This window comes from Burkholderia sp. AU18528, from assembly GCF_002223215.2.
Classification (GTDB): domain Bacteria; phylum Pseudomonadota; class Gammaproteobacteria; order Burkholderiales; family Burkholderiaceae; genus Burkholderia; species Burkholderia semiarida.
Map to the genome: position 1 here is coordinate 1,485,887 of NZ_NKFC02000006.1, position 112,915 is coordinate 1,598,801.

General features: G+C 67.3%; 110 protein-coding genes (2 of these 110 cut by a window edge). 46 read left to right on the plus strand and 64 right to left on the minus strand.

Features of this window, described 5'->3' with window-relative positions; genetic code table 11:
* The 3 genes from CFB52_RS23595 to CFB52_RS23605 all read left to right on the plus strand — a co-directional run.
* Nucleotides 1-851 carry the 3' portion of an ATP-dependent helicase gene (locus CFB52_RS23595; RefSeq protein WP_099317585.1) on the plus strand. Its footprint begins 823 nt before the window's first position, so 851 of the gene's 1,674 nt are visible here — the last part of the coding sequence; its start codon lies beyond the left edge, outside the window; its stop codon occupies nt 849-851.
* A gap of 191 nt (nt 852-1,042) precedes the next feature.
* Nucleotides 1,043-2,251, plus strand: coding sequence for a DUF6402 family protein (locus CFB52_RS23600; protein ID WP_180278246.1), 1,209 nt, complete (start codon nt 1,043-1,045; stop codon nt 2,249-2,251).
* Between the two features lie 26 nt (nt 2,252-2,277).
* Complete coding sequence (locus CFB52_RS23605) at nt 2,278-2,649, plus strand: hypothetical protein (RefSeq protein ID WP_257220624.1); 372 nt, start codon at nt 2,278-2,280, stop codon at nt 2,647-2,649.
* Between the two features lie 159 nt (nt 2,650-2,808).
* Here CFB52_RS23605 and CFB52_RS23610 read toward each other — a convergent pair whose 3' ends face one another.
* Both CFB52_RS23610 and CFB52_RS23615 read right to left on the minus strand, forming a co-directional pair.
* On the minus strand, nt 2,809-4,368 hold the full coding sequence (locus CFB52_RS23610) for a methyl-accepting chemotaxis protein (RefSeq protein ID WP_059584922.1): 1,560 nt from the start codon (nt 4,366-4,368) through the stop codon (nt 2,809-2,811).
* A gap of 146 nt (nt 4,369-4,514) precedes the next feature.
* Complete coding sequence (locus CFB52_RS23615) at nt 4,515-5,513, minus strand: quinone oxidoreductase (RefSeq protein ID WP_059584921.1); 999 nt, start codon at nt 5,511-5,513, stop codon at nt 4,515-4,517.
* A 131-nt stretch (nt 5,514-5,644) separates the two neighbouring features.
* Between CFB52_RS23615 and CFB52_RS23620 the strand changes: the two genes are divergently transcribed.
* The 4 genes from CFB52_RS23620 (at nt 5,645) to CFB52_RS23635 (ending at nt 9,120) form a co-directional block, all read left to right on the plus strand.
* Nucleotides 5,645-6,517 carry a LysR family transcriptional regulator gene (locus CFB52_RS23620; RefSeq protein ID WP_099317919.1) on the plus strand — a complete coding sequence of 291 codons (873 nt, stop codon included), beginning with the start codon at nt 5,645-5,647 and terminating at the stop codon, nt 6,515-6,517.
* Nucleotides 6,518-6,597: 80 nt separating this feature from the next.
* Nucleotides 6,598-7,158, plus strand: coding sequence for a GNAT family N-acetyltransferase (locus tag CFB52_RS23625; protein ID WP_060310781.1), 561 nt, complete (start codon nt 6,598-6,600; stop codon nt 7,156-7,158).
* 9 nt (nt 7,159-7,167) lie between these two features.
* Nucleotides 7,168-8,016 carry a MerR family transcriptional regulator gene (locus CFB52_RS23630; RefSeq protein ID WP_059584919.1) on the plus strand — a complete coding sequence of 283 codons (849 nt, stop codon included), beginning with the start codon at nt 7,168-7,170 and terminating at the stop codon, nt 8,014-8,016.
* A gap of 123 nt (nt 8,017-8,139) precedes the next feature.
* On the plus strand, nt 8,140-9,120 hold the full coding sequence (locus tag CFB52_RS23635) for a sulfonate ABC transporter substrate-binding protein (RefSeq protein ID WP_059639649.1): 981 nt from the start codon (nt 8,140-8,142) through the stop codon (nt 9,118-9,120).
* A gap of 79 nt (nt 9,121-9,199) precedes the next feature.
* Here the strand turns inward: CFB52_RS23635 and speB are convergent, their stop codons facing one another.
* A complete protein-coding gene (gene speB / locus CFB52_RS23640) occupies nt 9,200-10,168 on the minus strand; it encodes an agmatinase (RefSeq protein WP_099317586.1) in 969 nt (322 codons plus the stop codon).
* 359 nt (nt 10,169-10,527) lie between these two features.
* On the opposite strand from speB, the gene CFB52_RS23645 reads away from it, so the two are divergent.
* The 5 genes from CFB52_RS23645 (at nt 10,528) to CFB52_RS23665 (ending at nt 15,816) form a co-directional block, all read left to right on the plus strand.
* Nucleotides 10,528-11,199, plus strand: a complete 672-nt coding sequence (locus CFB52_RS23645) for a lysoplasmalogenase (RefSeq protein ID WP_099317920.1) — start codon at nt 10,528-10,530, stop codon at nt 11,197-11,199.
* A gap of 246 nt (nt 11,200-11,445) precedes the next feature.
* Nucleotides 11,446-13,026: an NAD(P)/FAD-dependent oxidoreductase gene (locus CFB52_RS23650; RefSeq protein WP_099317587.1), complete on the plus strand. Its 1,581-nt coding sequence runs from the start codon at nt 11,446-11,448 to the stop codon at nt 13,024-13,026.
* A 21-nt stretch (nt 13,027-13,047) separates the two neighbouring features.
* Complete coding sequence (locus CFB52_RS23655; protein ID WP_099317588.1) at nt 13,048-13,971, plus strand: SDR family oxidoreductase; 924 nt, start codon at nt 13,048-13,050, stop codon at nt 13,969-13,971.
* On the plus strand, nt 13,968-14,873 hold the full coding sequence (locus tag CFB52_RS23660) for a metal-dependent hydrolase (protein ID WP_059584914.1): 906 nt from the start codon (nt 13,968-13,970) through the stop codon (nt 14,871-14,873). The genes CFB52_RS23655 and CFB52_RS23660 overlap by 4 nt, the downstream gene beginning before the upstream one ends.
* 4 nt (nt 14,874-14,877) lie before the next feature.
* Nucleotides 14,878-15,816, plus strand: a complete 939-nt coding sequence (locus CFB52_RS23665) for an alpha/beta fold hydrolase (RefSeq protein WP_099317921.1) — start codon at nt 14,878-14,880, stop codon at nt 15,814-15,816.
* Here the strand turns inward: CFB52_RS23665 and CFB52_RS23670 are convergent.
* The 3 genes from CFB52_RS23670 to CFB52_RS23680 all read right to left on the minus strand — a co-directional run bounded on the left by CFB52_RS23670 (nt 15,777) and on the right by CFB52_RS23680 (nt 17,239).
* On the minus strand, nt 15,777-16,331 hold the full coding sequence (locus tag CFB52_RS23670) for a putative glycolipid-binding domain-containing protein (protein WP_099317589.1): 555 nt from the start codon (nt 16,329-16,331) through the stop codon (nt 15,777-15,779). The genes CFB52_RS23665 and CFB52_RS23670 overlap by 40 nt on opposite strands.
* A gap of 252 nt (nt 16,332-16,583) precedes the next feature.
* Complete coding sequence (locus CFB52_RS23675; RefSeq protein WP_060009289.1) at nt 16,584-16,994, minus strand: type II toxin-antitoxin system VapC family toxin; 411 nt, start codon at nt 16,992-16,994, stop codon at nt 16,584-16,586.
* On the minus strand, nt 16,985-17,239 hold the full coding sequence (locus CFB52_RS23680) for a type II toxin-antitoxin system Phd/YefM family antitoxin (protein WP_059584911.1): 255 nt from the start codon (nt 17,237-17,239) through the stop codon (nt 16,985-16,987). The genes CFB52_RS23675 and CFB52_RS23680 overlap by 10 nt, the downstream gene beginning before the upstream one ends.
* A 458-nt stretch (nt 17,240-17,697) precedes the next feature.
* Between CFB52_RS23680 and CFB52_RS23685 the strand changes: the two genes are divergently transcribed.
* From CFB52_RS23685 to CFB52_RS23700, 4 genes are all read left to right on the plus strand, one after another.
* Entirely contained in the window at nt 17,698-18,588 is an 891-nt protein-coding gene (locus CFB52_RS23685) for an urea transporter (protein WP_099317590.1), read from the plus strand.
* Entirely contained in the window at nt 18,566-19,339 is a 774-nt protein-coding gene (locus CFB52_RS23690; RefSeq protein WP_099317591.1) for a class II aldolase/adducin family protein, read from the plus strand. The genes CFB52_RS23685 and CFB52_RS23690 overlap by 23 nt, the downstream gene beginning before the upstream one ends.
* A 65-nt stretch (nt 19,340-19,404) precedes the next feature.
* Nucleotides 19,405-19,593: a 4-oxalocrotonate tautomerase gene (locus CFB52_RS35430; RefSeq protein WP_011547447.1), complete on the plus strand. Its 189-nt coding sequence runs from the start codon at nt 19,405-19,407 to the stop codon at nt 19,591-19,593.
* A gap of 188 nt (nt 19,594-19,781) precedes the next feature.
* Complete coding sequence (locus CFB52_RS23700) at nt 19,782-24,623, plus strand: NAD-glutamate dehydrogenase (protein ID WP_099317592.1); 4,842 nt, start codon at nt 19,782-19,784, stop codon at nt 24,621-24,623.
* A gap of 22 nt (nt 24,624-24,645) precedes the next feature.
* On the opposite strand, the gene CFB52_RS23705 is transcribed toward CFB52_RS23700, so the two are convergent.
* From CFB52_RS23705 to CFB52_RS23730, 6 genes are all read right to left on the minus strand, one after another.
* Nucleotides 24,646-25,509, minus strand: a complete 864-nt coding sequence (locus CFB52_RS23705) for a class I SAM-dependent methyltransferase (RefSeq protein ID WP_099317593.1) — start codon at nt 25,507-25,509, stop codon at nt 24,646-24,648.
* Nucleotides 25,510-25,516: 7 nt separating this feature from the next.
* Nucleotides 25,517-25,867, minus strand: a complete 351-nt coding sequence (locus CFB52_RS23710) for a glyoxalase/bleomycin resistance/extradiol dioxygenase family protein (protein WP_059584906.1) — start codon at nt 25,865-25,867, stop codon at nt 25,517-25,519.
* A gap of 1 nt (nt 25,868) precedes the next feature.
* A complete protein-coding gene (locus CFB52_RS23715) occupies nt 25,869-26,045 on the minus strand; it encodes a ribbon-helix-helix protein, CopG family (RefSeq protein WP_059639659.1) in 177 nt (58 codons plus the stop codon).
* Nucleotides 26,046-26,145: 100 nt separating this feature from the next.
* On the minus strand, nt 26,146-26,976 hold the full coding sequence (locus CFB52_RS23720; RefSeq protein ID WP_059584904.1) for an arylamine N-acetyltransferase: 831 nt from the start codon (nt 26,974-26,976) through the stop codon (nt 26,146-26,148).
* Between the two features lie 126 nt (nt 26,977-27,102).
* Nucleotides 27,103-27,792 carry a hypothetical protein gene (locus CFB52_RS23725; protein ID WP_099317594.1) on the minus strand — a complete coding sequence of 230 codons (690 nt, stop codon included), beginning with the start codon at nt 27,790-27,792 and terminating at the stop codon, nt 27,103-27,105.
* A 326-nt stretch (nt 27,793-28,118) separates the two neighbouring features.
* Entirely contained in the window at nt 28,119-29,603 is a 1,485-nt protein-coding gene (locus tag CFB52_RS23730) for an amidase (protein ID WP_099317595.1), read from the minus strand.
* Between the two features lie 367 nt (nt 29,604-29,970).
* Between CFB52_RS23730 and CFB52_RS23735 the strand changes: the two genes are divergently transcribed.
* The 3 genes from CFB52_RS23735 to CFB52_RS23745 all read left to right on the plus strand — a co-directional run bounded on the left by CFB52_RS23735 (nt 29,971) and on the right by CFB52_RS23745 (nt 31,755).
* Complete coding sequence (locus tag CFB52_RS23735; RefSeq protein ID WP_059584901.1) at nt 29,971-30,405, plus strand: universal stress protein; 435 nt, start codon at nt 29,971-29,973, stop codon at nt 30,403-30,405.
* A gap of 476 nt (nt 30,406-30,881) precedes the next feature.
* Complete coding sequence (locus CFB52_RS23740) at nt 30,882-31,130, plus strand: hypothetical protein (RefSeq protein WP_059584900.1); 249 nt, start codon at nt 30,882-30,884, stop codon at nt 31,128-31,130.
* A 151-nt stretch (nt 31,131-31,281) separates the two neighbouring features.
* Nucleotides 31,282-31,755: a nuclear transport factor 2 family protein gene (locus CFB52_RS23745; RefSeq protein ID WP_099317596.1), complete on the plus strand. Its 474-nt coding sequence runs from the start codon at nt 31,282-31,284 to the stop codon at nt 31,753-31,755.
* A 24-nt stretch (nt 31,756-31,779) separates the two neighbouring features.
* Here CFB52_RS23745 and CFB52_RS23750 read toward each other — a convergent pair whose 3' ends face one another.
* Entirely contained in the window at nt 31,780-32,565 is a 786-nt protein-coding gene (locus CFB52_RS23750) for a BPL-N domain-containing protein (protein ID WP_257220626.1), read from the minus strand.
* Nucleotides 32,566-32,937: 372 nt separating this feature from the next.
* Here CFB52_RS23750 and acnB point away from each other — a divergent pair, with 372 nt between their 5' ends.
* A complete protein-coding gene (gene acnB, locus CFB52_RS23755; protein ID WP_059584897.1) occupies nt 32,938-35,523 on the plus strand; it encodes a bifunctional aconitate hydratase 2/2-methylisocitrate dehydratase in 2,586 nt (861 codons plus the stop codon).
* Nucleotides 35,524-35,667: 144 nt separating this feature from the next.
* Here the strand turns inward: acnB and CFB52_RS23760 are convergent, their stop codons facing one another.
* From CFB52_RS23760 to CFB52_RS23835, 16 genes are all read right to left on the minus strand, one after another.
* The gene (locus CFB52_RS23760; protein WP_059584896.1) at nt 35,668-36,069 is read right to left on the minus strand and encodes a PPC domain-containing DNA-binding protein; all 402 of its coding nucleotides are present in this window, start codon (nt 36,067-36,069) and stop codon (nt 35,668-35,670) included.
* Between the two features lie 74 nt (nt 36,070-36,143).
* The gene (locus tag CFB52_RS23765) at nt 36,144-36,695 is read right to left on the minus strand and encodes a GNAT family N-acetyltransferase (protein WP_099317598.1); all 552 of its coding nucleotides are present in this window, start codon (nt 36,693-36,695) and stop codon (nt 36,144-36,146) included.
* A gap of 169 nt (nt 36,696-36,864) precedes the next feature.
* Nucleotides 36,865-38,265 (minus strand): MFS transporter, encoded by a 1,401-nt coding sequence (locus CFB52_RS23770; RefSeq protein ID WP_059639668.1) that lies wholly within the window; start codon nt 38,263-38,265, stop codon nt 36,865-36,867.
* Nucleotides 38,266-38,303: 38 nt separating this feature from the next.
* Nucleotides 38,304-39,548: an NAD(P)/FAD-dependent oxidoreductase gene (locus tag CFB52_RS23775; RefSeq protein ID WP_099317599.1), complete on the minus strand. Its 1,245-nt coding sequence runs from the start codon at nt 39,546-39,548 to the stop codon at nt 38,304-38,306.
* Nucleotides 39,545-40,507 carry a VOC family protein gene (locus CFB52_RS23780; protein WP_099317600.1) on the minus strand — a complete coding sequence of 321 codons (963 nt, stop codon included), beginning with the start codon at nt 40,505-40,507 and terminating at the stop codon, nt 39,545-39,547. The genes CFB52_RS23775 and CFB52_RS23780 overlap by 4 nt, the downstream gene beginning before the upstream one ends.
* 18 nt (nt 40,508-40,525) lie before the next feature.
* Nucleotides 40,526-42,016, minus strand: a complete 1,491-nt coding sequence (locus CFB52_RS23785) for an aldehyde dehydrogenase (protein WP_099317601.1) — start codon at nt 42,014-42,016, stop codon at nt 40,526-40,528.
* Between the two features lie 72 nt (nt 42,017-42,088).
* Nucleotides 42,089-42,916, minus strand: coding sequence for an aspartate dehydrogenase (locus CFB52_RS23790; protein ID WP_059584888.1), 828 nt, complete (start codon nt 42,914-42,916; stop codon nt 42,089-42,091).
* Nucleotides 42,909-44,576 carry a thiamine pyrophosphate-binding protein gene (locus CFB52_RS23795; protein WP_099317602.1) on the minus strand — a complete coding sequence of 556 codons (1,668 nt, stop codon included), beginning with the start codon at nt 44,574-44,576 and terminating at the stop codon, nt 42,909-42,911. Before CFB52_RS23795 ends, CFB52_RS23790 begins: the two co-directional genes overlap by 8 nt.
* Nucleotides 44,569-45,366, minus strand: coding sequence for an SDR family oxidoreductase (locus CFB52_RS23800; RefSeq protein ID WP_099317603.1), 798 nt, complete (start codon nt 45,364-45,366; stop codon nt 44,569-44,571). Before CFB52_RS23800 ends, CFB52_RS23795 begins: the two co-directional genes overlap by 8 nt.
* A gap of 79 nt (nt 45,367-45,445) precedes the next feature.
* Nucleotides 45,446-46,303, minus strand: coding sequence for an IclR family transcriptional regulator (locus CFB52_RS23805; protein ID WP_099317604.1), 858 nt, complete (start codon nt 46,301-46,303; stop codon nt 45,446-45,448).
* Nucleotides 46,300-47,196: an alpha/beta fold hydrolase gene (locus CFB52_RS23810; RefSeq protein WP_099317605.1), complete on the minus strand. Its 897-nt coding sequence runs from the start codon at nt 47,194-47,196 to the stop codon at nt 46,300-46,302. Before CFB52_RS23810 ends, CFB52_RS23805 begins: the two co-directional genes overlap by 4 nt.
* 18 nt (nt 47,197-47,214) lie before the next feature.
* On the minus strand, nt 47,215-47,742 hold the full coding sequence (locus CFB52_RS23815) for a cupin domain-containing protein (protein ID WP_059584883.1): 528 nt from the start codon (nt 47,740-47,742) through the stop codon (nt 47,215-47,217).
* Nucleotides 47,743-47,776: 34 nt separating this feature from the next.
* Nucleotides 47,777-48,547: an SDR family oxidoreductase gene (locus tag CFB52_RS23820; RefSeq protein WP_099317606.1), complete on the minus strand. Its 771-nt coding sequence runs from the start codon at nt 48,545-48,547 to the stop codon at nt 47,777-47,779.
* Nucleotides 48,540-49,610, minus strand: a complete 1,071-nt coding sequence (locus CFB52_RS23825) for an aromatic ring-hydroxylating dioxygenase subunit alpha (protein ID WP_059584881.1) — start codon at nt 49,608-49,610, stop codon at nt 48,540-48,542. Before CFB52_RS23825 ends, CFB52_RS23820 begins: the two co-directional genes overlap by 8 nt.
* 60 nt (nt 49,611-49,670) lie before the next feature.
* Nucleotides 49,671-49,982: a recombinase-like helix-turn-helix domain-containing protein gene (locus tag CFB52_RS23830; RefSeq protein WP_059584880.1), complete on the minus strand. Its 312-nt coding sequence runs from the start codon at nt 49,980-49,982 to the stop codon at nt 49,671-49,673.
* A 2-nt stretch (nt 49,983-49,984) separates the two neighbouring features.
* Nucleotides 49,985-50,302 (minus strand): non-heme iron oxygenase ferredoxin subunit, encoded by a 318-nt coding sequence (locus CFB52_RS23835; RefSeq protein WP_099317607.1) that lies wholly within the window; start codon nt 50,300-50,302, stop codon nt 49,985-49,987.
* 444 nt (nt 50,303-50,746) lie between these two features.
* Between CFB52_RS23835 and CFB52_RS23840 the strand changes: the two genes are divergently transcribed.
* Nucleotides 50,747-51,826: a porin gene (locus CFB52_RS23840; RefSeq protein WP_099317608.1), complete on the plus strand. Its 1,080-nt coding sequence runs from the start codon at nt 50,747-50,749 to the stop codon at nt 51,824-51,826.
* A gap of 107 nt (nt 51,827-51,933) precedes the next feature.
* Here CFB52_RS23840 and CFB52_RS23845 read toward each other — a convergent pair whose 3' ends face one another.
* The 6 genes from CFB52_RS23845 to CFB52_RS35435 form a co-directional block, all read right to left on the minus strand.
* On the minus strand, nt 51,934-52,827 hold the full coding sequence (locus CFB52_RS23845) for an IclR family transcriptional regulator (protein ID WP_099317609.1): 894 nt from the start codon (nt 52,825-52,827) through the stop codon (nt 51,934-51,936).
* A 288-nt stretch (nt 52,828-53,115) separates the two neighbouring features.
* On the minus strand, nt 53,116-53,595 hold the full coding sequence (tecA, locus tag CFB52_RS23850; protein WP_099317610.1) for a type 6 secretion system effector deamidase TecA: 480 nt from the start codon (nt 53,593-53,595) through the stop codon (nt 53,116-53,118).
* 366 nt (nt 53,596-53,961) lie between these two features.
* A complete protein-coding gene (locus tag CFB52_RS23855; protein ID WP_059585120.1) occupies nt 53,962-54,168 on the minus strand; it encodes a hypothetical protein in 207 nt (68 codons plus the stop codon).
* A gap of 304 nt (nt 54,169-54,472) precedes the next feature.
* Nucleotides 54,473-55,072, minus strand: coding sequence for an alpha-ketoglutarate-dependent dioxygenase AlkB (locus CFB52_RS23860; protein ID WP_099317611.1), 600 nt, complete (start codon nt 55,070-55,072; stop codon nt 54,473-54,475).
* A 153-nt stretch (nt 55,073-55,225) separates the two neighbouring features.
* On the minus strand, nt 55,226-56,371 hold the full coding sequence (locus CFB52_RS23865; protein WP_099317922.1) for a metallophosphoesterase: 1,146 nt from the start codon (nt 56,369-56,371) through the stop codon (nt 55,226-55,228).
* 156 nt (nt 56,372-56,527) lie between these two features.
* A complete protein-coding gene (locus CFB52_RS35435; protein WP_180278247.1) occupies nt 56,528-57,034 on the minus strand; it encodes a hypothetical protein in 507 nt (168 codons plus the stop codon).
* Between the two features lie 220 nt (nt 57,035-57,254).
* Here CFB52_RS35435 and CFB52_RS23875 point away from each other — a divergent pair, with 220 nt between their 5' ends.
* The 5 genes from CFB52_RS23875 (at nt 57,255) to CFB52_RS23900 (ending at nt 63,158) form a co-directional block, all read left to right on the plus strand.
* The gene (locus tag CFB52_RS23875) at nt 57,255-57,548 is read left to right on the plus strand and encodes a hypothetical protein (RefSeq protein ID WP_059584872.1); all 294 of its coding nucleotides are present in this window, start codon (nt 57,255-57,257) and stop codon (nt 57,546-57,548) included.
* A complete protein-coding gene (gene mdtN, locus CFB52_RS23880; RefSeq protein ID WP_099317612.1) occupies nt 57,545-58,594 on the plus strand; it encodes a multidrug transporter subunit MdtN in 1,050 nt (349 codons plus the stop codon). Before CFB52_RS23875 ends, mdtN begins: the two co-directional genes overlap by 4 nt.
* Nucleotides 58,575-60,617, plus strand: a complete 2,043-nt coding sequence (locus CFB52_RS23885) for an FUSC family protein (RefSeq protein WP_099317613.1) — start codon at nt 58,575-58,577, stop codon at nt 60,615-60,617. The genes mdtN and CFB52_RS23885 overlap by 20 nt, the downstream gene beginning before the upstream one ends.
* Complete coding sequence (locus CFB52_RS23890) at nt 60,604-62,148, plus strand: TolC family protein (protein ID WP_099317614.1); 1,545 nt, start codon at nt 60,604-60,606, stop codon at nt 62,146-62,148. The genes CFB52_RS23885 and CFB52_RS23890 overlap by 14 nt, the downstream gene beginning before the upstream one ends.
* Nucleotides 62,149-62,450: 302 nt before the next feature.
* A complete protein-coding gene (locus CFB52_RS23900; RefSeq protein WP_059639689.1) occupies nt 62,451-63,158 on the plus strand; it encodes an MgtC/SapB family protein in 708 nt (235 codons plus the stop codon).
* Nucleotides 63,159-63,206: 48 nt separating this feature from the next.
* Here the strand turns inward: CFB52_RS23900 and CFB52_RS23905 are convergent, their stop codons facing one another.
* The gene (locus tag CFB52_RS23905; RefSeq protein ID WP_059584867.1) at nt 63,207-63,926 is read right to left on the minus strand and encodes an autoinducer binding domain-containing protein; all 720 of its coding nucleotides are present in this window, start codon (nt 63,924-63,926) and stop codon (nt 63,207-63,209) included.
* A 73-nt stretch (nt 63,927-63,999) separates the two neighbouring features.
* Between CFB52_RS23905 and CFB52_RS23910 the strand changes: the two genes are divergently transcribed.
* From CFB52_RS23910 to CFB52_RS23920, 3 genes are all read left to right on the plus strand, one after another.
* Entirely contained in the window at nt 64,000-64,443 is a 444-nt protein-coding gene (locus tag CFB52_RS23910; protein ID WP_059584866.1) for a DUF4902 domain-containing protein, read from the plus strand.
* A 209-nt stretch (nt 64,444-64,652) separates the two neighbouring features.
* Nucleotides 64,653-65,261 (plus strand): acyl-homoserine-lactone synthase, encoded by a 609-nt coding sequence (locus CFB52_RS23915; RefSeq protein ID WP_099317615.1) that lies wholly within the window; start codon nt 64,653-64,655, stop codon nt 65,259-65,261.
* A 51-nt stretch (nt 65,262-65,312) separates the two neighbouring features.
* Entirely contained in the window at nt 65,313-66,077 is a 765-nt protein-coding gene (locus CFB52_RS23920; protein ID WP_180278248.1) for a hypothetical protein, read from the plus strand.
* 204 nt (nt 66,078-66,281) lie between these two features.
* On the opposite strand, the gene CFB52_RS23925 is transcribed toward CFB52_RS23920, so the two are convergent.
* Nucleotides 66,282-66,572: a hypothetical protein gene (locus CFB52_RS23925; protein ID WP_099317617.1), complete on the minus strand. Its 291-nt coding sequence runs from the start codon at nt 66,570-66,572 to the stop codon at nt 66,282-66,284.
* Between the two features lie 299 nt (nt 66,573-66,871).
* Here CFB52_RS23925 and CFB52_RS23935 point away from each other — a divergent pair, with 299 nt between their 5' ends.
* Nucleotides 66,872-67,258 carry a VOC family protein gene (locus tag CFB52_RS23935; protein ID WP_099317618.1) on the plus strand — a complete coding sequence of 129 codons (387 nt, stop codon included), beginning with the start codon at nt 66,872-66,874 and terminating at the stop codon, nt 67,256-67,258.
* Between the two features lie 280 nt (nt 67,259-67,538).
* On the opposite strand, the gene ribA is transcribed toward CFB52_RS23935, so the two are convergent.
* The gene (gene ribA / locus CFB52_RS23940) at nt 67,539-68,189 is read right to left on the minus strand and encodes a GTP cyclohydrolase II (protein WP_059584856.1); all 651 of its coding nucleotides are present in this window, start codon (nt 68,187-68,189) and stop codon (nt 67,539-67,541) included.
* A 177-nt stretch (nt 68,190-68,366) separates the two neighbouring features.
* On the opposite strand from ribA, the gene CFB52_RS23945 reads away from it, so the two are divergent.
* On the plus strand, nt 68,367-68,828 hold the full coding sequence (locus tag CFB52_RS23945; RefSeq protein ID WP_099317619.1) for a CBS domain-containing protein: 462 nt from the start codon (nt 68,367-68,369) through the stop codon (nt 68,826-68,828).
* Nucleotides 68,829-68,985: 157 nt separating this feature from the next.
* Here CFB52_RS23945 and CFB52_RS23950 read toward each other — a convergent pair whose 3' ends face one another.
* Nucleotides 68,986-69,315 (minus strand): DUF4148 domain-containing protein, encoded by a 330-nt coding sequence (locus tag CFB52_RS23950; RefSeq protein WP_099317620.1) that lies wholly within the window; start codon nt 69,313-69,315, stop codon nt 68,986-68,988.
* Between the two features lie 514 nt (nt 69,316-69,829).
* Between CFB52_RS23950 and CFB52_RS23955 the strand changes: the two genes are divergently transcribed.
* Entirely contained in the window at nt 69,830-70,228 is a 399-nt protein-coding gene (locus CFB52_RS23955) for a GreA/GreB family elongation factor (protein WP_099317621.1), read from the plus strand.
* Nucleotides 70,229-70,409: 181 nt separating this feature from the next.
* Nucleotides 70,410-71,770 (plus strand): IS3 family transposase gene (locus tag CFB52_RS23960; RefSeq protein WP_099316614.1). Its coding sequence is split into 2 segments (ribosomal slippage): nt 70,410-70,872 and nt 70,872-71,770, totalling 1,362 coding nucleotides; the frame shifts between segments, so codons are not numbered across the junction.
* 81 nt (nt 71,771-71,851) lie between these two features.
* Here CFB52_RS23960 and CFB52_RS23965 read toward each other — a convergent pair.
* Entirely contained in the window at nt 71,852-72,934 is a 1,083-nt protein-coding gene (locus tag CFB52_RS23965; protein ID WP_059584854.1) for a porin, read from the minus strand.
* Nucleotides 72,935-73,514: 580 nt separating this feature from the next.
* Between CFB52_RS23965 and CFB52_RS23970 the strand changes: the two genes are divergently transcribed.
* The gene (locus CFB52_RS23970; RefSeq protein ID WP_099317622.1) at nt 73,515-73,886 is read left to right on the plus strand and encodes a YXWGXW repeat-containing protein; all 372 of its coding nucleotides are present in this window, start codon (nt 73,515-73,517) and stop codon (nt 73,884-73,886) included.
* Nucleotides 73,887-74,105: 219 nt separating this feature from the next.
* Here CFB52_RS23970 and CFB52_RS23975 read toward each other — a convergent pair whose 3' ends face one another.
* Entirely contained in the window at nt 74,106-74,492 is a 387-nt protein-coding gene (locus CFB52_RS23975; protein WP_060310718.1) for a helix-turn-helix domain-containing protein, read from the minus strand.
* A 324-nt stretch (nt 74,493-74,816) separates the two neighbouring features.
* On the opposite strand from CFB52_RS23975, the gene CFB52_RS23985 reads away from it, so the two are divergent.
* On the plus strand, nt 74,817-75,293 hold the full coding sequence (locus CFB52_RS23985) for a nuclear transport factor 2 family protein (RefSeq protein ID WP_099317623.1): 477 nt from the start codon (nt 74,817-74,819) through the stop codon (nt 75,291-75,293).
* Nucleotides 75,294-75,451: 158 nt separating this feature from the next.
* On the opposite strand, the gene CFB52_RS23990 is transcribed toward CFB52_RS23985, so the two are convergent.
* The 6 genes from CFB52_RS23990 to CFB52_RS24015 form a co-directional block, all read right to left on the minus strand.
* Nucleotides 75,452-76,702, minus strand: coding sequence for an MFS transporter (locus CFB52_RS23990; protein WP_099317624.1), 1,251 nt, complete (start codon nt 76,700-76,702; stop codon nt 75,452-75,454).
* A gap of 291 nt (nt 76,703-76,993) precedes the next feature.
* Nucleotides 76,994-77,641 carry a glutathione S-transferase family protein gene (locus tag CFB52_RS23995; RefSeq protein ID WP_099317625.1) on the minus strand — a complete coding sequence of 216 codons (648 nt, stop codon included), beginning with the start codon at nt 77,639-77,641 and terminating at the stop codon, nt 76,994-76,996.
* Between the two features lie 264 nt (nt 77,642-77,905).
* A complete protein-coding gene (locus tag CFB52_RS24000) occupies nt 77,906-78,361 on the minus strand; it encodes a MarR family winged helix-turn-helix transcriptional regulator (protein WP_099317626.1) in 456 nt (151 codons plus the stop codon).
* A gap of 161 nt (nt 78,362-78,522) precedes the next feature.
* A complete protein-coding gene (locus CFB52_RS24005) occupies nt 78,523-80,046 on the minus strand; it encodes an efflux transporter outer membrane subunit (RefSeq protein WP_099317627.1) in 1,524 nt (507 codons plus the stop codon).
* Complete coding sequence (locus CFB52_RS24010) at nt 80,043-83,216, minus strand: efflux RND transporter permease subunit (RefSeq protein ID WP_099317923.1); 3,174 nt, start codon at nt 83,214-83,216, stop codon at nt 80,043-80,045. Before CFB52_RS24010 ends, CFB52_RS24005 begins: the two co-directional genes overlap by 4 nt.
* Nucleotides 83,217-83,229: 13 nt before the next feature.
* Nucleotides 83,230-84,396, minus strand: a complete 1,167-nt coding sequence (locus tag CFB52_RS24015) for an efflux RND transporter periplasmic adaptor subunit (protein ID WP_099317628.1) — start codon at nt 84,394-84,396, stop codon at nt 83,230-83,232.
* Between the two features lie 79 nt (nt 84,397-84,475).
* On the opposite strand from CFB52_RS24015, the gene soxR reads away from it, so the two are divergent.
* The gene (gene soxR, locus CFB52_RS24020) at nt 84,476-84,955 is read left to right on the plus strand and encodes a redox-sensitive transcriptional activator SoxR (RefSeq protein ID WP_059639703.1); all 480 of its coding nucleotides are present in this window, start codon (nt 84,476-84,478) and stop codon (nt 84,953-84,955) included.
* A gap of 24 nt (nt 84,956-84,979) precedes the next feature.
* Here the strand turns inward: soxR and CFB52_RS24025 are convergent, their stop codons facing one another.
* Nucleotides 84,980-85,741, minus strand: a complete 762-nt coding sequence (locus tag CFB52_RS24025) for an SDR family NAD(P)-dependent oxidoreductase (RefSeq protein WP_099317629.1) — start codon at nt 85,739-85,741, stop codon at nt 84,980-84,982.
* 108 nt (nt 85,742-85,849) lie between these two features.
* On the opposite strand from CFB52_RS24025, the gene CFB52_RS24030 reads away from it, so the two are divergent.
* Nucleotides 85,850-86,761 carry a LysR family transcriptional regulator gene (locus tag CFB52_RS24030; protein ID WP_099317630.1) on the plus strand — a complete coding sequence of 304 codons (912 nt, stop codon included), beginning with the start codon at nt 85,850-85,852 and terminating at the stop codon, nt 86,759-86,761.
* 22 nt (nt 86,762-86,783) lie between these two features.
* Here CFB52_RS24030 and CFB52_RS24035 read toward each other — a convergent pair whose 3' ends face one another.
* Nucleotides 86,784-87,437 (minus strand): TetR/AcrR family transcriptional regulator, encoded by a 654-nt coding sequence (locus CFB52_RS24035; RefSeq protein WP_060310710.1) that lies wholly within the window; start codon nt 87,435-87,437, stop codon nt 86,784-86,786.
* Nucleotides 87,438-87,583: 146 nt separating this feature from the next.
* Between CFB52_RS24035 and CFB52_RS24040 the strand changes: the two genes are divergently transcribed.
* Entirely contained in the window at nt 87,584-88,876 is a 1,293-nt protein-coding gene (locus CFB52_RS24040) for an NAD(P)/FAD-dependent oxidoreductase (RefSeq protein ID WP_099317631.1), read from the plus strand.
* Nucleotides 88,877-88,920: 44 nt separating this feature from the next.
* Nucleotides 88,921-89,310, plus strand: a complete 390-nt coding sequence (locus CFB52_RS24045) for a DUF3331 domain-containing protein (RefSeq protein ID WP_059584841.1) — start codon at nt 88,921-88,923, stop codon at nt 89,308-89,310.
* Between the two features lie 3 nt (nt 89,311-89,313).
* Here the strand turns inward: CFB52_RS24045 and CFB52_RS24050 are convergent, their stop codons facing one another.
* Together CFB52_RS24050 and ggt are read right to left on the minus strand one after the other, a co-directional pair.
* Nucleotides 89,314-90,642 (minus strand): dicarboxylate/amino acid:cation symporter, encoded by a 1,329-nt coding sequence (locus CFB52_RS24050; RefSeq protein WP_059584840.1) that lies wholly within the window; start codon nt 90,640-90,642, stop codon nt 89,314-89,316.
* Nucleotides 90,643-90,793: 151 nt separating this feature from the next.
* Nucleotides 90,794-92,545 carry a gamma-glutamyltransferase gene (ggt, locus tag CFB52_RS24055; RefSeq protein ID WP_099317632.1) on the minus strand — a complete coding sequence of 584 codons (1,752 nt, stop codon included), beginning with the start codon at nt 92,543-92,545 and terminating at the stop codon, nt 90,794-90,796.
* 373 nt (nt 92,546-92,918) lie between these two features.
* Between ggt and CFB52_RS24060 the strand changes: the two genes are divergently transcribed.
* The 3 genes from CFB52_RS24060 (at nt 92,919) to CFB52_RS24070 (ending at nt 95,254) form a co-directional block, all read left to right on the plus strand.
* Complete coding sequence (locus CFB52_RS24060) at nt 92,919-93,797, plus strand: MurR/RpiR family transcriptional regulator (RefSeq protein ID WP_060310706.1); 879 nt, start codon at nt 92,919-92,921, stop codon at nt 93,795-93,797.
* Between the two features lie 151 nt (nt 93,798-93,948).
* Nucleotides 93,949-94,893: a metallophosphoesterase gene (locus CFB52_RS24065; RefSeq protein WP_099317633.1), complete on the plus strand. Its 945-nt coding sequence runs from the start codon at nt 93,949-93,951 to the stop codon at nt 94,891-94,893.
* 19 nt (nt 94,894-94,912) lie between these two features.
* Nucleotides 94,913-95,254: a cupredoxin family copper-binding protein gene (locus CFB52_RS24070; protein WP_059639711.1), complete on the plus strand. Its 342-nt coding sequence runs from the start codon at nt 94,913-94,915 to the stop codon at nt 95,252-95,254.
* Between the two features lie 30 nt (nt 95,255-95,284).
* On the opposite strand, the gene CFB52_RS24075 is transcribed toward CFB52_RS24070, so the two are convergent.
* The gene (locus CFB52_RS24075; protein ID WP_099317634.1) at nt 95,285-96,454 is read right to left on the minus strand and encodes an alpha/beta fold hydrolase; all 1,170 of its coding nucleotides are present in this window, start codon (nt 96,452-96,454) and stop codon (nt 95,285-95,287) included.
* Nucleotides 96,455-96,801: 347 nt separating this feature from the next.
* Between CFB52_RS24075 and CFB52_RS24080 the strand changes: the two genes are divergently transcribed.
* Together CFB52_RS24080 and CFB52_RS24085 are read left to right on the plus strand one after the other, a co-directional pair.
* A complete protein-coding gene (locus CFB52_RS24080) occupies nt 96,802-97,110 on the plus strand; it encodes a helix-turn-helix transcriptional regulator (RefSeq protein ID WP_099317635.1) in 309 nt (102 codons plus the stop codon).
* A gap of 80 nt (nt 97,111-97,190) precedes the next feature.
* Nucleotides 97,191-98,252 carry an alkene reductase gene (locus tag CFB52_RS24085; protein ID WP_099317636.1) on the plus strand — a complete coding sequence of 354 codons (1,062 nt, stop codon included), beginning with the start codon at nt 97,191-97,193 and terminating at the stop codon, nt 98,250-98,252.
* An 18-nt stretch (nt 98,253-98,270) separates the two neighbouring features.
* On the opposite strand, the gene CFB52_RS24090 is transcribed toward CFB52_RS24085, so the two are convergent.
* Nucleotides 98,271-98,798 carry a GNAT family N-acetyltransferase gene (locus tag CFB52_RS24090; protein ID WP_059584830.1) on the minus strand — a complete coding sequence of 176 codons (528 nt, stop codon included), beginning with the start codon at nt 98,796-98,798 and terminating at the stop codon, nt 98,271-98,273.
* Between the two features lie 92 nt (nt 98,799-98,890).
* Here CFB52_RS24090 and CFB52_RS24095 point away from each other — a divergent pair, with 92 nt between their 5' ends.
* Complete coding sequence (locus CFB52_RS24095; RefSeq protein WP_059584828.1) at nt 98,891-99,502, plus strand: LysE family translocator; 612 nt, start codon at nt 98,891-98,893, stop codon at nt 99,500-99,502.
* A 21-nt stretch (nt 99,503-99,523) separates the two neighbouring features.
* On the opposite strand, the gene CFB52_RS24100 is transcribed toward CFB52_RS24095, so the two are convergent.
* Nucleotides 99,524-100,444 carry a phosphatidylinositol-specific phospholipase C gene (locus CFB52_RS24100; RefSeq protein ID WP_155634560.1) on the minus strand — a complete coding sequence of 307 codons (921 nt, stop codon included), beginning with the start codon at nt 100,442-100,444 and terminating at the stop codon, nt 99,524-99,526.
* A 6-nt stretch (nt 100,445-100,450) separates the two neighbouring features.
* On the opposite strand from CFB52_RS24100, the gene CFB52_RS24105 reads away from it, so the two are divergent.
* Nucleotides 100,451-101,482: a LacI family DNA-binding transcriptional regulator gene (locus CFB52_RS24105; protein ID WP_099317637.1), complete on the plus strand. Its 1,032-nt coding sequence runs from the start codon at nt 100,451-100,453 to the stop codon at nt 101,480-101,482.
* Between the two features lie 32 nt (nt 101,483-101,514).
* Here CFB52_RS24105 and CFB52_RS24110 read toward each other — a convergent pair whose 3' ends face one another.
* The 10 genes from CFB52_RS24110 to CFB52_RS24155 all read right to left on the minus strand — a co-directional run.
* Nucleotides 101,515-102,375 carry a carbohydrate ABC transporter permease gene (locus CFB52_RS24110; RefSeq protein WP_099317638.1) on the minus strand — a complete coding sequence of 287 codons (861 nt, stop codon included), beginning with the start codon at nt 102,373-102,375 and terminating at the stop codon, nt 101,515-101,517.
* The gene (locus tag CFB52_RS24115; protein WP_099317639.1) at nt 102,372-103,241 is read right to left on the minus strand and encodes a carbohydrate ABC transporter permease; all 870 of its coding nucleotides are present in this window, start codon (nt 103,239-103,241) and stop codon (nt 102,372-102,374) included. The genes CFB52_RS24110 and CFB52_RS24115 overlap by 4 nt, the downstream gene beginning before the upstream one ends.
* 40 nt (nt 103,242-103,281) lie before the next feature.
* Nucleotides 103,282-104,526 carry an ABC transporter substrate-binding protein gene (locus CFB52_RS24120; RefSeq protein WP_099317640.1) on the minus strand — a complete coding sequence of 415 codons (1,245 nt, stop codon included), beginning with the start codon at nt 104,524-104,526 and terminating at the stop codon, nt 103,282-103,284.
* A 302-nt stretch (nt 104,527-104,828) separates the two neighbouring features.
* Complete coding sequence (locus CFB52_RS24125; RefSeq protein WP_099317924.1) at nt 104,829-106,040, minus strand: porin; 1,212 nt, start codon at nt 106,038-106,040, stop codon at nt 104,829-104,831.
* A gap of 161 nt (nt 106,041-106,201) precedes the next feature.
* A complete protein-coding gene (locus CFB52_RS24130; protein ID WP_059584816.1) occupies nt 106,202-107,140 on the minus strand; it encodes a helix-turn-helix domain-containing protein in 939 nt (312 codons plus the stop codon).
* A gap of 69 nt (nt 107,141-107,209) precedes the next feature.
* A complete protein-coding gene (locus CFB52_RS24135; RefSeq protein WP_059584815.1) occupies nt 107,210-107,806 on the minus strand; it encodes a DUF3156 family protein in 597 nt (198 codons plus the stop codon).
* Nucleotides 107,803-109,305, minus strand: coding sequence for an APC family permease (locus CFB52_RS24140; protein ID WP_059584813.1), 1,503 nt, complete (start codon nt 109,303-109,305; stop codon nt 107,803-107,805). The genes CFB52_RS24135 and CFB52_RS24140 overlap by 4 nt, the downstream gene beginning before the upstream one ends.
* Nucleotides 109,306-109,535: 230 nt before the next feature.
* On the minus strand, nt 109,536-110,876 hold the full coding sequence (locus CFB52_RS24145; RefSeq protein WP_059584811.1) for an aspartate aminotransferase family protein: 1,341 nt from the start codon (nt 110,874-110,876) through the stop codon (nt 109,536-109,538).
* A gap of 70 nt (nt 110,877-110,946) precedes the next feature.
* Entirely contained in the window at nt 110,947-112,449 is a 1,503-nt protein-coding gene (locus tag CFB52_RS24150) for an aldehyde dehydrogenase family protein (RefSeq protein WP_099317641.1), read from the minus strand.
* Between the two features lie 169 nt (nt 112,450-112,618).
* Nucleotides 112,619-112,915 carry the 3' end of a LuxR C-terminal-related transcriptional regulator gene (locus CFB52_RS24155; protein WP_099317642.1) on the minus strand. 444 nt of this gene lie beyond the right edge of the window, so 297 of the gene's 741 nt are visible here — the last part of the coding sequence; the start codon falls outside the window, past its right edge — the gene reads right to left on this strand; the stop codon is at nt 112,619-112,621.

Below are 112,915 nucleotides of genomic sequence, written 5' to 3' on the forward strand. Positions count from 1 at the left end.
ACTATCATCAGCTGTGCGACTGGGTCGCGCGCGATGGCGGCTATACGCCCGACTTCCAGGCGCCCGGCGAATTCGAACGGCTCGAGGCGCGTTTCGCGCAAGCGCCGATCCCCGAGCGCTGGCGCTTCGACGTGCTGGTCGTCGACGAAGGGCAGGATTTCCACGCACCGTGGGCGGCCGCGCTCGAGCGGCTGCTGGCGCCCGGCGGCGCATGGTGGTGGCTGGAAGATCCGCTGCAGAACCTGTACATGCGCGAACCCGTCGCGCTGCCCGGCTGGGTCACGCTGAAGGCGCTCACGAATTACCGCAGCCCGCGCGACCTGCTCGAATTCGTGCGCGACGTCGTCGGCCGCGTCGAGCCGCTCGCGGCCGAACTGCGCTCGGGCAGCCCGTTCGACGGCTCCGAACCGTCGGTGTCGGCCTACGGCGAAGACGGCGCGTCGGACGACGCATTGGCGCAAGCCTGCATCGATGCGACCAAGCGCGCGATCACGCATGCGTTGTCGCTCGGCTTCCGCAAGCAGGACATCGCGGTGCTGTCGTACCGCGGCCGCGAAGGCTCGGTGCTTGCGCCGCTCGACCAGCTCGGCCCGCACCGGCTCAAGCGCTTCACCGGCAAGTACGACTTGTTCGGCAATCCCGAGTATCGCGAAGGCGACGTGCTGCTCGATTCGATCTACCGCTTCAAGGGTCAGTCGGCGCCGTGCGTGATCCTCACGGAAGTCGACTTCGACGCGCTCGACGCGCGTGCCGCGCGCAAGCTGTTCGTCGGCGCGACGCGCGCGACGATGAAGCTGCTGATCGTCGCGTCGTCGCGCGCGGCCGCGCAACTGGCGGACGCGGCGGGTTGACGCGGCGGGCGGGCGAACGCACGCCCTGGACGAACTTCGACATCGTGGCCGTTGACACAATCGGGCACATTTCCCGACGCCCCGCACCCTTGCCCACGCTCGTTTCAACCTGTTTCGGCAATCCCTGACGCTTTGTCCGCTTGCAGCCGGCCGCTACGATGCCAGGCCATTCGTTGCACGCGGAATATTCGATGGCCGACGTAAAAAAGCTGCCTTACTACGAACCGAAAAAGGGATTGTTCGGATCGGAGTTGAAGGAATACAAGGGTTCCCGAGGGTGTGTCCCGCTCGATACGCAAAGGAGCGTATCGATCGACCGGCTTGCACCGGGGGAAAAGCCGCCGCCCAAAGCGATTTCCAGGCCTTCGATTGCTCCGGAGCCTCCTGCAGCACCTCAACCGCCGCCGCAAGCCGATCAGGCGATAACCAAACGACCGCAGACGCAGGCGGAATCGGAGGTTTGCGAAAATCCGCCCCCTTTCGATCTCCAAGACGTGCCAATCGCGATGGACAATCTGGGCTGGAAGGTTTCGGCCAGGCTTGCGCGGATCTGGTTCGCGGGCGCTGCGCATGTTTACAACGACGATCCAACGTCAGCCCAGCCGCTGAATGACGATGGCGTTACCCTCGAATGGATTTTGAAATTCGGAAATGTCAGAAAAAAGTACAATAAACTTCTCGCGAGCGATATCTACAGCGAACGTTCCATACGAACAGCATCAGATATCACCAAGTCTTTTGTCAAAGAGCTCTTTTTAGAAAGAAATTCTACGTTCAACTTCAACACCGCCTCATTCACAAGAAATTTGCATAAATTTCACAACGACTGGCAATTCCAGCTATCGAAAATAGGAAATTGGGACACCCTGGAGAACCTTTCCCCAACGGATCTCACGGGGGCGCTGGCCAATTTCAACATTTATGCAGCCATTGGAAATGTTGAAATTTCAAGCGAAAAATACTTCAAATATGAAAAATCAGGTGCGCTTTACTGCCTAAGCGCCACGGGTAGAATCACGCATATATATGTTTACGTGAAAGACAACTACTCATTCAACGGAAAACAATATTTAGGCCACTGGAACAAACATGGCGTCATCATCGCCCCGGGGTCAATTCTTACAGGATCAAGCTCGCCAAAACGAGAATCCGACATTGACATTTGGTCAAAAAACATCAACAAACCTGTCGACACACGAAGAAGTATATTAGGAAAATTCAAGACGTCCGATGTTTATTTTCCAATCCATAATGCAGACTACAGTCGATGGCGAGAAAGACATCACAGGGGCAGGGACTTCATGATATATTCGAATCCAGTTTATTTGAAACTGAAGAAACCGATCGATCTTGATCTTGGTGAAATATGCAGAATAGAGCCATCAGATACATTGGCTTAGCCATTGTCATTTACGTATGCGCAGGTTTGATCGTTCATTTCAATCGCCCCGCCTATGGACGGTGTGACTTCTATGATCGCCCGGAGACATTAAATGGCGGTATAAAAAACATGAATGGCGTTTGGTACCGATTCAAGCTGTGCGGCACCGGCGGAAATGATCAGGACGCGACGAATGACAACATTGAGCTAAGAGTGTTTAGTGAAAAGGGCGAGCTTCTTGCAAAGCGATATTTCTCCGTCAACTGGTATCATGGAGAAAGCTCTCACCCGCCTCTGGGTTACGAGGGCAATCTGGTACGCTATATCGACTTGGCCGATGAATCGAATTACAAAAAACATCTGATGATTCCGCCCTCCAAGTGGGATTGGCTTCGTGCCAGACTACCTTTGTTTTAAAGGTTGCACATCAAATTTTGATTTACAAAAAACAAAGCCCCGGTAGCGGGGCTTTGTTTGTCAACAGACTGCTCGCTCGATCATACGACGATAGCATCGACCCACCCGTGAAACAGGTCGCATCAGCCGACAGATCCGCTGCGATTCACCTCGCCCTGCTCAAGCCACCCGGAACGCCCCCACCGCACGCCGCAACCCATCCGCCTGTTCCTCGAGCGACGCAGCCGCGGCCGCCGCCTGCTCGACGAGCGCCGCGTTCTGCTGCGACACCTGATCCATCTGCGACACCGCGCGGTTCACCTGCTCGATCCCGTCACGCTGCTCGCTCGAGGCGGCCGCGATCTCCGTCATGATGCCCGTCACGCGGCCGATCGCCTGCTGGATGTCCTGCATCGTCGCGCCGGCCGTACTGACGAGCCGCGAGCCCGTCGCGACACGCTCGACCGATTCGCCGATCAGCGTACGGATTTCCTTCGCCGCGGACGCCGAGCGCTGCGCCAGCGTACGCACCTCGCCCGCGACCACCGCGAAGCCGCGGCCCTGCTCGCCCGCCCGCGCGGCTTCGACCGCCGCATTCAGCGCGAGGATGTTGGTCTGGAACGCAATTCCCTCGATCGTGCCGATGATGTCGGCGACCTTCTGCGAGCTCTGGTCGATCTCGTTCATCGTGCCGATCACCTCGCCGACGACCGTCGCGCCGCGCGTCGCGATCTCGCTCGCACTGTCCGCGCAGGCCTGCGCCTCGAGCGCGTGGTCGGCATTCTGCTTCACGGTCGCCGTCAGTTGCTCCATGCTCGCGGCCGTCTGCTGCAGCGCCGACGCCTGCTCCTCCGTGCGCTGCGACAGGTCGGTGTTGCCGGCCGCGATCTGGTGCGTCGCCGTCGAAATCGCCTCGGAACCCTGGCTGACCTGGCGCACCGTGTCCGCGAGGCTGCGCTGCATGCCCGTCACGCCCTTGACCAGTTCGGCCATTTCGTCGCGCGACGACCAGCGCAGTTCCGACGTGAGATCGCCGTCCGACAGCCGGCGGAAATGCGACAGCAGGCGATTCACCGGTTGCGTGATCGCGAAATGCAGGCCGATCGCGCAGCCGAGGCATGCGGCCAGCCCGAATGCGATGCCCGCGATCGCGCCGATGCGCATCCAGCCGTAATAGGTCTGCGCGGTGTCGTACACGTCCTTGCCGCGTGCCGCCTGGTACGCATCGAGCGCGTCGGTCGCCTGCGTGAGCGCGACCGACAGCGGCGGCGCGACCGTCATCAGCAACCGGTCGGCTTCGTCGCGCCGCCCTTCGCGGATCGCATCGATCATCGGCTTCAGCGCCTGCCCGATCAGCGCCTGGCGCGCGGCATCGAGGCGGCTCGCGAGCGGGCCCTCGTCGCCGTCGTGCGGCATCGCCGCGTAGTTGCGCCATGCCGTGTCGGCCTTCGCGAGATAGCCCTCGGCCTTCTTCACGAGATCGGGAACCTCCGCCGCGTCCGGATGCAGCAGCGCACGGTCGAGCGTCGTGCGCACGATCGTCAGGTTCAGGCTCGCCGCGGACAGCGCGGTCTTCGCCGCCAGTTGCCGCGTATAGGCCTCGTCGAGGGCGCGATTGGAACTCTGCATGCCCGCGAGGCCGATCAGCCCCGACACGACGAGCAGCGCGGCAACGAGGCCGAGCGTGGAGAAAATCCGCGTACGGATCGAGAAACGGGAAAACAGGGCGTTCAGGTTCATGACGGCACGTGAGCGATGAAAAATGCCGCGGCAATCGGTCCGCGGCCCTCTGTATTACGGTTTGCCTGCACAAAACTTGAGTCCGTCCCTGCTTCGCGGCTGATCGTCGTCAATTTTTCGGGCGGGCAAGCCGCCCGCGCCCGCCGTCACGCCAGCAGCACGACGCCGCCCGTGGTCGCGCGCGACTCCAGCAACCGGTGAGCATCGGCCGCCTGCTCCAGCGGCAGCCGCGCGCCGATCTCGACGTGCATCCCGCCCGCCAGCCGGTCGAGCGTCGCGCGCGCGGCGTCGCGATACGCGCCGACGTCGCGCGCGATGAAGCCGAGCACGCTCGGCCGCGCGACCGCGATCGAACGCGCCGGGCCCAACTCGTCGAGATCGAACGTCTGTCGCGCGCCGATCGCGGCCACCTGCCCGATGCTCGCGACCATCCCGAACGGACGAATCGCCCCGAGCGTGCGGGTCAGCACGTCGCCGCCGATGCCGTCGATCGCGTAGTCGACGCCCGCACCGCCGCCGAACGCACGCGCCGCCGCGACGAAATCCTCCTCTCGATAATCGACCACCGCTTCGGCGCCGTGCGTGCGCACGAGCGCGGCCTTCGCCGCCGAACCGACGGTGCCGATCACCCGCGCGCCGAGCGCACGCGCCCATTGCGTCGCCAGCAGGCCGACGCCGCCGGCCGCCGCATGCACGAGCACCGTATCGCCGGCGCCGACCTGCCGCACGCGATGCAGCAGCATGTACACGGTGATCCCCTTCAGCAGCCCGGCGGCAGCGGCTTCGTCGCTCAGGCCGTCGGGAATCGGCAGTACGCGCTCGGCCGGCATCGTGCGCAGGCTCGCATAGCTGCCGGTCGGCATGCCGGCATAGGCGACGCGCCGACCGGGCACGAGATCCGGCACGCCCGGCCCGACCGCGTCGATCACGCCGGCCGCCTCGACGCCGAGCGCCGCCGGCAGCGCAGGCAATGCATGCGCGCCCGTTCTGAAATAGATGTCGACGAAATTCACGCCGATGGCGGTCTGGCGAATCCGCACTTCGCCGGCGCCGGGCGGCGCGACGGGCGCATCGACGCGGCGCAGCACGCCGGCGTCGCCGTAACGATCGATCCCGATCCGGATGGCGTGGGTGGTTTCGGTCATGACGTTCCTCGTTATCGAATGAAGTGACACGATCATCCCATCGTGCATAATCGAACGGAATTCACGTTGAACGCCCACCTATTGTGCAAAATTCGACCGACCGCGATCCTGTTACCTCGCCCGCATTGCCGATGAGCTGGGACGACATCCGCTACTTTCTGGCGGTGATGCGCGGCGGCAGCCTGTCGGCCGCCGCCCGCGTGCTACAGGTCCAGCATTCGACGGTCGCGCGGCGCATCGACGCGCTGGAATCGGCGCTCGGGATCCGGCTGTTCGATCGGCTGCCGCGCGGGTGGCCGCCGACCGACGAAGGGCTGCACCTCGCCGAGCACGCCGCCCGCCTCGAAGCCGACGCGCATGCGTTCGCGCGCGCCGCGCAGGGCGCGGCCTCGCTCGACGGCGTGGTACGCGTATCGGCGTCGCCGGTGTTCGCGAGCCACTTCCTCGCGCCGCGCCTCGCCCGTGCGCAGCGCGCGTGGCCGGCGCTGCGGATCGACCTGATGGGCGAGATGCATGCGGCGAACCTGTATGCGCGCGAAGCCGATCTCGCGGTGCGGCTGTCGCGGCCGAGCGAGCCGGGGCTCGCCGCGCGCCGGCTCGGTACGATGCGCTTCGCGCTGTGCGCGGCACCGGAATGGGCGGATGCGCCGCCCGACACCTGGCCGTTCGTCGGCTACGACGACGCGCTCGCGCAAACGCCGCAGCAGCAGTGGCTCGAACGCTTCGCGGCCGGGCGCCGCTTCGCGTTCATCGCCAACGACCTGGCCGCGCAACATCGCGCGTGCGCAGCCGGGGCCGGTGTCGCGCTGCTGCCGCGCTTTCTCGTCGACGATCCAACGGCGCACGCCGGCGCGCCGCTCGTCGAGCTGACGGCCGCCCCGCGTTGCGACATCGAGCGCGAGATCTGGCTCGTGGTTCATCCGGACGTGCGCCGATCGCCGCGCGTGCAGCGCGTCGCCGACGCGATCGCCGACGCGGTGCATGCGGCGGACGGCCGCCTGTAAGCCGCCGAAACCGCAAACGGCTTTGCCACGCGCGTCGGCGGCCGGCATAGTAGCGCTTTCACTTCATTCGCCCCGCCGCCATGTCCACCGCCTCCGCCTGCGTCGTGCGTGACGCGACCGACGCCGACCTCGATGCCATCCATGCGATCTATGCGCACCACGTTCGCCACAGCGTCGCGTCGTTCGAGGAAACGCCGCCCGACGTCGCCGAACTGCGCGCACGCCGCGATGCGGTGCTGAACCACGGGCTGCCGTACCTCGTCGCCGAATGCGACGGCCGCGTGGCCGGCTACGCGTACGCGACGCCGTACCGCACGCGCAGCGCGTACCGCTTCACGATCGAGGATTCGATCTACATCGACGATGCGCAACGCGGGCGCGGAATCGGCCGCGCGTTGCTCGCGGCGCTGATCGCGCGCTGCGAAGGCGGCCCGTGGCGGCAGATGATCGCGGTGATCGCCGACGGCGGCACCGGCGGCTCGACGTCGCTGCATCGCGCGTTCGGTTTCGAGCCGGCCGGCCTGTTGAAAGCGGTCGGCTTCAAGCACGGCCGCTGGATCGACACGGCGCTGCTGCAGCGCCCGCTCGGCGACGGCGCGAACACGCGCCCCGCCTCGCCCGAGCCTGCCCCGGCGCGCTAGAATGGCCGCATGTCAAAACAGACTCATTCCACGCCCGACGAGGCCGCGCCGGATTCCCGCAACGAGTACACGGTCGACGAGCTCGCGCGCGTGTCCGACACCACCGTGCGCAACGTCCGCGCCTACCAGGATCGCGGGCTGCTCGCGCCGCCGGAGAAACGCGGGCGCGTCGGCATCTACGACGACACGCACGTCGCGCGTCTGAAGCTGATCAACCATCTGCTCGCGCGCGGCTACACGCTGTCGAACATCCAGGACCTGATCAAGGCGATCGACGAAGGCCACGACCTGCGCTCGATCCTCGGCCTCGAGAACGCGATCGGCGGCCGCTGGTCGCACGAGTTGCCGAAAACCTACTCGCTCGCGCAACTCGCGCAGATGTTCGGCCCGCAGGCGACCACGCAACTGTCGCGCGTGACCGAGCTCGGGCTGCTCGAACGGCGCGGCCTGTCGTTCGTCGCGAAGAGCCCCGCGCTGCTCGAGGCGGCGGCCGCGATGACGAAGGAAGGGATTCCGCCGCGCGAGCTGCTCGACGTGATCAGCCTCGCGCGGCCGCATTTCGACGCGATCGCGCGGCTGCTCGTCGATCTCGTCGTGAAGCGGCTCGACCGCTACGACGCCGGCACGCTGCCGCCGGCCACCGACGTGCCCCAACTGGTCGACGCGATCTGGCGCCTGCGCCCGCTCGCGGCCGTGTTCGTCGAAGGCGAGACGAACCGCGCGCTCGAAACCGCGGCCGGCGCATATCTCGGCGGGCGGGTCGCGACGATCCTCGACAAGAAGCTCAGCGACGAAGCAGCGCGGCAGTCCGGCACGACGGACACGCCCGATCCGGCGGGCGGCGGCGACAAAGCATAGGCCCGACGCCGTCATATCCATATCGGCAATGCTTCGTTTGCGGGCGCGATCGCCCATGCGACGATTCTTCCAACCGAGCGGCGCCGGCCGCTCCCCGAAGATGCCTCGCATGGAGTTCGTTCGATGATTCGTTTCACCCGCTGGATCACCCGCGCCGCCGCCGTCTCGCTCGTTGCCCTGTCCGCCGCGTCGGCGTTCGCGCAAGGCGGCGCCGACAAGATCGTGCGCATCGGTTATCAAAAGGCCGGCCTGCTGTCGGTCGTCAAGGCGCAGGGCGCGCTCGAAGCGCGGCTCAAGCCGCTCGGCTATGGCGTTCAATGGTTCGAATTCCCGGCCGGCCCTCAACTGCTCGAGGCGCTGAACGCGAACAGCATCGACTTCGGCTACACGGGCGCGCCGCCGCCCGTGTTCGCGCAGGCGGCCGGCGTGCAGTTCGTCTATGTCGGCGCGGAACCGCCGGCGCCGCACAACGAAGCGGTGTTCGTGAAGGCCGATTCGCCGATCCGGACGGTGGCCGGCCTGCGCGGCAAGAAGGTCGCATTGCAGAAAGGCTCGAGCGCGAACTACCTGCTGCTCGAGGCGCTGAAGAAAGCCGGCGTGCGCTATGACGAAATCCAGCCGGTGTATCTCCCGCCGGCCGATGCGCGCGCCGCGTTCGAAAGCGGCAACGTCGATGCGTGGGCCGTGTGGGATCCGTACTACGCGGCCGCGCAAAGCGCGCTGAAGGTGCGCACGCTGTCCGACTACACGGGGCTCGCCGCGACCAACAATTTCTACGAGGCGACGCGGAGTTTCGCGCAACAGCATCCCGACGTGGTCGGCGCGATCCTGAAACAGGCGCGGGAAACGGGCCAGTGGGTCAACGCGCATCCGGCCGACACGGCCGCGCTGCTTGCGCCGAAGGTCGGGTTGCCGCAGGCGCTCGTCGAGACGTGGATCAAGCGCGTGCCGTTCGGTGCGGTGCCGATCGATGAACGCATCGTCGCCGCGCAGCAAGGTGTGGCCGATGCGTTCCACGCGGCGAAGCTGATTCCGCAGAAACTGAGCGTGGCCGAAAACGCCTGGGTCGACAAAAGCGTGGCGGGTGCGCTGGCGGCGAAGTAACGCGCGCGGCCCCCTGCATCGGCAGGCCGGCCGGGCGCGATGCCCCGCCGGCCGCTGTCGCGTGCCGCGCGCCACGCGCTCAACGCAACGCCCCCGCCACCTTCTTCTGCCGCCACAGACACAGCAGATCGCACGCCACATGCGCGGCCGCGATCGCCGTGATGTCCGCGTGATCGTACGCCGGCGCCACCTCCACGACGTCCGCCCCGACCAGATTCACCGCCCCGAGCGCGCGCACGATCGCCAGCGCCTGCGCGGACGACAACCCGCCCGCGACCGGCGTCCCCGTTCCTGGCGCGAACGCCGGATCGAGGCAATCGATATCGAACGTCAGGTATGCAGGCCGCGTACCGACGATCTCGACGATGCGCTCGACCGCCGCCCGCGCACCCTGGTCATGCACCCACGCGGCATCGAGCCGCTCGATCCCGAGAAAGTCGTCGTTCCACGTACGAATGCCGACCTGCACCGACGTCGCGGGATCGATCAGCCCTTCCTTCACGGCCTTGTAGAACATCGTCCCGTGATTGAGGCTGTCCGGGTCGTCGTCGGCCCACGTATCGCAGTGCGCGTCGAAATGGATCAGCGACAGCGGCTTGCCGTGGCGCTCCGCGTGCGCGACCAGCAGCGGATACGTGATGTAGTGGTCGCCACCGAGCGTCAGCATCTTCGCGCCCGAGCGCAAGATCGTGCGTGCATGCTCGACGATCGCCGGCTTGATCGACAGCGGGTTGTGCGCGTCGAACCAGCAGTCGCCGTAGTCGACGGCCGCGAGATCGTCGAACGGATCGAAGCCCCACGGATACGGGTTGAGCTCCGCGAGTTGCACGCTCGCCGCGCGGATCGCGGCCGGCCCGAGCCGCGCACCGGAGCGATACGTCGTCGCGAGATCGAGCGGCACGCCGGAAATCGCGACGTCGACGCCGTCGAGCGCGCGCGAGTAATTGCGGCGCATGAACGACAGCACGCCCGCATAGGTGTTTTCGATCGAGGAACCGTACGGCGTCGTGCGACGGATCGCGCCGTCGCCGTGGAGAAGTTCGGTCATGGTCGGACCTGTTTTCGTGGCGGCCGCGCCGCCCCGCTTCGAACGAGCGCGCGGGCCGGGCACGGCGGGGATTCATCGGGCATGCATCGGCTCGCGCATTCAGTCGCGAGGCGACGCGGGACATCGACAGCGACAACGGCAATACCGCGGCGATCATAGCAAGCCGAATCGCAGCCGTTGCCCCGGTTCCGCCGGGGCAACGCGCGGAAAAATCCGGTGCCGCAGCGCAGGCCGCCGTCGTCGTTTCCTAGAAGGATTCGCCGGTTTTGGCGTGCTCGTTCTTCCGGATAATGGCCGGCAGCCGCTCCCCCGACGACGCGTCGTCCACCGCAGACGACAACAAACCGGAGACACCCGCCTTGATCGCCACGCTTCCCGCCACCTACCGCCGGCTCTGGCTGCTCGCCATCGCCGCGGCGCTGCTGTACGGGCTGTCGCTCGCCACCGCCCCCTATCCGGGCCAGGCCGCCGCGAAAGCCGCGATGGGCATCCTGCTGCTCGCGGCGGGCAGCACCTGCGTCGCGGCGCGCGAACGCGCATGGCTGTGCGCGGCGCTCGCGGCCGCCGTGCTCGGCGACGTGCTGCTCGCGCTGCCCGACTGGCCGCTGTCGTTCGTCCTCGGCCTCGGCGCATTCCTGCTCACGCACGCGTGTTATTGCGCGATCTTCTTTCGATGGCGCGCGCGGCCGCACGGCTGGCGCATCGTTGCGCTCGTCGGACTGTGGATCGCCGCGCCGGGGTTCTATGCGGCGTTCTTCCCGCACCTCGGCGAGCTGCTGGCGCCGGTCGCCGTCTACATGCTCGTGCTGTGCGTGATGGCGAGCTTCGCGCTCGCCGCCCGCACGCGCGGCCCGCTGGTCGCCATCGGCAGCCTGATCTTCGTCGGCTCCGACACGCTGATCGGCGTCGGCCGCTTCCTCGGCGTTTTTCCGGGCATCGACTATCTGATCTGGGGCCTCTATGCGCTCGCGCAGGTCACGATCGTGGCCGGGGTTTTCCATGAGATCGCCGGCCGGTCGATCAGCCCCTGATACCGTTTCAAACGGGCCGCCGCGCGCGGGCGGCCCCGGTTTTCCCCTGTCTTGCCCTGCCGACGGCCTTTTCCGCTCATCCCGCATTGCGGAAGCCGGACCGTTCCAAACCCCGCTCAGCCTTTTCCCGTCTGGCTTCCGGCCCTTAGAGCGCCGCCTCTAGCCTCTTGCGGTTTCCGGGTTCACCCACTATCGTTACATCAACCAATGTAACATTAAAAAATGAGCCAGATCGGAGACACCCGGATGAATGCTCGCACGTTGCCTTTCGGTCCACCCGGCCACGACGGCCTGGACGAAACCATCGACATCGCCATCATCGGCACCGGCTTTGCCGGCCTCGGGATGGCGATCCGCCTGAAGCAAACGGGCGTGACCGACTTCGTCGTCCTCGAGAAGGCCGCGTCGGTCGGCGGCACATGGCGCGACAATCATTACCCCGGGTGCGCATGCGACGTGCAATCGCACGTGTATTCGTTCTCGTTCGCGCCGAACCCGCGCTGGACGCGCATGTTCGCGCCGCAGCCGGAGATCCGCGCGTATCTGGAAGACTGCGTGCAGCGCTTCGGCATCGGCCCGTACCTGCGGCTGAATCACGAGTTGCAGCGCGCCGAGTACGACGACGCCGCGCAACGCTGGCGCCTCACGTTCGCGAACGGCAAGCGGCTGTCCGCGCGCGTGCTGGTGTCGGGAATGGGCGGGCTGTCGCGCGCCGCGCTGCCGGCGATCCCCGGTGTCGAAACCTTCCAGGGCCGCGCGTTCCATTCGCAGCAGTGGGATCACGACTATCCGCTCGAAGGCAAGCGCGTCGCGGTGATCGGCACCGGCGCGAGCGCGATCCAGTTCGTGCCGCGGATCGCACCGCGCGTGAAGTCGCTCGCGCTGTTCCAGCGCACGCCGCCGTGGATCATGCCGAAGCCCGACCGCAACCTCACCGGCTTCGAGAAATGGCTGTTCCGCACGCTGCCGTTCACGCAGAAGGTCGTGCGCAGCGGCATCTACTGGATGCTCGAATCGCGCGTGCTCGGCTTCGCGATCCATCCGTCGCTGATGAAGAACGTGCAGAAGCTCGCGCTGCGCCACATCCGCAAGCAGATTCCCGATCCGGAACTGCGCAAGGTGGTGACGCCGAACTACACGCTCGGCTGCAAGCGCGTGCTGATCTCGAACGACTACTACCCGGCGCTGTCGCGCAAGAACGTCGACGTGATCACGACCGGCATCGACCACATCGAAGCCGACGCGGTCGTGACGACCGACGGAAAGCGCCATGAAGTCGATTGCCTGATCTACGGCACCGGCTTCCAGGTGGCCGACCCGTATCCGCGCGGCGCGATCGTCGGCCGCGGCGGCCTCGACATCGTCGACGCCTGGCGCGACGGCGCGCACGCGTATCTCGGCACGACGCTGCCCGGCTACCCGAACTTCTTCATGATCGTCGGCCCGAACACGGGCCTCGGCCACAACTCGATGGTGTTCATGATCGAGTCGCAGATCGAATACATCCTCGGTGCGTTGCAGGCGATGCGCCGCGAGCACGCGGACGCGATCGAGGTGCGCCCGCTCGTCGAGGCCCAGTTCAACAACGATCTGCAGGGCAAGCTGAAAATGGCGATCTGGTCGACGGGCGGCTGCAAGAGCTGGTACCTCGATCCGCGCACCGGCAAGAACACGACGCTGTGGCCGGGCTTCACGTGGCGCTTCCGCCAGGCGACCGCACGCTTCTCGATCGCCGATTACCACGCCTATCGCGCACCGCACGACACGACCGCGCGGCCCGCCGCCGCGCCGGCCGCTTCCGCTTCCACGTCCGCCGAAGCGGCCTGAGCCAGACAAGGAGCCACCGACATGAGAGATTTCGCCAACAAGGTCGCCGCGATCACGGGCGCCGGCTCGGGCATGGGCCGCGCGCTCGCGATCCAGCTCGCGCAGGCCGGCTGCCATGTGTCGCTCGCCGACAAGAACGGCGTCGGCCTCGCGGAAACCGAACGGGTCGTCCGCGCGATCGCGCCGAACGTGCGCGTGTCGACGCGCGTGCTCGACGTCGGCGATCGCGACGCGATGTTCGCGTGGGCCGACGACACCGCGAAGGAGCACGGCAAGGTCAACCTGATCTTCAACAATGCGGGCGTCGCGCTGTCGAGCACGATCGAAGGCATGGAATACAGCGATCTCGAGTGGATCGTGAACATCAACTTCTGGGGCGTCGTGCATGGCACGAAGGCGTTCCTGCCGCACCTGAAGGCGTCGGGCGACGGCCACGTGATCAACACGTCGAGCATCTTCGGGATCTTCGCGCAGCCGGGCATGAGCGGCTACAACGCGACCAAGTTCGCGGTGCGCGGCTTCACCGAATCGCTGCGCCAGGAACTCGACATGATGAAGTGCGGCGTGTCGGCCACGTGCGTGCATCCGGGCGGCATCCGCACGAACATCGCGCAGTCGAGCCGCGTCGCGAAAAACATGGTCGGCTTCATCGTCGAGAGCGAACAGCAAGGCAAGGACAGCTTCGAGAAGTTCTTCATCACGAGCGCCGACGACGCCGCGCGCACGATCCTCGCCGGCGTGCGCAAGAACAAGCGCCGCGTGCTGATCGGCCGCGACGCGAAGGGCGCGGACTGGATGGCGCGCATCCTGCCCGCCGCATACCAGGCGCTCGTCGTGCTCGCGACGCGCCGCGAGGCCGCGAAGGCCCGCCGCGCCGCACGCGGCACGCCGGCGCCGGTGCACGCCACCTACAACAATGCAGGCAATCAGGGAGAACAATCATGACGACACCGAACATGATGCCCGTGCGGCGCGACATCCGTTTCGCGCTGCCGCCAGAACGCGCGAAGGACTGGCATGTGCAGGGCGTACCCGTCACGCACTTCATGAATGCGCTGTCGCTGCTGTTCCCGGCCGGCGAACGCTTCTTCATGGACTCGGTGCGCAATTACCGCGACCGGATCGAGGATCCCGAGCTGAAGAAGCAGGTGCTCGGCTTCATCGGCCAGGAAGCGATGCACACGCGCGAGCACATCGAGTACAACGACCTGCTGCAGGCGTCCGGCCTGCCCGCGCACAAGCTCGACAAGCGGCTGTGGACGATCCTCGGCTTCTTCAAGAAGACGCTGCCGCATTCGATGCAGCTCGCGATCACGATCGCGCTCGAGCACTACACGGCGATCCTCGCGAACCAGTTGCTGTCGGGCCACGAGCACCGGATCGACGGGTCGGTCGAAGGCTATCAGCAGATGTGGATGTGGCACGCGATGGAGGAAACCGAGCACAAGGCGGTGTCGTACGACGTGTGGAACGTCGTGATGAAGCCGGGCCTCGGCAGCTACCTGCTGCGCACCGGCACGATGCTGCTTACGACCGTGATGTTCTGGACGATCGTGTTCGACTTCCACGTGCGGCTGATGCTGTCGCACCGTCGCAAGCATGGCAAGTTCGGCGGCATGTGGCGCCTCGTGAAGTATCTGTACAGCCCGAGGAATGGCGTGTTCCCGAGCATCGCGCGAGAATGGCTCGACTATTTCCGGCCGGGCTTCCATCCGTGGGACCACGACAACCATCAGTATCTGCAGGGGCTCGACACGCTGCTCGCCAACATCGACGCGACCAACGCGCGTTATGCGGCGCAGGCTGCGCCACGCCGCGTGCCGCTGCATCCGGTTGCGCAGGCATGACGCGATGGCGCACCCTCACGAGATGCTGACCGTCCCGTCCGGCGACGTGAAACTCGCCGTCTACGTCAGCGGGCCGCGTCGCGCGCCGCCGCTGATCCTCGTGCATGGCTACCCCGACTCGGCAGCCGTGTGGGCGCCGATCCGCGCGCGGCTCGCGAAGCGCTACCGCGTGATCGCGTACGACGTGCGCGGTGCCGGCGCATCCGATGCGCCGCGCCGCCGCGCCGACTACACGCTCGAGCGGCTCGCCGGCGACCTGAAGGCGGTGGCCGACGCGACCTGCGGCGGCCGGCCGTTCCACCTCGTCGGCCACGACTGGGGCGCGATCCAGTGCTGGGAGGCCGTGACCGACCCTGCGTTGCGCGGCCGCATCGCGTCGTACACGTCGATCTCGGGCCCGTGCCTCGATCACGTGTTCCGCGCGAAGATGCGGCTCAAGCAGAGCCTGAAATCGTGGTACATCGCGTTCTTCCATCTGCCGCTCGTACCGTCGCTGGTGTGGCGGCTCGGCGGCGCCGCGCTGTGGCCGCGCTGGCTGCAGATCACCGAGCGCGTGCGCGCCGAGCGCGATCCCGCGCAACTGAAGAACGCGCTGAACGGGATGCAGATGTACCGCGCGAATTTCATCGCGCGGGCCCGCAAGCCGCGTGAACGGTATGCGCAGGCGCCGGTGCAGATCCTGGTGCCCGTGCGCGACCGCTACGTGACGCCCGAGATGTCGGCCGACCTCGACCGCTGGCTCGGCGAGCACGTGCGCGAGGAAATCGACGGCGCGCACTGGATCGTGCTGCGCCATCCGGACCTGATCGCGTCGCGGATCGACCGGTTCGCGTCCGCGCATGAAGGGGCCGCGGTCGCGGCAGTACCGGCGGCGACGCCGGCCATGCGGACGGGAGCGGCCATTCAGCGCAGCGGCGGCAAACGCTTGAACAGCGTTTCGTAGTCGATCACGAGCCCGTCGTCGTCGATGTCCATCTCCGCCGTGAAATTCCGGAAGATGCCTTCGTATCGGTAGCGGTGGCCCGGTTCGATGCACGCATAAGCCTGCTTGACCGGCGTGACCTTCAGATCCGGCGTCGAGATGTACGCGACGTCGATCGGCCGTCGCTCGCCGCGCGCGAGGCCGAGGCGGCCGATCGGCAGCGAATTCGTGAACGGCGTCGCCGCGATGTCGATGTCGATGCAGCCGTCGAGCTCGTGCAGTTCGCGGCCTGAACCGTCGCGCCAGTGCCCGGCCCCGTCGCCGCGCAGTTCGAGCGTGCCGCCGCCCATCACCTTGAGCACCGCGCAGGTCACGCGCCATTGCGCATCGCACTCGACGCGATACGCCAGCCCGTATGCACGGCCGTACCGCTGGCCGACCACCGCGCTTTCGACGACGATGCCGGAATCATTCCGGTCAAACGTCAGATGTTCGATTCCGTCGCCCTCGAGCGACGCCCACCGCAGTTCGCGCATTCTGCTGCCTCCTTGTTACCGCACATCGAGGCATCGTCACACAAATCGCGGCTATCGAGAACGCCGCCGTCGACGAGTCCAGCGCGCGTCATTCGTGTTCGGCGGCTATTGCCAGCCCCTCGAACGCCGATCGGATAGCTTCCACGACTCGCGCCGCTCCGCGCTCATCCTCGAACGGCGAACGCGGTCCACCCGGTGGCTGGCGCACCGTCCAAGGTTCAGTCCAGATTCACGCTCGCCACTCGTTCACGTTCAAGCATGTGGCACGCGCACGGTTAGCCCTGGCAAATCAGCGAAATCCGCGACGTTCAGCGTCATCAGCGCATAGCCGTGCTCAATCGCCTGCGCTGCAATCCACAGATCGTTGTAGCGCGGCCGCGGCGAGCGGCCCGCCTGCTTGACAGCAGCAGCCAGCACCCCGAAAGCGGCCGCAGTGTGGCGCGTGACTTCAAGCACAGGTCGGCGCTCAAGTTGGCGCAAATGGGCGGCGCGCCGCGCGCGTTTGGCAGCGTCCGCGCAAGCCTGCACGCCGAATGCCAGTTCGCCCAACGAAATCGTCGAGATGAACACAGGCGCATCGCCCGCCGTGTCGATCACGGCACGCGATTCGATCGTGCCGCCGGCCAGCCCCACCCACACGCAACTGTCGATGATCATGCCCACGGATCACGAACTCCGTCTTCGAAGCCGCTGCGACTATCTCGCAGCCAACGGGCTGCGTCCTCGGCGTCGAAACTTGCAGGCAGGCCTTCGAGCGCTTGTGCGGCGTCCATAACGGGCTCGGCCGGGACCAGCCGCGCGATCACGGTCTGGTTGCGTTCGACCACGATCGTCTCACGGCGTTGGGCGACCTGATCGAGGATCTGGCGAGTATGGCGGGCCAGTTCAGTTGCGGTAATGGTGACCATGGCGTCTCCGGGACGAGTAATACGTATTGTACGTATTATACGCATTCAATGCCCGGTGCGAGAACGAATGGCTGAACGTGGCGGGCTTCGTGGGCGAGTCGAGACCCAGAGTCCCCTTGCCGCACGGTTCTACAACAGCGCATTCGCGAGAGCAGACCTCGCTATCGAGCTTCGGTCCGCGTCCGGCGAGCGTGGTCGAACCGCAACCATATCGCCTTGAGATCACAGCCTGGTCGGGCTCTCGGAGCGATACGCGATTTCGTCCAACGTTGGGTCGTCGTGGTCAACATGACCAGGGCGCCGAGCCGCTCGGCAAAGTCGACTACACCCGCGCCGAATACACACCGACCATGCCCCACATCAGCGCATCCGCCACAAATCCTGACTATCCAGAATTCCCTATTCCGGTGCATTGAAACGTGCCCTATGCTCGCGGCTTGTCCTGCTCCGCCGCCATCATGCCTACCGCCCTCCCCGCCTCGCCGTCGATCGACCTGCGCATCCTGCTGCGCGGCGTCGGGCAGATCGTGCTCCAGGCGCATGCGCTCACCGGCGCGCTGCTCCTGGCCGCGCTGGCGCTGACCGACCTGCGGCTCGCATGCGCGGCGCTGGTCGGCTCGGCCGCCGCGAGCATGACGGCCGTGCTGACGGGCGCCGAGCGCCGCGACGTCGAACAGGGGCTGCACGGCTTCAACGGTGCGCTGGCCGCGCTGATCGCCGTCCTGTTCGCGCCCGGTCAACTCGCCGCCATCGCGCTGGTGCCGCTGGTCGCGATCGGCGCGGCGCTCGTGCAACGCGCGATGCGGGCGCCGCTCGCCCGCTGGCGCCAGTGCCCGTATTCGAGCCCGTGCCTGGCCGTCACCGCGCTGTGGCTGCCGTTTGTCGCGTCGCAGCATGCGGACGGCGCGAGCGCCGATCCCGTGCCGACGCTCGCTTCCGCAACCGACGCGCTGCTGTCGGGCGTCGCTCAGACCACCTTCGCGCAAGGCGCCTGGGCCGGCGCGCTGGTCGTCGCCGGTCTCGCCGTCGCATCGCGCCGCGCGGCCGCGTTCGCACTCGGCGGTGCGATCGCGTCGACCGTGCTGCTCGTCGCGCTCGGCGCGAGCGACGCATCGTTCGCCGATGGCCTGCTCGGCTTCAATGGCGCGCTCGCCGCGCTCGCGCTGATGTCGCGCGGGCCGCGTGCGGCGCTCGCGGCCGCCGCCCTCGCCGCGCTGATCCAGTGGCTCGCGATGCGCGCAGGCATTACCGCGTTCACGGCCCCGTTCGCGCTCGCGTCATGGGTGACCGTAGCCGTCGCGCGCCGCCTCACCCTCGGAGAACCCGATGTCATTCGCACACCGTCCTGATGCCGTGAAGCCCGGCGGCCCGATCTCGGACGCCGAACGCAAGCTGCGCGTCGACCTCGCCGCCGCGTACCGGCTCGTCGCGCTGAACGGCTGGGACGATCTGATCTACACGCATCTGTCCGCGACCGTGCCGGGCGAGCCGGGCCACTTCCTGATCAACCCGTTCGGCCTGACCTTCGACGAGGTCCGCGCATCGAACCTCGTGAAGATCGATCTGGCCGGCAACCGGATCGGCGACGGCGAGCACGCGGTCAACGTGACCGGCTTCGCGCTGCATGCGGCCGTGCACGCCGCGCGCGCGGACGCCGTCTGCGTGATGCACCTGCACAATACGGCCGGCATCGCCGTGTCGATCCAGCGCGAAGGGCTGTTGCCGGCGTCGCAGCACGCGCTGCGCTTTCATGGCGATCTCGCGTACCACGACTACGAGGCGCTCGCGTTCTCGCCGGACGAAGGCGCGCGGCTGACCGCGAGCCTCGGCGCGAAATCCGCGATGCTGCTGCGCAATCACGGCACGCTGACGGTCGGCCGGACCGTCGCCGAAGCGTACGTGCTGATGGATACGCTGATCAAGGCGTGCGACATCCAGTTGCGCGCGCAAGCAGGCGGCGGGCGGCTCGTGCTGCCGGAACCGGCCATCGCCGAGCGCACCGCCGAACAACCGCGCGACGGCGGCGCGATCGAGGGTGAACTGGAATGGCCGGCGCTGCTGCGCCGGCTCGACCGGATCGATCCGTCGTATCGCGACTGACGCCGCATCCGCACCGTGCCGAATCGCTCGTCTTCAATCGTTCAATCCCAACCGGAGCATGTGTCATGCCGACTTTCAATATCCAGCTGTTCGAAGGCCGCACCGTCGAGCAAAAGCGCGCATTCGTCGAAGCAATCACGCGCGTCACGTGCGAGACGCTCGGCTGCGCGCCGGGCTCGGTCGATATCATTCTCACCGACGTGAAAAAGGAGAACTGGGCGACGGCCGGGAAGCTGTGGAGCGATGAGGGTTGAGCGACACGGGCGGCGTCGCTTCGGCGTCGTCTGCCCGGTGCCGCACCCTAACCCTACCCCGCGACAGGCGGCGCACGCGGGCGCCTTCGCCCGCCGTCGTTGTGCGCCCGCACATCGCTTCGTCACGCAATCGGCGCATAATGCGGGGCAGACGCAGCAGCCGATGGCCACCCGACGAGGAGACCGCCATGGAAGCGAAGAACGAGGAAGTCGTCGCACACCTGCTCTCCGATGTCGTCGAATTCGCGCGCGCTCGCCTGCCCGACGCCACGTTCCGGATCGTCGAACCCTTCCTGCGTCATTACTACGATTTCGTCGATGCGGACGATCTGCAGAGTCGCGGCATCGCCGACCTGTACGGCGCCGCGATGGCGCACTGGCAGACCGCCCAGAAATTCGTGCCCGGCAGCGAACGCCTGCGCGTGTACAACCCGATCCTCGAGCAGCACGGCTGGCATTCCGACCACACGGTGATCGAGATCGTCAACGACGACATGCCGTTCCTCGTCGACTCGGTGACGATGGCCATCAACCGTCTCGGGCTCGCGCTGCATTCGGCGCTGCATCCGGTGTTCCGCATCTGGCGCGGCGCCGGCGGCGGTATCGAGCGGGTCGACGCGGGCGGCGCGACGTCCGGCGACGGCCAGTCGCAACTCGCGTCGTTCATCCATTTCGAAGTCGACCGCTGCGGCGACGCCGCGTTGCTCGACACGCTGCGCGAGGACATCGCGCGCGTGCTCGGCGACGTGCGCGCGTCGGTGGAAGACTGGCCGAAGATCGTCGACATCGCCCGCGCGACGATCAAGGAGATGAAGGCGCGCGAATCGACCGCGGAGGACATCGAGGCACGCGCGTTCCTCGAATGGATGGCCGCCGATCACTTCACGTTCCTCGGCCAGCGCGACTACGCGCTTATATCGGACGGCACGGGTTTCGGCCTGCGCGGCATCGAGGGCTCGGGCTTCGGCATCCTGCGCGAATCGTTGCGCACGTCCGGCGCGCCCGACGTGACGCCGCTGCCGCCGGCCGCCGCCGAGATCATCACCGGCCCCTGGCCGATCTTCCTGACCAAGGCGAATTCGCGCGCGACCGTGCACCGGCCCGGCTACCTCGACTACGTCGGCGTGAAGCTCGTCGGTGCGGACGGCAAGGTCACCGGCGAGCGCCGCTTCATCGGCCTCTACACGTCGACCGCCTATTTCGGTTCGTTCACCGAGATCCCGATCGTGCGCCGCAAGTGCGCGAACATCGTGCGACGTGCGGGCTTCCTGCCGAAGGGGCATCTCGGCAAATCGCTCGTGACGGTGCTCGAAACCTATCCGCGCGACGAACTGTTCCAGGCCGACGAAGACCGGCTCTACGACATCGCGCTCGGCATCCTGCGCCTGCAGGAACACCAGCGCACGCGACTGTTCGTGCGCCGCGACCGCTTCGACCGCTTCGTGTCGTGTCTCGTGTTCGTGCCGCGCGACAAGTACAACACCGATCTGCGCCGCCGCATCGCGAAGCTGCTGGTCGATGCGTACAACGGCGTGAACGTCGAGTTCACGCCGCTGCTGTCGGAATCGGCGCTCGCGCGCATTCATTTCGTCGTGCATGCGGAACCGGGCACGATGCCCGACGTCGACACGCGCGAGCTCGAAACGCGGCTCGTGCAGGTCACGCGCCGGTGGCAGGACGATCTCGCCGACGCGCTGCTCGACACATTCGGCGAAGAGCAAGGCAACCGCCTGCTGCAGCGCTATGCCGATTCGTTCCCCGCCGGCTATCGCGACGACTACCCGGCGCGCACGGCCGTGCGCGACATCGAGCTGATCGAGCGCGTGAAGGACTCGGGCCAGCTCGCGATGAACCTGTACCGCCCGATCGAGGCCGAGCCGCGCGCGTTCCGCTTCAAGGTGTATCGCGCGGGCGACCCGATCGCGCTGTCGCGCAGCCTGCCGATGCTCGAACATCTCGGCGTGCGCGTCGACGAGGAGCGGCCGTACCGGATCCAGACGCAGGACGCCGCGCATGCATGGGTACACGATTTCGGCCTCGAGCTCGCCGACGATACCGAGTTCGACATCGAGCGCGTGAAAGGCCTGTTCGAGGACGCGTTCGACCGGATCTGGAGCGGCCGGATCGAAAACGACGACTTCAACCGTCTCGTGCTGCGCGCGCACCTGAGCGCACGCGAAGTGACGATCCTGCGCGCGTATGCGAAATACCTGCGGCAGGTCGGCTCGACCTTCAGCGACGCGTATATCGAACGCGCGCTGACCGGCAATCCGGCGATCGCGCGGCAACTCGTCGAGCTGTTCCTGCTGCGCTTCGACCCGCGCATCGGCGACACGCGCGACGTGCAGGCCGAACGGCTGCTGAAGGCGATCGAAGGCGCGCTCGACCAGGTGCCGAACCTCGACGAGGACCGCATCCTGCGCCAGTTCCTCGGCGTGATCAACGCCACCGAGCGCACGAACTATTTCCTCGCCGACGCGAACGGCGAATCGAAGCCGTACCTGTCGTTCAAGTTCAACCCGGCGAAGGTGCCCGGCCTGCCCGAACCGAAGCCGATGTTCGAGATCTGGGTGTATTCGCCGCGCGTCGAGGGCGTGCACCTGCGCGGCGGACGCGTCGCGCGCGGCGGCCTGCGCTGGTCGGACCGCCGCGAGGATTTCCGCACCGAGGTGCTCGGGCTGATGAAGGCGCAGATGGTAAAGAACGTCGTGATCGTGCCGGTCGGCTCGAAAGGCGGCTTCGTCGTGAAGAACCCGCCGCCGCAGACCGATCGCGAAGCCTGGATGCGCGAAGGCATCGCGTGCTACCAGACGTTCCTGCGCGGGCTGCTCGACCTCACCGACAACCTCGCCGGCAACGCGATCGTGCCGCCGCCCGACGTCGTGCGCCACGACCCCGACGATCCGTACCTGGTCGTCGCCGCCGACAAGGGCACGGCCACCTTCTCCGACTACGCGAACGCGATCTCGCACGAATACGGCTTCTGGCTCGACGATGCGTTCGCGTCCGGCGGCTCGGTCGGCTACGACCACAAGAAGATGGCGATCACCGCGCGCGGCGCGTGGGAATCGGTGAAGCGGCACTTCCGGGAGATGGGCATCGACACGCAGACGACCGACTTCACCGTGGTCGGCGTCGGCGACATGTCGGGCGACGTGTTCGGCAACGGGATGCTGCTGTCGCCGCATATCCGGCTCGTCGCCGCGTTCGATCACCGGCACATCTTCCTCGACCCGAACCCCGACCCGGCGACGAGCTTCGCGGAGCGCCAGCGCATGTTCGCGCTCGAACGCTCGAGCTGGGCCGACTACGACGCGGCCGCGATTTCGCCGGGCGGCGGCGTGTATCCGCGCACCGCGAAGACGATCCCGCTGTCGCCGGCGGTACAGGCCGCGCTCGGCATCGACGCGCACGCGCTGCCGCCGACCGAGCTGATCCGCGCGATCCTGCAGGCGCCGGTCGACCTGCTGTACAACGGCGGCATCGGCACCTACGTGAAGGCCGCGCGCGAAACCCACGCGCAGGTCGGCGACCGCGCGAACGACACGGTGCGCGTGAACGGCGCGGACCTGCGCTGCAAGGTCGTCGGCGAAGGCGGCAATCTCGGCTGCACGCAGTTCGGCCGCATCGAGTTCGCGCAGCGCGGCGGCCGCATCAACACCGATGCGATCGACAACTCGGCCGGCGTCGATTGTTCGGATCACGAAGTCAACATCAAGATCCTGCTCGGGCTCGTCGTGTCCGACGGCGAGATGACCGAGAAGCAGCGCAACGCGCTGCTCGCCGAGATGACCGACGAAGTCGGGCTGCTCGTGCTGCGCGACAACTACTACCAGACGCAGGCGCTGTCGATCGCGGGCCGCTATGCGGTCGAGCTGCTCGACGCCGAGGCGCGCCTGATGCGCTGGCTCGAACGCGCGGGCCGCCTGAACCGCGTGATCGAATTCCTGCCGACCGACGACGAAGTCGCCGAGCGGCAGGCCGCGAAGCTCGGCCTCACGTCGCCGGAGCGCGCGGTGCTGCTCGCGTACAGCAAGATGTGGCTCTACGACGCGCTGCTCGAATCCGACGTGCCCGAGGATCCGCTGGTAGCGGCGATGCTCGTCGACTACTTCCCGAAGCCGCTGCAGCAGCGCTTCAGCGAGCCGATGCGCCGCCATCCGCTGCGCCGCGAGATTCTCGCGACGCACCTGACCAACGCGCTCGTGAACCGCGTCGGCTGCGCATTCGTGCACCGGCTGATGGAGGAAACCGACGCGAAGCCCGGCGACATCGTGCGCGCATGCATCATGGCGCGCGACGTGTTCGACCTCGATGCGGTGTGGCGCGACATCGACGCGCTCGACAACCGCGTCGCCGACGACGTGCAGGCGCGCATGTTCGTCGACGTCGCGCGGCTGCTGGAGCGCGCGGCGCTGTGGTTCCTGCGTCACCTGCAAGCGGGCGCGGTGGCCGACGGCGGCGTCGCCGAGCTGATCGCGCGCTGCCGCGACGCCGCACAGCGGCTCGCGCCGCAACTGCCGTCGCTGCTGCCGGCGGACGATCTCGATGCGCTGTCCGAGCGGCAGCGCGTGCTCGTGGATGCCGGCGTCGACAGCGCGCTCGCGGTACGCGTCGCGAGCGGCGACATCTCGGCCGCGCTGCTCGACATCGCCGAAGTGGCCGCGACCTGCAACCGCAGCCTCGAACTCGTCGCGGGCGTCTATTTCTCGCTCGGCACGCTGCTCAATTACGGGTGGATCGGCGAACGCGCGGCGACCCTGCCGACACCGACGCACTGGGACATGCTCGCGCGCGCCGCCGCACTCGCGGAAGTCGCGCGGCTCAAGCGCACGCTCGCGACGAGCGCGCTCGCGGAATCGCCGGACTCGACCACGCCGGACACGATCGTCGGTGCGTGGCGCGCGCGCCGCGAGGCCGCGCTCGCGCGTTACGAGCACCTGCTCGCGGATCTGCGTGCGTCAGGCGGCGCGAGCCTCGCGGTGCTGCTCGTGGTCGTGCGGGAAATGGCCGTGCTCGAACGCGCGTGACGGGAACGACGGGCGCGACGGGTCAGACCGTCGCGACGAGCAATTCTTCCGCGCGGTTCGGCGGCCGCAGGCCATCCGTGCGGTCGGCGAAATAACGCCGCGTCAGCTCGGCGGCCGACACGTGTTCCGCCTTCGCGAAGCCGGCCTCCAGGGCGAGCGCCTGGATCTGGTCCGGCATGAAGAAGCTGATGAACGGCGTGCCGCTCGCGTGCGCGCCCTTCGCGGCCATTTCCATCCCCGGGCGCACGTCCGGATCTGCATTGTCCAGCGGCAACAGGAACGTCATCGCGAACGTCGAACCGGGCGCGAGCGATGCGACTTCGCGCAGCGCGGCCGCATTCGCTTCGCGCGTCAGGTACATGCTGACGCCGGTGGACACCACGACCGCTGGCTGGCCGGCATCGAAGCCCGCGCCGACGAGCGCGTCGCGCCACGACTGCTTCGCCTCGAAATCGACCGGTACGAAGCGCAGCCAGTCGGGCACGCCGAAGCCGAGTTCGACGAGGCGGCGCTGCTTCCAGCGCTGCGGCGCCGGCTGGTCGACTTCGAATACCGTCACGCACGACGCCATGTCCGGCCGGCGCTGCACGAAACTGTCGAGCCCCGCGCCGAGGATCACGTACTGGCTCACGCCGCGCGCGACCTGCTCGGCCACGAGGTCCTCGATGAAGCGCGCTCGCGCGACGATCGACGCACGAAACGGCCGCGTGAACTGCGGATCCATGTCGCCGCGCTGCTGCCAGCCGGGTGCCGGCGCGAGCAATTGCAAACCGATCTCGTCGGCGAGCACATGCGGCGGCGCGTCGAGTTCGACGTGCAGCGCGCGCCACAGCGCGACACGCGCGGCCGTGCTGTCGGGTGCGTCGTCTTCGCGGATATCCGTCATGTCGACCTCATGCGCCCTGCTTGCCCGGCGCCTGCAGGCGCCACACGCGACCGTCCGGATCGCGCACGGTCATGTCGCGCGTGCCCCAGTGCGTGTCCTCGAACGGGGTGACGACATCGACGATCGGCTGCGGCTGCACCGCCTGCTCGTCGGCCACCTTGATGACGACCTGCATGTCGGGCTTTTCGCTCGGCGGCACTTCGGCGATGAACAGGAACGGGCCGTCGCCGCTGCGCAACTGGCCCGACTGGTGATCGGTTTCGAATTCCAGCCTGAAGCCCAGCGCCTGAAAGAACTTCGCCGACTTGCCCCAGTTGTGCGTGGTCAGGTACACAGCTTCGATCCGTTCGGACGACATGTCACTCCTCCTTGTTGGACGGCTCCGCGCCGGGCGGCGGCGCGGCCAGATACGCGCGCAACGCGTCGGCCACCAGTGCGGACAGCGATTGCTCCGTCTCGATGGCGCGATGCTTGACCTGCCGGATCAGGCCGAGCGGCAGGTACACGTTGAATTGCTTCACTTCTTCGTCGGTCATGGGTACTAGTATGCTAGCAATCTAGCAAAAGTCAACGGAGGACGATGGCGGGATGATCGCGGCCCATGTGCCGAGCCGCCGTCGGATGCCCTGCGTCGCGTTACCGCGCAGCGCGCGCCGCAAGCCGCGCGAACAGCGCGTCGAGATCGAATCCCGCCGTATCGATGCCGATCGTGTCGCGCAGGCACGCGGCCCAGTCGGCTGCATTGTCGAACGCGATCGTGCGCCCGGCCCCCGCCGCGTCGCGCAGCGTCAGCACGGTATTGAGCAGCGCCGCGCGGCCGTCCGGCAGCACGCGGCACGCGATCAGGTCGTTCACGAAGATCGATTCGGGATACGTCGACGTGAACCAGTTCGCGGCTTCGTAATCGATCCATTCGGCCGGCTTCAGCGAGAAGCGGTAAGTCGTCTGCCAGCCGTCGGGAATTTCGAACTGCATGTCGAATTCGCCGTCGACCGGTGCGTCGATCACGCGGAACGCGCCGTGCGGCGTCAGTTGCCGCTCGCCCGGCACGAAGCGCAGCGGCGCGGTCAGCGTCGCGCTGCCGAAGCCGATGTCCGCGAGCCACACCGCGCCGTCGAGGTCGATGCGCAGCAGCATGTGCGTCTGCGCGGTGACGATCTCGGGCGGCCGCATCCAGCGCACGCGCGCGATCAGCGGCGTCACGCGAAAGCCGATCGTCGTGAGCGCGGTGTAGAACAACTTGTTGAGTTCGAAGCAGTAGCCGCCGCGGCGGCGCTCGATCAACTTGTCGACGATCGCGGGCAGGTCGAGCGCGACGCGCGCGCCGGTCAGCGGATTGAGGTTTTCGAACGGAATCGCCTGCGGATGCAGCAGGTGCAGCCGGCGCAGCACGTCGAGCGTCGGCTCGGCCGGGCCGTCGTAGCCGATGCGGGAGAAATAGCGCGAGAGGTCGAACGAGTCAGTCATGAACCGGCACCGATAAGAGGGACCCGCCACGATAGCATCGCGCGAAATCCCCATGTTGGGCGGGACGATCGTTCGTGGTCGGCGCGCGCGATGCCGGCGACGCATCGCGCACGCATCCGCGCGACGTTACGGCAGCAGCTTCAGTGCGGACGACGCAACCGACGGCACCGAAATGCCCTGGCTCGTCGCGAACTGCACGGCCTGGCTGAGCGTCGCCGCGAGCGATTGCAACTGGCTCGGCGCGCTTTGCGCGATATACGACGCGGCCTGCATGTTCTGCGGATTCAGGCCCGATTGCAGCAGCGACGCGGCGCTCGTCGAGCCGAGATTGCCGAGCCCCGACTGCAGTTGCGAATACTGCGTGAGCCCCTGCCCGAGCGAGGCGAGGCCGTTGCTGAACGCCTGCTTGTCGATCGGGCCGTGCGTGGCGCCGCCGCTCGCGAACGCCTGGCCGAGCGCCTGCGACACCGATTGCTGCGCACCACCCATCTGCGACAGCACGGCCGGCGACAGCGCGTCGCCGCCGGACAACTGGCTCGCGGCCTGCTGCGCCTGTCCGGCCGCCCCCGTCAGCCCCATCGCCGACGCGAGCGACGACTGGCCGTTCAGCACCTGCTGGTTCGCGCCGACATAGGCCTGCAGCAACTGCGCGACACCGCCCTGCGCCGGCGCTGCCGCCTGCTGCTGCCCGCCGCCGAGCAGCGACGCGCCGATCGACTGCAGGTCGAGCTGCGCGTGGGCGGCGCCGCTCACCAGGATGCCGAACGCGATGCCTGCCGAGGCCAGATGCCGGCCCGTCGCGCGAATGTGCTTCATGTGTTTCCCTCGTGCCCGAATGATCGAGGCAATATTGTCGAAGCGCGTCGCGCGCCGCCGCAACGACTGAAACACATCGAAACGAAATCACGCCGCGCCGCCGCTTGCAATTCGGCGACCGACGGGCCCCGTCGCGCGGATTCGCGTACGTTTGCCGCGCGATGCCGTGCACGCGTTGCGATTCTTTCTCCGGTTGCATCAATGAATGCCGGCTCCCGCCTGCGCCGGCGAGCTTCAAGCGAACGATGCAAAACGAAACGGGCAGCTCGCCGCCGCCCGTTTCGTCACCCGCCTACCCGCCTACCGGCCACCCGCCGGCCGCGGTATCACGCCGCCATCCATGCCGGCACGCGCCGCGCCACCCAGTCGGCCGCCTGCTCGTAGCCGTGCGCAAGCTGCAGCACGGCGAGATCGGCACGCGGACGCCCGATCAGCTGCATCCCCATCGGCAATCCCGCGTCGTTGAAGCCGACCGGCACGTTGATCACCGGGCAGCCGGCGAGCGTCCACGGCACGACCGTTTCCATCCAGCGGTGGTACGTGTCCATCGCGCGCCCCGCGATCTCCTGCGGCCAGCGCTGTTCGACGTCGAACGGGAATACCTGCGCGGTCGGCGCCGCGATGAAGTCGTAACGATCGAAGAAGCTCAGCACCGCCTGATGCCACGCGGTGCGTTCGACGCTCGCGTCGAACACGGCCGCGCCCTGCATCGCGAGCAGCCCTTCGACCTCGTAGATCGCCTCGGGCTTCAGCAGCGCGCGGCGCACCGGGTCGCGATAGTGCGCGAGCAACCCGCCGCCCGACAGCAAGTGCCGGTGCGTGAGCCACAGGCGCCAGATCCGGTCGGGCGCGAACGCCGGCAGCGCGGCATCGACGTCGCAGCCGATCTCGCGCAGCGTCGCCAGCCCGCGCTCGCACTGCGCGAGCACGCCGGCCTCCGTCGCGAGATAGCCGTTCCAGTCGCCCACCCACGCGATGCGCTTGCCGCGCAGGTCCGCGTCGAGCGGTTGCGCGAACACGGCCGGATCCTCCGCGAGCGACAGCGGATCGTTGCGGTCGTAGCCGGCCTGGATCGCGAGCAGTTGCGCGACGTCGCCGACGGTGCGGCCCATCGGCCCTTCGATGCCGAGCTGCTGCATGAACACGTCGACGCCCGGCCAGCGCGGCACGCGGCCCTGCGACGGACGGAAGCCGTAGACGTTGCAGAACGCGGCCGGATTGCGCAGCGAGCCGCCGAAATCGCTGCCGTCCGCCACCGGCAGCATCCGCGACGCGAGCGCGGCCGCTGTGCCGCCGCTGCTGCCGCCCGCGCTCTTCGTCAGGTCGTACGGGTTGCGCGTCGCGCCGTAGACCTCGTTGAACGTGTGCGAACCGAGCCCGAACTCCGGCGTATTGGTCTTGCCGATGAAGATCGCGCCGGCCGCGCGCATCCGCGCGACGCCGACGGAATCGGCCTGCGGCACGTTCTCGCAGAAGATCGGCGAGCCGTAGGTCGTCCGCAGCCCCTTCGTCATCGCCAGATCCTTCGGCGCCTGCGGTATCCCGTGCAGCCAGCCGCGGTACTCGCCGCGCGCCAGCGCCGCATCCTTTTCCGCGGCTTCGGCCAGCAGCGCATCAGGCTCGCGCAGCGCGACGATCGCGTTGACCGCGCCGTTCACACGCTCGATGTGATCGAGATACGCACGCATTGTCTCGACGCACGAAACCGCCTTGCTGCGGATCGCCGCCGCGAGCTCACCGGCCGACAGGCGCACGATCGGATCGACGGAAATGGAAGCGGGGGCGAGAAACTGCGGGGCGCCGTGCGGCATGCGGGGTCTCCTGGAATCGGATCGAATGGCGGGCCGCTCGACGGCGCGCGCTCCCATGCCCGCCGGGAGGCGGCCGCGCCGCGGCCGATACTCTACTCTACGTGACGCCGGATGCTCGACCTCCGATATTTTCCGTCGCGATTCATTGAGGATTCGACTAAATCCGGGCGCCTCATGCCGAACGGCTCCGGCCGCCACGCCCGATGAAATCGTTTATGCGCATAAATTTAAATTTCTTATATTTCTAATAGGCGTGTCATGTGCCGGCGCCCGTTAACGACATTTTTACGCGGCCGCGCGATCTCTTTAGACGGCCCGGCCCGGCCGCGCGCTACGCTGGAAGCATCCCGTTTCCTGGATATCGCTCATGCTCAAGCTGCTGGTTCCGGTCGGCCATTCGCCGCGCTCGCTTCAGGCGGTTCGCCACGCGACATTCCTGTATCGCGAGCGCTGCGCATCGGAGGTCGTGCTCATCAACGTGCAGGCGCCGCTCGAATCCACGCGGCTCGAGGCCTATCACCCGCTGTCGCGGTTGCGCGCGATCGAAGAAAAATTCGCGGCCGGCGATCTGGCGATGGCAGAGCGGATTCTGAAGGAGGCCGGCGTCAAATACACCGTCGAGGTGAAGGTCGGCCCGGTGGCCGACACGATCGCGGCCGTGGCGACCGAAACCGGTTGCGACGAGATCGTGGTGGTCGCGCCGCGGCACGATCCGCTGCACGCGCTGATGTCGGTGTTTCGGCGCAGCGTGATGGGCCGGCTGATGCGGATTTCGAATGTGCCGGTGACGGCGGTGCAATGACGGCAACGGGGCGTGACGCGTGCGCCCCGGGCGCACGCTGTCGCGCAGCGTTTATTTGATGGCCTTGCGCCAGAACACGAAATAGGCGGCCGCCGAAGAAGCCAGCAGCAGGATGGCCCACATCGGGGCAAGACTGATCAGGACGGAAGAGACGTTCAACATTTGGATTCCTCACTATTTCGACAGCGATATTCAACATTTGCCTGCTTGCCGGACCCGATGGGTCGCCCCCGCATCGCGTTCCGTCAAATCATGCATTCATGCTATCGCTTTGAACGGCCGCGCGACCGCCGTCGCCCGCCCGCACCCTGACATTCGTCAAACTCGCGCGCATTGCCCGCCTCTCCAGCACCGGCGGAAAAACAGGACGGGATCGCCCTGCCCCGCCACCGCTTTCAGCAGACGTTTACCGGGGGAAGCCCCAAGTGCTTCGTCGGACGTGTCCGCGTTACGCTTGAGCGACGAGGAGACGAACCATGAGACGAGCCGTACATATCGCCGTTTTCGCGCTGCTGGCCTATCTCATCGGCGATCGCGCGATCCTGCACGCGCAGGGCCGCGACGCCAGCCCGCTCGCATGCGAGCAAGGCGCCGCGCAAGTGAAGGCCGATGCGCTCGGCCGCGGCTTCGGCGAAGCCGCCGCCGGCAGCCAGAGCGAGGCCTTCATGTCGGGCTGCCTGGTGACGGGACGCAGCAGCCAGGACGTTGCGATGGCGGCCCGCTGACGCGTATCATCCGGCGGCAAACCAGCCGCGCCCGAGCCGGCCGCGCCCGACGTGGCTCGCGCGGGTGTCGGCTCGCGCTGCCCGCCGCCGCTTTTCCGTTCGACGTTTCGACGAACGTCACTACCCGCCTCCCTGCGCACTCATACCCGACATGACCGATCCGAACACCGCATTGATCCAGCGCTTCTACACGGCCTTTCAGCAGCGCGACATCGACGCGATGCTCGCGTGCTATGCCGACGACATCGTGTTCAGCGATCCCGCGTTCGGCGAACTGCGCGGCGAACTCGCGCGCGACATGTGGCGGATGCTGGTCGCGCGGGCGCAGGAATTCTCGCTGACGTTCGGCGAAGTCGCCGCGGACGGCCAGGCCGGGCGCGCGCAGTGGAGCGCGCATTACCGGTTCGCCGCGACCGGCCGAATGGTGGCCAACCGGATCGATGCGCGCTTCCGGTTTCGCGACGGACGCATCGTCGAGCATCGCGACCATTTCGACCTGTGGCGCTGGGCGCGTCAGGCGCTCGGGATGAAAGGCGCGCTGCTCGGCTGGACGCCTTTCATGCAGCACGCGATCCGCGCGCAGGCGCGGAAGAATCTCGACGCGTATCGCGCCAAACGGCGATAAACCGCGCGCGCCGCGGCAACTCCGCTAAGGCTTCATCGTCGCGTCGATCAGGTCGTAGGCCAGGTCCGGCACCACGCCGTCCGGGTTCGCGAGACCATTCTGGCGATACCAGCTTTCATCGGCCTCCGGATGCGGACCGGCAAGGCCGACGCGCCCTTTGCCGTAGCGGTACGTGGCAGCCGCGATGTCCTTGTTCGGGTAGATCGCCAGCACGGTCCCGCCGGAGCCGATCGGCGCGACCGGGAGCCTCGCGCCGTCCTGAAAGTAGATCCAGCGCTTTTTCCCGCGCCAGACGACCGGCGTCACCGTGTCGGCGATGCCGTGAAGCGTCGAACCCGGCCGGCCGACCTCGGCGTCGATATCGCCGGCAACCAGCCCGAAACCCTGCGCGCCGGCCAGGTAGGCGCCCATGCACAGTCCGAGATATCGGCCGCCGTTCGCTACGTATCGCCGCACGGCCCGCATTTCGTTTCGGCCGATGCTGGCTGCCGCGCCGGGAATGTCCTGCCCGCCGCCGGGCTGCACGTAGAGCGCCGCACCGGCCAGCGCCGCGGGCGTGATCTTGAGCTTTTCCGCCGGTCCCACGTAGATCACCCGGAACCGGTGGGCCGATTCCCGCAGGCGTCTGGCGATGGTTTCGGCGCACCCTTCGCACGCGGCAGGACCGCGATAGACCAGCGCGACCGGCCGGCTCGCCGCATCCCGCGTTTCGTCGCCGGGCGCGGCCGCGTGAACGGCCGGCGACGCGACGAGCGCCATCATCAGGAAAATCGCGTCTCTGGAGCGCATGTTGTGGATCGCCGGAGTCAAGGGAATCGCTGCCGCCCGGGGCGAATCGACAGGCGCGCGACGACCCCCGCCTCCCGTTCCGATACTCGATGCAAGCCGCGTGACAGCAAGCGTAGCGGCCCGAACGCGCCCGGTGTGTACCGTTTCCTGCGCGCTTGTGCAGATATGTGCGACACCGACGGACCTGAACCGACACCCCAGCATCCGCCCGACAAGGCCGGCTGCGCCATACGGCCGCGCCCCGTCTTTCCCCACCCCTAAGTCTTATATAAGACATAAGACATTTGACGTTCCAGACCATTGAGACTAGAATCCCGCTCAAAGCAGTGCCTGGAATAGCCCCGGAGTGCCGGCAAGGCCTTCCCCTCCAACGCAATATCAGCAGGTCTCCCCATGCTTGAAAACTTTCGTGCTCACGTGGCCGCCCGCGCCGCGCTCGGTATTCCTCCCCTGCCGCTGACGGCTCAGCAAACCGCCGAACTGGTCGAATTGCTGACGAACCCGCCCGCCGGCGAAGAGCAGACACTGCTCGACCTGATCACCCATCGCGTGCCGGCCGGCGTCGACGAAGCCGCCCGCGTGAAGGCCGGCTTCCTGGCCGCCGTGGCCAAGGGCGAGACCGCCTGCCCGCTGATCTCGCGGGCGCGCGCGACCGAACTCCTCGGCACGATGCTCGGCGGCTACAACATCCAGCCGCTGATCGAGCTGCTGTCCGACGAAGCCGTCGCCGCGGTCGCCGCCGACGCGCTGAAGAAAACCCTGCTGATGTTCGACCAGTTCCATGACGTGAAGGAACTCGCCGACAAGGGCAACGCGCACGCGAAGGCCGTGCTGCAGAGCTGGGCCGATGCCGAATGGTTCACGAGCCGTCCGGAAGTGCCGGAAAGCCTGACCATCACCGTCTTCAAGGTCACGGGCGAAACCAACACCGACGACCTGTCGCCGGCGCCGGACGCCACCACCCGCCCCGACATCCCGATGCACGCGCTGGCGATGCTGAAGAACGCGCGCCCGGGCATCACGCCGGAAGAAGACGGCAAGCGCGGCCCCGTCAAGTTCATCGAATCGCTGAAGGAAAAGGGCCACCTGGTCGCGTACGTCGGCGACGTGGTCGGCACCGGCTCCTCGCGCAAGTCGGCCACCAACTCGGTGCTGTGGTTCACCGGCGAGGACATCCCGTTCGTGCCGAACAAGCGCTTCGGCGGCGTGTGCCTCGGCGGCAAGATCGCCCCGATCTTCTACAATACGATGGAAGACGCCGGCGCGCTGCCGATCGAGCTCGACGTGTCGCAGATGAACATGGGCGACGTGGTCGAACTGCGCCCGTACGAAGGCAAGGCGCTGAAGGACGGCAAGGTCATCGCCGAATTCCAGGTGAAGTCCGACGTGCTGTTCGACGAAGTGCGCGCCGGCGGCCGCATTCCGCTGATCATCGGCCGCGGCCTGACCGCGAAGGCGCGTGAAGCGCTCGGCCTGCCGCCGTCGACGCTGTTCCGCCTGCCGCACCAGCCGGCCGACAGCGGCAAGGGCTTCTCGCTCGCGCAGAAGATGGTCGGCCGCGCGTGCGGTCTGCCGGAAGGCCAGGGCGTGCGCCCGGGCACGTACTGCGAACCGAAGATGACGTCGGTCGGCTCGCAGGACACCACCGGCCCGATGACCCGCGACGAACTGAAGGACCTCGCGTGCCTCGGCTTCTCGGCCGACCTCGTGATGCAGTCGTTCTGCCACACCGCCGCATACCCGAAGCCGGTCGACGTGAAGACGCACCAGACGCTGCCGAACTTCATCAGCACGCGCGGCGGCATCGCGCTGCGCCCGGGCGACGGCGTGATCCACTCGTGGCTGAACCGCATGCTGCTGCCCGACACCGTCGGCACCGGCGGCGATTCGCACACGCGCTTCCCGATCGGCATCAGCTTCCCGGCAGGCTCGGGCCTCGTCGCATTCGCGGCCGCCACCGGCACGATGCCGCTCGACATGCCGGAATCGGTGCTGGTCCGCTTCAAGGGCAAGATGCAGCCGGGCGTCACGCTGCGTGACCTCGTCAACGCGATTCCGCTGTACGCGATCAAGCAAGGCATGCTGACGGTCGCGAAGCAAGGCAAGAAGAACATCTTCTCGGGCCGCATTCTCGAGATCGAAGGCCTGCCCGACCTCAAGGTCGAGCAAGCGTTCGAGCTGTCGGACGCGTCCGCCGAGCGTTCGGCTGCCGGTTGCACGGTGCGCCTGAACAAGGAGCCGATCATCGAATACCTGAACAGCAACATCACGCTGCTCAAGTGGATGATCGCGCAGGGCTACCAGGATCCGCGCAGCCTGCAGCGCCGGATCGCGGCGATGGAACAGTGGCTGGCCGACCCGCAACTGCTCGCGCCGGACGCCGACGCCGAATACGCGGCCGTCATCGAAATCGACCTCGCCGACATCCATGAGCCGATCGTCGCGTGCCCGAACGATCCGGACGACGTGAAGACGCTGTCCGACGTCGCCGGTGCGAAGATCGACGAAGTGTTCATCGGCTCGTGCATGACCAATATCGGTCACTTCCGCGCCGCGTCGAAGCTGCTGGAAGGCAAGCGCGACATTCCGGTCAAGCTGTGGGTCGCGCCGCCGACCAAGATGGACCAGAAGCAATTGACGGAAGAAGGCCACTACGGCGTGTTCGGCACGGCCGGCGCACGCACCGAAATGCCGGGCTGCTCGCTGTGCATGGGTAACCAGGCGCAGGTGCGCGAAGGCGCGACGGTGATGTCGACGTCGACCCGCAACTTCCCGAACCGCCTCGGCAAGAACACGAACGTGTACCTCGGCTCGGCGGAACTGGCGGCGATCTGCTCGCGTCTGGGCAAGATCCCGACCAAGGAAGAGTACATGGCCGACATGGGCGTGCTCACCGCGAACGGCGACAAGATCTATCAGTACATGAACTTCGACCAGATCGAGGACTTCAAGGAAGTCGCCGACACCGTGCAGATCTAAGCGCGCAACCGGGCGGCGGCGGGTGGTCGACGTCGCCGCGCACCAGGCGCCGCGGGCCGCATGGCCGCGGCGCCTTTTTTATGCGGCGCGCAAAGGACGCAGCGATCGGCGCATCGCGGTGTCGATGCGGCGTCGCCGCCCCGCTCACGAAGGCGCGCTCCGAATCACCAGTTCGTTGAAACCGGTGTCCGCATCGGGCTCGCGCGAAAAACGATGCGCGGGCAGCAGCGCGAGCAGGATCTCGGCCGTCGTGCGCACCACGCAGCCGCTCGCGACGTGGCCGCCCGTCACGCGGCCGGCTGCATCCGAGATCGACATATGCAGATGCGCGCCGTCCGGCGACACCGAGCCGGCCAGCGTCAGGATTTCGAGGTCGCCGCGCAGCTCGGCCGGCTGATCGGCGCCGGCGAAACGCAACTGCGCGACGCTCAGGCTGCCGATGCCCTGGATCACGAAGGCCGCGTGCGAATCGTGGCGGCGCAACGCCAGCTCGATCGCGCCGCGCAGATCGTCGCCGGGGGAAAGACGCAGAGGACGAGCTTGCATGGTCGAGAACCTGTGGGTGGACCGTGATATCGACCAAGCGTACGTTCGCCCGGTGAATCCGGCAAGTCGGCCGTTTACGCGCGACGCTCGCGCGCCAGCAACCCGTATAGCGCACTGTCCGACACTTCGTCGCCGACGATCCAGCGTTCGCGCAGCAGCCCTTCCCGCACGAAGCCGAGCCGTTCGAGCAGCCGCGCCGACGCGGCATTGCGCGGATCGATATCGGCTTCGAGGCGGTTCAGTCGCAGCGTGGCGAAGGCATGATCGATCACGGCCGTCGCCGCTTCGCGCATGTATCCGCCGCCCCAGAACCTGCGCCGCAGGCTGAAGCCGATCTCCGCGCGCCGGCACTGCGCGTTCGCATGGAACAGCGCGCATTCGCCGAGCGCTTCGCCAGTCTCCCGCAGTTCGAGCACGCAGGTCTGGCTCTCCCCGCTCGCGGCGGTCTGCACGTTGCGCGCGACGCGCGCCTCGGCCTGTTCGAGCTGCGTCATCGGCGAGAACGAGAAGTAGCGCATCGCCTCCGCATCGGACCAGATCTCGAAGAAAGCGTGTGCGTCGGCGTCGCGAAGCGGCCGCAGGACGAGGCGGGACGTATTCAGCGTGACGGGTTCGAACAGGGGCATGGCGACGGTCTGATGAAAATCGGGACCGTGAATTAGAACACGTGAGCCGTGCGGCAACCATGGCGCCCGTTGGCAGCGCTCCACATGGAACGACGGACCGCGGCGAAATAAAAGGGCCCGGGGAACATCTCCCGGGCCCGAGTACCTGGACCGTGACTGCCGGCCACGCTTACGCCTCGAGCGCCTCCAGCACCTTCCCCTTCGTCTCGATCCCGACGAAGTGCACGGTCGCCGCCGCGATCAGCGGCACGATGCCGATCAGGTAGAACGCCGGCGCGAGGTTCCCGCCGATGATCGCGTGCGGCACGATCATCGGCGCCGCGAACGACGCGATCTTCAGCCACGCGCTGCCGAGCCCGCAGCCCGACGCGCGAATGCTCGTCGGATACTGCTCCGGCGTATAGACGTACGCGGTAATGAAGCCCGACGCCATCAGCCCGAGCGACAGCGAGCAGAAAGTCGCGACCACATACACCGACGACGCGTGATAGATGCCCGCGAACGCCAGCGACAGTGCGCACAGCACGAACGACCACACGATCACCGGCTTGCGGCCGAGCTTGTCGACCAGCAGCGCGGAGGCCAGCGACCCGAGCACGCCCATCACCGAGCCGATCACCGCGAGGTTCAGCGCGAGCTGCAGCGGCGCGTGATAGAAGTTCTTGTAGATCGTCGGCAGCCAGGTCGACAGCCCGTACTGGATGAACCCGCAGGTCGCCCACAGCGTCGCCACCGCGAGCGTGCGCTTGCGATACGCGGCGCTGAACAGGTCGCTCATCCTGCGCTTCGGATGCTGACGCACCATCTCGTCGAACGCGGCCGCCTGCGTGGCCGGCGGCAACTCGCCGCGCACCGATTCCTCGAACGCGCCGACCGCACGCCCGGCTTCCGCGAGCCGCCCGCGCGACGCGAGCCAGCGAGGCGACTCCGGCACGAGATGCGTGAGCACGAGCGACAGAAGCAGCGGCAGCCCGCCGACGAAGTACATGATCTCCCAGCCGAAGCGCGGAACGAGCCAGGCGCCGAGCGCCATCGACACGAGCAGGCCGATCGGGAACACGATCTCGTACAGCAGCACGAAGCGGCCGCGGCCATGCGCGCGCGTGATCTCGTTGATGTACGTCGCGGCGACCGGCAATTCGCCGCCGAGCCCGAGCCCCTGCAGGATCCGCAGCAGCACGAATACCTCGAACGTCGGCGCGAAGCCGCACGCGATGCTCGTGATCCCGATCACCGCCGAACTCCACGCAATCGCCTTCACGCGGCCGTGCTTTTCGGCGAGCGCGGGAAACAGGAATGCGCCGATCAGCTGACCGATCGCGCCGGACGCGATCAGCATGCCGATCTGCGTCGGCGACAGCCCCCACTTGTGAATCAGCAGCGGCAGCGTCGCCGCGATCGTGATCACGTCGAAGCCGTCGAAGAACGTCGCGGTGCCGATCAGCACGCGCGCGCGGATCTGCATCGCGTTGGCCGGCAGCCGCTCGAGCCGCGCGATGATCGCACCGGGCGTGGCGGCGGCAGCTTCCATCGTGGCCCTGCCGGCCACGACGTTGTCGAAAGTGCTCATGCGGGGTATCTCCTGGATCTCTTTCCGGGTTGGGCCGGTCAGGCAAGCGCCTGGGTCGTGTCTGCCAGAGCTTCCGTATCCACCGCCCGGCCCTGGTTCATCCACTTGCGCGCGAGCTTCAACTCACGCGCGTTGTTCACCGCGACGACACCTCTCACATGCCCGTCGCCAACGAAAAACAGCGTCGCACGGCGGGCGGCGAGATCGCCGCGCACGACGAGCTGCGCATCGGCCGGCAGATCGCCGAGGATCTGCAGGTTCACGTCGTACTGATCGGACCAGAACCACGGAATCTCCGCGTACGGTGCGCGCACGCCGAGCACGGCCTTCGCCGCCGCGATCGCCTGGTTCTGCGCGTTGGCCCACGATTCGAGCCGCACGCGCCGCTTCAGCCAGCCGTTGTGATGGTTCGCGACGTCGCCGCACGCGAAGATCGCCGGATCGCTGGTCGCGCCGTATTCGTCGACGACGATGCCGTCGTCGATCGCGAGCCCCGCGTCGCTCGCGAGCGACACGTTCAGCGCGAGGCCGATGCCGGCCACCGCGAAATCGGCGTCGATCGTCGTGCCGTCGGCAAGCGTCGCGCGTACCTTCGACGCGTCATCCGGCTGCGGGTCGAGCGACGCGAGCGCCGCGCCCGTCCGCACATCGACACCGTTCGAACGATGCAGGTCGAGCAGGAAGTCCGACACGATCTGCGGCACCGAACGGCCGCACAGGCGCGGCGCACCTTCGACCACGATCGCATCGACGCCGAGCTTGCGCGCCGTTGCCGCGACTTCGAGGCCGATCCAGCCGCCGCCGATCACGAGCACGCGCCGGCTCGCGCGCAGCTTCTCGCCGAGCGCGGCCGCTTCGTCGAGCGTGCGCAGGTAATGCAGGTTCGGCGTGTTGACGAGCGCATCGGGCAAGCGGCGCGACGTGCCGCCGGTCGCGATCACGAGCCGGTCGTATGCGATCTCGCGGCCGCTTTCGGTCTTCACCACGCGGCGCGCGCGATCGATCGACGCCGCACGTTCCGGCTGCCACGCTTCGACGCTCAGCGCATCGAATTCGTCGGGGCGCACGACGCGCACGGTTTCGATGTCGGCGTCGCCGGCCAGCACGGCCTTCGACAGCGGCGGGCGCTCGTACGGCAAGTGCGGCTCGTCGGCGATCATCACGAGGCGGCCCGCGAAGCCTTCCGCGCGCAGCGTCTTCAGCACCCAGCCGGCGGCCTGGCCCCCGCCGATCACGACGACGGTGCCCGGCGCGGCCGATTCCTGCGAGTTCGTTTCGCTCACGATTTGCGCTCCGTCATGAACTTGCCTTCCGGCGCCTTCGCGTTCTTCTGCCGGCGCGTGTTGCCGTCGAGGCCGCCGTCGACCGCCCATTCGGCGAACACGGTCGGGCCCGGCTCGAATTCGCGCGGCTGCCACTCGGGTGTCAGCACGTCCTCGTCCGCGTAGTATTCGATCAATGCGCCGGCCGGGTTCTGGAAGTACCAGAAGTACGCGGACGACACCGGATGACGCCCCGGGCCGAGCTGCGTTTGCCAGCCGCAGCGGTCGATGTGCATGCCGCCGCCGAACACTTCGTGGATGTCGCGCACGGTGAACGCGACGTGGTTCAGGCCGCGTTTTCCATTCGGCAGCGCGAGCAGGAACAGGTCGTGATGGCCGCCGTGCGGCGCGCAGCGCATGAACGCACCGCGGCCCGGGTAACGGTCCGACGTCTCGAAGCCGAGCAGTTCGTGATAGAACGTTTCCTGCGCGTCGAGGCGGTTCGTGAAGAACACGACGTGCCCGACCTCGACCGGCTCCGCACGCGCATAGATCGGGCTCGGCTGGTCGACGCGCAGCGTCTGGCCCCACACGTTCGACGGCGAGCCCGTGATGTCGAGTGCGCGCTTGCGCGTGACTTCGACGCGGATCGCCATCCCGTTCGGATCGATGCAGCCGACCGCGTCGTCCTGCGCGTAATAGCCGGGCTGGCCGGCGAGCTTCGTGCGCAGCGCGTCGAGTTCCTGCCGCGTCGCGACGCCCCACGTGACTTCACGCAGCGTCGGGCCGGCTTCGAATGCGGGCGGCAGCGACGGATCGTCGGCCCGCACGACCAGCACGGTGCAGCCGTTCAGCGTTTCGAAACGGGCGCGGGTGTCGTCGTGCGCGACTTCCTTCAAGCCCCAGTCGGCGAAAAAGCGCCGGCAGGTGGCGAGGTCGTCGACACCGTACGTGATCTGCTCGATTCCCAAGATGCTCATTGCGTCATTCCCCTTCGCTCAGTTCGCCCACGGCAGCGGCGCGTCGTTCAAGCCCCAGTAGAGGCTCTTCTGCTGCATGTATTCGCGGATGCCGAGACGCCCCTTCTCGCGCCCCATCCCGCTCTCCTTCCAGCCCGAGAACGGCGTGGAGATCGAGAACAGCTTGTACGTGTTGATCCACACGGTGCCCGTCTCCAGCGCCCGCGCGATGCGCCACGCACGCTTGTAGTCGCGCGTCCAGATGCCGGCCGCGAGGCCGAACACGCTGTCGTTCGCCTGTGCGATCAGCGACGCTTCGTCGTCGAACGGCATCGCGACCAGCACCGGCCCGAAGATTTCCTCCTGGCAGATGCGTGCGCTGTTCGGCAAGCCCTCGAGAATCGTCGGCTGATAGAAGAAGCCGTGCTCGCGCCCGTCGCCCGTCGGCCGCTCGCCGCCGCACAGCAGGCGGCCGCCTTCTTCCAGCCCGAGCGCGACGTAGCGTTCCACCGACTCGCGATGCTTCGCGGTGATCAGCGGGCCCATCTGCGTGTCGGGCCGCGTCGGGTCGCCCACGCGCAGCTTGCGCGCGCCGGCCACCAGGCGCTGCATGAATGCGTCGTACACCGCGCGCTGCACGAACAGCCGCGACCCGGCGATGCACGCCTCGCCCGACGAGCTGAAGATCCCGTACAGCACGCCGTTGACCGCGTGATCGAGATCGGCGTCGTCGCACACGATCGTCGGCGACTTGCCGCCCAGTTCGAGCGACACGGGCATCAGCTTCTCGGCCGCGATGCGCGCGATGCCGCGGCCTACCTCGGTGCCGCCGGTGAACGACACCTTCTTCACCAGCGGATGGCGCACGAGCACGTCGCCGATCACCGAACCCTTGCCCGGCAGCACGCTCAGCACGCCCTTCGGCACGCCGGCTTCCTCACAGATGCGCGCCAGCGCGAGCGACACGAGCGGCGTGACCTCGGCCGGCTTGAGCACCACCGCGTTGCCGCCGGCCAGCGCCGGCGCAAGCTTCTGCGCGTCGGACGCGATCGGCGAATTCCACGGCGTGATCGCCGCGATCACGCCGATCGGCTCGTACACGCTCATCGTCAGGTAATCGCCGCGCGACGGCGTCAGTTCTTCGTCGAGCGTTTCGAGGCAGGCCGCGAAATAGCGGAACGTGCTCGCGGCGCTGGCCACCAGCACGCGCGTCTCGCCGATCGGCTTGCCGTTGTCGCGGCGCTGCAGGTGCGCGAGCGCTTCGTGGCGCTGCATGATCAGGTCCGCGACGCGGTACAGCACCTGCGCGCGCTGGTGCGGTTTGAGCCCGGCCCAGTCGGCGCGGCGCCATGCGGCGTCGGCGGCCGCGACGGCGTCGGCCGCGTCTTCCGCGTTCGCCGTCGACACTTCCATGTTCACCGTCTGGTCGGCCGGATAGATGCTCGTGTAAGGCGCGCCACGGCCGCGCCGCCACTCGCCGCCGATCAGGATGTTGCCGTCGGGCACGAGGCTCGTATCGAAAGAAGTCATGTCACCAATCCCACAAATCTGTCTCTGCGCATCCGCCCTCGCCGTGGCGCGGGCGAACGCTCGATGGTCCGGTCAGATCACGCAGCGGGCCGCGCGGTTGCGCAGCGCGCGGATCGCGCTGTACGCCGTCAGCGCGGACGTCTTCGGGTTGTCGGGCAGCGGCTTGCCGCTCATTTCCAGCGACATCTCGCCGAACGCGCCGCGCGCGGTGATGCGATGCACGTTGCGCGCGACCGCCGGATCGGCGATCAGGCGCACGTGGGTCGCGTCGAGCCCGAGGCCCGCGAGCGCGACCGTCGCCGCGACGTTCGCGTTCTTCGGATAGAGCCGCGCGGCGTCGCGCGCGGTGCCTTCGAAGATCACCTTCTCTTCGGTCATCGCGTGCAGGTCGCACAGTGCCTCGGCCGGCGTGCCGAGCCAGCCGAGCGGCGGCTTGCGGCCGACGTACAGCACTTCGTCGAGGCCGCCCTGCTTCGCGGACGCCAGCGCGTCGATGCCGCCGATCGCACCCGACAGCAGCGTCACCGTCGTGCCGCCTTCGTCGGCGGCCTGCGACAGCACGTCGAGCAGCGCGAGATCGGACAGCGCGCCGATCGACGCGACCGCGCAGTCGGTGCCGGCCTTCAGCAGCGGCACGACGTGATCGACGAGCGCGCTGTGGCCCGCGCATTCGAGCGCGAACTCGGGGCGGCGGGCCAGCGCGTCGACCGACGACACGACCTCCACCGCGCCGCCGAGATCACGCTGTACCGCCGCGCGCTGGTGTTCCGGCACGATCACGTGCGCGACGCGCAGCGACGCATCGTGCTCGACCGCGTGGTACACGGCCGCGCCGATCGCGCCGAAGCCGATCATCGCGATGTCGACCGGGGCGTGCGCCCGCTTTTGCCCGTTATGCATACTGGCGCTCCGTCGGCGCTTCCTGCTTCACCGGCGGGCCCGCGAAGGCGGACGCGAACGAGCCGACCGACAGCATGTCGACCTCGACCATCACCGGCCCTTCCTTCGCGATCCCTTCGCGCACGATCGCCTCGGCCTGGTCGAGCGACGTGATCCGGTAGTGCGTGAGGCCGAAGCTCGCGCAGAACTGCGCGAAATCGGGCTGGTGCAGCTGCACGAAGCAGCGGCGGCCGCCGTAGTGCGCGTCCTGGATGTTGCGGATCACGCCGTAGCACTGGTCGTTCATCAGCACGATCATCACGTTCGCGTTTTCCTGCACGGCCGTCACGAGTTCGCCGACGTTGACCATCAGGCCGCCGTCGCCGACGAGGCAGACCGTCTTCGCCGCGGCGCCCGCGAGCGCCGCGCCGATGCCCATCTGGATGCCCTGGCCGATGCCGCCGCCGAGCGCATGCACGCCCGAGCGCGGCTCGAAGATCTTCAGCAGGCGGTTGCCCCACGTGCTGTTCGAGATCGTCACGTCGCGCACCCAGTTGTAGTCGCGGCCGACGGCGCCCTGCAGCGTGTCGACGAGCTTCTTGTACGGCCCGAGCCCCTTCGCCACGTCGGCCACCGCGTCTTCGCGGGCCGCCGCGAGATCGGCCGCGAATTGCGGATCGACGGACAGCCGGCCTTCGAGGCGGTCGGCCAGTTCAGCCAGCACGCGCTTCGAATCGCCATGCACGAACAGTTCGTTGCGATAGCCGCGGTTGTCGGCGAGCGCGTCGGCATCGACGCGGAACAGCGGCTGCGGCAGCGCGAGCTTGTACTTCAGCGTCTCGTTGCCGCGCAGGCGCGAGCCGACCACGACGAGCGCGTCGCAGGTCTTGTAGAACGCTTCGACCGACGCATGCACGTTGAACGCGCCGAGCGTCGCCGGGTGATCTTCCGGCAGCACGCCGCGGCCCTGCACGCTCGTCACGACACCGAAGCCGAGCTTCACGAGGCGTTCGACTTCCTCGCGTGCATGGCGCGCGCCGCCGCCGAGCCACAGCAGCGGGCGGCGCTTGGCCGCGAGTGCGTCGGCAAGCTTCGCGACGCGCGCGGTGTCGTGCTCGCGCACCGCGACGTGGGCGGGTGCGAGATCTTCCGGCCATTCGATTTCGGCCGCCTGGATGTCGATCGGAATCTCGACGGACACGGGGCCCGTCGGCGCGGTCTGCGCGATGCGCACGGCTTCGCGGATCGTCGGCAGCACGGTTTCGACGGTGCGCACGCGGAACGCGGCCTTCGAGATCGAGTCGAGCATCGACAACTGGTCGGGCGCTTCGTGGATGTACGCGAGATCGCGGTCGAGATACGGCGTCTCGATCTGCCCGGTCACGTGCAGGAGCGCGGTGCCGGCCGTCAGTGCCTCGACCATCGCGCCGGCCGCATTGCCGGCCGCCGTGCCCGTGCTCGTGAACGCGACGCCGAGCCCGCCCGACACGCGGGCCAGCCCGTCGGCCATGTTCAGCGCGCCGGCCTCACCGCGCGCCCCGACATAGCGGATGTTGCCGCGCGAGTTGATCGCGTCGAGGATCGGCATGTTGTGGATCGAGATGACGCCGAACGCGGTTTTCACGCCGCACTGCTCGAGAAAGGCGGCAATCAGCTCGCCAACCGTGGTTTTTTTAGACATGGCGTGCAAAGCCTCCAGAAACGTCGATATGGCTGCCCGTCGTGTAGGACGACAGATGCGTTGCGAGATAAAAAAGTGCCCAGGCGGCCTCGTCGGGCTTGCCGAAGCGATTCAGCGGAATGTTCTTCTTGCGGGCGAGCGCGCCCGTCCAGTCTTCCCAGCTTTCGCCGGGCTGCGCCTGCGTGTCGTAGCGGCGGCGCCACTGCCCCGACTCGACGATGCCGATCAGGATCGAGTTCACGCGGATGCGCTGCGGCGCCAGTTCGGTCGCGAGCGATTTCACGAGGCTCAGCACGCCGGCGCGCGCCGACGACGTCGCGACCATGTGTGGCTCCGGCTGCAGCGCGAGCAGCGAGTTCACGCAGGTGATCGTCGGCGCGGCCGCATCGCGCAGCAGCGGCAGGAAGGCGCGCGTCGGACGGATGATGCTGAAGTACTTCAATTCGAGTTCTTCGCGCCAGGCGTCGTCGGTCGTATCGGCGAAAGTCGACACGCGGCCCTGGCCTGCATTGTTGACCAGCATGTCGGCACGGCCGAAACGCGTGGACACCGCTTGCGCGAACGCGGTCACGTCGGCTTCGTCGAGCACGTCGCAGCGCGCGGCCAGCAGTCGTTCGCTTGCGTACTTGTCGCGCAGCATCGCTTCGGCGCGGGCGAGGCGCTCGCCGTCGCGGCCGCAGATCGCGACCGACGCGCCCGCCTGCAGGAACCGTTCGGCGGTCGCGAGGCCGATGCCGGACGAACCGCCCGTCACCACCGCCACCTGCCCGGTCAGATCGATCTCGATCATGTCGTCAGTCCTCGTCGGGCCGCCCCAAGAAGATTGATCGCCCCGTCGGGGGGCAGCGTGCGAAGCATGCGTGGGGGTCTCATTTCAGTCCTAAAGCTTTCATGAACGTGTGCTCGTCATCCGAGCGGTAATTGAGCCGTCGCGACAATTCCGCCGCCGCGCGCTGCACCTTGTCGATCAGCCCGTCCGCGATCAGCGCCGCGTCGATCTCCGGCCTCGGCACCGTCACCGTGATGCACGCGACGATCTTCTGCGTCTCGTTGCGTACCGGCGCCGTGACGACCGAGATCCCGCGTTCGAACGACGAATTGCTGACGCCGTAGCCGCGCAGTGCGTCCTCGCGGATCACGTCGTACAGCGCGTCGACCGTTTCCGGCGTCGCGCTCGTCATCCGGTTCAGCACGCGTTCCGGATACAGCGCATGCAGTTCCTTCAGCGACAGGTCGCCCATCAGCACGTGGCCGTGCGTCGTCGCATGCGCGGGCAGCCGCGTGCCGACGTTCACGCGGATCGAGCTGAACACCGGCGACTGACTCTGCGCCTTCGCGACGAACACCACGTCACGGCCGTCGCGAATCACGATGTGCGTCGTGAAGCCGGTCGCATCGCGCAGGCTCTCGATCACCGGCAGGCCGAGATCGGTCAGCTCCAGCGAGCTCAGGTATTCGAAGCCGAGCCGCAGCACCGCGATGCCGAGCTTGTAGTTGCGATCCTTGTCCGCGCGTTCGAGAAAGCCGAGCGATTCGAGCGTCTGCAGCAGACGGAACACCGTCGTGCGCGGAATGCCGAGGCGCTTCGACAACTCAGGCGCGCCGAGCACGGGCTCGCGCGGCGAGAATTCGGCGAGGATCCGCAGCCCGCGTTCGAGGCCCGGCACCACGTAGCTGGCTTCGGCCTTCGCGTTGTCGGATTCGTTTTGTTGCAGCGGTTCGCTCATGCCAGCCCCCACTGCGCATCGCACTGCCGGCAGAAACCTTCGATCAATGCGGAATAGACGGCCGGCGCTTCCACATAACCGGCATGTCCTGCCTGCGGAATCACCTGCAGCCCGACGTGCGCGGCCGCGGCGATCCGCTCGCACGCGGCGGGCGGCGTGATCGCATCGTGCGCGCCGACGGCCACGGCCGTGCGGCCGCGAAAGCCGGCGAGATCGGCCGCGAGATCGGCGTTCGCAAGCAGATGCGTGGCCTGCGCATAGCCGGCCGGCACGATGCGCGCCATGTTCCAGCGCACCCACGCCCGCGCCTCCTCGTTCGCGAAACCGGACACCATGTTGCCGCTGCGCTGCTCGGCGAGCCCGGCCGGGCCGAGTTCCGCGAGCATCGCGAGCCGCGCGTCGCGGCGCGATTCGCGGGTGTCGGCCGGTGCGCTGCCGTAGCCGCCGGCGGGCGACACCAGCAGCAGGCCGGCGATCCGCGCGGGCATCATACGGGCGAGACCGCCCGCGATGATCGCGCCGAGCGAATGACCGACCAGTACGCAGCGTTCGATGCCGAGTGCCTCGAGCCACGCGTTCAGCGATGCCGCGTAATCAGCGGCGGCGGGCGACGCGCCGTGCACGGGCGTCGACACGCCGTAACCCGGCGCATCCCACGCGAGCACGCGGCGCGATGCGCCGAGCGTATCGAGCTGGCACACCCACGATGCGGCGCCCGAGCCGATCCCGTGCAGCAGCACGGCGGGCAGCGCGCGGCCCGCCTGCCGCGCGCCGGCCTCACGGTAGCCGATCGTGCCCGCCGCGCCGGCTTCGCAACGCTGTTCGGGAAACTGCCCGAGCAGCGCGGCGAACGCCGCGGTGCGGTCGCGTTCGCGTTTGTCGACGACACTCATTGCTTCACCCGCCCCGTCTCAGCGCTTGATCTTCGCGAGCGGCGAATCGGGCGGATACGTCGGCGTGATCGGCTTCGGCGAACCGAGCATCACGCACATCAGCGCATCTTCCTCGCCGATGTTGATTTCCGTGCGATACACGCCCGGCGGCACCGAGATCAGGTCGCGCTCGCCGAGGACCGCTTCCCAGGTCTCGCCGTCGCGCTCGCAGATCACCTTCATCTTGCCGCGCAGCACGAAGAAGATTTCCTCGACGTCGATATGGATGTGGCTCGGGCCGATGTTGCCGGCCGGGATGACCATCGTCGAGAACGTGAAGTTGCCGGCCGGCACCGTGTTGACGTCCTTCGCGACGCCCGTGCCGCCCGTGCCGACGTAGCGCATCTGCGCACGGCGGTACTTCGGGTCGTAGTCGGCCTGGAATTTCAGCGCGTCCCAGTCGTAGCGCCGCGTCGCGTAGCGCGCGACGCGCCCTTCCATCCAGTCGTTGAAGCTTGTGCCTTCCGGCTGGTCCCACGACTTGCGTTCGAAATCGGCGTCCGCCATCGTCCTCTCCTTCATTCCGAGTGAAAACTTCAATTCAGTTCATTACGAAGCCGCCGTTGACCGGCAGCAGTTGACCCGTGACGAAGCGCGCACCGTCCGACAGCAGGAACAGCACCGGGCCCGTCACGTCGCCGGGCACCTGCGCGCGCGTCAGCGCACGGCCCTGCAGGTAGAACGCATGGCGCTCGGCCGGTACGTAGGCGGTCGCCTCGACTTCGGTGAGCCCTGGCGCGATCGCGTTGACCGTTACGCCGTGCGCGCCGAACTCGCGTGCCTGCGCATGCGTCATCGCGATCACCGCGCCCTTGCTCGCGACGTACGCGAGCAGCTTCGGCGCGCCCCACAACGCGGTATCCGACGCAAGATTCACGATCGCGCCGCGCCCCGACTGAGCGAGGTGCGGCAGCGCTGCATTGCTGACGAGCCACACGCCGCGCACGTTCACGTTCATCACGGCGTCCCAGGTCGCCACGTCGAGCTCCGTCGACAGCTTGCCGCCCGAGTTCGTGATCGCCGCGTTGTTGATCAGCGCGTCGATGCCGCCGAGCGCCGCCGCGCCCTGCGCGACGAAAGCGTCGATGCTGGCCGGATCGGCAAGGTCGAGTGCGAAGAAATGCGCGGCGTGGCCGGCTTGCGTGAGCTGCGCGGCGAGCGCGCGGCCCTCTTTCGCGAGCACGTCGCCGAACGCGACCTGTGCACCCGCTTCGACCAGCGCCTTCACGAACGCCGCGCCGAGACCGCGCGCGCCGCCCGTGACGAGCACGCGGCGACCGGGCAATGCCACGACCGAAGCGAACTCAGCCATTCGCGTGCTCCGAGGCGGCATGCGCCGCACGATGCGCGTCGAGCGCGGACAGGTGTTCCTGCGCACGCTGGCGCAGCATCCGGCGCACACGTGTGATGCCGACGTCGTGCTGGTACAGGTATTCGTGATCGCGCGCATGCGGCGCGAGGCTTTCGAGGACGTAGCGGTCCTGCTCGAGCACGTCCCAGTGCAGGCCTTCGAGGCGGTTGCGGTACATGAAGCGCCACACGTCGCGCTGCCAGCCGCTGACCTTGCGGGTACGCCAGAAATAGACCTGGCAGTGGTCGCCGTCGACCGGCGTCGCGAAGCCGATGATCCCGAAGTTGCCGCCCGGGCCGAATTTCTGCTTGTACGGAATCGCGAGACGCATCCACAGGCAGCCCGTTTCGCCGAGTTCCACCCAGTCGAAGTTCACGTCGCGCTGGCCGATCTTCTCGAACATCAGGCCCGTTTCCGTCTTGCGCACGCGCATGTCGGCCTGCTTGTCGCCTTCGGCCATCGAGTGCGACGTCGCATGCAGATACGCGCCGTGCATCGGGTCCATCACGTTGTCGATCGCGTACTGGTAATTGCACTTCCAGTTCGATACGCACAGAAAGTGGCCGTACTCATCGGCGACCAGTTCTTCCGGCAGATTCAGCGGCGCCGGCTCGCCGTGCGCTTCGTCGCCGAACCACAGGAAGATCGCGCCGGCCTTCTCCTCGACCGGATACGACTTCACGCACTTCGTGCCTTCGAGCGGACAGTTCGATACCGCCGGCACGCGGTTGACCGTACCGCCGCCGTCGACTTCGATGCCGTGATACCAGCACGCGATGTTGCCGCCGAGGTTCCAGCCGAGCGACAGGCGCGCGCCGCGGTGCGGGCAGCGATCTTCCAGCGCATGGACCTTGCCGTCGTGATCGCGCCACAGCACGATCTGCTCGGACAGGCGCGTGACGCCGACGGGCGCGTTCGACACCTGCCAGCTGGGCGCGACGGGATACCAGTAGTTCTTGATGCCGCGATCGAGGTAGTCGCGGACCGGGTCGTGTTGGGTTTCGTGTTGGTCGGGGGACGTCATCAGTGTGCTCCGGATGCGGTTGTCGGGTCGGCGCTCAGGCGCGCGGCGCGGTCGGTGCGCTCATTCCGCCAGCGAGGCCATTTCGGCGCGGAAACGCTCCACGGTCCATGCGGTGCCGTCCGGCGCGCGAAAGCCGATGCGGTTCAGCCCGGCGACGACATCGTCCAGTTCGGTCGCGCCGCTCTCGAACACGCGTTCGAGCGCATCGCCGAGGTCGTTCTCGTACTGGGTGGGTTCCGCCTTGCGGTTCTGCCAGACCAGGTTCTCGACCTGGCCGGGGATCTCGATCTGCCCCTTGCCCGCGACGTTGTTCGGCTGCGGCGCCACCCACGGCTTCAGGAAGGGATTGAAGTTGACGGTCGCTTCTTTCATGTTCAGTCCACCTTGATCTGGATTTCCTCGCCGGCGAGGCGCACCGCGTACTGCTTCAGCGCGCGCCCGCCGGGGCCCTTCAGGCATTCGCCCGTCTTGATGTCGAACACGGCCTCGTGCAGCGGGCATTCGACCGTGCCTTCGTCGACGAACCCCTGCGTCAGCAGCGCATACGCATGCGGGCATACGTTCTCGAGCGCATACACGTCGTCGCCGACGCGGTAGATCCCGATTTCCATGCCGTCGGTCCGCTTGAACTCGATCGGCGTGTCTTCCGACAGCGCGCCGGCGTGACCGGCACAAATCCATTGCTCAGACATCTCGCACCCTTCCTTCTGATCGACTCTCGGTTTGTTCCGTTTTGTTCCATATCAGGAACATCAGTTTATGGATGGTGATTATAGGAGCGACTTTCCGCGAGTAGAACAAAAAGCTGCGTGTCCTAGGGAAAACACCGACCGGGAGGTCGACGAACGCTTTCGCCTGCCTGAGCGAATGTAATTTTTTGTTATGTGACGTGGATTTATCGGCTTTTCCCGCGCATCGCGCCGTATGAGCGTGCGTCGGCACGGCGCCCATCCGTCCCGAAAAATTTATTTTTGATATGGTGTTCGGCGCCTCTATACTCCATTCCACCAGAGGCACATCGTTCCTTATATGGAACACACAAATGCCCATGCGGCGATGAACATGCGCGACGGTCGGCCGTCCCCGCGCAGGCCGTCACGACACGTATTCATCAGGTTGGAGAGTCAGGAGACAAAATGGTCAAGCATGCGGTAGCAGCAGCAGTCATCGGAATGAGCGCCGCGTCGGGCGCGTGGGCGCAGAGCAGCGTGGTGCTGTACGGCAGCATGGACGCGGGTGTCGCGTACGTGAACAACGTCGGCGGCCACGCGAAGTGGGCGATGATCCAGGGCAATACGCAGCCCGACCGGTGGGGCCTGAAAGGCAAGGAAGATCTCGGCGGCGGGCTGTCGGCGATCTTCCAGCTGGAGAACGGCTTCTATACGAACAACGGCCAGTTCGCGACCGCGAACACGATCTGGAATCGCGCGGCGTTCGTCGGCCTCGGCGCCGAGCGCTACGGCACGCTGACGCTCGGCCGCCAGACGCCGCTGGCGTTCGACTATCTCGACCCGCTCAGCACCGCGTACCTCGCGATGAGCTGGTACGCGTTCCATCCGGGCAACATCGACGGGCTCGCCGCGACCGGCAACGTGCCGTACAACAATTCGATCAAGTATCGTTCACCGACCTTCGCGGGCTTTTCGGCCGCGGCGACGCTCGCGCTCGGCAACACGACGAACTTCTCGACCGGCAAATCGGTCGGCGTCGCGCTGAACTATGCGAACGGGCCGTTCAAGGCGTCGGCCGTCTACTCGAACGAGCACGATCGCTCGCTCCTGATCGGCCAGACGGGCATCACGTCGTTCCAGGGGCAGAACACCGCGAACGGTTATCTCGCCAGCAAGGTCGAGAACATCGGCGCGGGCGCGTCCTACCAGATCGGCGACTTTCTCGTGCACGGCCTCTACACGCGCGTGAAGATGCAGTCGAACGGGTTTTCCGACACGTTCCAGAGCTACGACGCGGGCGTGAACTACCGCAGCAGCGCGTTCAACACGATCGCGGGCGGCGCGGCAACCACGACGCTGGCCGGCCGCCGCTGGACGCAGGTCGAACTCGGCGACATCTACGCGCTGTCCAAGCGCACGCAGTTGTATGCGAACGTGCTTTATGAACACGCTTCCGGCGGCGCGAAGGCCGCGTTCTTCACGGCCGGCGTGTCGAGCACCGCGAACCAGGTGATCGTGCTGACCGGGATTCATCATTCGTTCTGAACGCGTTCGGGCACCGGGCTTCGGCGCCCGAAAACGACAAGAGCGGCCCGCGGGCCGCTCTTGTCGTCTGCAATGCCGCGCGCGGCGGCCGGATCGATACGCGAGCGTCAGAACATCGCGACCTTGTGGCGCGCATGCGCGAACGTCGGGTCGCTTTCGAGCGGACGATAGTTCAGCCGTTGCGACAGGTCGACCGCCGCACCGCACACGGCCTCGACGAGCCGCTCCTTCTCGCCGGCCTCGCCGATCTCCGAGCGCGGCACCGTCGCGGTGATCGCCGCGACGATCGAGCCCGAATGATCGCGCACGGGTGCGGTCACGGCCGAAATGCCGCTCTCGAACGCCGCCTCGCTGACCGCATAGCCGAGCCGAGCGTAATGACGCACGCGGTCGTACAGTTCGTCGACGGTGCCGGGCGTGCGCTCGGTGAACTGTTCGAGTTTCTTCTCCGGATAGAGCTGCCGCATCGCATCGCGCGTCAGGTCCCCCATCAGCACGTGGCCGTGCACGGTTGCATGCGCGGGCAGGCGCGTGCCGACGTGCACCTTCACCGAACCGAACATCGACGCATTGCTCTGCGCCTTCGCGACGAACACCACGTCGCGCTGGTCGCGGATCAGCAGGTGCGTCGACAGGCCGGTCGAATCGCGCAGCCGTTCGAGCACGGGCGTGCCGAGATCGGTCAGTTCGAGCGAATTCAGGTATTCGAAGCCGAGCCGCAGCACGCCGACGCCGAGCCGGAAATAGCGATCGCCGTTCACGCGTTCGAGAAAACCAAGCGCCTCGAGCGTCTGCAGCAGGCGGAACGTCGTGGTGCGCGGAATGCCGATGCGCTTCGACAGTTCCGGCGCACCGAGCACGGGTTCGCGCGCGGAGAATTCGGCGAGGATCCGCAACCCGCGTTCGAGCCCCGGCACCAGATAGGACGAAGCGCCGCCCGACGATTCTTCGTCGCCGGGCGCCGCCGGATCGGGTGCGCCGCTCATCGTTGTCTTGACCATGTGGACATGGACGGAAGGAAATCGGTCACGAAACAGGTCATCGATCGTCGTGGATATTCAGTCATGCTACCTCAGTGCGCGCGTGGGCCCGCACCGGCGCGCGGCGCCGCGACGCAGCATGCGCGTCCACGCCACCATGACGCGTCATTCAAGGTCGAGAGGATAGCAGCGTTGGACCGCCCGACGCCATGCAGAAATCGCCGGACGCCAGCGCGCTGACCGCACGGCGCCCGCCCACGGCAGGCGGCCGGACGACGGCCAGCAGCACGGAACTTGACGTCGGACCGCCTACAGGCGCGACAGATAAACACGAATGGTCGTGCGGTCGTACGCAAAACCGCCGGCCGGATCCGGCTGCAGCACGCGTGCCAGATCGACCGGATGCAGCCAGCCGGCGCCCAGCAGGCCGCCGTTGATCCCGCGGATCCGGGTGCCGCCGACGGCAATCGCCGCGTGAAAGACATTCGCGCCGCGAGCGAAGCCGACCGCGGTGCCCGCCGGAATGCTCGCGCGCCCGTCCCATTGAGTGCCGGTCTCGAAGTTGAAGCGCGTCCTCCACGACTGGCCGATCGTGTCGAGCAGCGCCGCGGGCGTGATCATCGCGTCCGCGCGCAGCAGATACCGCACGTAGGCCGCGGCGTCGTAGCAGACGCCGCCGGACATGTACTCGTCGATGTTCGCCATCCCGAACATCAGCGCCTGCGCGTGTTTTTGCCGTTCGGCGATGCCGGATTGGGCGACATGCCCGCCTAACCGGGTCAGTTGCACGGATAGCTCCTTTCAGGAAAGCGGGACGTCATTGTCTCGCCGATGCAATAACCTCATATCTTATTACGATATGAATCGGCGTTTTCCACGCTCCCTTGTGCGATACGTGGTTCGCACCTGCTCGGGAGGTCATGAGCCTGCGTGCAGACTTTCGCTACGCGGGTCGCATCGTCGACGCGATGCCCGCGCATCGAAGGCGGCATAGGCATGCCTGTGTCGAACGGCACGGACCATTTGGCACAGCGAACGCCGGCAGACGGTCGCATTTCGCGCCTGGAGAAAAAAACGGAAGCAGTCGGAAAAGCGCCGTCCGGCAACGGACGGCACAGAGGAAGGCGATCCCCGCGCCGGATCGCCGCGACGACGTCAGGCCGTCACGGCGGCGTCATATTCGGCGCGGGCAAGCTGGCCAGCGGCGTATGCCTCGGCTTCGCCGCGAAAGCCTTCGCGGCTGAACGCCACGACTTTCACGCCAACGCCGGTCGCCCGCTTCACCGTCAGCGCCCATTGCCATCCGCCGTCTTGCTCGAAGACGTGCAGCGAGGGTTCGAAGGAAGGGTCGAATACGGTCACGCGTTGTGCTCCTGCCCCGTTGCGCGCTGCATCGGCAACGCACGGAGGCATGTCGAAAAGGGGGCGCGCCGGTGTGCCGACGCGCTTCTGCCATTCCACAGTCTAATCAGCGATTGTTGCGACGCACCATCAGAGGTTTCACTCATCTATCGGAACCGCCCGTTCGATCGAATCTGACTCAAAGCCTTGCGGGACGGGGCAGAGCGACACGTCGGCCGGCCCGACATCGCGTTCGTGCGGCAACGTGCCGCACGCGCGACGGCTTGCGTTGGCCTTTCGGCGAATCGCGGAAACGGGGTGCGACCTACTCGGCCGCCATCGACACGCGCCGGAAGGTCAGGTTGACGCGTTCGCCCTGCACGCTGGGCGCCTTCGGCACGCGGTGCTGCCATTCGGCCTGCGTGCGTCCGCGCATCACGAGCAGGCTGCCATGCACGAGGCGGTATGCATGCGTGACGCTGGTCGCGCGATGGCGAAGATCGAACACCCGCATCGCGCCGAGGCTCACCGACGCGATCACCGGCGCATCGCCGAGTTCGGGTTCGTTGTCCGCATGCCAGCCGAGGCTGTCCAGCCCGTTGCGATAGCGATTGAGCAGCACGCTGTTGAAACGCACGCCGCACGTCGCCTCGACCGCAAGCTTGAGGCCGAGCACGGCCGGCGTCCATGGCTCCGGCACGTTGCGGATTCCCGAGTACACGTACACGGCATCCGGTTCGCCCTGCCACGCGGTGAGCCTCGGCAACGGAATGCGTCCGCGCGGCGTACGGATCGTGTCCTGCCGCCACGCGACCTCGTCGATCAGCGCGGCCAGCGCGCGATCGGCGTCGGGCGGCGCCAGCCAGTCCGGGTACCAGTCCACGTCGGGCACGGGCGTATCAGCGAAGAGATCGGGCGTCGACATGTCGGCAGGACCGGGCAAGGAACGGAGCGAACGCATGTCTGCATACTAGCCAACGGCGCCGCACGCCGCCATGCGCTGTCATTCCCGACAAAAGGAAACCGCGGGGCGCGCGATGCGCGTTCGCGTCGCGTAACGGCCGTCCTCGGCCACCGGCTATCCGCGTGTCAGCCGAATCAGCGTGATCTCGGACGGCACGCCGAAGCGGTTCGGCGGCCCCCAGTACCCAGTGCCGCGGCTCGTATACAGCCACATGTCGCCGATGCGGTTCAGCCCGCCGATCACCGGCTGCTGCAGACGCACGAACGGCGGCCACGGCAGCAACTGGCCGCCATGCGTGTGCCCCGACAACTGCACGGTAAAGCCCGCGCGGTTCGCCGCTTCCGCGCTGCGCGGCTGGTGCGCGAGCAGGATCTTCGTGCCGACGTCGGGCGGCGCACCGGCCAACGCCCGCTCGGGATCGCTGCGATGGGCGGGATCGAAGCCGCCGGCCGTGAAGTCGGTCACGCCCGCGAGCACCGCCCGCGCGCCGCCGCGCTCGATCAGCACGTGCTCGTTCAGCAGCACGGTCAGCCCGATACGACGAAATTCGTCGATCCACGCATGCGCACCCGCGTAGTACTCGTGGTTGCCCGTCACGAGGAAGGTGCCGTGCCGCGAGCGCATTTGACCGAGCGGCGCCGTATGTTCGCGCAGGCGCTTGACCGAACCGTCCACCACGTCGCCCGTCACGACCACCACGTCGGCGTCGAGCGCATTGACCGCGCGCACGATCCGTTCGATGTAGGGCCGCTTGATCGTCGGGCCGACGTGGATGTCGGACAGTTGCACGATCGTCAGCCCGTCGAGCGCGGCCGGCAGGCCGGCGACCGGAATCGACACGCGCTTGACCGCCGCCGTGCGGCGCGCGCCGACGAACCCGATCGCCGTCACGAGCACCGCGGCCGCCAGCACGCCGAGCGCCGTGTCGGGCGCCGCGCCGCTCCATGCGCCGTCATGCCCGAGATGTCGCCACGCGAGCACGCCGAGCAGCACGATGTCGCGCAGGAACGTCAGCACCAGCAGCGACGAGAAGAAGCCCATCGCGAGCGCGCCCGCCCAGCCGACCAGCGTCGCCGCCCACCCTTCGTCGAAGCGGCGCGAGAACATCCCGACCGGAATCAAGACGACGAAACTCGCCAGCACGAGCGCCGCGATCGTGCGCGCGAGCGGCGACACGAACGCATCGGGAATGATCCGCATCCCGACGTACAGATGGAACAGCACGCCGATCGCAATGAACCGGACAAAGAAACTTCGCATGGAACGCTCACCTTCGTTGCACGACCGCTTCCGCGACGCGCGCCGCATCGGGCCGTGATGCCCTGTGCCGCGCGTCGCACCCTACGCACGATGGTACACAGATCCCGGCCGCGACGACGGGTCGCGGCCGGCGGTGCGGCGCCGCTGTCTCGTCGATCATCCGCACGTGACGATCGACATGCAGGAACGGGTGAGCCCCGACATCGTGCGCGCTGCGCAGGCAGGCTTGATCGACGTCGGCATCGTCGCCGGCGACGTGCTGCGCAGGCGCATCCGGGACAGCAACTTCGAGACGGCCTGCCGGATGATCGAAGCAAATGTCGCGTGCTGCCCGAAGGCACCGCACGCCGTCATGCGAAGACGATGGGGCCGCGTCTCGTCGCGCTCGAAGACGACTGGGCCGAGCGCCGGTTGCAGATCTGCGTCTCCGATCTCGATGCGCCTCCGCGTTTCGCGCGCGATTTCGCCGACCTGCTCGTCGAGGACGCACGAGTCCAGCCGGACTAATTCGCATGCGTTCGAGCGGCAATCGGCGGTTTGCGCGCCAATTGCCGCTGCGTCGACATGGCAAACCCCGCTGCACGATTTCGTCTGACGATCCTTGACAGTCCATTCGCAACCCTGCGCGAGCGGGTGCTGGCAGAATTGCGGCGGTCCGATCATCGCTGCCGACACGCACTGCCGGACCGTCCGGCATGACCGATGGCGCGGCCACGGTCAACCTCGCCCCTGCCGTGAACGCGCGCCGGATCGCTGGCGATCCGCATTACGCTGATTTATGATCGGCCCCGTATCCTGAAATCGTCGTCGCGGCCCGGCCGGTTGCGACGATCCGCATTGCGCCGCGCCCGGCATCCACCCCCAACGTCGAGCTCGTCACACCATGAGAACAACAACGCCGCGCGCGCCGCTGCGTATCGCCGCCGTCCTCGCGCCCGCCCTGCCGCTCGCGGGCTGTGCATCGCGCGGCGCGCCGTCCTACGTGCTGTTCGGCGCGTACTTCCCGTTGTGGCTCGTCAGCGCGATCGTCGGCATCGTCGGCGCGATCGTCGCGCACCGCGTATTCGTCGCGACCGGCTGGGCCGCGACGGTGCCCTACCAACTCGCCGTCTGCACCGCGATCGGGCTCGTGGTCGCCGTGCTCGTCTGGCTCACCGGCACGGGACCGTTCGCATGAAGGCCGCCGGCATCGCCCGCCCCTCCGTCAAAGGCCGCGTCATCGCGCTCGCGATCGTCGCGCTCGGCATCGCGGCGCTCGCGTACGCGTACCACCGCACGACGGCCTACCCGTCCACCGACGACGCGTCGATCGACGCGGACGTCGTGCACGTCGCGTCGCCGGTCGGCGGCCGCATCGTGCAGCTCGCGGTGCATGAAAACCAGCGCGTCGCGAAAGGCGACCTGCTGTACGTGATCGATCCCGTCCCGTACCGGCTGACCGTCGCGCAGGCGCAGGCCGATCTCGAACTCGCGCGCGCGTCGCTCGACACACGCCGCCGTTCGCTGATCGGCGAGCGTTCGAACGCGTCCGTCGCCGCCGAGCAGGTCAAGCGCGCGACGCAGAACTACGATCTCGCGACGCGCGACGTGAACCGGCTCGCGCCGCTCGCCGCGCAGGGCTACGTCAGCGTGCAGCAGTTCGACCAGGCGAAGGTGCGCCAGCGCGACGCGTCCGTCTCGCTCGCACAGGCGCGGGAACAGCAGCGCGCGTCCGCGCAGACGATCGGCGACGACGCCGACGCGATCGCGACGCTGCACGCGCGCGAAGCGGCGCTGGCCCGCGCGCAGCATGCGCTCGACGATACGGTCGTGCGCGCGCCGCACGACGGGCTCGTGACGGGCCTGAGCGTGCTCCCCGGCGAAACGCTTGCGCCGAACCAGTCGATCTTCACGCTGATCGACGCGAGCGAATGGTTCGCGGTCGGCAATTTCCGCGAAACGTCGCTCAATCGCATCGCGGTGGGCGACTGCGCGACCGTCTATTCGATGATCGACCGCGACCGCCCGATGACGGGCAAGGTCGTCGGCATCGGCGCGGGCATCGCGGACAGCGACCGCATCAACCTGCCGCGCTCGCTGCCGATCGTGCAGCGCTCGGTGAACTGGGTGCACGTCGCGCAGCGCTTCCCCGTGCGCGTGAAGCTCGACGAACCCGACGGCAAGCTCGTACGTGTCGGCGCGAGCGCGATCGTCGAGGTCCGGCATGGCTCAGCCTGCCGCTGACGTCCGCTCGCCGGGCCCGCGCGAAGTCCTGCGGCTGCTCGCGCCGTTTCCGGGGCGCGCGGCCATGGCCGTGCGCGTCGCGCTGATCTGTGCGCTCGTCGTGCTCGTGACGAGCGGATACGGCACGCCCGAAGCCGCGATTTCCGCGTATGTCGTGTTCTTCCTGAACCGCGCCGATCGCGTGACGAGCGCCGTGCTCGCGGTCGCGATGCTGCTGCTCGTCACGCTCGTGATCGCGCTCGTGATCGGCGTCGCGATCTTCAGCATCGAGTATTCGGTGCTGCGCGTCGCGTGCATGGCCGTGCTGTCGGTCGGCCTGCTCTACCTGACGTCCGCCAGCAAGCTGCGCCCGGTCGGCGCGATTCTCGCGATGATCGTCGGCTTCGGGCTCGACGAGCTGGGCCTGGCGCCGGTCGGCGAAGCCGCGACGCGCGCGCTGCTCTATGCGTGGCTGATGGTCGCGATCCCCGTCGGCGTCGCGATCGTCGTCAACCTGCTGATCGCGCCGTCGCCGCGCAAGCTCGCGCACGCGCAGCTCGCGAAACGGCTGCGGCTCGCCGCGCGGCGGCTGCGCGGCGACGGCGGCGCGCGCGACGCGTTCGATGCCAGCCTGCGCGAAGGCGACAAGCAACTGCTCACGTGGCTGAAGCTGTCGAAGTTCGAAGGTTCGTCGTCCGGTGCCGATGTCGTCGCGTTGCGGCAGGCCGTCGCGTCGAGCACCGCGCTGCTCGTCGCGGTCGCGCTTGCGGATCGCGAACCGGCGGCGCGGCTGCCCGACGCATTCGCCACGCCGATTGCGGCGACGCTCGACGAGATGGCCGCGATCCTCGAACAGGGCGGCTATCCGGTCGACGTGACGCTCGCGCTGCCGGCGCCCGATGCGCTGCCGCCGCTCGCACGCGTCGTCGCGGCGGACCTGCACATCGCGCTCACGCAGTTCGCGCAGCCGCCCGCAACCGACGCACCGGCGGTATCGGCCTCATCAACCGATACCGCCGCCGACAAACCGGCGGAACCCGCCGCACCACCCGCCCCGCGCGGCGGCTTCTTCCTGCCCGACGCGCGCACCAATCCCGACCACGTCCGCTATGCGCTGAAAACGACGGCAGCGGCAATGTTCTGCTACCTGCTGTACTCGCAACTCGACTGGTCGGGCATCCATACCTGCTTCATCACCTGCTACATGGTGTCGCTCGGCTCGACCGCGGAAACGGTCGAGAAGCTCACGCTGCGCATCGCCGGCTGCATCGTCGGCGCGCTGATCGGCACCGCCGCGCTCGTGTTCGTCGTCCCGTCGCTGTCGTCGATCGGCGAACTGATGGCGCTCGTCTTCGCTGGCGCGTGGCTGTCCGCGTGGGTCGCATTCGGCTCGCCGCGCATCGCGTACGCGGGTTTCCAGGTCGCGTTCGCGTTCTTCCTGTGCGTGATCCAGGGCGCCGGCCCCGGCTTCGACCTGACGCTCGCGCGCGATCGCACGATCGGCATCCTGCTCGGCAACGTCGTCGTGTATCTCGTGTTCACGCGCATCTGGCCCGTCAGCATCGGCAAGCAGATCGACTCCGCGTTCGCCGCGCTGCTCGACCAGTGGCGACGCATCGCGCAGATCGCCCAGCCGGCCGAACGGCGCGCGCTGGCCGCCGAAGCGTTCGCCCGGCACGGCGCGATCTCGCAGGAGCTCGGCCTGATCCATTACGAGCCGTCGTGGGTGCGGCCGGCCGCGGCGTGGCTCGCCACCCGGCGACGCGCGCTCGCGGAACTCGGTGCGCTCGAAGGCCCGCTGTTCCTGCTCGCCGAACGCAAACCCGGCGACGCGGCGATCGGCGAGCAACTCGCGCGCGTGACCGCGCCGGGCGATGACGAAACCGCGCCCCGCGCGAATGCCCCGGCGGCGCCATCGAGCACAGCCCATACCGACCCCGCGCGCGACGCGCTGCTGAACCTGATCGACACGCGGCTCGCGCACATCGCCGACGCCGCCCGTCAAGCCACACCGAAGGAGCCTGCCCCTCATGCGCGTACCTGAACCGCCGGCCGCCCCGATCGCCGCCGCCGCGCTCGCGACCGCCGTCGCGCTGGCCGGCTGCGCGACGTCGTCGATCGATCTGGCGCCGGAGGCGTCCGACCGCCCGTGGCAGCCGCAAACGTCGGCCGCGGGCGACATCGTGGCGGCGCCGCCACACGCCGCCGTGCAAGGTGCGCACGACTACATGCTGCCCGCGTCGCCGGCGCTCGCGTCGGTGCCGCCGCCGGCCGCGCTCGATGCCGCGCATGCGTACACGCTGCCGGAACTGATCGATCTCGCCGAATCGGCCAATCCGCTGACCCGCATCGCATGGAACGACGCGCGCAACGCGGCGCTCGCGGTGGGCCTCGCCAAGTCCGCCTATCTCCCGCGCCTGTCGGCGACGGCGATGGGCGCATATCAGGCGAACCACGGCTCGACGTCGACGATCCTAGGCGATTCGTCGAGCAACACCAGCGTGCACGGAACGATTTCGGCGCTGTCGCTGCAATGGCTGCTGTTCGATTTCGGCGGCCGCGCGGCACGTGTCGAAGCGGCCGAACAGGCGTCGATCGCATCGAACGTCGCGTTCACGGCCGTGCACCAGCAGGTGATCCACGACGTGACGGTCTCGTACTACCGCTACGAAGCCGCTCGCTCGCGGGCCCTGAGCGCGCAACAGGGCCTCGCGAACGCGGATGCGATTCTCGCGGCGTCCCGTGCACGGCTCAAGCACGGCGTCGGCACGGTCGTGGAGCTCGCGCAGGCGACGCAGAACCGCGCGCAGGCGAACCTCGCGCTCGTGCAGGCCAACGGCGCCGAGAGCGACGGTTACCTCGCGCTCGTCTCCGCGCTCGGCATCTCGCCGCTGTCGAAGCCGACGATCGCCGCGTTGCCGCAGCGGCCGCTGCCGCCTGCGCTCGGTTCGTCCGTCGACGCGATCGTGTCGGACGCGATCGCGCGCCGCCCCGACCTGCAGGGTGCGTTCGCGCTCGAAAAGGCCAATCGCGCGAAGATCAAGGCGGCGCAAGCCGCGTTCATGCCGAAGATCTTCCTGTCCGCGTCGACGTCGTATGCGAGCGGCGGCACGTCCATCTCCGCGCTGCCCGCGATCGGCGACCAGGCGCCCACCGTCAACCTGAACGGCAGCCGCTACGGCGGCGGCGTGTTCCTCGGCGTGACGATCCCGCTGTACGACGGCGGCCTGCGCTCGGCCGTGCTGATGCAGGCGCGCAACGACGCGGAAAGCGCATCCGCGCGCCTCACGCGGACCAAGGAGGAAGCGGTGCGCCAGATCGTCGCCGCGCAGAACGCGGTGCAGACGAGCCTCGCGTCGCACGACGCCGCGAAGGCGCTCGTCGATGCCGCGCAAACGAGCTACGATGCGGCGCTGACCGCGTACCGGAACGGCGTCGGCTCGGTCACCGACGCGACGATCGCGCAAAGCCAGTTGCTCGCCGCGCGCAACGCGGAAGTCGACAGCTATGCCGGCGCCTTGTCGGCCGCCGCCGCGCTCGCGCTCGCGACGGGCACGATCGGCTCGGCGCAGTAGCACCGCCCAGGCGGTTGACGCGGCCGCGCGCCGCCTACTAGAATGCCGCCCATTCTTCCTTCAGGAACCATCGTGGACAGTTGCAGCACTCCGTTGCGTGCGCCGCTTGCCGCCTGAACGCCTGTCCGCCGCAGTTCTCCTGCCCCGGCTCGCGTTCCGCGAGCCGCACGCCATCCGTTTCACATTTGAATGACGCATTCGCGCGGTACAGTACCGCGCGATGACGGCTGACGCCGCGTCGCCTTCGGCCTTGCGCCGCGGCGACGCGAGCCGGCACGCGCTTCTTGCACGGCAGGACAACCATGACTTTCGATTTCGCACTCCGTCTTTTCACCGCGTTCGCCTGCGGCGTCGCCATCGGCCTCGAGCGCCAGATGCGCCAGCGCACGGCCGGCCTGCGCACCATCACGCTCGTCGCGAGCGGCGCATGCCTGTTCGTCACGCTGGGCGTGCTGACCGGCAACGGCGTGGCGGGCGTCACGCAGATCGCCGCCTACGTCGTGTCCGGCGTCGGCTTTCTCGGCGGCGGCGTGATCATGCGCGACAAGGGCTCGATCCAGGGCATCAACACGGCCGCGACGCTGTGGTGCTCGGCCGCCGTCGGCGTGCTGGCCGGCTCCGGCCACTACGTGCCCGCGCTTGCCGGCACGGGCGTCGTGCTGCTCACCAATACGGTGTTGCGCGGCGTCAGCCAGGCGATCAACGCGACGCCCGTCTCGAACGCCGACCTCGTGCGCGAATACCAGATTACCGTGATCTGCCTCGCTGCCGACGAAGTCCACATCCGCACGCTGCTGTCGAACGCGATGTATGCGAAGCCGCTGTCGTTCCAGAGCCTCACGAGCGAAGACGTGCCCGACCAGCCGGACCGGCTGAAGGTCACCGCGACGCTGAAGCTGCATCCGAAGGATCAGCAGAAACTCGAGCAGATCGCGAGCCGGATGAGCATGGAGAAAAGCATTTCCAGCGTGAGCTGGACGGCGAAGGAAGTGGAACCGATGATGGAGTGAGCCGCGTGGCGGCAGCCGCCTCCGGCGGCGCCGTCGCGCAACGTCACGTCACGGTGCTTCGATGAGCCCGGCCGAGATCGCCTTGACGACCGCCTGGACCTTGTTGGTCGCGCCGAGCTTCTCGAGGATGTTGTTCACGTGGAAGTTCACAGTCCGCTCCGAGATGCTGAGGATCTGGCCGATTTCGCACGCGGTCTTGCCCTCGGCCGTCCAGCACAGCACCTCGCGCTCGCGCGCGGTCAGCGTGACGCCCGCCGCGGGCGACAGCTTCGGCACCATGAAGCGGCTCATCAGCGAATGCGACAGGTTCGCGAGCCAGTTGGTCTGCAGCGTCAGCATGTTGATCTCGGCCGGCGTCAGCCGGTCGGCATGACGGGCGATGCTCAGCAGACCGAACGCACCGCGCGCCGCCCAGCTCGACTGCGCGACGCCCACCGACAGCCCGAAATCGCGCGCGTCCTGCCACAGCGGGCACGGGTCGATGTTGTCGACGTCCGGCCAGACGATCATGTTGGTGCTGAGTGCGCCGTCGCGAACCGTCGAATCGATCTCGATATAGTTCCGCGCCTGGTAGTGCGCCATCCAGCCGTCCGGATAGGTATTGAAGATGGCGACCGCCGGCTTCGAAACGGGCAGCGGTACGCGAATGCCGTAACAGCAGTATTCGAACCCCAACCGCTTGGAATAGGCAGCAATCCGCTGGAAGAGCTGCTGCTCGTCTTCCGCGGCGCTGAATTGTTGGTAGGCATCCTGCCAGCGCAGTTCCATTCTTTCTCCGACAACGTCACGCTGTCATACTTGTCAGGTTCCAGCACCCTTTCGAGGCTGATACATTCCGCGCATGACTTCACCCTTGCTGCACCCTGTCGCCGGCCCGTCCCCGGACGGCTACGTACGCCTGTCAGAAAGCGCACTGGCCGCCCTCGTGCTCGACCATGTCGAGAGCGGCCTCGACCCGTCGCTGCTGGCCGAACTGCGCGACAACGCGATCGACGCGCGCCTCGCCGGCTATACCGAATGGCATCGCGCGGCCGGTGCCGGCGTCGCGTACGTGACGGTCGGCTGGGACTGGTATCTCGAACGCGCGACGGGCACGTTCATGATCGCGGGCGGCGATGTCCGCAGCAACGTGATGGCCATCGACGCCAAGGGTGCCGACATCGGCATGTTCCGCACGGCCGCCGCGCTCGCCGCAAGGCTCGCCGCCATCGACTGGCCCGCCGCGGTCGCGTCGGCCCTCCTCGGGCACAACGACGCCTATCATGCCGGTCCGACGCTCCAGTGACAACTGGCTGCGCATTCCTCTGACGATATTGCAAGACTGGCGCTCTTTATAAGCAAAAGCGGCCCGGTTTTCAATCCCGTCGATCAAGAAACCGTTGCCACGTCCCCAATGGCGTCCATCGACGCCACCCTGTAAGAGTTACCAGTTACAGGCTCCTCGTGCCGCGCGCTGTAATGCACGCATACAAAAGCACAGATCCGAGGACATCCATGCAGACCTTCGTTCACGAGGAAGGGCGGTTGCCACACGAACTCGCGGCGGATCTAGGGCGCTATCGGCGCCGTGTGTTCGTCGAACAGCTCGGCTGGGCGCTCCCGTCGGCGAACGAAAGTTTCGAGCGCGACCAGTTCGATCGCGACGATACCGTCTACGTGTTCGCGCGAAACGCCGCCGGCGACATGTGCGGATGCGCGCGCCTGCTGCCGACGACGCGCCCGTACCTGCTGAAGTCGCTGTTCGCCGACCTGGTCGCCGAGGACATGCCGCTGCCGCAGTCGGCCGCCGTCTGGGAACTGTCCCGATTCGCGGCGACCGACGACGAAGGCGGGCCCGGCAACGCCGAATGGGCCGTACGCCCGATGCTCGCGGCCGTCGTCGAGTGTGCGGCGCAGCTCGGCGCGCGACAGTTGATCGGCGTGACGTTCGCAAGCATGGAGCGGCTGTTCCGCCGGATCGGCATCCACGCGCACCGCGCAGGCCCGCCGAAGCAGGTGGACGGGCGTCTGGTGGTCGCGTGCTGGATCGACATCGATCCGCAAACGTTTGCCGCACTGGGAATCGAGCCCGGGCAGATCGCCCGGCAAGCTATCGCCGCCTGAGCCGGAACGCGCGTTTCCGTCCAGGCGGCATCGTAACGAAGGAGAACCAACGTGGACCAGTCTCAGGTCTTTCGCGCGATGATGCCCGGGTTGACGGGCGCCGGCGGCGCCCGCATCACGGTCGCCTATCCGTCGTTTCCGAGGCCGTTGCCGCTCGTGCGGCTCGACCGCCGCGGGCTCGTGTTTCGCGCCGCCGGCGCCGCGCCGCTCGTGTGCGGGCTGCCGCGCCCGGCAACCCTGCTGGTCGCGGACGAGCCGCTGTGCTCGCTGCGCCTCGTGATCCGCGACATCGCCGCGACCGGCGACGGCCGGCACGACCTGACGATGCAGCCGTCCGGCGCCGCCGGCGACGAACTGCTGTGGCACGCATTGCGCGATCGGGCGCCGTACCGGCGGATCCGGCACCCGCTCGCGCCGGTCGATCGGCCGGTCGCCGTCGACGGCGAACCGCATGCGGCGGCCGGCGAAATCGCGTCACGCCCGTCGCGCAGCGCGGCTTTTCGCCTGCCCTGCCACAGCGACGCGCTGTTCTTCGCCGACTGGCTCGAATATCACTTCGACGAACTTCGCGCGCTGTCGCAACAGCACGGGCCGCAACTGCAGCTCAATCAGCTCGAACGACAGGTTGGCGAGGACGAGGTTGGCGTGCGCTTCGTCTACGACATCGATGGGCATGCGACGCGGAACGCACTGACTGACTGTGCGCGCGAGGCGTGTGCATGGATCGAGACGGAGATGCGCAGCAAATATGCGCTGCCCGTCGCGCAACACCGGTTCGGCGCGTTTGCGGCGCATGCACGAGCCGGCGGCGTGTGAATGAAGCCGTGCCGCGCGCCGCCGCCGGGCGGGCTACGCGGCGGCAAGTTGTGCGGATACAACAAGGGCTTGCAAACGTTCGGGTTTTCCCTTAAATTTACGTCTGTCTCCTCCATGTCTCCAAACATGGATTCAGCCCGCTCAAGCAGCGGGCTTTTTTATTGCCCGAACGGTTTGTAGGGCCGCATCCCTTCCCCCGTCCGGCTAGCCCGCTGGACGCACGCTGGCGGGGCGTAGCCAGTAGTGATGCACCGCAAATATCAGCGCGACCATCACGACCAGTATCAGCAGCACGTACAACCAGCCCTTTCTGGTCGACGGCAGGTCCGTCACGGCGCCGACGTCGCCCGTCAGCGCCGCCAATGCGACCATCGCCAGGCCGGCCAGTACGAACGTCCCTTTTGCCACCCATCCGAAGGCAACCTCTAGTCCGGCCGCCCATCGCGACTGGCGATAAGGTCCGGCAACCGGCCGGCGAAGATCGGGCTTACCCATTCGTCACGTCCGGTCTGGTATACGCATATCCGCACGTCGTGCGGCAGGCGCAGCCGAACGCATGCCTTCGAAGGTCTTGCTGACGAGTGGCCACTGCAATGCGGTGTGCACACACTGGATCGAGAAGCGTCATGTTTTTTCTTGCGCGAAACGTGGCTCAACAATTCAATCCGTTTGGCCGCGTCGAATCGATATCGTTCGATACGGCAAGTATCGCCCGAAGCGCCGTTCGCTCGCCTCGCGCAATCGCGATCGGCCGCTTATCATCGAGCGGCCCGCCACTTCCCGCCGAGGCCATCTTGCACGCCCATCTGCGCATTGCCCGCCCGGTCAGCAACCTCGCCCGCACCGAGCGCATGTATCGCGACGCCCTCGATCTGTCGGTACTGGCGCGCTTCGAGGATCACGACGGCTTTTCCGGCGTGATGCTCGGACGCGAAGGCCTCGACTACCATTTCGAGTTCACGCACTGCCCCGATCATCCGATCGCGCCGTCGCCGACGCCCGAGGACCTGATCGTGTTCTACCTGCCCGATCGTCCGGAATGGGAAGCCGCCTGCGAGCGCGCGACCGAACACGGCTTCATGCCGGTGACGTCGTTCAATCCATACTGGGAAATATCAGGCCAAACCTTCGAGGATGCCGACGGCTACCGGATCGTGTTGCAGAACGGCACGTGGCGTTGACGGGCTGACGCGCGTAAGCCGTTACACGCCGACGTGGCCGTCGTCGCGGTCGCGCCTCCGCGTCGGCCGGTTGCGAGCGACGCAGCGTCAGGCATTCGGTTTCGATTCGGCGGCGTGATCATGACGGGAGTACGGAGCGGACGGACGCCGCGCACAACGTAGCCGACGTCACATGCCCGGTACTGGAACGCATGAGGGAAGAGATCGCGATCGTCGCGTGTACCGGCAACGATCGGAAGAACAGATGACGAGAAACGGGGCGCTGGCGCGCCTCGCCCGGTTACTCGTTTTCCTCGAAGTAATGCCCGAACTTCGTTTGCTTGGTGCGGATATAACGTTCGTTTTCCTCGCGCACGGGCACCGCGAGCGCCACGCGCTCGCAGACGGGAATACCGTGCTTCACGAGCGTGTCGAACTTCTTCGGGTTGTTGCTCATCAGCCGCACCGACGTCACGCCGAGGATGCGCAGGATCGCGGCGGCCGAGTCGTATTCGCGGGCGTCGTCGGGGAGACCGAGATCGAGGTTCGCCTCGACGGTATCGCGCCCCTGCTCCTGCAGCGCGTACGCGCGGATCTTGTTGCTCAGGCCGATGCCGCGGCCTTCATGACCGCGCAGATATAGCAGCACGCCGCGGTTTTCGGCGGCGATGTAGCGCAACGCGAGATCGAGTTGCTCGCCGCAATCGCAGCGGTACGAGCCGAACACGTCACCGGTCAGGCATTCGGAATGCAGACGGGTCAGCACGGACTGCTCGCCGGTCACGTCGCCCATCACGAGCGCGAGATGTTCGGCATCGCTGCCCGATACGCGAAACGCGTATGACGTGAACGTACCGTAGCGCGTAGGCAGCGACGCGGTGGCGACGAGCGTCACGCACTCGTCGGCCTGGCCATTGCCCGGCGAGGGCGATTGGGGACGCGAAGACATCATGAATTCAATCGAAACGTTCAGGAATGTAGGAGTTGTGTGGATGGTGCGTGACGGGAGTTTACCGCTAATCTGGAAACGTCACGCGACTGCCGCCGCCCGCCCGGCTATACTGGGCTCACCGGGTGACGCGCATCACGTCCCGCCTGCCCTGCATCGACCTGCATACGGAGAAAGCGAATGAGCACGACTGTCGCGCAGATTCTCAAGGCCAAGCCGGATTCGGGCCGTACCATCTACACCGTCACGAAGACCGATCTCGTCTACGACGCCATCAAGCTGATGGCCGAAAAGGGTATCGGTGCACTGCTGGTCGTGGACGGCGACGACATCGCGGGCATCGTCACCGAGCGCGACTACGCGCGCAAGATCGTCCTGCAGGACCGCTCGTCGAAAGCCACTCGCGTCGAGGAAATCATGACGTCGAAGGTGCGCTACGTCGAACCGTCACAATCCACGGACGAGTGCATGGCGCTGATGACCGAGCACCGGATGCGCCACCTGCCCGTGCTCGACGGCGGCAAGCTGGTCGGCCTCATCTCGATCGGTGACCTCGTGAAGAGCGTGATTGCCGATCAGCAGTTCACGATCAGCCAACTCGAACACTATATCCACGGCACGCCTACCGTCACGTCGGCCTGATTCGGGTCAGCAAAAAAGGCCCAAACGCGTCAGCGTCTGGGCTCAAAGCCGCCGGCATGCGGCGACGGAGGTTCTGCTCCTGCGGGCGAACGACGCGCGGTCAGCGCGCGTCTCGTCAATTCAGCGGTGCGCTCGGGCAGACCCGGGGAACGTTCGATCAGTTACCGAAGTAAACCGAATTCACGGGATTCGGCGCTTCCCGCGTCACACGGCGGCCGGATTGTGCGGCACCCGTCGCCACGGCACCGTAGCCGCTCGTATCGGCCTGCGCGAGCGCAGGCTGGTTCGGCTGGATACGCTGTTCAGCAGCCTGGATGTCGCTCGGATATTGCGAATCGCTCGCCACCGGCTTGTAGCCGTTCTTCTCGAGTTGCACGAGTTCGGCCTTGACCTGAGCGCGGGTCAACCCCTGCTCGGACTGCGCGAACGATGCAATTGGAGCGGCAAGGACGGATGCGGCGATGGCTGCGTAGACGATCGACTTCATGATTTACCTCCGGAATATGTTGTCTTTTGACGTCGCCTCGACGGGGACTGTCTGAAGCGATTGAGTCCAGTGTAGTGCTCGCCGAACCAAGGGGAAACCCTTAGTTTGAATATACAGCGTTGCGTTTCTGGAAAAAATCGCCGATGGTTTTCAGACAGAGGCGTTGCAACTTGCTTCATCCACACAACAATCGCTGACGAAACGCCAACAATCGAATCACTTGCCCGGAAGGTTGTGTTGTAGAATCGTAAGGTTTTATTCGTCAGTCGATATTCCGTCCACCATGTACGCGCTCACGCCCCTTTCGGTTTCGCCGTCCGGCCCGGCCGGCGTGCGCGCGTGCGCCGGCCAGCCGGCACATCCCCTCGCTCGACGCACGGCCCAGGCGCCGCTCGCCCCTGCCCGGCGCCTGATCTGACCGCTCGCTCTCCACCCCGGAGCCAGGTCAGACAGGCTCCGGGCGATCCTCATAGGCACGCCACGCCTGCCCCTGCCGATCATTTGGAGAACTCCCATGAAACAACGCCTTTACCAGCTGACCGAACTCGACGTCGCTCGCCTCGAAAAGCACGCCGAGCACAACCCGCGCTTCCAGACGATGCTTGACACGCTGCTCGAACGCGCCGATATCGTCCGGCCCGACGCCATCAAGGCGAACGTCGTCACGATGAACTCGCAGATCACGCTACTCGACGAAGCGACCCAGGAACAGGCCACCTGGACGATTGTTTATCCGGACACCGCCAACCTCGAACTCGGCCGCTTGAACGTCTTCTCGCCCGTCGGCATGGCGCTGCTGGGCACGCAACGCGGCCAGATGGTCAAGGTGATGCAGCCGAGCGGTGCCGAAAAGCTGATGAAGGTCGCCGAGATCGTGTTCCAGCCGGAAGCCAACGGCGAATACACGCGCTGAGCCATCGGTCGACCCGCACCGCGCCATACGGGCGCAGAACGAAAAAGCGAGGCACGGGCCTCGCTTTTTTGCATTCGGACGCTCCCGATTATCGTCATCGCTTTCTGCGGACAAAAAAAAGGCGCCCGAATGAACTGCACCCCAAAAGTTGGACACCCGTCCAACCTTTGGGGTGTTTTTCATGACGAAGTACAACGAGCAGTTCAAGCAACGCATCGTTGACGAGTATTTTTCCGGTGGAATTGGCATCCAGTCCCTGGCTGCCCGGCACGGCGTGGGGCGTACGGTGATCCGGCGCTGGGTGGCAAGTTACAGGGAGCATGGCAACGCGGGGTTGCGCAAGAAACACGTTTGCTACGATGCTGAGTTCAAGCTATCGGTACTGCAGCGCATGTGGCGAGACGAGTTGTCATACGGCCAGGTGTCGGCCTTGTTCGACATTCGTGGCGCGGGCTGCGTCGCCGGCTGGGAGCGCCTGTATCATGAGGGCGGTATCGATGCACTGTCCCCTCGCCGACGAGGGCGCCCCCGAAAGATGGCCACTTCACTTCCGCCCAAACCCACTGAAACCGGCTCACCGGATGAACGCACACGCGAGGAATTGCTCAAGGAAAACGAGTATCTGCGTGCGGAGGTGGCCTACCTAAAAAAGCTCGATGCGCTGCTGGCGAAGAAGCAGGCAGCGCAAAAGAAAAAGCGCAAATAGTGCGCGAGCTTAGGCAACACCATCCGGTAGCGGCACTTCTGAAGGCGGCCGGTCTGGCGCGCAGCACGTTCTATTACCAACTCGGGACGCTGAACGTTGGCGATCGCCATGCCGATCTCAAGGCGAGGATCCGGGCGGTGTTCGACCATCACAAGGGCCGCTACGGCTATCGACGCGTCACGGCTGCGATTCGGCAAACCGGGCATCTCGTCAACCACAAGGCTGTGCAGCGGCTGATGCAGCAATTGCAGCTGAAGTCCCTGCTGCGCCCGAAGAAATATCGTTCGTGGCGAGGTGAGGTCGGCAAAGTCGCGCCCAACCTGTTGCAACGTCAGTTCAGCGCCACGCAGGCCAACCAGAAGTGGGTAACGGATGTGACGGAATTCAACGTCGGCGGGCAGAAGCTGTATCTGTCGCCGGTAATGGATCTGTACAACGGCGAGATCGTGGCCTACCAGATGGACCGACGCCCAAGCTTCGAGCTGGTCAGCAGCATGCTGAAGAAGGCATTGGCCAAACTCAAACGCACGGACAGACCGTTATTGCATTCGGACCAAGGCTGGCAATACCGAATGCCGGCGTTTCGTCGGCAATTGAAGCGACGCAAGCTGACTCAAAGCATGTCGCGCAAGGGGAACTGCCTCGACAATGCTGCGATGGAAAGCTTCTTCGGCACGCTCAAGTCCGAGTGCTACAAGGGACATCGCTTCACTTGCGTGGAGCATTTGCGCGACACGCTCGAGCGCTACATCCACTACTACAACCACGAACGCATCAAGCTCAAGTTGAAAGGGCTGAGTCCCGTGCAATACAGGACTCAGCCCTTGGGCGCCTAGCCTTTAACTGTCCAACTTTGCGGGGTCAGTTCAGAAGGCGCCTTTTCGATGCTGCGAAGCGGGTTGCCCCGCCCGTCACGCTCAGAAGCGGTGACGCAGACCAACCGTTGCTGCGGTTTGGTTGATCGACGAGCTCGGAGCCGTCGTGTTGTCGCCGTTGTAGATCGACGTGCCAAACGCGTTGTTCTTCGCACCGCGCTGGTATACAGCTTGTGCGTACACGTCCGTGCGCTTCGACAGCGAGTAGTCAGCTTGCAGGCCGAACTGGTTCCAGTGCGAGCTGCCACCGTTAACCTTCGCGTTCGTGTACGTGTATGCTGCGCCGAGGCCGAGAGCCGGCGTCAGGTTGTACTTTGCGTTGACTTCGTAGTTGTCAGCGCGCAGCGACGGAACGCCGACAGCTTGGTTGTCGATACGCGACTGCGTCCATGCAGCGCCGACTTGCGCCGGGCCGAATGCGTAACCAGCAGCAGCACCGTACGTGCGGACACGGCCTTGTGCAGCGATGTTCGTCGCGCCGTTGGCGTTGGTACCGTCGCCGAGGTTAGCTTGCGAGTATGCCGCACCCAGCTTCAGGCCTTGGAACTGGTACGACAGACCGCCGCTGTATGCACGGTTGTTGCCGAAGTTCTGGTTGTTCGAGAACGAGTACGTGCCGCCGAATTGCAGGCCAGCGTAGTTAGCGCTCGTGTACTTGATCGAGTTGTTCAGCGCGACGTCACCGTTCGTGCTCAGACGGTCGTTGTTCAGCGGGTGAGCGAAGTACGTGCCGCCCCACGAACCCGTTGCCGTCAGCGGCGCCAGGTAGTCTTGCGTTGCGTCGTATTGCTTACCCAGCGTGACCGTACCGTACTGGCTCGACAGACCGACGAACGCTTGACGGTTGAACATGCCACCGTTGTTGCCCAGACGGCCGTTACCGATGTTGAAGCCGCTTTCCAACGTGAAGATTGCCTTCAGGCCGCCACCGAGGTCTTCCGAACCACGCAGGCCGAAACGGCTCTGGTCGATACCCGAGCCCATCGACCACAGCGACTTGCTGGCGACGTTGCTTTGGTAGGTGATGCCTGCGTCCAGCACGCCGTACAGCGTGACGCTGCTTTGTGCGTGAGCGACGGTAGCGAACGATGCTGCAGCTGCTGCAACGATCAGAGTCTTGTTCATTCGTGGAGCTCCCTTCTAAAAAGAGGCAGGTCTCGCGACCTTGTTCATAAACGGTCTCAACCGCCCGGGAGCGCCATCGGTCCTGCTGGCGGCGCCCGGATAGTTGCCCGTTTGGGAACCGTGAGTTTAGGGGTGTACCCTAGGGGAGCGATCCGCAAATAAAGAAATAACCTTTTCCAGAACTAGAAATAATGAAAGTGGGGAGGCTTCATAAGTATTTGTTTTGACGTTTGTTTTTGACTTCTTGACGAGTGCTTTTTGGAGCCTTTCATCGCACCATTCTTACATGTCAGCGTCTTGACGGTTGCATAGAAACAACAAGCGGATTCGGTTCGGCACTCCAAAATCGGCAATATTTACCCGATTCGATCTCAAATATTGGCCAGCCGGCGCCTCAAACGGCCGCTCCACCCCACAAACCGCAGCGACGCCCATAGCCACGACGAGATCCCGTCAGCCGTCAGAAAGGGAAAGAGTGGCGTTTCGTGACACTCGGTAACAGCCTTGACCGCCCGTGTAACCCTCCGGGTGCACCGGCAGGCTAATGTAAGGCGTCCTCGAATACTGAACAGGAATCGCCATGAATCGACGCTCGCTGCTGCGCGCCATCGGATTGACCGCCGCCTTCGCGGGTACCGGCTGGCTGCGCGCCGCCTCGGCCCAGCCCGCCCCGCCCGCGTCCCGTCCATCCGGCCCGAACCGCGTACCGGGCGGCCCACCCCATGCGGATCGCCCGACCTTCGCGCCGCCGGCCGCGCGGCGCGACCGCCGCCCACCGCCGCCACGGCCGCATGGCTATATATGGACGGACGGCTACTGGCGCTGGCAGCGCGGCCGCTATATATGGGTGCCCGGTCGCTGGGTCGCACGGCGCCCCGGGCGCCGCTGGGTGCCCGGCTACTGGCGCCGCCAGGGGCCGGTGTGGGTCTACGTCGACGGTTCGTGGCGGTAAACAGCAGCGCGGCTCCGGCCAATGAAGGTTCCGAGCGGAACGGCGCGCGAGCCGGCGCCGTCCTCGCCACGGAATCATGCGCGATGGCAGCGGGTGCCCGGCAACATATCGCCGGGCTATCCATTTCGACGACATCTCTTGGATCGCGAAGTGATTTCATGGCGATGCAAGTGCATCCGCCACGCTTCACGCGCCCCGCTCGTTCGCAACGTATCACGCTCAACTCACGCCCTCTTCCGACTCGCGCGCACGACGGCGCGACGCGCAGATCGCACGATGGTGTTCGTCGGCCCACCGGATCATCGCGTGCATCGGTGTCAGGAACGAACGCCCGAGGTCGGTCAACGCATATTCGACCCGCGGCGGCACTTCGGCGAACAGCGTGCGGCTGACGAAGCCATCCTGCTCGAGCCGCTTCAGCGTACGCGACAGCATCTGGTTCGACACATCGCCGATCGTACGGCCGAGTTCGTTGAAGCGCATCGTTCCGCCCGACAGCGCCTCGAGCACGAGCAGGCTCCACTGGTCGCCGATGCGGTCCAGCACATCGCGGATCGGGCACGGCTGATCGAGATCGACGGATTCGTCGGCGGACGGCAGCGGCATGACGGAATTCTCTTTCACGGGCGGTACACAGTCACCGCGGCGTGACCTGTTCACACCGCGGTGACTTCTTGTGACGGGTTCGCGGCAACTGTACCATTCGATCGACTTGACAGCCGCCTGCCCGCCGTCCGGATTCGCCAGTTCAACGAAGCATGACGATATCGCGCACTATCGGCAGCGGAACCTCGTGGTCTTGCCGGCGAATCGTTCATGCCGATACGGGATGCATCGCGCGGCCACGGCTCGATCGCTCGCCGGCCAGCGCGTTCAGCGCCGCCCGAGTCGCGCATCCCTCCACGCATCGTCAGACCAGGAAAACGCTACATGTCATCGTTTCGCTCCCCCGTTCACGCCGTTGCCGCAGTCGTTCTGCTGGCCGCATCGACGGCCGCGCTGGCCACCGGCCCGGCCACGCGCGACCCGGCTGCCGAGGAAGCCAACCGCCAGCTCGTGCTGACGTTCTACGACCGCTTCTTCAACCGGCACGAAGCGCTCGAGGCCGCCGCCGTCGTCGCGGACGACTACAAACAGCACAACCCGCACGTGCCGGACGGCAAGAAGCCGTTCGTGTCGTACTTCGTCGGCGCGTTCCAGAAGAATCCGGCGTCACGCGCGCGTATCGTCCGCAGCGCGGCCGACGGGGATCTGGTGTACCTGCACGTGCATGCGACCGAGCGCCCGGGCGATCGCGGCGAAGCGGTGGTCGACATCTTCCGCGTGAAGGACGGCAAGATCGTCGAACATTGGGACGTGATCCAGCCGGTGCCGGAAACGTCGGCGAACCGGAACACGATGTTCTGACGCATCGCGTCGGCGCGTCGCGATGCCGGGCGGCTGGGACGCGGCCCGAACCTCGTCCGCCGCGCCGGTGTCGGGCCGTGCGAAGTTGCGCGACGACCACGCACGGGGCCCCATTCGACAGGAGCGGGCCAACGTCGCGCGGCCCACGACAACACCCCCTACGGCAACACGGCCGTTCGCGCGCCCGGCCGCGTACGCCCGTACGCCACCATCATCGCGAAGCTGAGCAGGAAACCCGCGCCGCCGATCAGCAGCAATCCGATTTCGCCGAATACCGGCAGCAGATTCGTCAGCGCGCCCGTCACGACCCACGCGACCGCCATCACCGAGCCCGCGACGCCGAGCGCCCAGCCCTGCCGATCGTCGCTGACGGCGTCGGAAAACGCCGTATACATCGTCGTGTACGCAACCATGTCGAAGCAGCCGACGACCATCGCGAGCGCCCACAGCACCGGTTCATGCGGAAACAGCGCGGACAGGATCTGGCCAAGGCCGGCCACGAGCAGGCCCGTCTTCGCGATATCGATCACGCGCCACACGCGCAGCATCAGCCGCACGACGCACAACAGGCCGAACACGAAGCAGATGCCGATCACGCCGCTGAACAACCCGAGCCGCGCGCTCGTGTAACCGAATTTCGCCTGCAACAGCAGCATGACGGTCTGCAGGTAGAGCCCGTAGCCGACCTGCATCAGGAAGAACACCACCGACAGGAATGCGACGTCGCGCTGCCGCGCGGCTTCCCGGATGATCCGCAGCGGCAACAGCGGATCGATGCGCGTATCGCCGCGCGGCGCCGCGGAATCGCGATACGACGCCCACGTCCAGCACGCGCAGATCAGCGACAACGCGGCGACCAGCGCGAACGGCGTGCCGTAGTCGAACACCGGCGAGATCGTGCGGTCGGACGTCACGCCGCCGAGCACCGGGCCGACGATCACGCCCGCGCTGAACGCGAGCGACATGATGCTCATGTTGTACGCCTTCGTCTCGGGCGTGCTGAGATCGGTGATGGCGGCCTGCGCGATGCCCTGGCAGCCGGCCATCAAGCCCGTGAGCCCGCGCCCGGCCAGCAGCAGCGCGACGCCGGCATGCGACACACCGGCCGCCATCATCGCGTAGCCGGCCGCAAGGCCGAACACGCACAGCAGCAGGATCCGGCGGCGGCCGTAGCGATCGGACAGCTCGCCCATCAGCGACGAGCCGAAGAACATGCACAGCGGATAGATCCCGTAGCCGAGGCCGAGATAGAAATTGCGCACGTGCACGCCGGCGTCGGCCGGCAGGATGCCCGCGTGCGGATCGCTGAAAATGGCGGACATCATCGGATAAACGAGGCCGAACCCCATCGCGTCGAGCGCGATGGCGAGCAAGCAGGGGCCGAGCAGCTTGTAATCGAGCCGGGACATGGCGACCTTCCGGACAGAGTGAATGATCGCGCCAGCGTAAACACCGGGCGACGGCCGCGGTAGGCCGCCGGACGCGATGCTGATCATCGGCTCGCCCGATACCCGCGATACCGCCTGCGCCGATGGGTCGCCGTCCCGCCCGGGCGGCCGCTACATCGGGCGCGCATCGCGTCGGGCCGCCGCACCACACGGCTCTGCCCGTCGCCCGCACGCGACGTGCTGATCCATTTGGACCGCACGAAGCGCACGCCTGGTTGCGATCACGGCCCAGGCAGCGCCGGCGATGCGACGTCAGTGCGCCGCCTCGGCCGTCGGCACCCGGCATGCGCTCAGGCCGCGCTGAACGGCCGGCCGCGCGGCGATCTCGGCAAGCCAGCGCTCGACGTGCGGAAAGCCGGCAAGGTCGAGGTCGAGCTCGGCCGCCGTGCGCAGCCACGGGAACGCGGCAATGTCGGCGATCGAATACCGCGACGACGCGAGATACGCCGATTCCGACAAGCGGCCGTTCACGACGCCGTAGAGACGCAGCGCCTCCTTCCGGTAGCGGTCGATCGCTTCCGCATTGCCCGTCTTCGAGGCGTGCAGGAACCACCACAGCTGACCGAGCATCGGCCCGATCCCGCCGATCTGGACATGCAGCCATTGCTGGACCGCCGTGCGCTCGGCCAGCGTTTCAGGCTGCAGGCAGCCCGTCTTCTCGGCGAGATAGCCGAGAATCGCGCCGGATTCGAATACGGCCAGCCCCGTGTCGTGGTCGACGATGGCCGGGATCTTGCCGTTCGGATTGATCGCGAGATACGCCGCGCTGCGCTGCTCGCCGGCGGACAGGTTCACCTGCACGCGATCGTGGGCGAGCCCGGCCTCTTCCAGGTAGATCGCGATCTTGTGCCCGTTCGGCGTGTCGGCCGTATAGAACGTCAGGGAGTGCGTCGGGGTCATGTCGGTCCTTGTCATCGGTTATCATTGCAACTGCAATCATTGCAATTGCAATGCTATGCCGAAACCGGCGATGCCGGCGACATGCCAGTACTCGAAGGAGGGACATGCAGACGGCGCGGCCCGGTCCGCCCGTGCGGCGCCCGACACCTGCCGCGCCGCGTCAGCCCGCCTCGAACGGCTGACGACGCGGCGGCTCGTGCCGCATGGCCGGCCGGCGGCCGCGCTCGATAGGCGGCGCGCGACCGCTCCGTGTGCCGGATACCGTTACTTCACTCCGGCTGCCGCGTCGCGCGCGGCAACGGCCGCGCGATCGAGCGCAACGGCCATCGCCGCCCGCTCCTTGCCAGTGAACTGATCGAGAAAAAGCTCGGCGACCGTCGACTGGTAGACCTTCCACATCTTTTTGCGCAGCGTCCGCCCCTTGGCGGTGATGCTCGCGAACGCGGCGCGGCCGTCGTCCGCCGAACGCGTGCGCGTGACGAGCCCCTCCTGTTCGAGCCGATCGATGAGCCGCGTCAGGTTGTAGCGCTCGATCGCCAGCACATCGGCCAGTTCGTGCATGCGGCGCGTGCCGTCGGGCCCGCTTTCGAGCCCCCACAGTGCGTCGTACCACGCGTATGCGGGCAGGGACGCCGCCGCGAGGCGACGCTCGATCTCGCGAATCATCGTCCGGTGCGCGCGGACGAACGAGAACCACAGATCGGGTTCGGTTGCGCTCATGTCAGGTCGTTCCTCTCTCTTAATTGCATTTGCAATCAAATTTTACCGCGAGAACGATGACCCTTTCATGCGATTGCCATTGCCGCCTTGCTCGCCGATCGCTGCGCGTTGCTTCGCGCGGAGCGACGCGACGCCACGATCGCCGCGCCGCACTGTTCGCGCTACTTCTCCGACTGAGCAAGCGGGCCTTGTGCGCCCCGCCCCGTACCCGACGGCCAGCCGCCCGCGAGCGCCTTGTACAGCGCGACCGTCGATGCCGCGCTGCGCATCCGCCCGTCGGCCGCCGCGTCCTGTGCCTGCAGCAGCGTCCGTTGCGCGTCGAGCACTTCGTAGTAGTCGATCGCGCCCGCCGAGAAGCGCGCCTGCGCAAGTTGCGCGGCGCGCGCGCTGTCGTCGGCCGCGCGCACGAGATGAGCGGTCTCGTCACGCGTGCGCGCGACGCGCAGCAGTGCATTCTCGGTTTCCTCCAGCGCGCCGAGCACGGTCTGCCGGTACTGCGCAAGCTGGCCGGCGGCCTCCGCGTCGCTCGCGGCGATCCGCGCGCGCACGCGGCCGACGTCGAGGAACGACCAGTCGATGCCGAGCGCGATCAGGTTCGTGTCGCTGCCCGCGCGGAAGAACCCGTAGCTGCTCGTCGCGCTGCCGAGCAGCCCCGACAGCGTGAAGCGCGGAAACAGGTCGGCCGTCGCGACGCCGACGCGCGCGGTCGCCGCATGCAGCCGCGCCTCGGCGGCCGCGACATCGGGGCGGCGGCGCAGCAAGTCGCCCGGCGTGCCGGGATCGATGTCGGCCGCGAGCGCCGGCAGCGGCACCGGTGCGACTGTCTTCGGCGGGTCGAACCGGCCGATCAACGCATCCGGCGTCTGCCCGGTCAGCACCGCGAGCCGATGCTCGTCGACGCCGATCGCGGCTTCGTACACGGCGATCCGCGACGTCGTCGATTCGTACTGCGCACGCGCTCGCGCCGCATCGAGTTCGGAGCCGCGTCCCGCGCCGACGCGCGCATTGATCAGCGCAAGCGTCTGCTTCTGGTTGTCGGCGTTCTCGCGCGCGATCCGCAATCGTTCCTGCGAGCCTCGCAGATCGACGTACGTGCTCGCGACCTCTCCCGCGATCGCGACGCGCACCGCGCGCACGTCGGCCGCGCTGGCGGCCGTTTCCGCGCGCTGCGATTCGATCGAGCGCCGCACGCGGCCGAACAGGTCGAGTTCCCATGCGGCATCGACGCCCACGCTCGACGTCGGCGCGTCGCGCTGGCTGCGCGGCGCGCCGAACGCCTGGTCCTTGCTCATCAACTGATGGCCGATCCGGCCGCTCGCGGTGATTGTCGGATAGCGGTCAAACGTCGCCTGCGACAGCAGCGCATTCGCCGCGTCGTAGCGCGATACGGCCACCTGCAGATCCTGGTTCGCCGCGAGCGCCGCGTCGATCAACTGCGTCAGCGCCGGATCGCCGAAACCGCGCCAGAACGCGGCATCGGCCGCCGCCGATGCGTCGGGCGGCATATCGGGCCGTGTATCGGGCCATGTATCGGCCGGCGCCGCATCGCGCTGCGTCGCCGGATGCGCATCGCGCGCGAACCGCGCGGCCGTGGCCGTATCCGGTCGTTTGAAATCGGGGCCGACCGCGCATGCGGCAAGCGTCACCGACATCGCGAGCGCGGAAAGACGGAAAGCGGCGCTCATCGGTTTTCTCCTTCGAGGGTGCCATGCTGTTCGCTCCAGACGGCCGGCGTGCCGCCCGCGAGCTTGCGGATCGTCACGTAGAACACGGGCGTCAGGAACAGCCCGAACAACGTGACGCCCAGCATCCCCGCGAACACGGTGACGCCGGTGGCCGCCCGCACCTCGCTGCCCGCGCCGCTGCCGATCAGCAGCGGCACCGAGCCCGCGATAAACGCGACCGACGTCATCACGATCGGACGCAACCGCAGCTTGCACGCTTCGAGCGCCGCCTCGACCACACCCTTGCCCTGGATCTCGAGCTCGCGCGCGAATTCGACGATCAGGATCGCGTTTTTGCACGCCAGCCCCATCAGCACGACGAGACCGACCTGCACGAACACGTTGTTGTCGCCGCCGGACAGCCACACGCCGAACAGCGCCGCGCACATGCACACGGGCACGATCAGGATCACCGCGAGCGGCAGCGTCCAGCTCTCGTACAGCGACGCGAGCACCAGGAACACGAGCATCACGGCCAGCGGGAACACGACGATCGCCGCGTTGCTCTGCGTGACCTGCTGGTAGCTGAGGTCGGTCCATTCGAGCGTGATGCCCGGCGGCAGCACGTCCTTCGCGATCTGCTGCAGCTTCGCGATCGCCTGCGACGACGACATCGTCTTCGGATCGGCATCGCCGATCAGGTCGGCGGCCGGATAGCCGTTGTAGCGCACGACCGGATCGGGGCCGTACGCAGGCCCGACCGTCACCATCGAGCCGATCGGCACCATCTCGCCCTTCGCGTTGCGTGTGCGCAGGTTCGCGATGTCGGCGGCCGTCTGCCGGTGGCCGGCATCCGCCTGCGCCATCACGCGATATACGCGGCCGAACACGTTGAAGTCGTTCACGTACATCGAGCCGAGATACACCTGCAACGTATTGAACAGATCGGTCAGCGCGACGCCCTGCGCCTTCGCCTTCAGCCGGTCGACCTTCACCTCGAGCTGCGGGATGTTCGCCTGGTACGAGCTGACGGGATAGCTCATCCCCGGCGTCTTCGCGACCGCGGCCTGGAACGCGGTGAGCGCCTTCTGCAATTCGCCGTAGCCGAGGCCGCCGCGATCCTCCAGATACAGCGCGTACCCGGAGCCGTTGCCCAGGCCCTGGATCGGCGGCGGCATCAGGGCATACGTGATGCCGCCGCCAATCGCCGCGAAGCGCGCGTTCAGGTCCGCGTTGATCTGCGCGGCGCTGCGGTGACGCTGGTCGAACGGCTTGAGGATCACGTAGGAGTTCGTGATGTTCGGCGTGTTCACGCCCTGCAGCGCATTCAGCCCGGCGAACGCCGGCACCATCTCGACGCCGTCGGTACCGAGCGCGATCTTCGTCATCTGCTCGGTCACCGCGCTGGTGCGCGCGAGCGACGCGCCTTCCGGCAGCTTCGCGCCCGCGAACAGGTACAGCTTGTCCTGCACCGGGATGAAACCGCCCGGTACCGCGTCGAACAGCAGCGCGGTCGCCGCGAGCAGCGCCGCATAAACCGCGAACACCACGCCGCGCCGCTTCAGCGTGCGCGCGACGACGCCGTGATAGCGATCGGCGCTGCGCTCGAAGAAGCGGTTGAACGGATGAAACAACCAGCCGAATGCGCGGTCGAGCGCGCGCGTCAGTGCATCCTTCGGCGCGCCGTGCGGACGCAGCAGCTTCGCGGCGAGCGCGGGCGACAGCGTCAGCGAGTTGATCGCTGAGATCACCGTCGAGATCGCGATCGTCACCGCGAACTGCTTGTAGAACTGGCCGGTGACGCCCGACATGAACGCCATCGGCACGAACACCGCGCACAGCACGAGCGCGATCGCGACGATCGGCCCCGACACCTCGCGCATCGCCTGGTGTGCGGCATCGCGCGGGCTCAACCCTTGCGCGATGTTGCGCTCGACGTTCTCGACCACGACGATCGCATCGTCGACGACGATCCCGATCGCGAGCACGAGCCCGAACAGCGTCAGCGTGTTGATCGAATAGCCGAGCAGATAGAGCCATGCGAACGTGCCGACCACCGATACCGGCACCGCGACGAGCGGAATGATCGACGCGCGCCACGTCTGCAGGAACAGGATCACGACGAGCACGACCAGCACCACGGCCTCGATCAGCGTGTGCTGCACCGCGCGGATCGATTCGCGCACGAACACCGTCGGGTCCCACACCGGGCGGTACGCGACGCCAGGCGGGAAGCGCTTCGACAGCTCGTCGAGCTTCGCATACACGGCCTTCGCGACGTCGAGCGCGTTCGCGCCCGGCGACAGGAAGATGCCGACCACGGCCGAATGCTTGTCGTTGAAATACGAGCGCAGCGTGTAGTCACCCGCGCCGAGCTCGATGCGCGCGACGTCGGACAGCTTCACGACCTGCCCGTCGTCCCCGTTGCGCAGCACGATGTCGCTGAATTCCTGAACCGTGCGCAGGCGGCCGCGCACGTTGATCGACACGAGAAAGTCGTTCTTCTTCGGCGACGGCTCCGCGCCGAGCTGGCCGGCCGACACCTGGACGTTCTGCTCGCGCACGGCCGCGATCACGTCGCTCGCGGTCAGGCCGCGCGATGCGAGCCGGTTCGGGTCGAGCCACAGCCGCATCGCGTAATCGCCCGAGCCGTACACGCCGACGTCGCCGATGCCGGTCAGCCGCGACAACTCGTCCTTCACGTTCAGCGTCAGGTAGTTGCGCAGGTACAGCGAATCGCGGCTGTTGTCCGGCGAATAGAGGCTCACGTACATCAACGGCGTGGGCGACTGCTTCTGCGTGGTCACGCCGTACTGGCGGACCTCGTCGGGCAGGCGCGACAGCGCCTGGCTCACGCGGTTCTGCACGCGCACGGCGGCCGTGTCGGGATCGACGCCCTGCAGGAACGTGACGACGACCTGCAGGCTGCCGTCCGACCCGGCGACCGACTTCATGTACATGATGCCTTCGACGCCGTTGATCGCCTCTTCCAGCGGTTCGGCGACCGACTCGGCGATTTCCTTCGGGTTCGCGCCCGGGTACGTCGCACGCACGACGACGCTCGGCGGCACGACTTCGGGATATTCGCCGGCCGGCAGCATCGGAATCGAGATCAGGCCGATCGCGAAAATGACGATCGACAGCACGACCGCGAAAATCGGGCGGTCGATGAAGAAGCGGGAGAAATCCATCGTATCGCTCCCGTCATTGCGCGGCAGGCGCGCCGGCATCGGCGCGCGCGGGCAGCGCCTTCGGCTTCACCTGCGCGCCCGGATAGTAGATGCGCTGCACGCCGTCGACCACCACGCGGTCGCCCGCCTGCAACCCCTTCTCGACGATCCGCTCGCCGTCGAGTTCGCGGCCGATCGTCACGTCGCGGCGCAACGCCTTGTCGCCGGGGCCGATCACGTACACGTACTTGCGGTCCTGGTCGGTCAGCACGGCCTTGTCGTCGACCAGCAATGCATCCTGGTCGCGGCCGCTCACGAGCTGCACGCGCGCATACAGGCCCGGCGTAAACGTATGGTCCGCATTCGGCAGCCGCACGCGGGCGCGGATCGTGCCGGTTTGCGGATCGAGCCGGTTGTCGAGGAAATCGACGGTGCCCGCATGCGGGAAGCCCGTCTCGTTCGCGAGGCCGACGCGCACCGGATCGGCGCCGATCGCGCGATGCGCCGGATCGGCACGCCGCGCGTTGTAGCGCAGGTAGCTCTGCTCGTCGCAATCGAAATACACGTAGACCGGATCCTGCGACACGACGGTCGTCAGCAGCGTGTCGTCCGCGCGCGCGAGGTTGCCGACGGTCGCGACCGCGCGGCCGACGCGGCCCGCGATCGGCGCGCGCACTTCGGTGAAGCCGAGATTGAGCTTCGCGTCGGCCACGGCCGCGTCGGCTGCCTGCAGGTCGGCGCGCGCCTGCTCGGCGGTGGCGCGCGCGTTGTCGAGTTCCTCCTGCGACGTCGCATGCGCATCGATCAGCGTCTGCACGCGCTTGAGCTGCAGGTTCGCGAGGTTCGCGGCCGCACGCGCGCGCTGCAGCTGCGCATTCGCACGGTCGAGCGCGATCCGGTACGGGCGCGGATCGATCTCGAACAGCAGCGCGCCCTGCGCGACCACGTCGCCCTCCTTGTACGCGACACGCTGCAGATAGCCGCTCACGCGCGGCCGCAACTCGACCGCGTCGACCGCTTCGACGCGTCCGTTGAATTCGTCCGCGAGGCGAACGGTACGCGGCGCGACGGTGGCGACGCCGACTTCGGGCAGCGGCTGGGCCGACGACGTGCCTTTGCCGTCGTGACAGCCCGACAACGCCAGCAACAGGGCGCAGGCCACGCCCAAAGGCGACGTCCTGCGTAGGGAAAAGGAGCGCATGATGCCTCGCGACGGGTTAAACTGCCGCGTAGCATAAAAGTTGAAGTTAACTTCAAGTCAAGCTTTCCCGGAGGGCGTCATGGGTATCCCGGAAACCCCGCAATGGCCGCTGATGTCGATCCGCGAAGTGGCCGCGCGCAGCGGCGTGCCGGCGTCGACGCTGCGTTTCTACGAGATGCGCGGATTGATCAAGTCGCACCGCAACGGCTCGAGCCATCGCCACTATTCGCGTGCGGTGCTGCGGCTGATCGCGTTCATCGTGTTCGCGCAGAAGATCGGCTATTCGCTCGACGAAATCGCCGAGCAGCTCGTCAGCCTGCCCGAGGACACCGCGCCGACCAACAAGGACTGGCAGCGGCTGTCGCGCGGCTGGAAGCAGCGCGTCGCGAGCCGGATCGAGGAATTGCAGCGGCTCTACATCAACCTCGACGAATGCATCGGCTGCGGCTGCCTGTCGCTGAAACGCTGCAAGCTGACCAACCCGGAAGACCGCGCGGGCCGCAACGGGCCCGGCGCGCGACGCTGGCTCGGCGACAAGCCGCCGACGGATTGCGAATGACGCGCCGATCGTGGATGCCGTGCGTCACCCGACGCGCCAGCCGCCGTTCACCGCGATCGTCGCGCCGGTGACGAACGACGCGCGCGGCCCGGCGAGCCAGGCAACCGCATCGGCGACGTCGTCCGGCTGCCCCGCGCGGCCGGCCGGCGTCTGCGCGCGGATCATCGCCGCGACCGCCGGCGCGACCCCGCCGTCCCCGAAGAAACGCGTGCCGGCGATATAGCCGGGCGCCACCGTATTGACCGTCGCGCCGCGCGGCCCGAGTTCGCGTGCCAGCGCGACGGTGAAGCCTTCGACGCCGGCCTTCGCGGCCGCATAGGCGAGGCCGCCCGGCAACAGGCTGCCGGCGCGCGCCGCGATCGAGCCGATGTTGACGATTCGCGCCGCGCGATCGGCGAGGTGCGGCAGCACGGCCATCGTCGTCAGGAACAGGCTCTTGAGGTTTGCGTCGAGCACGGTGTCCCACACGGCCTCGGCCTCGCTCGCTTCGGTTTCCGCACTGACGCGGGCGGTCCGCCCCGCGTTGTTGACGAGGACGTCGATACGCGGCCATCTTGCGACGATCGCTGCCACCACCGCCTCCGCATCGCGTCGCACGCTCAGATCGCCGGCCTGCCCGACTGCCGCTCCGCCCAGACGCGCGACAGCCGCCTCCAGCCGCGCCGCATCGCGCCCGACGAGCGCGACGCGATACCCGTCCCGCACCAGCCGGCTCGCGATCGCGAAGCCGATCCCGCTCGACCCGCCCGTGACGATGGCCGTGCGCTGCTGTTCATTGCCCGTCATGATCTGCCCTCCCGAGTATCGACGGTTGACGACAAGGACATTCTGGGCAGCGCAGGGTGATAGGTAAAATACGAATTCGATGATCTATTGATACATGGCAGGTATCGCATGATCGATCTGCGCCAGTTCCGGCAATTCATCGCGGTCGCCGAAACGCTCAGCTTCCGGCGCGCGGCCGAGCGACTGCACATGGCTCAGCCGCCGCTCAGCGCGGCGATCCGCAAGCTCGAGGACGAACTGGGCGTCGCATTGCTCGAGCGCGACAACCGCGGCTCGCGGCTCACGCCGGCCGGCGAAGCGTTCCTGCTCGAAGCGCGGCGCGCGCTCGAACAGGCCGAGCGCGCGGTGGCCGTGGCGCGCCGCGCGGGCGCCGGCCTCGGCGGCACGCTGCGGCTGCGCTTCGTCGACAGCACGGTCAACGCGCTGTTGCCGCTGATCCTGCGCGCGTTCCAGCAGCGCCATCCGGACGTCGATTTCCAGCTCGAGGAAGGCACGACCGCCGAACAGATGCTCGCGCTGCGTCAGGACCGCACGGACGTCGGCATCGTCGTGCTGCCGGTGGCCGATGCCGGCGACGTGCATGTCGAGCCGCTGCTGCGCGACCGGATGGTGGCCGCGCTGCCCGACGGCCACCGGCTCGCGCGGCGCCGCCGCATCGCGCTGGCCGAGCTGGCGGATGAACCGTGGGTCATGTTTGCCGCGCACCACGGGCCCGGCATGCACGCGCTGATCGTGACGGCGTGCGCGCAGGCGGGCTTCGCGCCGCGCGTGGTCCAGCAGCCGCGCCAGATGCAGACGACGGCCGGGCTCGTCGCGGGCGGCATCGGCGTCGCGCTGATGCCGCGCCTGTTCGTGCCGATGCAGCCGCGAGGCATTACGTTCTGCGAACTGAAGGGCGCGGGCAGCCCGCTCGCGTACGAGCTCGCGATCGCATACCGCGCGCCGTCGCCGCTTGTCGATGCGCTGCGCGAGAGCGCGCGGAACGCGGTGCGCGAGCTGGGGCTGATCGCGGCGACGTGACCGCGCGCATCGCGCGCGGCGCTCAGTCGCCGAGAATGTTCAGCGCGACCGCGAGCACGGCCTGCCTGAATTCGTGCTGCCGCGTGGGCAGCGACGTGAACTCCAGCATCATGTGGCTGTACGACACCGTCGTACCCACGGCGCTCGCGATCATGAAGAACAGCACGTTCGGGTCGACCGGACGAATCGCGCCGGCCTCGACCGCGTCCGCCAGCAGCGGAAACATCGCGTCGTGGTACGGACGCACGAGCCGCTCCCGCAGCCGGTCGAGCCGCGCGCCCTCCTCGGTCGCCGCCGTCGAGAAGAACATGCCGATATCCGGCTCCGCGAATTCGTGATCGACGCACAGCTCGAGCGCGCGCCGCACGCGCTCGCGATGCGGCAGCGGCGACGTGCGCAACGCACGCAGCGCGTCGAACATCGGTTCGGCCAGCTCGACGATCTGCTCGACGACCGCCAGCCACAACGTTTCCTTCGTGCCGAAGTGATGGGCGATCAGCGCCGCGTCGATGCCCAGCTCGCGCGCGACTTCACGCACGCTCGTCGCGTCGTAGCCGCGCTTCGCGAACGTCCGGCGCGCGGCCCGCAATATCACGTCCGGACCGACGGACGCATCCGCCAGCGGCCGTCCGCGCGTCCGCCGCTTCGACGGCGCGCGCTCAGTGACTTCTGCCACGTTTTTCCTGCTCCTTGAACGATTCGAATGCCCGTGTCCGGCCCCCGCTTCGACGTGCCGGAATCGGGCGGCCCGCCCCGCTCCGTTGACACGCGGAGCCGGGAAGCGCTAGGATCATACCTTATTCATCACGTGATGATTTATCCATGACAACCCCTACACGCATCGTCATCGTCGGCGGCGGGATCGCCGGGCTGCAGCTCGCGACCCGCCTGGGCGAGCGTCTCGGCCGGTCCGGGCAGGCACGGATCACGGTCGTCGATCGCAGCCCCACGCACATCTGGAAGCCGATGCTGCACACGATCGCGGCCGGCACGCGCGACGTCCAGCAGCAACAGGTGATCTTCCTCGCCCACGCCCGCGATCATGGCTACACGTACCAGCCCGGCGAACTGAAGGGGCTGGATCGCGCGCGCCGCCGCGTGCAGCTCGGCGCGATCCGCTCGCGGGACGGCGACGTGGTGATCGGCGCACGCGAACTCGAATACGACGTGCTGATCCTCGCGCTCGGCAGCCAGGCCAACGATTTCGGCGTACCCGGCGTGCGCGAGCACTGCTACTTCATCGACAGCCAGCAGCAAGCCGAGACCTTCAACGAAGCGTTGCGGATGCGCGTGTTCCGCAGCATCGCGCGCGACGAGCCGTTTCGCGTCGCGATCGTCGGCGCGGGCGCGACGGGCGTGGAACTCGCGGCGGAGCTGAGCCGCTTGCTGGAAGTGGCGCAGGCGTACGGTGACGAGACGGTACGCGAGCGGCTGCAGCTCACGCTGCTCGAAAGCGGCCCGCGCATCCTCAACGCGTTTCCGCCGCGCATTTCCGCGTCGGCCCGGCGGCGGCTCGAACAGATCGGCTTTCGCGTGCTGACGTCGACGCGCGTCACGTCGGCCGACGCGAACGGTTTCCACTACGGCGACGGGTCGTTCGCCCAAGCCGACCTGATGGTCTGGGCGGCCGGCGTGAAGGCGCCCGACTTCATGCAGGCGCTGGGCGGGCTCGACACGAACCGCGCGAACCAGATCGTCGTCGGCCCCACGCTGCAGGCGACCGGCGACGAGTGCGTGTTCGCGATCGGCGATTGCGGCAGCCTGCTGCCCGACGGCCACGAACGGCCGCTGCCGCCGACCGCGCAGGTCGCGACGCAGCAGGCCGAGCACCTCGCGAAGCATCTGCCCGCATGGCTCGACGGCACGCCGATTCCGCCGTTCGCATTCCACGATTTCGGCGCGCTGGTGTCGATCAGCGACTACGACGCATTCGGCACGCTCGGGCAGTTCGGGTTCTTCCGCGGCGGCTTCATCCAGGGGCGCTTCGCGCAGTTCAGCCACCTGATGCTCTACCGGCGGCACCAGCAGGCGCTGCACGGCTTTTCCAAGGCGACCCTGCTGTGGATCGCCGAACGGATCAACGGCTGGGTGCAGCCGCGCATCCGCCTGTCGTGATGCCGCGCGTCGCGGCACCGCGTAACGTTTCGAGGAACAGAGACATGAACAACCGTGCAGCGCCCTGGCTCATGACCGTCGCCGCAATCGGCAGCTTCGACATGCCGTCCGTCTCGTGGGGTGCGCCGCGGCGGCGCAGCGTCACGCGCGACCGGCTGCCGTCGTGGGACGCGACGAGCAAGCCGACCATCGACGTGCTCGAACGGCCCACGGCCGACACCGTGATGATTTCGTGGTGCGACGCGTGCACCGGACACTACGGCTACCAGAAGTGGCGCCTGTTCACGACGCGCAAACGCGGCGTGTGCGCGCTGTCGGGGCGGCCGATCGAGATCGGCGACAGCGTCTATGCGCCGCAACTGCTCGGCTCGACGCCGGGCAACGCCGCCGCGATGGTGCTCGCGGCGTGCATCGACGACGCGCTGGCGGCCTGAGCGTCAGGTCGCCGTGGTCTGACCGGCGCCATAGGCCGGATCGCCGTTCTGCCGTTCGAGTTCGGCATCGAGATGCGCGGCATGCGCGCGTGCTTCGGACTCCGACATCAGCTCGCCCTCCCACTTCGCGACCACCGCGCTCGCGATCGAGTTGCCGACCGCATTGGTGGCCGAGCGGCCCATGTCGAGGAACGTGTCGACCCCGAGAATCAGCAGCAGCCCGGCTTCCGGGATGTTGAACTGGTGCAGCGTCGCCGCGATCACGACGAGCGACGCGCGCGGCACGCCGGCCATCCCCTTCGACGTGAGCATCAGCACTAGCAGCATCGTGATCTGCGTGCCGAGCGACAGGTGGATGTTGTACGCCTGCGCGATGAACAGCGACGCGAACGTGCAGTACATCATCGAGCCGTCGAGATTGAACGAATAACCCATCGGCATCACGAAACTGGAGATCTTGCGCTTCACGCCGAAGCGGTCGAGCGCGTCGAGAATCTTCGGATACGCGGCTTCGGAGCTGGCCGTCGCGAACGACAGCATGAACGCTTCCTTGATCAACGCGAGCAGCTTGAACACGCGGCGGCCGAGGAACAGCAGCCCGGCCGCGACGAGCGCGGCCCACAGCAGCACGAGGCTCGCGTAGAAGTCGCCCATGAACACCGCGAACTTCAGCAGGATCGACAGCCCGTTGACCGCGACGGTCGACGCCATCGCGGCCATCACCGCGAGCGGCGCGAGCTTCATCACGTAGCCGGTGATCTTCAGCATCACGTGCGCGAGCTGGTCGATCGCGGCGACGAGAATCTTGCCGCGCTCGCCGAGCGCGGCGAGCGCCACGCCGAAGAACAGCGAGAACACGACGATCTGCAGGATTTCGTTGTTCGCCATCGCCTCGGCGATCGACTTCGGCACCATGTGGCCGACGAAATCCTTCAGCGTGAACTTGGACGTCGCGAGATGCGCGGACGCGCCGATGTCCGGCAGCGGCAGGCCGAGATTCTCGCCGGGCCGCAACAGGTTCGCCATCAGCAGGCCCAGCAGCAGCGAGACGAGCGACGCGGTGACGAACCAGCCGAACGCTTTCGCGAACACGCGCCCGACCGACGCCGCGTCGCCCATGTGCGCGATGCCGACGACCAGCGTCGAGAACACCAGCGGGCCGATCACCATCTTGATCAGCCGCAGGAACACGTCGGACACGAGCGAGATGTAGCCGGCGATTTCCGCGGCCGACTGCTTGTCCGGAAGCTGCGTGTAGATCAGGTAGCCGATCAGGATGCCGGCTGCCATGGCGAGCAGGATCCAGCCTGCCGCAGACATTCGTTTGTTCATGACGGAGTTCGCCGAGTGGCGATGGAGTTGACGGAAGAAAGGTGCGCGCCGCTCAGGCTGGTGGATGTCCGCCGACGGGCGCGCTGCCGCCGCACCGGCATTCGCGGCAACGCGAACGCCGGCGGCAGCGATTCGGGATGAAACGGTCGGGTCAGTAGCCGATCGCCGAACCGGCCGGACGGCGCGGGTCGTTGTAGCCGTAGATGAAGCCGACACGCACGTTGCCGGACACGGACGAATCGTTCCCGGAACTCTGGCGGCTCGCCGCTTCGGTGCCCGGCAGGCCGACCATGATCAGCTCGGCGGCGCCCCACGGCGTCTGCTCGACCATCTTGTAGCCCATGTTGCGCAGGATCGCGAGCGTGTCGGGCGACAGGCCGTAGGTTTCGTAATAGACCGCGTCGGGCAGCCACTGGTGATGGATGCGCGGCGCGGCGACCGCGTCCTGCGGCGTCATCCCGTAGTCGATCACGTTCAGCACGGTCTGCAGCGTGATCGTGATGATGCGCGAGCCGCCCGGCGAGCCGACCACCATGAACACCTTGCCGTCCTTCTTCACGATGGTCGGCGCCATCGACGACAGCGGGCGCTTGCCCGGCGCGATCGAGTTGCGCGTGCCCTGCACGAGGCCGAACAGGTTCTGCGCGCCGACCTTCACGGTGAAGTCGTCCATCTCGTCGTTGAGGAAGAAACCGGTGCCCGGCGCGATGACCACGGCGCCGAAGCGGCCGTTGACCGTATAGGTCGTCGACACCGCATTGCCGTCATGGTCGACGATCGAGTAATGCGTCGTTTCCGGCTTCTCGTGCACGCCGACACCGGGCTGCACGTCGACCGACGGCGTGGCCGTGTCGGCATGGATGCTCTTGCGGATCTGTGCCGCGTATTCCTTGCTCGTCAGCTTCGCGATCGGGTTGTCGATGAAGTCCGGATCGCCGAGCAGCGTGTTGCGGTCTTCGTACGCGTGGCGCATCGCTTCGGTCATGTAGTGGACCGCCGCGGCCGAGTGGTAGCCAAGCTTGCGCAGGTCATACCCTTCGAGGATGTTCAGCGTCTCGCACATCGTCACGCCGCCCGAGCTCGGCGGCGGCGCCGACACGAACTCGTAGCCGCGATACGTGCACGTCAGCGGCGCCATGTCCTGCGCGCGATAGGACGCGAAATCGGCCGCCGTGATCACGCCGCCGCCGCGCTTCGCCGCCGCCTCGACGATCTTCGGGATCTCGCCGTGATAGAACGCGTCGGGCCCCTGCTCCGCGATGCGCTCGAGCGTGCGCGCCAGATCCTTCTGCACCAGGCGATCGCCCGGCTGCAGCGCCGAGCCGTCCGGGCGCAGGAAGATGCGCGCGGCTTCGGGATCCTTTTTGAAGCGCTCGACCGTCGTGTCGAGGATGTCGGTATCGCCGCGCGTCAGCACGAAGCCGTCGCGCGCGAGCCGGATCGCCGGCGCCATCACCTGCCGGCGCGTCAGCTTCCCGTATTTGCGCTGCGCGAGATCGAGGCCCGCCACCGTACCCGGTACGCCGACCGCGCGATAGCCGTACAGGCTCTGCTCTGGAATGACGTTGCCCGACGCATCGAGATACATGTTCGCGGACGCCGCGGCCGGCGCCGTCTCGCGGAAATTGATGAAGCGGTCGCGACCGTCGGCCAGATGGATCGTCATGAAGCCGCCGCCGCCGATGTTGCCGCAGCACGAGTTGGTCACCGCCTGCGCATAGCCGACGGCGACCGCCGCGTCCACCGCGTTGCCGCCTGCCTTCAGGATGTCGACGCCGATCTGCGACGCGAAGTGCTGCGACGACACGACCATGCCGTTCTTCGCTTCGACCGCCGGGTCCGACGCGGCGAACGCGCACACGCTCATCGCCGACAACAGGGTGAGTACTACGAGCCGCCTCATGACGGAATCCTCCAGACGAATAAACCGGGCCATGCGGGAATGCACCGGCGCGCAACTACGTGTCGACGCTGCCAATCCGACATGTAATAAACGATACATTCCAGTGAGGCCGCGATCATAGCACTCGGTTTTTTGGGCCAAAACCTAGGGTAAGCCCTGAATTTGAAGCGAAAGCACGTCGATACGACCGACAATGAATGTTCGATTTATTACACATATGTACGTATTCGTTAAGCAGGGTGATGCGTCCCTCTAATTTCAGCGCGTACGCGGCCTGCGGCACGTCGATCGGCTAACATGCGTGCAGTTGGCGGCAGACGCCCGTCTGCCGTTTGGTCGTTCAGTTCAATTCAGATAGAAAGCCGGAGTACCGATGGGGACGAGCATCAGGGCGTTGTTGTTATCCCAGATGGATAGCTTCACGCCGTCGGAACAGAAGGTCGCGCAGGCGTTGCTGGATCGCTATCCCAGTCTCGGACTGGGCCCGATCGCGCAGTTTGCGAAGCAGGCGGAAGTCAGCGACCCGACCGTGTTCCGCTTCGTCGTCCGGATCGGCTTTCCGAATTACTCGTCGTTCCAGCAGGCGCTGCACGACGAGATCGACACCGCGATGAATTCGCCGCTCGCGCGGATGGATGCGTTCCACTCGGAAACGGGCATGCGCGACAGCCATGCGGCGATTTTCCAGCGGCTGTCCGAATCGCTCGCGGCGACGATCGAAGGGCTCGACGCGGCCGCGTTCGACGCAGCGGTGGCGGTGCTGGCCGATCCGGACGTACGCATTTTCTGCGGCGGCGGGCGGTATACGGCGCCGCTCGCGTCGCTGTTCTCGTTCACGCTCGCCTATGCGCGGCCGCGTGTGCAGTACGTCGAGCCGAACGTGAATCTCGCGTCCGTCGCGCTGGTCGACATGGGGCGCAACGACGTGCTCGTGATCTTCGACTTTCGCCGTTACCAGAAGGACAGCATCCGCTTCGCGCAGGCCGCGCACCGGCTCGGCGCGCGGATCCTGCTGATCACCGACGAATGGCGCTCGCCGATCGCCGCGTTCGCGGAAATCGTGCTGCGGATCCAGGGGCGCCCGTTCGCGATGCTGCAGACCAACGTGCCGGCGCTGGCGCTCACCGAGGCGCTCGTGATCGCCGTGACGAACCGGCTGCCGGAACTCGCGCGGCAGCGGATGGAAAAGATCGAGCGGCTCAATGCCGGCGGGATCGAGTGGGATACCAACCAGCGCGACCTGCCCGAATGACGATCGTTCGCGTGGCGGGCGCGGGCGCCGGCTTTCGACCTCGCAACGGCCGGGAATAAATCCGCCGCTTCGCCGGTATCGCATGCGAAGGCGCCGGCTTATTCCAGGACGATCCGGCCGTCCGGTTTCGTCACGCGAATGCGAGGCTTACATGTCTTCATCGACCCCCACCCGCCCGTCGCGTCGCAAGGCCCTGCAATGCATGGCCTTCGGCGGGCTCGGCACGCTGTTTACGCTGTCGGGCGGCATCCTCACGCCGTTCGACCTCGCGCTCGCGCAGACCGGCGACGCGCGCCCGGCCGATGCAGGCCGGCCGCTGTTCGTGCAGATCAGCGATACGCACATCGGCTTCAACAAGGACGCGAATCCCGACGTGTCGGCCACGCTGAAGCAGACGATCGACCTCGTCAACGGGATGCCCGCCTTGCCCGCGCTGGCGATCCATACCGGCGACATCACGCATCTGTCGAAGCCCGAGGAATTCGACCACGCGTCGCAGTTGCTGTCCGCGCTGCGCGTGCCGGAACTGCACACGGTGCCCGGCGAGCACGACGTCACCGACGGTTCCGGCGCCGAATATTTCGGCCGGTTCGGCAACGCGTCGGACAACCGCGGCTATTACAGCTTCGACCACGCGGGCGTGCACTTCATCGGCCTCGTCAACGTGATGCACTTCAAGCCGAACGGGCTCGGCAGCTTCGGCGACGAGCAGCTCGCGTGGCTCGCGCAGGACCTGAAAGGCCGCTCGTCGAGCACGCCGATCGTCGTGTTCTCGCACATGCCGATGTGGACCATCTACGAACCGTGGGGCTGGGGCACCGGCGATGCGCCGCAGACGATGGCGCTGCTGCGCCGCTTCGGCTCGGTCACCGTGCTGAACGGGCACATCCACCAGATCGTGTCGAAGGTCGAGGGCAACGTGACGTTCCATACCGCCCGCTCGACCGCGTTCCCGCAGCCGACGGCCGGCAACGGCCCGGGACCGGTGCCGCTCACGGTGCCGCACGACCGGCTGCCTTCGATGCTCGGCGTGACGACCGTCGAATTCGCCGGCCATCCGGTCGCGTCGTCGCTGCATGACACGACGCTTGCGTGAAAAAAATAAGGAGACCGACATGATCCGCTTCAAGCCATCTCGAATCGTCGCGGTGCTGTTCCTGTGCGGCGCGGCCGCGGGCACGCCGCTCGCCGCGTTCGCGCAGGGCCCGACCGGCCCGCTCGTGACGATCCGCAATTTCATGTTCTCGCCGATGTCGACCACAATCAAGGCCGGCACGACGATCACGTGGAAGAACCTCGACGCGGAGCCGCACACCGTCGTCAACGACGCCGGCATCTTTCATTCGAAGGCGCTCGACCAGGACGAAACGTACGCGTTCCGCTTTGACAAACCGGGCGTCTACAAGGTGTTCTGCGGCATTCATCCGTACATGAAGGAGACGATCACCGTCGAATGACGATGCCGGCCGGGCGTCATCGGCGTATGCTCACCGCCCCGCCGAGCGCATGCCCGGCGCGGTACCGGCGACGACCGGGCACGACTGCGGCAGCGCCTGCCCGAACAGCACGGCCAGCCCGCAAGCGGACGTGAACATGCCGAGGCCGTCATGCCCGACACCCGGCACTTCGACGACCTGCTGCGCGAGATCGTCCGGATGCCGCTTCTTCAGGTAATCGAAATACGCGAGCCCGCGCGCGAGCCGGTACGGCCCCTGCGCCATCGCCGCGCACGAACGGTCGATGAAATGCGTGGTGGGATTCGTGTCGGCCTGCCCAAGCAGGTACACGACATGGCGCGCGACGTAGCGCGTTTCGAGATCGCGCACGTCCTGCGCTGCAACGTAAGGCGGCGCCGACTTCAACCCGTACTTCCATTCGGTTGCGCGCGGGCAGGCGCCGCCTGCCATGGCCTCGGCATTCGGCCGTTCGTCGTCGAAATACAGGTAGCTCGACGGGTTCGCAACCACGTAGCGCACGGCAATGCCGGTACGCGCGAGCGCGTCGCCTTCGCGCCCGGCCACCGCATAACGCTGCAGCAACTGTGCACCGGCCGAGTGGCCGATCACGACGACCGTCGACAACGACGGGTACCGGCTGCGGTCGGCGAAATGCGCGAGCAGCGCGTCGAGCGCCGCGAACGAGCTGATCGGGCCCGGCTGGCGGGCCGGTTCACCGCCCTTCCATCCTTCCTGCGTCCATGCGAGCGTCGGCGCGGGCAACGAAAACGCGCGCACGTCGGCGCGTGTCAGGAACTGCGGCGCGACGACCATCGTGCCCGTGCCGGACGCACCGGCCTTCTCGACGACCTCGCGCCCCGATGCGTAGTACGCGTCGGCATTACGCAGCGTGCCGTGAATCACGATGAACACGCGCGTGACGTCGGATGCGGCCTGATCGAGCGGATGATCGGCGTAGACGGGCAACACCGCACGGCCTTGCGGCGTGTCGACGGTTATGCGCTGGTCGGCGACGGCCTTGACCGGCGCTTCGAGACGTTCGCGCTGTGTGGGCGTAATGGCTTCGGCCGGCCGCGCGCCGACCAGCATGCCGACGGCGGCACAGGACAGCGCGAGCGGAACGGCATAGGACAGGGCTCGAGCGGCCGGCAGCATGCGCGAGAGTCGGATGCGGGAAAAGGCAGCGGAAGTGACGGACATGGCGGCGGCTCGGGTGGCGGATATGACTTGAACGGCGATGGTCGCAGAAACCGTCGCGCGCCGCCGGTCCGTTGCGGAAAACGAATCAGCCCGCCGGTTGCGTACCGCGCTCCGCGCCGACGCACGCTTCGCCCGATCTCGTACGGCGATAGCGGATTGCAGGCAAGGCGACCTGAAGCCGGCGGCCCTCATCGACGGCGGTTCACATCGCGCTCTATCCGACCCCGAGATTACAACGCCCTATCAACCCCATTGCCGGCAGTGCCTTCAAACATATCGCAAAAAGACGATATATGATTCGCCCATCGACGATACCCGTTTGCCCGACCGAAACACCCAGCCTTTCCATGCCGACCGAACTCGACATCGACGCGATCCTGAAAGCGCTCTCGAACCCCGTGCGCCGGGAAATCCTCGTCTGGCTGAAAACGCCCGACGAGCATTTTCCGCAGCAGACGCTGCCGTACGAACACGGCGTCTGCGCGGGCCAGATCGACGCGCGCTGCGGGTTGTCGCAGTCGACCGTCTCCGCGCACCTCGCGACGCTGCAGCGCGCGGGGCTCGTGACGTCGACGCGGATCGGCCAGTGGGCGTTCTTCCAGCGCAACGAGGCCGTCATCGACGCATTTCACGACGCGCTGCGTCGCGAACTCTAGCCAACGGCCGAACCGGCCATGCGGAGCGCCGTCGTATCCGACGCGACGGCTTCTCCGCCTTTCGTAAGAGGTTAATTGCCATGCCCACGCTGTTCGATCCCGTTACCCTCGGTGACCTGACCCTGCCGAACCGCATCGTGATGGCGCCGCTCACCCGCGCCCGTGCGGGCACGGCGCGCGTGCCGAACGCGCTGATGGCGCGCTACTACGCCGAGCGCGCATCGGCCGGCCTGATCATCACCGAAGCGACGTCGGTCACGCCGCAGGGCGTCGGCTATGCCGACACGCCCGGCATCTGGTCCGACGAGCAGGTCGAAGGCTGGAAGCAGATCACGCAGGCCGTGCACGCGGCCGGCGGGCGCATCGTGCTGCAACTCTGGCACGTCGGCCGGATCTCCGATCCGATGTTCCTGAACGGCGACCTGCCGGTCGCGCCAAGCGCGATCGCCGCGGGCGGCAACGTGAGCCTGGTGCGTCCGCCACGTCCGTTCGTGACGCCGCGCGCACTCGAACTCGACGAGATTCCGGGCATCGTCGCCGCGTATCGTAAGGGCGCCGAGAACGCGAAGGCGTCGGGCTTCGACGGCGTGGAGATTCACGGCGCGAACGGCTACCTGCTCGACCAGTTCCTGCAGGACAGCACCAATCGCCGCACCGATGCGTACGGCGGCCCGATCGAGAATCGCGCGCGCCTGCTGCTCGAAGTGGTCGACGCGGCGATCGACGTGTGGGGCGCCGGCCGGGTCGGCGTGCATCTGGCACCGCGCGGCGACGCGCATACGATGGGCGATTCCGATCCGGCGGCAACCTTCGGTTATGTCGCGCGCGAACTCGGCCGCCGCAAGATCGCGTTCATCTTCACGCGCGAATCGTATTCGGGCGACCAGTTGAGCCCGCGCCTGAAGGAAGCGTTCGGCGGCCCGCTGATCGCGAACGAGCAGTTCACGCTCGACACCGCGCAGGCCGCGCTCGCGAGCGGCAGCGCCGACGCGATCGCCTGGGGCAAGCTGTTCATCGCGAACCCGGACCTGCCGCGCCGCCTCGAAATCGGCGCGCCGCTCAACAAGCCGGTGCCGGAGACGTTCTACGCGGAAGGCGAAACGGGCTACACCGACTACCCGGCGCTGAGCGACGCGGCCTGACGGCACAACGGCGCGGGTTCAGATGCGCACGTCCGCGCGCATGAACACGCGCCGTGTTTCGTCGAGACCGAGCGCGACGTGGTGCGCACGGATCGCGCGCAGCGCGTCGTCGAGTGCTGCATCGTCGATGATCCGGAAACCGAGGCGCGCGTAGTACGGCGCATTCCACGGCGCGTCGCGGAACGTCGACAGCACGATCTCCGTGATCCCTTCCCGCGCCGCGCGCGCCGTCACCTGTTCGATCAGGCGCGCGCCGATACGCTGCCCCGCATGCGACGGCGCGACGTCCAGTTCCTCCAGATACAACCGCTGCGCATCGAGCAGCCGGTAGAACGCGAACCCCACGCACGTGCGTTGCGAATCGACCGCGACATACGCACGGCCGTCGTCGATCCGCACGAGCACGGCGGCCGCATCGGTCGGCTCGCCGTCGGCGATGTCAGCCATGCCGATCGCGCGAAACCGCTGCGCGGCGGCGACTTCCACGGCGGCCATCGCGGCCGCGTCTTCCCGCGTGGCGGGACGAATCAGGATCGATGCAGGCATCACGGCGATTCAGGCAGGCAGTCTGGAACGGCCGTCACTATAATCGAAACTTCATACGTATCGTTTCGAATGCCCGATCCACGAGGCCCGTCATGACGTTGTCCGCACTCGCCGTCTTCGCCTTTGCCCTGCTCGTCACCGCCGGCACACCCGGCCCGAGCGTCGCCGCGCTCGTCGCGCGCGTGCTGACCAACGGCGTGCGCGACGTGCTGCCGTTCCTCGCGGCCATGTGGCTCGGCGAAGCGCTGTGGCTCACGCTCGCGGTCGCGGGGCTGTCGGCGTTCGCGCACACGTTCGCGACGGGCCTGATCGTGCTGAAGCTGCTCGGCGTCGCGTACCTGCTGTTCCTCGCATGGAAGATGTGGACCGCGCCGACAGGCACGGATGCCGACGACCTGCCGCGCGGCCAGTCGCCTTGGCGCATGTTCGTCGCGGGCATGCTGGTCACGCTCGGCAACCCGAAAATCATGTTGTTCTATCTCGCACTGCTGCCGACCATCGTCGACCTCACTCACGTCGGCGTCGCCGCGTGGGCCGAGCTGGTCGGCACGATGCTCGCGGTCCTGATTCTCGCCGACTGCTTCTGGTCGCTGCTCGCATCGCGTGCACGCGCCTTCCTGACGTCGGCGCGCGCGAAGCGGATCGCGAACCGCACGAGCGCAACCGCAATGGCCGGTGCGGCGGTGGCGATCGCGACGCGGTAGTCCGCGGCGGCGCTCCACCCACTAACAGCGAAACGCCTTGCGCCAGGCGCCCCGTTCCGGCATGTAGTCATTGCATTCGATCAGCGCACGCACGAGCGCCCAGTCGTCGTCATCGCAGAAATCGAGCAGCATCGCGCCGTACGGGCCGGGCTGCTCGCGCAAGCGCTCGGCCAGTCGCGCATGAATGCCCTGCACGCGGCCATCGCCGTGTGCGACCACCGACGGATTCGCGCCCATCCCCGTACCGCTGCAGAAACTGATCGCCCAGCGGCCGCTGTCCGGCAGCGGCAGATGCGTCAGCAGCGCGTCGATCGCACGCCACTTCCACGCGATCGATGCTGCCACCGGCACGCGATATTCGTCCTGGATCACGAACGCGCCGTCCGGATGATCGATCGTAAACGTCGCGTTGTCAGGCCACGCGGTCAGGTCGATGCCGAGCGGCCGGCCGCTGCGAAAGCGCCGCAACAGCACGACCGCGCCGCGCACGTCGCCGAGCGCAGGCAGCGTGCCGCCGGCATGCCAGCGCAATCGCGGATGCCGCGCGCGATGCGCGTCGAACGTCGCATCGAAACCGCGCGTGCACGCCTGCGCCGGCCACTCGTCCTTCACCGACATCACGATGCATTCGCGCGGATGCGCATCGAGAAAGCGCGTACAGGTGGCCAGCACGTCGTCGAACGTCATGCCGAGCGCGATGCCGCCGTGATGGATGTCGAACGCATCGCGCACATGCCGGCAGCGAATGTCGAGCAGCCGCACGCCATGCGCGAGCTGCGCATCGAGCGGCGCCCGCTGCGTGCGCACCAGCGAATCGTCGACCGTATACGCACAGGTGTCATGGCTGCCCGGTAGGGTCAGCGTATGCAGCGGCCGCGCGTCGTCGAGCGCGGACATCCAGTCGGCAGGCGGCATGCCCGTATCGTGGCGCGAAGGAATCATGAATCGATGAATGACAAGGAAAGAAAACCGTGGGTCACGGCGTCGGATGTCGCGGCGCGGGCCGGCGTCTCGCGCTCGGCAGTGTCGCGCGCGTTCTCGCCGACGGCAAGCATTGCGCCGCAAACGCGCGAGCGCGTGATGGTCGCCGCGCGCGCGCTGGGCTACCAGGTCAACCTGATCGCGCGCGACATGATCACGCAGCGCAGCAGCATGATCGGCGTCGTGACGGCCGGGTTCGAGAACCCGTTCCGCGCGCGGCTGCTGTCGGACCTGATGGCCGCGCTCGGGCAGCGCGCGCTCACGCCGCTCGTGACCAATGCGGAAGATCCGCGCCAGATCCGGCAATCGCTCGAACAACTGCTCAGCTACCGCATCGCGGGCCTCGTGATGACGTCCGCGTCGCCGCCGCTGTCGGTCGCGCGGCAATATCTCGAACACCGGATTCCGGTCGTGATGATCAACCGCGAAGCGAACCTGCCGGGCGCGGATGTGGTCGTCAGCGACAACGCGGCGGGCGCCGCCCACGCCGCGCAGCGGCTCGTGCGGGCCGGCGCGCGCCGGCTCGCGTTCGTCGGGCCGCGCGGCACGAGCTACAGCGCGCGCTCGCGCGCCGCGGCGTTCGAGCAGGCGCTCGGGCCACGCAACGCGTTCGGCGCGTTCGACGCGACGCTCGTACGCGTGCTCGACACGCCGTCCGACACCCATGCCAGCGGGATCGACGCCGCGCGGCACCTGTTCGCGACCGCCGAGCGGCCCGACGGCGTGTTCTGCTCGTCCGACCTGCTCGCGCTCGGTGTGATCGACGCCGCGCGCCGCGAATTCGGCTTGCGCGTGCCGGACGACCTGCGCGTGATCGGCTTCGACGATATCCCCGCCGCCGAATACGATGCGTATCGGCTGACAACGCTGCGGCAGGACACGCGCGGCCTCGCGCATGCGGCGATCGACCTGCTCGCCGACCGGATGCAGGCGTTCGACGGCCCGTCGCGCACGCGGGTCGTGCCGGTCACGCCGGTGGTGCGCGATAGCTGCGCATGACGACGTGAGACCGGGCGCGGCCACGCCGCGCGTCACTTCAGCCCACCCGCGAACCCGCGCAACAGGTAGCGCTGCACGTAGCCGGCCACGGCCAGCGTCGGCAGCGACGCCATCAATCCCGCGCTCATCAGGTCGCCCCAGTCGATGCCGTTCTCCGTCACATAGCCGGCAATTGCGAGCGGCAGCGTGAAGCGGCTTGGCGTCGACACGAACAGCAGCGCGATCAGGAATTCGTTCCACGCCGCGATGAACACGAAGATCGCGGTCGCGATCAGCCCCGGTGCGCACAGCGGCAGCACGATCTGCACGAGCCGCCGCGCGAGCCCCGCGCCATCGATGCACGCCGCTTCCTCGTATTCGATCGGGACGTCGCGCACGAACGCGAGCAGCATCCAGATTGCCATCGGCAACGCGTAGATCTGGTACGCGAGCATCAGGCCGAGCGTCGAATCGAGCAGGTGCAGCCGCTTCGCGAGCGCGAACAGCGGCACCGCGATCGTGATCGGCGGCATCAGCTTCAACGCCAGCACGAGCACCAGGAACAGCAGGTCGAGCCGCGCCGGAAACCGCAGCCGCACGAGCGCGTATGCAGCCGGAAACGCGAGCGCCAGCGCGAGTAGCGTCGTGCCGAAGCCGACCAGCAGCGAATTGAACAGCGGCGCGCCGATGCCGTTCGCCCACACCGACGCAAAATGCGCGACGGTCGGCGCGGCCGGCCAGATCCGCAACGGATGATCGAGGCGTTCGAGCGTCGGCATGAAGGCCGCGCCGGCCATCCACAGGCACGGCAGCAGCAACAGCGCGAGCGCGACGACGCGCAGCGCCCACGGCATCGCGTGACCGAATGCAGCGCTCGCTCGTGCGCGCGGGATACCCGCCGATCGCGTCGTCATGCGCGCCGCTTGCGAACCGTCTGCCATACGTACCCCGAGACCAGCAGCGCGGACGCCGCAAGCATCAGCACCGACGCGGCGCTCGCCGGCCCGACGTTAAAGAAGCGGAAGCCCGTGTCGTAGATGTAGGTCGACAGCGTCTGCGTCGCGTTGCCGGGGCCGCCGCCCGTCAGCGCATAGACCTTGTCGAACAGCTTGAACGTGTCGATCGAGCGCAGCAGCAACGCGAGGCCGATCTGCGGCGCCGCGAGCGGCAGCGTGATGTCGCGCAGGCACTGCCATTCGCTCGCGCCGTCGGTGCGCGCGGCTTCGTACAGCTCCTGCGGGATCGACTGCAGCCCGGCCAGCACGATCAGGAACGCCATCGGCGTCCACTGCCACACGTCGACGAGCGCGAGCGACCACAGCGCGAGATGCGGGTCGGACAGCCAGCGCACGCCTTCGACGCCGAACACGGCGAGCAGCGCGTTCAGGAAGCCGTCGAAGTTCAGCCAGTTGCGCCAGATCGCCGAGCACACGAGCGTGGACAGCATCATCGGCAGGATCGCGAGCGGCAGCGCGATGCGCCGGCCAGGGAACGCGCGCACGAACAGCAGCGCGAGGCCGAAGCCGAGCGCCACTTCGGCCAGCGACGCGACGATCGTGAAGCGCAGCGTGTTGCCGAAGCCGGCCGTAAATGCGTCGTCGCCGAGCACCGCGCGATAGTTCGCGAGCCCCACGAACGCGCGGCGGCCGGCCGAGTAATCGACCCGGCAGAACGAGTCGATCAGCACCTGCGCGACCGGATACAGCGCGAGCGCGGCGAGCACCAGCAGCGCGGGCCCGAGCAGCGCGACGAACGGCAGGCCGCGGCCGGACGCTTTCATGCGCGACCTCCGGCCGACGGATTGACGTTGACGCGCGCGGTCACTTGCCAGCCGCGGCCGCAGCCGTCGCCTGCGCGATCTTCTGCTGCGCCTGGCGCAGCGCGGCGTCGGGCGCGGCCTGCCCCGTCAGCGCGAGCTGCAACTGGTCGCCGAGAATGCTCTCCACCTGCTGCCAGTCCGTCACGCGCGGCCGCGCACGGCCGGCCTCGAGCGCCTTCAGTTGATCGGGATACCAGCGGTACTGGCGCACCAGCGCCGGATCGTTGAACACGCTGCGGCGGGTCGGCGGAATGCCGATGCCGGCGAGGCGCGTCTGCGTATCGCGCGCGCTCAGGTAGGCGAGGAAGTCCTGCGCGAGCTTCACGTGCGGCGCGTCCTTCGGAATGCCCATCTGCCAGATGCCGAGCATCGGCGCCGGGCCCGCGGTCTGCCCCGGCGGCGGCTGCAGCGCGATCTGCCCGACCACGCGCGACTGCTTCGGATCGTCGAGGGCCGGCACCCATGCCGGCCATACCTCGATCGACTGCGCGGCCGTGCCGCGCTGCAATGCGTCGCGCACTTCGGCCGCGCCGTACACGTCGACGTCCTTCGGCGCGAATGCCTTCAGCGCGAGGAAAGTCTTCAGCGCGGCCTGCGCTTCGCGGGAATCGATCGTCACGTTGCCGGCCCGGTCGAACACGTCGCCGCCGTACGCCCACAGGATCGGCAGAAAGCCCGTGACGACCGGGTTGCCCTTCGTGCCGCGGAACACGACGCCCGACACGCTCTTGTCCGCGCCGCCGACGGTCTGTGCGATCTTCAGCACGTCGTCCCAGTTGCGCGGCGGTTGCAGCTTGTACTTCGCGAGCAGATCCTTGCGGTACGCGAACATCTCGACGTTGCCGACGATCGGCAGCGCGTACAGCGCGCCCGCCGCGTTGCGGCCGAGCGCGACGGCGGACGGCACGAGATCGGCGTCCGCGAGCGACGCGGGCAGCGGCTTCAGCCAGCCGTTGCCGATGAATTCGGGCGCCCACGTGTCGTCCATCATCACGAGGTCGTACGCGCCGGTGCCTTCGCGCATCGACAGCTTGAGCTTCTGGTACAGGTTCGCGTTCGGTAGCTTGAGCAGCTCGACGTCGGTGCCCGGATGCAGCTTGGTGAAGCCGGCGACGGCATCGGCCAGCCCCTTGCCGTAGATGTCGTCGCGGCCTGCGATGACGAGATCGGCGGCCACGGCGTGCGTGGCGGCGAAGGACAGCGCAAGGGCGGCGGACAGCGCGCGCAGGCGGCTCAGCAAGGTCATGAGGTCTCTCTCGATCGGCGTATGGAGCGGAACGGTCATGCGTTGCACACGTGTGCAACGCCGGCGACACGTCGGGTCGCATGAAGCGTCGCCATTGTTCACGCAGACCGTGAAGGTATTGTGGCAATCCGCAAAGCCGGGCAACCTGACGCCCGCATTCCGTCCAGCCGGGCCCGTTCAGTTAAGCATACGGACGGCTTTTTTCAAGCATCGCTTTCCATCACTCGACCGGCGCAGGACCATACGCGTGGAGGCAGCACGGCGGCATGCGACCGACGTGCCGCCGCCAGCCGCATTCAGCGTCAAAAGTTCACACGAATCCCGGCCATCACCGCCAGTTGCCGGCTCGAATTGCTGTTCGCGAGCACCGGAATCTGCGCATAGTTCGCCGCGTTGCCATCCGCATCGGTGCCGAGCCCCGTGCCGCTCACGATCTGGCCGATCGCGACCGCATACAGCGCGGTGCGCTTCGACAGGCTGTAGTTCGTGCCGACGTTCACCTGGTGGAATCGCGTCGTGCCGCGCCCGTCCGTATGCGCGGCATTGAAAATGTACGCAACGCCGCCTTGCAGCGCCGGCGTGAACATGTACGTGACGTTCAGCTCGCCGATGTCGAACGTGAACGCCTGCGTGCGCGGCTGCGCGGCGGTCGAGAAATAGCGGCTCTCGCCGAGCCGCGTATGCGTATAGGTCAGCGCGAGCGTCGCCGCGCCGAGCGTGACCGACCCGCCCGCGCCGAACGCGCGCATCGAGCCCGCATCCTGCAGCAGGCAATACATCGCGCCCGGGTTGCCGCACGCGAAATCGCCGATATAGCCGCTCGCGCCGCCGAGCGCCGCGTCGAGCGGCTGGTGCAGGTCGAGGTAGCCGACCGAGAAGGCCACCGGCGAGCGCGTGTACGTCGCGGCCACCGCATAGCCACGCTTCGCGGAAAAATCGCCGGCCTGGCCGCCGAAGCTGAACGTGCCGCCGAACGTGAGGCCGTTGAAATCGGCGCTGGTGAACTTCACCGCGTTGTTGAAGTTGAACGCGGCATTCAGGTTGTCGACGTCGCCGAGGTGCGAGCCATACGGCGTCGCCCAGTTGTTGCTCGACACGTACGCGCCGAGCATGTCCGTGTACGAATCGTATTGGCGGCCGAGGCCGAGCGTGCCGATCGAATCGTGGCGCAGCCCGACCCACGCCTGCCGGCTGAACGCGGTGCCGCCCTGCAGCGCCTGCCCGCTCGCCGACAGGAACTGCTGCTCGAGCGTGAACACCGCATTCAGGCCGCCGCCGAGCGGCTCGGCGCCCTGGAAGCCGAAGCGGGACGGCACGAGGTTGCCGCCGCCCATCTGCCATGCATGGCCGCCGCCCGTGCTGCCGTCGGCGCGCGTGAACTGCTGGTTCGTCGAATAGATGATGCCGGTGTCCACGGTGCCGTACAGCGTCACGCTCCCCGAAGTCTGCGCGTGCGCCGCATGCGCGCAACCCAGCATGGCCGCGGCTGCGGCCAGTCGTCGTCCGTTCTTCATGTCCCGCCCCTCCGTGATCATCGATACGCAGTGCGAATCGATGGTGTTGTCGATATGTGTGGCAGGACTTTATCCAGCGAAAATTCCGGACCTCTATCCCAAATCAGCAAATGGTGATGGGGACGAGCGATACACGGCGGCACCGTCGCGGCGCGGGCAGATCATTCGGGGCGCAAGGTTTGCGACGGCAGCTCGCCGAACAGGTCGCGATACTCGCGCGCGAAATAGCCGAGATGCGTGAAGCCCCAGCTCGCGGCGGCTTCGCCGACGCCGAGTTGCCGCACCGACGTCGTGCGCAGCAGGCGACGCACCGCATTCAGCCGGATCGTGCGCAGGTAGCCGACCGGCGTGACGTCGGCCACGCGCTGGAAGCTCGTTTGCAGCGTACGACGGCTGCAACGCAGCGCGCGGCAGAGTTCGAGCACGGTGACGGGTTCCTCGGGCCGGTCGCGCAGATGCTTCTCGCAGCGGCTCACGATGTCGCTGTAGGTGGCGTGCGTGATGTCGCGGCGCTCGACGCCGATCCCCTGTTCGAGCGCGTCGAGGAACATGCCGAGCATCGCGTCGCGAAACATCTTGCGGGTGGCCGCGTATTCGAGGCAGCCCGGATTGCGCTGCGCGTCGTCGATCAGCGACGACAGCCGCACGCCGAGCGCGACGCCCTGCGCGTCGGACAGCCGCGTCACGTGCCGCAGCCGGCGCGCGCCGGCCGCGCCGAATTCGGCCTCGCACAGCTCGTCGACCATGTCGGACGCCGCGCTGATCCCGACGAGCCCCATCCCTTCCGGCGTGTGGAATTCGAAATCCTCGCCGGCGCGCAGCGCGAGCAGCGCATAGCCGTCGACCGGCTGGCCCTGGAACGTGCCCGCGAGCGGCACGGACAACGGCACCGCGAGCGACGTGCGCCCGGCCGGCGCGAGCCCGGTTTGCGCGACGCGCCGGTTGGTCGTTTCCCGGAAGAAGTGGAAATCGTCGTACAGCACCTGCGTGACGGTGCCCTTGAAACGGCCCGGCGTCATCTGACGGTACACCTGATGCCAGCCCGCGATCGCGAGCCCGTGATCGTGCACGTCTTCGTGTGAGCGTGACTGGAACAGCATCGGCACCTCCGGTAAAACCCTGATTTCTCGATGCGACCGCCGGGTTCACGCGGCACGCATCGCCACAGCTTACCCTCGCAAAATCCCGCGCAGTGCGGCTTCGAACGCAAGACAGGCCGCCGACAGCGCGGCGGCCTGCTCGTCGATCAGCCTGACATAGCGGCGAAACGACGGCATCCGGTTCACGACCTCGCTACCGCCGAACGGCACGATCGCGAGCGTCCAGCGGCCATCGCGCGCGGCGATCGCGCAGTCGGTCAGGTGCAGCCCGCGCAGCGCGTCGGCCAGCGACGGCCCGGCAAGCAGCGCGGCCAGCGTGTCGATGAAGACGGGGTCGCATCCGGGCGCGGGCACGGCTTCGATACCCGTACGGCGCAGCCAGCCGGTCTGCCGCACGCATGCGCTGCCCTGCGCGGCCGGGCCGTCGGCGGCGGCCGTCACCGTCACGCTGACCGTATGCATCAGGAACTGGCGCTCGACGCGCTCGTCGATGCCCACGCGCACGCCGTTCGGCAGCCGTGCCGAGACGCCGCCGACGCCACCGACCGCGTCGGCGTCGCGCACGGCCCGCAGGTCGGCGAGCACGCGCGCGGCGATCGCGCCGGGCCGATGGCCGGGCGGCGGCGCATCGAGCGCCGCACGCCGCGAGCCAAGCGCGGCCTTCACGACGCGACGTGCTCGTTGCGCAGCACGTCCTCGACCGGCACCGGCCTGAACGGATGCCGGCGCTGCACGACGAGCGTCCAGAACAGCGCATACAGCGCGGTGAGCCCGAGCATCGCGCCGAACGGCACGTAGATGTCGCGCGGGTTCATGCCGGGCGGCGTGATGTACCAGATCGCGAGCACGATGCCGACGCTCGACACGATCTGCGGCAGCGGGAACAGCGGCGAGCGGTACGGGCGCGGCAAGTCAGGCCGGCGGATGCGCAGCATCACGACCGACGCGGTGACGAGCAGGTACGCGGTGCCCCACGCGCAGGTGGCGGCGAGCACGAGGTGGAGGATGCTGTCGAGGTTGCCGTTGATCAGCCACGCATGAACGATCGGCACGATCGCCGACGCGACGATGCCGACCACCGGCGTCTTGAAGCGCGGATGCAGGTACGCGAAGCAGCGCGGCAGCGCGCCGTCGATCGCCATCCCGTACAGGATGCGCGGCAGCCCGGCCATCAGCGTGTTGATCGTCGCGGCGCCCGCGCACAGGAACGCGATGCCGAACCAGATCCGCCCGAACGGCCCGAGCACCTGCAGCGCGAACGCGGGGATCGCGCCCGGCGTGTCGAGCAGATGCGTGAGGCCGTCGGGGCTCACCGGCACGTTCGCGACCTGGCGGCGGATCGCCGCGCCGTACAGGAACATGCAGATCGCGACGCCGACGAGGCCGAGCGCCATCGCGCGCGGAATCGTGCGCCCCGGCGCCTTCATTTCCGGCGCGAGCGGCGTGACGAACTCGCAGCCGACGAACATGAACATCGCCATCCCGACGAGCGACAGCACGGACGAGATCGACGTACCGACTTCCGAGCCGCCGAACCAGCCGTCCAGATGCACGGCCGGCGCGGCCGCGAGCCCGAGAATCCCGAAGATCATCAGCGACAGCCACATGCCGGCCGTCAGCACGATCTCGAGCTTGCTGAACACCTTGATGCCGATGATGTTGGTGATCGCGAACGTGACCACGAGGCCGACGCCGACGAGCCACGAACTATTGTGCTTCTCGAACGCGGCGTTCAGCGATTCGAAGTTCACGAGCGCCATGATGCCGCTCAGGATCGTCTCCGCGGTGCCGGCGAACACGTGCACGAGGAAATACGCGGAAATCGTGCCGGTGATCGCCCAGAAGCGGCCGAGCCCGCACGACAGGTAATCGTAAACCGAGCCGGCCGTCGGCAGCATCGCGGCGGCTTCGGAGAAGGTCGTCGCCTGCGCCTGCATCATCACGAACGCGACGATCATCGCGACCGCGAACGCCCAGCCGCCCATCCCGAAGCCCGACGTCGCGGTGAGGATCACCGGGCTCGCCATGATGAGGCCGACCGCGCTCGCCAGCGCGGTCGGGAAACCGACCGCGCCGGCCTTCAATGCGGCGCCGCCGCCTGCTTCAGCCGGCGAGCCGGCGGACGTATCGCCCGCGGCGCCGGTCATTCCCGACCATCCCGACATCGTTGTCTCCTTCGTGGGTTGGCCCGAACCGGCGCTTCGTCAGCGGCCGGGGCCAGATGCTTTGCGGTCGGCCCCGGGCGGTGCGTCAGCGCGTCGATGCCCCGGGCCCCTGTCGATCACGGCGTGATCCGATGTCGAAAAAATACGCAGGCAAAATAATCCGGTCATAGCGCAAATCGGCAAACCCGCGATGGCGTTTACCCTCCGCCGCGGGTTTGCCGGTCACGCCGTCATGCGAACGGCACGGCCTCGAAGCCGGCCGCGAGCGCGTCGACGATCCGGTCGAGCTGTTCGCGCTGGATCACGAGCGGCGGCGACAGGATGATCTTCGTGCCGACCGGACGCACCAGCACGCCGTTCTCGCGCGCGACTTCCGCGACCGCGTTCGCGTAGCCGGACAGCGGATCGATCGGCTCGCGCGTGTCTTTGTTCGCGACGAGGTCGAGCGCGAGCATCAGCCCCTTGCCGCGCACCTCGCCGACCGCCGCGAAGCGTTCCGCGAACGGCCGCAGCGCCTCGAGCAGATACGCGCCCTGCTTCGCCGCATTCGCCGGCAGATCCTCCTTCACGACGATGTCGAGGCTCGCGATCGCGGCCGCGCACGCGACCGGGTGGCCGGCGTACGTGTAGCCGTGCATGATCGCGCCGCCGAAATCGGCGTTCGCGGCGAACGCGTCCTCGATCCGCGCGTTCACGACCGTCGCGCCGAGCGGCACGTAGCCCGACGAAATCCCCTTCGCGAGACACATGATGTCCGGGCGCACGCCCCACCCGCGGCTGCCGAACATACTGCCGCTGCGGCCGAAGCCCGTCACGACTTCGTCGGCGATCAGCAGCACGCCGTAGCGGTCGCACACCTCGCGCACGAGCGGCCAGTAGTTGGCCGGCGGCACGATCACGCCGCCCGCGCCCTGGATCGGCTCCGCGATGAACGCGGCGATGGTGTCCGGGCTCTGGAACTCGATCTCGCGCGCCAGCATTTCCGCGCAGATCCTGCCGAGTTCCTCCGGGTCCTGCGTAAACGGATTGCGGTACAGCCACGGCGTCTCGACGTGGAAGCAGCCGGGCAAATTCGGCTCGTAGTTGCGGCGGAACACCGTGTTGCCGTTCACCGACGCGCCACCGAAATGCGTGCCGTGATAACCCTGCTTCAGCGAGATGAACTTCGTGCGATCGGCCTGGCCGCGCACCTTCCAGTACTGGCGCGCGATCTTCAGCGCGGTCTCGATCGAATCGGAGCCGCCCGAGCTGTACAGCACGCGGCGCATCCCTTCCGGTTCGAGCATGTCGATCACCTTCTTCGACAGCTCCTCGGCGCGCGGATGCGAGATGCCGTCGAACAGCTGGAAGTATTCGAGCTCGTCGAGCTGGCGCACGATCGCGTCCTTCACTTCCTGGCGGTTGTGGCCGACGTTCACGTTCCACAGACCCGCGACGCCGTCGACGAGCTTGCGCCCCTGTTCGTCGAACACGTAACAGCCGTCGCCGCGCACGATGCGGATCGGCTTGCGCTGTTTCATTTCGTTCGGGTGCAGCATCGGGTGCCAGAACTTCGCTTCGTTGTAGCTCATTGCAGTCTCCACTTTCGGATCGGTTGTTGCGGTTTTTGCGGTTTTTGCGGTGGTCGGATCGGCCCGCGCGTCAGTGCGCGATGCACACGGATTTGGTTTCGGTGAAGCCTTCGATCGCGTACTGCCCGAATTCGCGGCCGATGCCCGATTGCTTGTAGCCGCCGAACGGCATCGACGGATCGAGCGGGATATGGCAGTTCACCCACACGGTGCCGGCCTCGATTCGCGGCACGAGATTCATCACGCGCTTCAGGTCGTTGCTCCAGATGCTCGCGGCGAGGCCGTACGGCGACGCGTTCGCGAGGCGTATCGCGTCGGCCGCGTCGTCGAACGGCACGACGACGATCACCGGGCCGAACACCTCGTCGCGCACGATCGCGCTGTCCGGATGCGGATCGGCGATCACGGCCGGCTTCACGTAATAGCCGGGCAGATCGTCGGCCGGCGTGCCGCCCGCGAGGAACGTGAGGCCCGCGCGGCGCGCGCCTTCGATGTGCTCGACCACCTTGTCGCGATGGTGCGCGGACACGAGCGGGTTGATCTGCGCGGTGGTGTCGAGCCCCGCGCCGAGCTTCATCGACCGCGCGACGCCCGCGAGGCCGTCCGCGAGCTGCGCGAACCTGCTGCGATGCACATAAAGGCGCGACGCGGCCGCGCACACTTGCCCCTGGTTGAAGAACGCGCCGGCGGCGACGCCGTCGAGCGCCTGCGTGACGTCGACGTCGTCGAGCATCACGATGGGGTTCTTGCCGCCGAGCTCCAGCGAGAAGCGCGTCATGTTCTGCACGGCCGCCGCGCCGACCAGCTTGCCGGTCGCGGTCGAGCCGGTGAACGAGATCTTCGCGATCGACGGGTGGCTCGCGAGCGCCGCGCCGCAAACGCGCCCGCCCGTGACGACGTTGAACACGCCGGGCGGCACGCCGGCGTCACGCGCGAGCTCGGCGAGGCGCAGCGCGGTGAGCGGCGTTTCCGGCGACGGCTTCAGCACGATCGTGCAGCCGGCCGCGAGCGCGGGAATCAGTTTCCACACCGCGATCATCAGCGGGAAATTCCACGGCACGATCGCGGCGACCACGCCGACGGGCTCCTTGCGCGTATAGGCCGTATAGCGCGCGCCGGGCGGGAACGGAATCGACACGTCGAGCGTCTGGCCGGTGATCTTGGTCGCCCAGCCGGCCATGTAGCGCACATATTCGACGCTCGCGCCGACCTCGATCGCGCGCGACACGTGAATCGACTTGCCCTGGTTCAGCGTTTCGAGCTGCGCGAGCGTTTCGGCGTCGGCTTCGATCAGGTCCGCGAGTTTCAGCAGGATGCGCTCGCGCTCGGCCGGCCGCAGCCCGCTCCAGACGCGCGCGTCGAACGCGTGTTTCGCGCTGGCGACGGCACGGTCGACGTCGTGTGCGTCGGCGTCCGCGACGGTGGCGAGCCGCTCGCCCGTGGCCGGGTTGTATACGTCGAGGCGTGCCGCCGCATGCGCGGGCTGCATGGCGCCGTCGACGAAGAGGCCGAAATCGCGCGCGACGAAGGTGCGCACGGTGTCGCTGACGGCGACGAAGTTCGTGTTGCTCATGGGCGTCTCGTTGATTGTCGTGGCTGGACCGCGTGCCGGCGAGGCACGCGGGCGTCGGACCACTGTATCGACGAGGGATCGCGCCCGGTGAGCGCAAATTGGCAGCGCGTCATCGGCACGACGATCGCGCATCGAATTGCACGATCTCGCGGGCCGGCCGGCAGCGCGATTACAGGAACAATGCGCCGACCAGCTCCGTGCGATTCGACACGCCGAGCTTGCGGTACATGCGCATCAGGTGCGTCTTGATCGTCGGTTGCGCGAGCGCGAGATCGCGCGCGATCTCCTTGTTCGAGCGGCCGTCGCGCACGAGCCGTGCGATCTGCTCCTCGCGGTAGGTCAGCCGTTCCTCGCAACCGATCCGGTGGATTCCGCGCCGCACGCGCAGCAGCGGGCTCAGCGCGGCTTCGGCGACAGGTTGCAGCCGCGCGAGCGCGTCGATCTCGCCGGGTGCGAACCGTCCTGC

Bases quoted from the DNA above. Each gene is read 5' to 3' on its own strand.
- CFB52_RS23600 (WP_180278246.1), top strand. From the start codon at position 1,043: ATGGCCGACGTAAAAAAGCTGCCTTACTACGAACCGAAAAAGGGATTG.
- CFB52_RS23610 (WP_059584922.1), bottom strand. From the start codon at position 4,368: ATGAACCTGAACGCCCTGTTTTCCCGTTTCTCGATCCGTACGCGGATT.
- CFB52_RS23615 (WP_059584921.1), bottom strand. From the start codon at position 5,513: ATGACCGAAACCACCCACGCCATCCGGATCGGGATCGATCGTTACGGC.
- CFB52_RS23620 (WP_099317919.1), top strand. From the start codon at position 5,645: ATGAGCTGGGACGACATCCGCTACTTTCTGGCGGTGATGCGCGGCGGC.
- CFB52_RS23625 (WP_060310781.1), top strand. From the start codon at position 6,598: ATGTCCACCGCCTCCGCCTGCGTCGTGCGTGACGCGACCGACGCCGAC.
- CFB52_RS23630 (WP_059584919.1), top strand. From the start codon at position 7,168: ATGTCAAAACAGACTCATTCCACGCCCGACGAGGCCGCGCCGGATTCC.
- CFB52_RS23635 (WP_059639649.1), top strand. From the start codon at position 8,140: ATGATTCGTTTCACCCGCTGGATCACCCGCGCCGCCGCCGTCTCGCTC.
- speB (WP_099317586.1), bottom strand. From the start codon at position 10,168: ATGACCGAACTTCTCCACGGCGACGGCGCGATCCGTCGCACGACGCCG.
- CFB52_RS23650 (WP_099317587.1), top strand. From the start codon at position 11,446: ATGAATGCTCGCACGTTGCCTTTCGGTCCACCCGGCCACGACGGCCTG.
- CFB52_RS23655 (WP_099317588.1), top strand. From the start codon at position 13,048: ATGAGAGATTTCGCCAACAAGGTCGCCGCGATCACGGGCGCCGGCTCG.
- CFB52_RS23660 (WP_059584914.1), top strand. From the start codon at position 13,968: ATGACGACACCGAACATGATGCCCGTGCGGCGCGACATCCGTTTCGCG.
- CFB52_RS23665 (WP_099317921.1), top strand. From the start codon at position 14,878: ATGGCGCACCCTCACGAGATGCTGACCGTCCCGTCCGGCGACGTGAAA.
- CFB52_RS23670 (WP_099317589.1), bottom strand. From the start codon at position 16,331: ATGCGCGAACTGCGGTGGGCGTCGCTCGAGGGCGACGGAATCGAACAT.
- CFB52_RS23680 (WP_059584911.1), bottom strand. From the start codon at position 17,239: ATGGTCACCATTACCGCAACTGAACTGGCCCGCCATACTCGCCAGATC.
- CFB52_RS23685 (WP_099317590.1), top strand. From the start codon at position 17,698: ATGCCTACCGCCCTCCCCGCCTCGCCGTCGATCGACCTGCGCATCCTG.
- CFB52_RS23690 (WP_099317591.1), top strand. From the start codon at position 18,566: ATGTCATTCGCACACCGTCCTGATGCCGTGAAGCCCGGCGGCCCGATC.
- CFB52_RS35430 (WP_011547447.1), top strand. From the start codon at position 19,405: ATGCCGACTTTCAATATCCAGCTGTTCGAAGGCCGCACCGTCGAGCAA.
- CFB52_RS23700 (WP_099317592.1), top strand. From the start codon at position 19,782: ATGGAAGCGAAGAACGAGGAAGTCGTCGCACACCTGCTCTCCGATGTC.
- CFB52_RS23705 (WP_099317593.1), bottom strand. From the start codon at position 25,509: ATGACGGATATCCGCGAAGACGACGCACCCGACAGCACGGCCGCGCGT.
- CFB52_RS23710 (WP_059584906.1), bottom strand. From the start codon at position 25,867: ATGTCGTCCGAACGGATCGAAGCTGTGTACCTGACCACGCACAACTGG.
- CFB52_RS23715 (WP_059639659.1), bottom strand. From the start codon at position 26,045: ATGACCGACGAAGAAGTGAAGCAATTCAACGTGTACCTGCCGCTCGGC.
- CFB52_RS23720 (WP_059584904.1), bottom strand. From the start codon at position 26,976: ATGACTGACTCGTTCGACCTCTCGCGCTATTTCTCCCGCATCGGCTAC.
- CFB52_RS23725 (WP_099317594.1), bottom strand. From the start codon at position 27,792: ATGAAGCACATTCGCGCGACGGGCCGGCATCTGGCCTCGGCAGGCATC.
- CFB52_RS23730 (WP_099317595.1), bottom strand. From the start codon at position 29,603: ATGCCGCACGGCGCCCCGCAGTTTCTCGCCCCCGCTTCCATTTCCGTC.
- CFB52_RS23735 (WP_059584901.1), top strand. From the start codon at position 29,971: ATGCTCAAGCTGCTGGTTCCGGTCGGCCATTCGCCGCGCTCGCTTCAG.
- CFB52_RS23740 (WP_059584900.1), top strand. From the start codon at position 30,882: ATGAGACGAGCCGTACATATCGCCGTTTTCGCGCTGCTGGCCTATCTC.
- CFB52_RS23745 (WP_099317596.1), top strand. From the start codon at position 31,282: ATGACCGATCCGAACACCGCATTGATCCAGCGCTTCTACACGGCCTTT.
- acnB (WP_059584897.1), top strand. From the start codon at position 32,938: ATGCTTGAAAACTTTCGTGCTCACGTGGCCGCCCGCGCCGCGCTCGGT.
- CFB52_RS23760 (WP_059584896.1), bottom strand. From the start codon at position 36,069: ATGCAAGCTCGTCCTCTGCGTCTTTCCCCCGGCGACGATCTGCGCGGC.
- CFB52_RS23765 (WP_099317598.1), bottom strand. From the start codon at position 36,695: ATGCCCCTGTTCGAACCCGTCACGCTGAATACGTCCCGCCTCGTCCTG.
- CFB52_RS23770 (WP_059639668.1), bottom strand. From the start codon at position 38,265: ATGAGCACTTTCGACAACGTCGTGGCCGGCAGGGCCACGATGGAAGCT.
- CFB52_RS23780 (WP_099317600.1), bottom strand. From the start codon at position 40,507: ATGAGCATCTTGGGAATCGAGCAGATCACGTACGGTGTCGACGACCTC.
- CFB52_RS23785 (WP_099317601.1), bottom strand. From the start codon at position 42,016: ATGACTTCTTTCGATACGAGCCTCGTGCCCGACGGCAACATCCTGATC.
- CFB52_RS23790 (WP_059584888.1), bottom strand. From the start codon at position 42,916: ATGCATAACGGGCAAAAGCGGGCGCACGCCCCGGTCGACATCGCGATG.
- CFB52_RS23795 (WP_099317602.1), bottom strand. From the start codon at position 44,576: ATGTCTAAAAAAACCACGGTTGGCGAGCTGATTGCCGCCTTTCTCGAG.
- CFB52_RS23800 (WP_099317603.1), bottom strand. From the start codon at position 45,366: ATGATCGAGATCGATCTGACCGGGCAGGTGGCGGTGGTGACGGGCGGT.
- CFB52_RS23805 (WP_099317604.1), bottom strand. From the start codon at position 46,303: ATGAGCGAACCGCTGCAACAAAACGAATCCGACAACGCGAAGGCCGAA.
- CFB52_RS23810 (WP_099317605.1), bottom strand. From the start codon at position 47,196: ATGAGTGTCGTCGACAAACGCGAACGCGACCGCACCGCGGCGTTCGCC.
- CFB52_RS23815 (WP_059584883.1), bottom strand. From the start codon at position 47,742: ATGGCGGACGCCGATTTCGAACGCAAGTCGTGGGACCAGCCGGAAGGC.
- CFB52_RS23820 (WP_099317606.1), bottom strand. From the start codon at position 48,547: ATGGCTGAGTTCGCTTCGGTCGTGGCATTGCCCGGTCGCCGCGTGCTC.
- CFB52_RS23825 (WP_059584881.1), bottom strand. From the start codon at position 49,610: ATGACGTCCCCCGACCAACACGAAACCCAACACGACCCGGTCCGCGAC.
- CFB52_RS23830 (WP_059584880.1), bottom strand. From the start codon at position 49,982: ATGAAAGAAGCGACCGTCAACTTCAATCCCTTCCTGAAGCCGTGGGTG.
- CFB52_RS23835 (WP_099317607.1), bottom strand. From the start codon at position 50,302: ATGTCTGAGCAATGGATTTGTGCCGGTCACGCCGGCGCGCTGTCGGAA.
- CFB52_RS23840 (WP_099317608.1), top strand. From the start codon at position 50,747: ATGGTCAAGCATGCGGTAGCAGCAGCAGTCATCGGAATGAGCGCCGCG.
- CFB52_RS23845 (WP_099317609.1), bottom strand. From the start codon at position 52,827: ATGGTCAAGACAACGATGAGCGGCGCACCCGATCCGGCGGCGCCCGGC.
- CFB52_RS23860 (WP_099317611.1), bottom strand. From the start codon at position 55,072: ATGTCGACGCCCGATCTCTTCGCTGATACGCCCGTGCCCGACGTGGAC.
- CFB52_RS23865 (WP_099317922.1), bottom strand. From the start codon at position 56,371: ATGCGAAGTTTCTTTGTCCGGTTCATTGCGATCGGCGTGCTGTTCCAT.
- CFB52_RS35435 (WP_180278247.1), bottom strand. From the start codon at position 57,034: ATGATCGGACCGCCGCAATTCTGCCAGCACCCGCTCGCGCAGGGTTGC.
- CFB52_RS23875 (WP_059584872.1), top strand. From the start codon at position 57,255: ATGAGAACAACAACGCCGCGCGCGCCGCTGCGTATCGCCGCCGTCCTC.
- mdtN (WP_099317612.1), top strand. From the start codon at position 57,545: ATGAAGGCCGCCGGCATCGCCCGCCCCTCCGTCAAAGGCCGCGTCATC.
- CFB52_RS23885 (WP_099317613.1), top strand. From the start codon at position 58,575: ATGGCTCAGCCTGCCGCTGACGTCCGCTCGCCGGGCCCGCGCGAAGTC.
- CFB52_RS23890 (WP_099317614.1), top strand. From the start codon at position 60,604: ATGCGCGTACCTGAACCGCCGGCCGCCCCGATCGCCGCCGCCGCGCTC.
- CFB52_RS23900 (WP_059639689.1), top strand. From the start codon at position 62,451: ATGACTTTCGATTTCGCACTCCGTCTTTTCACCGCGTTCGCCTGCGGC.
- CFB52_RS23905 (WP_059584867.1), bottom strand. From the start codon at position 63,926: ATGGAACTGCGCTGGCAGGATGCCTACCAACAATTCAGCGCCGCGGAA.
- CFB52_RS23910 (WP_059584866.1), top strand. From the start codon at position 64,000: ATGACTTCACCCTTGCTGCACCCTGTCGCCGGCCCGTCCCCGGACGGC.
- CFB52_RS23915 (WP_099317615.1), top strand. From the start codon at position 64,653: ATGCAGACCTTCGTTCACGAGGAAGGGCGGTTGCCACACGAACTCGCG.
- CFB52_RS23925 (WP_099317617.1), bottom strand. From the start codon at position 66,572: ATGGGTAAGCCCGATCTTCGCCGGCCGGTTGCCGGACCTTATCGCCAG.
- ribA (WP_059584856.1), bottom strand. From the start codon at position 68,189: ATGATGTCTTCGCGTCCCCAATCGCCCTCGCCGGGCAATGGCCAGGCC.
- CFB52_RS23945 (WP_099317619.1), top strand. From the start codon at position 68,367: ATGAGCACGACTGTCGCGCAGATTCTCAAGGCCAAGCCGGATTCGGGC.
- CFB52_RS23950 (WP_099317620.1), bottom strand. From the start codon at position 69,315: ATGAAGTCGATCGTCTACGCAGCCATCGCCGCATCCGTCCTTGCCGCT.
- CFB52_RS23955 (WP_099317621.1), top strand. From the start codon at position 69,830: ATGAAACAACGCCTTTACCAGCTGACCGAACTCGACGTCGCTCGCCTC.
- CFB52_RS23965 (WP_059584854.1), bottom strand. From the start codon at position 72,934: ATGAACAAGACTCTGATCGTTGCAGCAGCTGCAGCATCGTTCGCTACC.
- CFB52_RS23970 (WP_099317622.1), top strand. From the start codon at position 73,515: ATGAATCGACGCTCGCTGCTGCGCGCCATCGGATTGACCGCCGCCTTC.
- CFB52_RS23975 (WP_060310718.1), bottom strand. From the start codon at position 74,492: ATGCCGCTGCCGTCCGCCGACGAATCCGTCGATCTCGATCAGCCGTGC.
- CFB52_RS23985 (WP_099317623.1), top strand. From the start codon at position 74,817: ATGTCATCGTTTCGCTCCCCCGTTCACGCCGTTGCCGCAGTCGTTCTG.
- CFB52_RS23990 (WP_099317624.1), bottom strand. From the start codon at position 76,702: ATGTCCCGGCTCGATTACAAGCTGCTCGGCCCCTGCTTGCTCGCCATC.
- CFB52_RS23995 (WP_099317625.1), bottom strand. From the start codon at position 77,641: ATGACCCCGACGCACTCCCTGACGTTCTATACGGCCGACACGCCGAAC.
- CFB52_RS24000 (WP_099317626.1), bottom strand. From the start codon at position 78,361: ATGAGCGCAACCGAACCCGATCTGTGGTTCTCGTTCGTCCGCGCGCAC.
- CFB52_RS24005 (WP_099317627.1), bottom strand. From the start codon at position 80,046: ATGAGCGCCGCTTTCCGTCTTTCCGCGCTCGCGATGTCGGTGACGCTT.
- CFB52_RS24010 (WP_099317923.1), bottom strand. From the start codon at position 83,216: ATGGATTTCTCCCGCTTCTTCATCGACCGCCCGATTTTCGCGGTCGTG.
- CFB52_RS24015 (WP_099317628.1), bottom strand. From the start codon at position 84,396: ATGCGCTCCTTTTCCCTACGCAGGACGTCGCCTTTGGGCGTGGCCTGC.
- soxR (WP_059639703.1), top strand. From the start codon at position 84,476: ATGGGTATCCCGGAAACCCCGCAATGGCCGCTGATGTCGATCCGCGAA.
- CFB52_RS24025 (WP_099317629.1), bottom strand. From the start codon at position 85,741: ATGACGGGCAATGAACAGCAGCGCACGGCCATCGTCACGGGCGGGTCG.
- CFB52_RS24030 (WP_099317630.1), top strand. From the start codon at position 85,850: ATGATCGATCTGCGCCAGTTCCGGCAATTCATCGCGGTCGCCGAAACG.
- CFB52_RS24040 (WP_099317631.1), top strand. From the start codon at position 87,584: ATGACAACCCCTACACGCATCGTCATCGTCGGCGGCGGGATCGCCGGG.
- CFB52_RS24045 (WP_059584841.1), top strand. From the start codon at position 88,921: ATGAACAACCGTGCAGCGCCCTGGCTCATGACCGTCGCCGCAATCGGC.
- CFB52_RS24050 (WP_059584840.1), bottom strand. From the start codon at position 90,642: ATGAACAAACGAATGTCTGCGGCAGGCTGGATCCTGCTCGCCATGGCA.
- ggt (WP_099317632.1), bottom strand. From the start codon at position 92,545: ATGAGGCGGCTCGTAGTACTCACCCTGTTGTCGGCGATGAGCGTGTGC.
- CFB52_RS24060 (WP_060310706.1), top strand. From the start codon at position 92,919: ATGGGGACGAGCATCAGGGCGTTGTTGTTATCCCAGATGGATAGCTTC.
- CFB52_RS24065 (WP_099317633.1), top strand. From the start codon at position 93,949: ATGTCTTCATCGACCCCCACCCGCCCGTCGCGTCGCAAGGCCCTGCAA.
- CFB52_RS24070 (WP_059639711.1), top strand. From the start codon at position 94,913: ATGATCCGCTTCAAGCCATCTCGAATCGTCGCGGTGCTGTTCCTGTGC.
- CFB52_RS24075 (WP_099317634.1), bottom strand. From the start codon at position 96,454: ATGTCCGTCACTTCCGCTGCCTTTTCCCGCATCCGACTCTCGCGCATG.
- CFB52_RS24080 (WP_099317635.1), top strand. From the start codon at position 96,802: ATGCCGACCGAACTCGACATCGACGCGATCCTGAAAGCGCTCTCGAAC.
- CFB52_RS24085 (WP_099317636.1), top strand. From the start codon at position 97,191: ATGCCCACGCTGTTCGATCCCGTTACCCTCGGTGACCTGACCCTGCCG.
- CFB52_RS24090 (WP_059584830.1), bottom strand. From the start codon at position 98,798: ATGCCTGCATCGATCCTGATTCGTCCCGCCACGCGGGAAGACGCGGCC.
- CFB52_RS24095 (WP_059584828.1), top strand. From the start codon at position 98,891: ATGACGTTGTCCGCACTCGCCGTCTTCGCCTTTGCCCTGCTCGTCACC.
- CFB52_RS24100 (WP_155634560.1), bottom strand. From the start codon at position 100,444: ATGATTCCTTCGCGCCACGATACGGGCATGCCGCCTGCCGACTGGATG.
- CFB52_RS24105 (WP_099317637.1), top strand. From the start codon at position 100,451: ATGAATGACAAGGAAAGAAAACCGTGGGTCACGGCGTCGGATGTCGCG.
- CFB52_RS24110 (WP_099317638.1), bottom strand. From the start codon at position 102,375: ATGACGACGCGATCGGCGGGTATCCCGCGCGCACGAGCGAGCGCTGCA.
- CFB52_RS24115 (WP_099317639.1), bottom strand. From the start codon at position 103,241: ATGAAAGCGTCCGGCCGCGGCCTGCCGTTCGTCGCGCTGCTCGGGCCC.
- CFB52_RS24120 (WP_099317640.1), bottom strand. From the start codon at position 104,526: ATGACCTTGCTGAGCCGCCTGCGCGCGCTGTCCGCCGCCCTTGCGCTG.
- CFB52_RS24125 (WP_099317924.1), bottom strand. From the start codon at position 106,040: ATGAAGAACGGACGACGACTGGCCGCAGCCGCGGCCATGCTGGGTTGC.
- CFB52_RS24130 (WP_059584816.1), bottom strand. From the start codon at position 107,140: ATGCTGTTCCAGTCACGCTCACACGAAGACGTGCACGATCACGGGCTC.
- CFB52_RS24140 (WP_059584813.1), bottom strand. From the start codon at position 109,305: ATGTCGGGATGGTCGGGAATGACCGGCGCCGCGGGCGATACGTCCGCC.
- CFB52_RS24145 (WP_059584811.1), bottom strand. From the start codon at position 110,876: ATGAGCTACAACGAAGCGAAGTTCTGGCACCCGATGCTGCACCCGAAC.
- CFB52_RS24150 (WP_099317641.1), bottom strand. From the start codon at position 112,449: ATGAGCAACACGAACTTCGTCGCCGTCAGCGACACCGTGCGCACCTTC.